The 115,343-nt window shown below is 40.1% G+C and carries 103 protein-coding genes and 2 pseudogenes; 75 read left to right on the forward strand and 30 right to left on the reverse strand.

Features of this window, described 5'->3' with window-relative positions; all coding sequences use genetic code 11:
- Positions 1-877: 877 nt before the first annotated feature.
- The 15 genes from AC0YNS_RS26050 to AC0YNS_RS26120 all read left to right on the forward strand — a co-directional run bounded on the left by AC0YNS_RS26050 (position 878) and on the right by AC0YNS_RS26120 (position 14,159).
- The gene (locus AC0YNS_RS26050; RefSeq protein ID WP_475783853.1) at positions 878-1,513 is read left to right on the forward strand and encodes a hypothetical protein; all 636 of its coding nucleotides are present in this window, start codon (positions 878-880) and stop codon (positions 1,511-1,513) included.
- 72 nt (positions 1,514-1,585) lie between these two features.
- Positions 1,586-2,509, forward strand: coding sequence for a hypothetical protein (locus AC0YNS_RS26055; RefSeq protein WP_475783854.1), 924 nt, complete (start codon positions 1,586-1,588; stop codon positions 2,507-2,509).
- Positions 2,510-2,531: 22 nt separating this feature from the next.
- The gene (locus tag AC0YNS_RS26060; RefSeq protein ID WP_475783855.1) at positions 2,532-3,971 is read left to right on the forward strand and encodes a DNA cytosine methyltransferase; all 1,440 of its coding nucleotides are present in this window, start codon (positions 2,532-2,534) and stop codon (positions 3,969-3,971) included.
- A gap of 45 nt (positions 3,972-4,016) precedes the next feature.
- Positions 4,017-5,039 carry a hypothetical protein gene (locus AC0YNS_RS26065; protein WP_475783856.1) on the forward strand — a complete coding sequence of 341 codons (1,023 nt, stop codon included), beginning with the start codon at positions 4,017-4,019 and terminating at the stop codon, positions 5,037-5,039.
- Complete coding sequence (locus AC0YNS_RS26070; RefSeq protein WP_475783857.1) at positions 5,023-5,211, forward strand: hypothetical protein; 189 nt, start codon at positions 5,023-5,025, stop codon at positions 5,209-5,211. The genes AC0YNS_RS26065 and AC0YNS_RS26070 overlap by 17 nt, the downstream gene beginning before the upstream one ends.
- Before the next feature lie 115 nt (positions 5,212-5,326).
- Positions 5,327-5,485 (forward strand): hypothetical protein, encoded by a 159-nt coding sequence (locus AC0YNS_RS26075; RefSeq protein ID WP_475783858.1) that lies wholly within the window; start codon positions 5,327-5,329, stop codon positions 5,483-5,485.
- Positions 5,486-5,713: 228 nt separating this feature from the next.
- Positions 5,714-6,031, forward strand: a complete 318-nt coding sequence (locus AC0YNS_RS26080; RefSeq protein ID WP_475783859.1) for a hypothetical protein — start codon at positions 5,714-5,716, stop codon at positions 6,029-6,031.
- Positions 6,032-6,104: 73 nt separating this feature from the next.
- Complete coding sequence (locus tag AC0YNS_RS26085; protein WP_475783860.1) at positions 6,105-6,536, forward strand: hypothetical protein; 432 nt, start codon at positions 6,105-6,107, stop codon at positions 6,534-6,536.
- Positions 6,520-7,668 carry a hypothetical protein gene (locus AC0YNS_RS26090; RefSeq protein ID WP_475783861.1) on the forward strand — a complete coding sequence of 383 codons (1,149 nt, stop codon included), beginning with the start codon at positions 6,520-6,522 and terminating at the stop codon, positions 7,666-7,668. The genes AC0YNS_RS26085 and AC0YNS_RS26090 overlap by 17 nt, the downstream gene beginning before the upstream one ends.
- Positions 7,669-7,698: 30 nt before the next feature.
- The gene (locus AC0YNS_RS26095; RefSeq protein WP_475783862.1) at positions 7,699-8,253 is read left to right on the forward strand and encodes a hypothetical protein; all 555 of its coding nucleotides are present in this window, start codon (positions 7,699-7,701) and stop codon (positions 8,251-8,253) included.
- Positions 8,253-9,116 (forward strand): hypothetical protein, encoded by an 864-nt coding sequence (locus AC0YNS_RS26100; RefSeq protein WP_475783863.1) that lies wholly within the window; start codon positions 8,253-8,255, stop codon positions 9,114-9,116. Before AC0YNS_RS26095 ends, AC0YNS_RS26100 begins: the two co-directional genes overlap by 1 nt.
- 55 nt (positions 9,117-9,171) lie before the next feature.
- On the forward strand, positions 9,172-9,744 hold the full coding sequence (locus AC0YNS_RS26105; protein WP_475783864.1) for a M50 family metallopeptidase: 573 nt from the start codon (positions 9,172-9,174) through the stop codon (positions 9,742-9,744).
- 94 nt (positions 9,745-9,838) lie between these two features.
- Positions 9,839-10,285 (forward strand): hypothetical protein, encoded by a 447-nt coding sequence (locus AC0YNS_RS26110; RefSeq protein ID WP_475783865.1) that lies wholly within the window; start codon positions 9,839-9,841, stop codon positions 10,283-10,285.
- A 660-nt stretch (positions 10,286-10,945) separates the two neighbouring features.
- Entirely contained in the window at positions 10,946-11,821 is an 876-nt protein-coding gene (locus AC0YNS_RS26115; RefSeq protein WP_475783866.1) for a ubiquitin-activating E1 family protein, read from the forward strand.
- Between the two features lie 313 nt (positions 11,822-12,134).
- On the forward strand, positions 12,135-14,159 hold the full coding sequence (locus tag AC0YNS_RS26120) for a phosphoadenosine phosphosulfate reductase domain-containing protein (protein WP_475784037.1): 2,025 nt from the start codon (positions 12,135-12,137) through the stop codon (positions 14,157-14,159).
- Between the two features lie 301 nt (positions 14,160-14,460).
- Here the strand turns inward: AC0YNS_RS26120 and AC0YNS_RS26125 are convergent, their stop codons facing one another.
- Complete coding sequence (locus AC0YNS_RS26125; protein ID WP_475783867.1) at positions 14,461-15,108, reverse strand: hypothetical protein; 648 nt, start codon at positions 15,106-15,108, stop codon at positions 14,461-14,463.
- A gap of 473 nt (positions 15,109-15,581) precedes the next feature.
- Here AC0YNS_RS26125 and AC0YNS_RS26130 point away from each other — a divergent pair, with 473 nt between their 5' ends.
- A complete protein-coding gene (locus tag AC0YNS_RS26130; RefSeq protein WP_475783868.1) occupies positions 15,582-16,769 on the forward strand; it encodes a S1 family peptidase in 1,188 nt (395 codons plus the stop codon).
- Between the two features lie 39 nt (positions 16,770-16,808).
- A complete protein-coding gene (locus AC0YNS_RS26135) occupies positions 16,809-17,330 on the forward strand; it encodes a DUF3221 domain-containing protein (protein ID WP_475783869.1) in 522 nt (173 codons plus the stop codon).
- A gap of 107 nt (positions 17,331-17,437) precedes the next feature.
- Here the strand turns inward: AC0YNS_RS26135 and AC0YNS_RS26140 are convergent, their stop codons facing one another.
- From AC0YNS_RS26140 to AC0YNS_RS26155, 4 genes are all read right to left on the reverse strand, one after another.
- A complete protein-coding gene (locus AC0YNS_RS26140) occupies positions 17,438-17,590 on the reverse strand; it encodes a hypothetical protein (RefSeq protein ID WP_475783870.1) in 153 nt (50 codons plus the stop codon).
- A gap of 15 nt (positions 17,591-17,605) precedes the next feature.
- Complete coding sequence (locus AC0YNS_RS26145) at positions 17,606-18,973, reverse strand: hypothetical protein (RefSeq protein ID WP_475783871.1); 1,368 nt, start codon at positions 18,971-18,973, stop codon at positions 17,606-17,608.
- 14 nt (positions 18,974-18,987) lie between these two features.
- Positions 18,988-19,743: a hypothetical protein gene (locus AC0YNS_RS26150; protein ID WP_475783872.1), complete on the reverse strand. Its 756-nt coding sequence runs from the start codon at positions 19,741-19,743 to the stop codon at positions 18,988-18,990.
- Positions 19,744-20,326: 583 nt separating this feature from the next.
- Positions 20,327-20,749, reverse strand: a complete 423-nt coding sequence (locus AC0YNS_RS26155; RefSeq protein ID WP_475783873.1) for a hypothetical protein — start codon at positions 20,747-20,749, stop codon at positions 20,327-20,329.
- A gap of 356 nt (positions 20,750-21,105) precedes the next feature.
- Here AC0YNS_RS26155 and AC0YNS_RS26160 point away from each other — a divergent pair, with 356 nt between their 5' ends.
- From AC0YNS_RS26160 to AC0YNS_RS26260, 21 genes are all read left to right on the forward strand, one after another.
- Positions 21,106-22,308, forward strand: coding sequence for a hypothetical protein (locus AC0YNS_RS26160; RefSeq protein WP_475783874.1), 1,203 nt, complete (start codon positions 21,106-21,108; stop codon positions 22,306-22,308).
- A 58-nt stretch (positions 22,309-22,366) separates the two neighbouring features.
- Positions 22,367-24,595, forward strand: a complete 2,229-nt coding sequence (locus tag AC0YNS_RS26165; RefSeq protein ID WP_475783875.1) for an SNF2-related protein — start codon at positions 22,367-22,369, stop codon at positions 24,593-24,595.
- Between the two features lie 143 nt (positions 24,596-24,738).
- Entirely contained in the window at positions 24,739-24,897 is a 159-nt protein-coding gene (locus AC0YNS_RS26170) for a hypothetical protein (RefSeq protein WP_475783876.1), read from the forward strand.
- A gap of 3 nt (positions 24,898-24,900) precedes the next feature.
- Positions 24,901-26,070, forward strand: a complete 1,170-nt coding sequence (locus AC0YNS_RS26175) for a hypothetical protein (protein WP_475783877.1) — start codon at positions 24,901-24,903, stop codon at positions 26,068-26,070.
- Positions 26,071-26,459: 389 nt separating this feature from the next.
- Positions 26,460-26,672, forward strand: a complete 213-nt coding sequence (locus AC0YNS_RS26180) for a hypothetical protein (RefSeq protein ID WP_475783878.1) — start codon at positions 26,460-26,462, stop codon at positions 26,670-26,672.
- A 112-nt stretch (positions 26,673-26,784) separates the two neighbouring features.
- Positions 26,785-27,711 carry a hypothetical protein gene (locus tag AC0YNS_RS26185; RefSeq protein ID WP_475783879.1) on the forward strand — a complete coding sequence of 309 codons (927 nt, stop codon included), beginning with the start codon at positions 26,785-26,787 and terminating at the stop codon, positions 27,709-27,711.
- A 207-nt stretch (positions 27,712-27,918) separates the two neighbouring features.
- Complete coding sequence (locus AC0YNS_RS26190; RefSeq protein WP_475783880.1) at positions 27,919-28,305, forward strand: hypothetical protein; 387 nt, start codon at positions 27,919-27,921, stop codon at positions 28,303-28,305.
- A 168-nt stretch (positions 28,306-28,473) separates the two neighbouring features.
- On the forward strand, positions 28,474-28,827 hold the full coding sequence (locus tag AC0YNS_RS26195) for a hypothetical protein (protein ID WP_475783881.1): 354 nt from the start codon (positions 28,474-28,476) through the stop codon (positions 28,825-28,827).
- A gap of 214 nt (positions 28,828-29,041) precedes the next feature.
- Positions 29,042-29,398, forward strand: a complete 357-nt coding sequence (locus AC0YNS_RS26200; protein WP_475783882.1) for a TrbC/VirB2 family protein — start codon at positions 29,042-29,044, stop codon at positions 29,396-29,398.
- A gap of 75 nt (positions 29,399-29,473) precedes the next feature.
- Positions 29,474-29,779 carry a PrgI family mobile element protein gene (locus AC0YNS_RS26205; RefSeq protein ID WP_475783883.1) on the forward strand — a complete coding sequence of 102 codons (306 nt, stop codon included), beginning with the start codon at positions 29,474-29,476 and terminating at the stop codon, positions 29,777-29,779.
- A 19-nt stretch (positions 29,780-29,798) separates the two neighbouring features.
- Complete coding sequence (locus tag AC0YNS_RS26210) at positions 29,799-30,728, forward strand: hypothetical protein (RefSeq protein ID WP_475783884.1); 930 nt, start codon at positions 29,799-29,801, stop codon at positions 30,726-30,728.
- Positions 30,658-32,664 carry a VirB4 family type IV secretion system protein gene (locus tag AC0YNS_RS26215; protein ID WP_475783885.1) on the forward strand — a complete coding sequence of 669 codons (2,007 nt, stop codon included), beginning with the start codon at positions 30,658-30,660 and terminating at the stop codon, positions 32,662-32,664. Before AC0YNS_RS26210 ends, AC0YNS_RS26215 begins: the two co-directional genes overlap by 71 nt.
- A 2-nt stretch (positions 32,665-32,666) precedes the next feature.
- A complete protein-coding gene (locus tag AC0YNS_RS26220) occupies positions 32,667-34,871 on the forward strand; it encodes a hypothetical protein (protein WP_475783886.1) in 2,205 nt (734 codons plus the stop codon).
- Positions 34,872-35,034: 163 nt separating this feature from the next.
- Complete coding sequence (locus AC0YNS_RS26225) at positions 35,035-36,432, forward strand: M23 family metallopeptidase (protein WP_475783887.1); 1,398 nt, start codon at positions 35,035-35,037, stop codon at positions 36,430-36,432.
- Between the two features lie 3 nt (positions 36,433-36,435).
- Positions 36,436-36,930, forward strand: a complete 495-nt coding sequence (locus tag AC0YNS_RS26230; RefSeq protein WP_475783888.1) for a hypothetical protein — start codon at positions 36,436-36,438, stop codon at positions 36,928-36,930.
- A 464-nt stretch (positions 36,931-37,394) separates the two neighbouring features.
- Entirely contained in the window at positions 37,395-38,165 is a 771-nt protein-coding gene (locus AC0YNS_RS26235; protein ID WP_475783889.1) for a hypothetical protein, read from the forward strand.
- A gap of 518 nt (positions 38,166-38,683) precedes the next feature.
- Positions 38,684-39,139 (forward strand): AbrB/MazE/SpoVT family DNA-binding domain-containing protein, encoded by a 456-nt coding sequence (locus AC0YNS_RS26240; RefSeq protein WP_475783890.1) that lies wholly within the window; start codon positions 38,684-38,686, stop codon positions 39,137-39,139.
- Positions 39,136-39,783 (forward strand): hypothetical protein, encoded by a 648-nt coding sequence (locus AC0YNS_RS26245; protein WP_475783891.1) that lies wholly within the window; start codon positions 39,136-39,138, stop codon positions 39,781-39,783. The genes AC0YNS_RS26240 and AC0YNS_RS26245 overlap by 4 nt, the downstream gene beginning before the upstream one ends.
- The gene (locus tag AC0YNS_RS26250; protein WP_475783892.1) at positions 39,770-40,348 is read left to right on the forward strand and encodes a hypothetical protein; all 579 of its coding nucleotides are present in this window, start codon (positions 39,770-39,772) and stop codon (positions 40,346-40,348) included. Before AC0YNS_RS26245 ends, AC0YNS_RS26250 begins: the two co-directional genes overlap by 14 nt.
- Positions 40,336-40,632, forward strand: a complete 297-nt coding sequence (locus tag AC0YNS_RS26255) for a hypothetical protein (RefSeq protein WP_475783893.1) — start codon at positions 40,336-40,338, stop codon at positions 40,630-40,632. The genes AC0YNS_RS26250 and AC0YNS_RS26255 overlap by 13 nt, the downstream gene beginning before the upstream one ends.
- Positions 40,633-40,727: 95 nt before the next feature.
- Positions 40,728-41,684, forward strand: coding sequence for a DNA/RNA non-specific endonuclease (locus AC0YNS_RS26260; RefSeq protein WP_475783894.1), 957 nt, complete (start codon positions 40,728-40,730; stop codon positions 41,682-41,684).
- Positions 41,685-42,109: 425 nt separating this feature from the next.
- Here AC0YNS_RS26260 and AC0YNS_RS26265 read toward each other — a convergent pair whose 3' ends face one another.
- The gene (locus tag AC0YNS_RS26265) at positions 42,110-42,766 is read right to left on the reverse strand and encodes a hypothetical protein (protein ID WP_475783895.1); all 657 of its coding nucleotides are present in this window, start codon (positions 42,764-42,766) and stop codon (positions 42,110-42,112) included.
- A 253-nt stretch (positions 42,767-43,019) separates the two neighbouring features.
- Between AC0YNS_RS26265 and AC0YNS_RS26270 the strand changes: the two genes are divergently transcribed.
- The 6 genes from AC0YNS_RS26270 to AC0YNS_RS26295 all read left to right on the forward strand — a co-directional run bounded on the left by AC0YNS_RS26270 (position 43,020) and on the right by AC0YNS_RS26295 (position 46,444).
- A complete protein-coding gene (locus tag AC0YNS_RS26270) occupies positions 43,020-43,838 on the forward strand; it encodes a hypothetical protein (protein WP_475783896.1) in 819 nt (272 codons plus the stop codon).
- A 1-nt stretch (position 43,839) separates the two neighbouring features.
- Positions 43,840-44,034 (forward strand): Spo0E family sporulation regulatory protein-aspartic acid phosphatase, encoded by a 195-nt coding sequence (locus tag AC0YNS_RS26275; RefSeq protein WP_475783897.1) that lies wholly within the window; start codon positions 43,840-43,842, stop codon positions 44,032-44,034.
- A 91-nt stretch (positions 44,035-44,125) separates the two neighbouring features.
- Positions 44,126-44,458, forward strand: a complete 333-nt coding sequence (locus tag AC0YNS_RS26280) for a response regulator transcription factor (RefSeq protein ID WP_475783898.1) — start codon at positions 44,126-44,128, stop codon at positions 44,456-44,458.
- 129 nt (positions 44,459-44,587) lie between these two features.
- A complete protein-coding gene (locus tag AC0YNS_RS26285; protein ID WP_475783899.1) occupies positions 44,588-44,968 on the forward strand; it encodes a hypothetical protein in 381 nt (126 codons plus the stop codon).
- Positions 44,969-45,438: 470 nt separating this feature from the next.
- Positions 45,439-45,651: a small, acid-soluble spore protein, alpha/beta type gene (locus AC0YNS_RS26290; protein ID WP_475783900.1), complete on the forward strand. Its 213-nt coding sequence runs from the start codon at positions 45,439-45,441 to the stop codon at positions 45,649-45,651.
- 361 nt (positions 45,652-46,012) lie between these two features.
- Positions 46,013-46,444 carry a hypothetical protein gene (locus AC0YNS_RS26295; RefSeq protein WP_475783901.1) on the forward strand — a complete coding sequence of 144 codons (432 nt, stop codon included), beginning with the start codon at positions 46,013-46,015 and terminating at the stop codon, positions 46,442-46,444.
- Between the two features lie 304 nt (positions 46,445-46,748).
- Here AC0YNS_RS26295 and AC0YNS_RS26300 read toward each other — a convergent pair whose 3' ends face one another.
- Positions 46,749-47,270 carry a hypothetical protein gene (locus tag AC0YNS_RS26300; RefSeq protein ID WP_475783902.1) on the reverse strand — a complete coding sequence of 174 codons (522 nt, stop codon included), beginning with the start codon at positions 47,268-47,270 and terminating at the stop codon, positions 46,749-46,751.
- A gap of 495 nt (positions 47,271-47,765) precedes the next feature.
- On the opposite strand from AC0YNS_RS26300, the gene AC0YNS_RS26305 reads away from it, so the two are divergent.
- The 10 genes from AC0YNS_RS26305 (at position 47,766) to AC0YNS_RS26350 (ending at position 57,822) form a co-directional block, all read left to right on the forward strand.
- Positions 47,766-48,812 carry a hypothetical protein gene (locus AC0YNS_RS26305; protein WP_475783903.1) on the forward strand — a complete coding sequence of 349 codons (1,047 nt, stop codon included), beginning with the start codon at positions 47,766-47,768 and terminating at the stop codon, positions 48,810-48,812.
- 461 nt (positions 48,813-49,273) lie between these two features.
- Complete coding sequence (locus tag AC0YNS_RS26310) at positions 49,274-49,513, forward strand: hypothetical protein (protein WP_475783904.1); 240 nt, start codon at positions 49,274-49,276, stop codon at positions 49,511-49,513.
- Between the two features lie 258 nt (positions 49,514-49,771).
- Positions 49,772-50,224: a Panacea domain-containing protein gene (locus tag AC0YNS_RS26315; RefSeq protein ID WP_475783905.1), complete on the forward strand. Its 453-nt coding sequence runs from the start codon at positions 49,772-49,774 to the stop codon at positions 50,222-50,224.
- 17 nt (positions 50,225-50,241) lie between these two features.
- Positions 50,242-50,703, forward strand: a complete 462-nt coding sequence (locus tag AC0YNS_RS26320) for an MAG6450 family protein (protein WP_475783906.1) — start codon at positions 50,242-50,244, stop codon at positions 50,701-50,703.
- Between the two features lie 499 nt (positions 50,704-51,202).
- Positions 51,203-51,826 (forward strand): hypothetical protein, encoded by a 624-nt coding sequence (locus tag AC0YNS_RS26325; RefSeq protein ID WP_475783907.1) that lies wholly within the window; start codon positions 51,203-51,205, stop codon positions 51,824-51,826.
- A 206-nt stretch (positions 51,827-52,032) separates the two neighbouring features.
- The gene (locus AC0YNS_RS26330) at positions 52,033-52,632 is read left to right on the forward strand and encodes an ATP-dependent DNA ligase (RefSeq protein WP_475783908.1); all 600 of its coding nucleotides are present in this window, start codon (positions 52,033-52,035) and stop codon (positions 52,630-52,632) included.
- Entirely contained in the window at positions 52,602-52,958 is a 357-nt protein-coding gene (locus AC0YNS_RS26335; RefSeq protein ID WP_475783909.1) for a hypothetical protein, read from the forward strand. Before AC0YNS_RS26330 ends, AC0YNS_RS26335 begins: the two co-directional genes overlap by 31 nt.
- Positions 52,959-52,961: 3 nt before the next feature.
- Entirely contained in the window at positions 52,962-53,342 is a 381-nt protein-coding gene (locus AC0YNS_RS26340) for a hypothetical protein (protein WP_475783910.1), read from the forward strand.
- A gap of 1,335 nt (positions 53,343-54,677) precedes the next feature.
- Positions 54,678-57,302, forward strand: coding sequence for a DEAD/DEAH box helicase (locus tag AC0YNS_RS26345; protein WP_475783911.1), 2,625 nt, complete (start codon positions 54,678-54,680; stop codon positions 57,300-57,302).
- A 334-nt stretch (positions 57,303-57,636) separates the two neighbouring features.
- Positions 57,637-57,822 carry a hypothetical protein gene (locus AC0YNS_RS26350; RefSeq protein ID WP_475784041.1) on the forward strand — a complete coding sequence of 62 codons (186 nt, stop codon included), beginning with the start codon at positions 57,637-57,639 and terminating at the stop codon, positions 57,820-57,822.
- Between the two features lie 535 nt (positions 57,823-58,357).
- On the opposite strand, the gene AC0YNS_RS26355 is transcribed toward AC0YNS_RS26350, so the two are convergent.
- On the reverse strand, positions 58,358-58,531 hold the full coding sequence (locus AC0YNS_RS26355; RefSeq protein ID WP_475783912.1) for a hypothetical protein: 174 nt from the start codon (positions 58,529-58,531) through the stop codon (positions 58,358-58,360).
- Positions 58,532-58,835: 304 nt separating this feature from the next.
- Between AC0YNS_RS26355 and AC0YNS_RS26360 the strand changes: the two genes are divergently transcribed.
- The 11 genes from AC0YNS_RS26360 to AC0YNS_RS26410 all read left to right on the forward strand — a co-directional run bounded on the left by AC0YNS_RS26360 (position 58,836) and on the right by AC0YNS_RS26410 (position 70,840).
- The gene (locus AC0YNS_RS26360) at positions 58,836-59,150 is read left to right on the forward strand and encodes a hypothetical protein (protein ID WP_475783913.1); all 315 of its coding nucleotides are present in this window, start codon (positions 58,836-58,838) and stop codon (positions 59,148-59,150) included.
- A 1,291-nt stretch (positions 59,151-60,441) separates the two neighbouring features.
- Positions 60,442-61,092, forward strand: a complete 651-nt coding sequence (locus AC0YNS_RS26365; RefSeq protein ID WP_475783914.1) for a Cap15 family cyclic dinucleotide receptor domain-containing protein — start codon at positions 60,442-60,444, stop codon at positions 61,090-61,092.
- The gene (locus tag AC0YNS_RS26370) at positions 61,061-62,113 is read left to right on the forward strand and encodes a nucleotidyltransferase-like protein (RefSeq protein WP_475783915.1); all 1,053 of its coding nucleotides are present in this window, start codon (positions 61,061-61,063) and stop codon (positions 62,111-62,113) included. The genes AC0YNS_RS26365 and AC0YNS_RS26370 overlap by 32 nt, the downstream gene beginning before the upstream one ends.
- A gap of 650 nt (positions 62,114-62,763) precedes the next feature.
- Positions 62,764-63,132, forward strand: coding sequence for a hypothetical protein (locus AC0YNS_RS26375; protein WP_475783916.1), 369 nt, complete (start codon positions 62,764-62,766; stop codon positions 63,130-63,132).
- Positions 63,133-63,160: 28 nt separating this feature from the next.
- Complete coding sequence (locus AC0YNS_RS26380; RefSeq protein WP_475783917.1) at positions 63,161-63,325, forward strand: ATP-binding cassette domain-containing protein; 165 nt, start codon at positions 63,161-63,163, stop codon at positions 63,323-63,325.
- An 807-nt stretch (positions 63,326-64,132) separates the two neighbouring features.
- Positions 64,133-64,603 carry a hypothetical protein gene (locus tag AC0YNS_RS26385; RefSeq protein ID WP_475783918.1) on the forward strand — a complete coding sequence of 157 codons (471 nt, stop codon included), beginning with the start codon at positions 64,133-64,135 and terminating at the stop codon, positions 64,601-64,603.
- Between the two features lie 31 nt (positions 64,604-64,634).
- Complete coding sequence (locus tag AC0YNS_RS26390) at positions 64,635-66,419, forward strand: ABC transporter ATP-binding protein (RefSeq protein ID WP_475783919.1); 1,785 nt, start codon at positions 64,635-64,637, stop codon at positions 66,417-66,419.
- Positions 66,420-66,432: 13 nt separating this feature from the next.
- The gene (locus tag AC0YNS_RS26395; protein ID WP_475783920.1) at positions 66,433-67,002 is read left to right on the forward strand and encodes a MauE/DoxX family redox-associated membrane protein; all 570 of its coding nucleotides are present in this window, start codon (positions 66,433-66,435) and stop codon (positions 67,000-67,002) included.
- Complete coding sequence (locus AC0YNS_RS26400) at positions 66,999-67,535, forward strand: thioredoxin domain-containing protein (RefSeq protein ID WP_475783921.1); 537 nt, start codon at positions 66,999-67,001, stop codon at positions 67,533-67,535. Before AC0YNS_RS26395 ends, AC0YNS_RS26400 begins: the two co-directional genes overlap by 4 nt.
- A gap of 45 nt (positions 67,536-67,580) precedes the next feature.
- The gene (locus AC0YNS_RS26405) at positions 67,581-68,279 is read left to right on the forward strand and encodes an ABC transporter ATP-binding protein (RefSeq protein ID WP_475783922.1); all 699 of its coding nucleotides are present in this window, start codon (positions 67,581-67,583) and stop codon (positions 68,277-68,279) included.
- The gene (locus AC0YNS_RS26410) at positions 68,273-70,840 is read left to right on the forward strand and encodes an ABC transporter permease (RefSeq protein WP_475783923.1); all 2,568 of its coding nucleotides are present in this window, start codon (positions 68,273-68,275) and stop codon (positions 70,838-70,840) included. The genes AC0YNS_RS26405 and AC0YNS_RS26410 overlap by 7 nt, the downstream gene beginning before the upstream one ends.
- A gap of 207 nt (positions 70,841-71,047) precedes the next feature.
- Here the strand turns inward: AC0YNS_RS26410 and AC0YNS_RS26415 are convergent, their stop codons facing one another.
- Both AC0YNS_RS26415 and AC0YNS_RS26420 read right to left on the reverse strand, forming a co-directional pair.
- On the reverse strand, positions 71,048-71,365 hold the full coding sequence (locus AC0YNS_RS26415; RefSeq protein ID WP_475783924.1) for a hypothetical protein: 318 nt from the start codon (positions 71,363-71,365) through the stop codon (positions 71,048-71,050).
- A gap of 147 nt (positions 71,366-71,512) precedes the next feature.
- Positions 71,513-72,016, reverse strand: coding sequence for a YfbU family protein (locus AC0YNS_RS26420; protein ID WP_475783925.1), 504 nt, complete (start codon positions 72,014-72,016; stop codon positions 71,513-71,515).
- A 189-nt stretch (positions 72,017-72,205) separates the two neighbouring features.
- Between AC0YNS_RS26420 and AC0YNS_RS26425 the strand changes: the two genes are divergently transcribed.
- Positions 72,206-72,574, forward strand: a complete 369-nt coding sequence (locus AC0YNS_RS26425; RefSeq protein WP_475783926.1) for a hypothetical protein — start codon at positions 72,206-72,208, stop codon at positions 72,572-72,574.
- A 76-nt stretch (positions 72,575-72,650) separates the two neighbouring features.
- Positions 72,651-72,929 (forward strand): hypothetical protein, encoded by a 279-nt coding sequence (locus tag AC0YNS_RS26430; protein WP_475783927.1) that lies wholly within the window; start codon positions 72,651-72,653, stop codon positions 72,927-72,929.
- Between the two features lie 223 nt (positions 72,930-73,152).
- On the opposite strand, the gene xerS is transcribed toward AC0YNS_RS26430, so the two are convergent.
- The 7 genes from xerS to AC0YNS_RS26465 all read right to left on the reverse strand — a co-directional run bounded on the left by xerS (position 73,153) and on the right by AC0YNS_RS26465 (position 84,675).
- The gene (gene xerS / locus AC0YNS_RS26435) at positions 73,153-74,226 is read right to left on the reverse strand and encodes a tyrosine recombinase XerS (protein WP_475783928.1); all 1,074 of its coding nucleotides are present in this window, start codon (positions 74,224-74,226) and stop codon (positions 73,153-73,155) included.
- A gap of 771 nt (positions 74,227-74,997) precedes the next feature.
- The gene (locus tag AC0YNS_RS26440) at positions 74,998-75,702 is read right to left on the reverse strand and encodes a hypothetical protein (RefSeq protein WP_475783929.1); all 705 of its coding nucleotides are present in this window, start codon (positions 75,700-75,702) and stop codon (positions 74,998-75,000) included.
- 21 nt (positions 75,703-75,723) lie between these two features.
- On the reverse strand, positions 75,724-80,895 hold the full coding sequence (locus AC0YNS_RS26445; RefSeq protein ID WP_475783930.1) for a DNRLRE domain-containing protein: 5,172 nt from the start codon (positions 80,893-80,895) through the stop codon (positions 75,724-75,726).
- A 953-nt stretch (positions 80,896-81,848) separates the two neighbouring features.
- Complete coding sequence (locus AC0YNS_RS26450; RefSeq protein ID WP_475783931.1) at positions 81,849-82,142, reverse strand: hypothetical protein; 294 nt, start codon at positions 82,140-82,142, stop codon at positions 81,849-81,851.
- Between the two features lie 57 nt (positions 82,143-82,199).
- Positions 82,200-82,658: a hypothetical protein gene (locus AC0YNS_RS26455; RefSeq protein ID WP_475783932.1), complete on the reverse strand. Its 459-nt coding sequence runs from the start codon at positions 82,656-82,658 to the stop codon at positions 82,200-82,202.
- 746 nt (positions 82,659-83,404) lie between these two features.
- The gene (locus AC0YNS_RS26460; RefSeq protein ID WP_475783933.1) at positions 83,405-83,932 is read right to left on the reverse strand and encodes a hypothetical protein; all 528 of its coding nucleotides are present in this window, start codon (positions 83,930-83,932) and stop codon (positions 83,405-83,407) included.
- Positions 83,933-83,961: 29 nt separating this feature from the next.
- Positions 83,962-84,675 (reverse strand): hypothetical protein, encoded by a 714-nt coding sequence (locus AC0YNS_RS26465; RefSeq protein ID WP_475783934.1) that lies wholly within the window; start codon positions 84,673-84,675, stop codon positions 83,962-83,964.
- 1,402 nt (positions 84,676-86,077) lie between these two features.
- Between AC0YNS_RS26465 and AC0YNS_RS26470 the strand changes: the two genes are divergently transcribed.
- Both AC0YNS_RS26470 and AC0YNS_RS26475 read left to right on the forward strand, forming a co-directional pair.
- Positions 86,078-86,692 (forward strand): matrixin family metalloprotease, encoded by a 615-nt coding sequence (locus tag AC0YNS_RS26470; RefSeq protein WP_475783935.1) that lies wholly within the window; start codon positions 86,078-86,080, stop codon positions 86,690-86,692.
- Between the two features lie 33 nt (positions 86,693-86,725).
- Complete coding sequence (locus tag AC0YNS_RS26475) at positions 86,726-87,331, forward strand: hypothetical protein (RefSeq protein WP_475783936.1); 606 nt, start codon at positions 86,726-86,728, stop codon at positions 87,329-87,331.
- 617 nt (positions 87,332-87,948) lie between these two features.
- Here the strand turns inward: AC0YNS_RS26475 and AC0YNS_RS26480 are convergent.
- The 13 genes from AC0YNS_RS26480 to AC0YNS_RS26540 all read right to left on the reverse strand — a co-directional run bounded on the left by AC0YNS_RS26480 (position 87,949) and on the right by AC0YNS_RS26540 (position 107,995).
- Positions 87,949-88,140, reverse strand: a complete 192-nt coding sequence (locus AC0YNS_RS26480; protein WP_475783937.1) for a hypothetical protein — start codon at positions 88,138-88,140, stop codon at positions 87,949-87,951.
- A 40-nt stretch (positions 88,141-88,180) separates the two neighbouring features.
- Positions 88,181-88,552, reverse strand: a complete 372-nt coding sequence (locus tag AC0YNS_RS26485) for a hypothetical protein (protein ID WP_475783938.1) — start codon at positions 88,550-88,552, stop codon at positions 88,181-88,183.
- Positions 88,553-88,558: 6 nt separating this feature from the next.
- Positions 88,559-94,198 carry a S8 family serine peptidase gene (locus AC0YNS_RS26490; RefSeq protein ID WP_475783939.1) on the reverse strand — a complete coding sequence of 1,880 codons (5,640 nt, stop codon included), beginning with the start codon at positions 94,196-94,198 and terminating at the stop codon, positions 88,559-88,561.
- Positions 94,199-94,234: 36 nt separating this feature from the next.
- Positions 94,235-95,413, reverse strand: coding sequence for a fibronectin type III domain-containing protein (locus AC0YNS_RS26495; RefSeq protein ID WP_475783940.1), 1,179 nt, complete (start codon positions 95,411-95,413; stop codon positions 94,235-94,237).
- A gap of 917 nt (positions 95,414-96,330) precedes the next feature.
- Complete coding sequence (locus tag AC0YNS_RS26500) at positions 96,331-96,606, reverse strand: hypothetical protein (RefSeq protein WP_475783941.1); 276 nt, start codon at positions 96,604-96,606, stop codon at positions 96,331-96,333.
- 277 nt (positions 96,607-96,883) lie between these two features.
- Complete coding sequence (locus AC0YNS_RS26505; RefSeq protein ID WP_475783942.1) at positions 96,884-97,630, reverse strand: class I SAM-dependent methyltransferase; 747 nt, start codon at positions 97,628-97,630, stop codon at positions 96,884-96,886.
- 70 nt (positions 97,631-97,700) lie between these two features.
- Positions 97,701-98,756, reverse strand: coding sequence for a glycosyltransferase (locus tag AC0YNS_RS26510; protein WP_475783943.1), 1,056 nt, complete (start codon positions 98,754-98,756; stop codon positions 97,701-97,703).
- Between the two features lie 29 nt (positions 98,757-98,785).
- On the reverse strand, positions 98,786-100,555 hold the full coding sequence (locus AC0YNS_RS26515) for an ABC transporter ATP-binding protein (protein ID WP_475783944.1): 1,770 nt from the start codon (positions 100,553-100,555) through the stop codon (positions 98,786-98,788).
- On the reverse strand, positions 100,545-102,326 hold the full coding sequence (locus AC0YNS_RS26520) for an ABC transporter ATP-binding protein (RefSeq protein WP_475783945.1): 1,782 nt from the start codon (positions 102,324-102,326) through the stop codon (positions 100,545-100,547). The genes AC0YNS_RS26515 and AC0YNS_RS26520 overlap by 11 nt, the downstream gene beginning before the upstream one ends.
- A 21-nt stretch (positions 102,327-102,347) precedes the next feature.
- Positions 102,348-103,640, reverse strand: coding sequence for a glycosyltransferase (locus AC0YNS_RS26525; RefSeq protein WP_475783946.1), 1,293 nt, complete (start codon positions 103,638-103,640; stop codon positions 102,348-102,350).
- 27 nt (positions 103,641-103,667) lie between these two features.
- The gene (locus tag AC0YNS_RS26530; RefSeq protein WP_475783947.1) at positions 103,668-104,996 is read right to left on the reverse strand and encodes a glycosyltransferase; all 1,329 of its coding nucleotides are present in this window, start codon (positions 104,994-104,996) and stop codon (positions 103,668-103,670) included.
- 93 nt (positions 104,997-105,089) lie between these two features.
- Positions 105,090-107,771, reverse strand: coding sequence for a class III lanthionine synthetase LanKC (gene lanKC, locus AC0YNS_RS26535; protein ID WP_475783948.1), 2,682 nt, complete (start codon positions 107,769-107,771; stop codon positions 105,090-105,092).
- A gap of 116 nt (positions 107,772-107,887) precedes the next feature.
- Positions 107,888-107,995, reverse strand: a complete 108-nt coding sequence (locus AC0YNS_RS26540) for a class III lanthipeptide (protein ID WP_475783949.1) — start codon at positions 107,993-107,995, stop codon at positions 107,888-107,890.
- 232 nt (positions 107,996-108,227) lie between these two features.
- Between AC0YNS_RS26540 and AC0YNS_RS26545 the strand changes: the two genes are divergently transcribed.
- From AC0YNS_RS26545 to AC0YNS_RS26570, 6 genes and pseudogenes are all read left to right on the forward strand, one after another.
- Complete coding sequence (locus AC0YNS_RS26545) at positions 108,228-110,873, forward strand: M16 family metallopeptidase (protein ID WP_475783950.1); 2,646 nt, start codon at positions 108,228-108,230, stop codon at positions 110,871-110,873.
- A 45-nt stretch (positions 110,874-110,918) separates the two neighbouring features.
- Positions 110,919-112,469, forward strand: coding sequence for a glycosyltransferase family 4 protein (locus AC0YNS_RS26550; protein ID WP_475783951.1), 1,551 nt, complete (start codon positions 110,919-110,921; stop codon positions 112,467-112,469).
- Positions 112,466-113,245, forward strand: coding sequence for a hypothetical protein (locus AC0YNS_RS26555; protein WP_475783952.1), 780 nt, complete (start codon positions 112,466-112,468; stop codon positions 113,243-113,245). The genes AC0YNS_RS26550 and AC0YNS_RS26555 overlap by 4 nt, the downstream gene beginning before the upstream one ends.
- Before the next feature lie 920 nt (positions 113,246-114,165).
- Positions 114,166-114,279 (forward strand): annotated as a pseudogene (locus tag AC0YNS_RS26560) (hypothetical protein); the annotation flags it as partial.
- Between the two features lie 359 nt (positions 114,280-114,638).
- Positions 114,639-114,773, forward strand: a pseudogene (locus AC0YNS_RS26565) (HNH endonuclease); the annotation flags it as partial.
- A 68-nt stretch (positions 114,774-114,841) separates the two neighbouring features.
- Positions 114,842-115,120: a hypothetical protein gene (locus AC0YNS_RS26570; RefSeq protein ID WP_475783953.1), complete on the forward strand. Its 279-nt coding sequence runs from the start codon at positions 114,842-114,844 to the stop codon at positions 115,118-115,120.
- Positions 115,121-115,343 lie beyond the last annotated feature (223 nt).

Consider the following 115,343-nt stretch of genomic DNA (forward strand, 5'->3'; position numbering starts at 1 on the left):
TTCTTACTTCAGGATTCATAATAACTCGAGTCGATGAATTGGAAAGGGACACTAATGCAGTAGACAATTTACCTTCAATGTTTGCTGTGATGGGCAAAAAGGATCGTAATCACGATAACGGCAGCCCAAAATGAACTGCTGCCTTACATTCAACTACCATGAAAGAACGAATTTACTTTCATGCTCTGTGGTGCAAAGAAGAGATGCATTAAATGGATAACGGGGAACGTTAGTTCAATAAAACAGCAGCAGTCTAGGACTTTATTTTCTGGTCCATGGCTGCTGCTGTTCCGTTTTAGGGGCCAGTCTAATACTTGTTTTCAGAGCATGACAGTTTTGCAATTTGAAACAAGTTCTGCTCAGCTGCTTTTTTCCCAATTAGGTGTATGGTATAATATGATTATATTATTTTTTCATTTTTGCTCCTGCCAAGCGGCCTAAGGAGTCCCGTGGCTTTACAGCGAAAAGGCGTCGCTCAGACGACCGATTGATGAAATGTAGGATACGTATGCCTACTTTTCGGAATCGACCGTGTGAGGGACGCTTTTTTTTTGCGCCCACATAACGATTCGGAGGAGGATCACTCTTTTTGAGGTCCATGAGGTTTCTCGTGGCGGAACGGCATCTATTTTTGCAGTGAGTATTTGTCATTTTTCTGACGAACAAAAAATCAAATGATGGTGAAGGAGGGAAGCCCCTTTCAGGGTGAATGAAAGGGGATTTTTCCTTTTTCATTTTATCGGGGCGAATAACATGAGCAAAGTTCAATTAATGGCGATGCAACGCAAAATTGAGTCTCTGAGAAAGTTGAAAGAATGCACAGTTATCGGTGCTTTGAATCTAAAGTAAATTAAACATCATTTCTGAGGAGTTGTTTATGATGCATCAGGTATTAACTGATCGCCTTGCAGCAATACGGGAGAAAGCTGAACCGGGGTATAAGCATGTCGTTAGTGAGGATACTGTTACGGATCTTTTTTCGGATATTCGATTTTTGTTGGCCGAAGTTAGTCGCGTCCATACCGAATATACCGATTACCGTGCCTCGCATAACCTTCATGCGACTGAGATGATTGAGTTGGAGCTCAAAGATTGTGTGTATGGCCCCGGGTGCTTTATTTCGGCTTTGAAGTTAGAGATTGAGGGGTATTGCAAAAAGCACAACCTCTCACTTTCTTCCGAAGAGTATGAAGATATTGCCCAAAAGCTCACGAACAACAAAGATTTGAACGATACACTTCTGGACGTGATTACTGGTGCCATCGATGATTATCTGTTGGACCAACCGAAAACCATGCAGGCTGCATATGTTTTCGATATCAATGACAAGCGCGCTTACGAAGAAGCGATTAGTAAAGATTTTGATCGATATTATTCATATGGAAAGGGGCAGCTTTTTACGCTCCATATGGATGATCTGAGTGAAGATGAAGTAAAGGAACTTGCTACTTTGTGCGAGGATCGTTATGTTGCTGGTTTCAACGGCAACCGCGTCGTATTGTGGCGGTACTGAAGCATCATCTAAATCAAATACAAGAGAGGTGGGCGTATTTCGAGCCTGCCTTTTTTGTTGGGAGGAAAAGTCATGGTGCAGCAGCTGCAGTTTGATCTATTATATGGCGGCATTATGGAGCACCAGGCTCCAGACGTACTCGATAAGCAGGATGATGCACCAGAAGTGAACCTTGACGTTAAGCACGTTGTTTGCTACAGCGGAGGGGAGACATCGGGCATTGTTGCTTATGAAGTAGTTCGTCGTTATGGCGCCGAGAAAGTCATTTTGATCAATCACGATATTAATCCATGGGTAGAGCATTGGGACATCAAGAGGTACAAGTTGGAGTTGGCTGCACTCCTTGGTGTGGAGATCACATATGCAAATATGCCGGGATGGAATGAAAAGGATCAATTCGATGTATGCGTGGAGGCTAGGGCATTTAAGGCCGGTGTTCATCCGCTCTGCACGAATCGGTTGAAGACTGCTCCATTCCATAAATGGCTAAATGATAACTTCCCCATGGATCCCAAAACGGGACGAAGCGACGAAATCATCATTTATTATGGTTTTGAAGCAGGGGAGACGGAGCGGATCGAGCGTCGTCGCAGCATACTCCAAGACAAGGGCTACCGGAGTGCGTACCCTTTGGCGGAATGGAAGGATACCATTCGAAGCACAGGGGAAATTGGTGTTGCTCCTCCAGAGACATATCAGATCTGGAAGCACGCCAATTGCACTGGATGCTTACGAGCGGGTAAACAGCATTGGTATGTCGTTTACTGCAGGCGCCGGGATGTATGGGAGAAAGCGAAGAGAGCTGAAAGATTGATCGGATATAGCATTCTCAAAGACAGCTATCTTGAGGAACTGGAATCGAAATTTGAGGCGATGCGATTAGCCGGCGTTCAAGCCGACGAAAAGACGAGGGCAGCTACCTTTTGGGCAGCTGTAAGGAGAATATTGGGGTCGCAACCCAAAGAAGAAGAAATGGTATGCGAATTGTTCGCATGACATATCAGGGAGGACGTATTAGATGAACATGACATTGAAAAAGGTGTACCGAGTGAGTCGAAAAGAGTCTGCACCAAGAGTTTTTTTGCAGTCACTAATTTGCGAGGCAGCGAATTTTTCGAAGGGTCAGGAGTTGTTTGTTCGGGTACTCGAACATGAACAAGAGATTCATATATCAAGCAAACCTGTAGAGGATGCTATTGCATCAGTGCATGTTTCTGGGCGAATGAACAAGCTGTCCGGCAAATATCGGCCACTTGTCGATACGGCCGGCGCGAAATATGCGTCTATTATTAGTATAGAAGACAAAGTTGAAATCACGGTATACCGGGATGGGAGCCTTTCCAATGTTGTTGTTCGTCCGCTTAAATTCAATGTTCACGCAGCGACAACGATAACCACGCAAAGTGATGAACGCTTGAAGTTACTGTCTCTATGCGCAGGCGCAGGTTTTGGAACAGCCTCTTTTTTAGCGTCGGAATATTTCCGCCCAGTCATGGAGGTAGAATTTGAGGATGATTCCGCCGAAGTGCTGAAGCATAATTACCCCAATTCTCTACTCTATATCGGTGATTTACGAGATTTGCAAACCGTAGTAAAAGCCGATGTTTCGCTTGTTACACTCCCGTGTAACGAGTTCTCGAACTTAGGCAATGGGGGAGAAGGGGTATTTAATAACCTGATTATCGGTGCAGCACGCATTCTGAGAGCAGCTGATAGTCGAACTATTTTTATTGAGAACGTTCCATCCTTTTACAAGTCATCTGCATACTCGAAGCTTCAATTGGCTCTACGGGATATGTATCCGTATTGGTTGGCCCCAATTGAGATCGACAGCTACGACTGGGGCTCTATCGCTCACCGGCCGCGTGCATATTCTCTCGCATTTAAAAGTGAGGAGGATATGTTTGCATTCCAAGTTCCGCGTAAACCCCGCTTCCTACGCAAGAAACTTCGTGATTTCTTAGATGGTAAGAACAAGGGGAATGAATCTGCGTTTGAATGGAAACCGGTCGAGCGTTGGCTTGAAAGCTTCAGGTCTAAGGCAGAAAAGGGGAATTCGTGGGCAAATCGGAGCATTACTAAGACTTTTGTGAAGCCTGATGCCACGGAATTACAAACTATTCCTAAACGCTATCGTTCCCAGTCTAGTTCCAATTCATACGTTTTGTCGGATGATGAGAAGCAATTCCGTTTCCTCACAATTTCGGAGTTGAGGCGGATATTCTCGGTGCCGGAATGGTTTGAGTTCCCTAGTATTACACCACTATCAAGACAGTATGAAATGCTAGGACAAGGAATTGACGGAAACGTAATAAAAATGTTCTCGAACGCCATAGCTGAGCTCTTTTTGTTGAGTCCAAAAATAAAGAAGAACTCTACAGCAAAAGGTACAGGTCAAGAGGAATCTAAGATTCCGATGTCGATGGGAAATGACGGCCAATTATGTTTAATGCTATAATATGCCAAAACACTTCTCTTAATAGAAGGGCGCTGAAGAGATCAAGTGAGAAAGTTTCTAAAATATATTATTGCCGCTCTATTTGTTGGCGCTCTGCAGCTTTGGGGTGAAAACTCCGAAGTTGCATCGAGCTTCTTCGATAAATACATAGAGCCGATATTCGATAAGCTATCCATCCCACTTGTATGGTTCGTGATCCCTATTCTTGCTTTACGAGAGTATTATAGTAGCAGGATAAGCTCACTAGAATCAGACATGAAAAATGAAATGGAGTTGCAGATTAAGGCCAACAAACAGCTCTCTGCATACAGAAGGAAGGATTTATTCCAGAGCTTCATTACTTCGTATGTTGAGCGCGAAGATGCTGTTCAGGCAGTTCAGTTGTATAAATACTCTTTAAAGCGTAAGCTCGGTGAAATTGAAGTCAAGGTAGAGTTTGTTGACGGATACGTTCATGAAGGTATTGGGCTGAACGCACTTGTGAAAATCTATTACCATTTGGATAAAGGGATGTACAAGGAGTTTATTTCAGCGAAATCGAAATTGGACAAGCATGGAGAGATTCAACCTTTACTCAATTTTGTACGGACACACAGATCACGATTTCGCGGAATGACACCTGAGAGTGTAACTGAGAAAGAAGCAACGCAATTTGCGTTAGTCCAGCTTGTAGTAGATTTAATCGAAGGTTGGTTTAATGAGGAGTTCTATGATTCCGTAGAAATTGACCTTAATCTACAGGAAGAAACCCTGGTAAGATTAAACGAGGCAAAACGGACTGGAATTCTTCGAGCTATCCTTTTGAAGAATAGCTACTATCGTTTCTCGCATACTGGACTTGGAGAAAAGAATGGGCGTCTGTATATGGCACGTCAGGTTTTTCTTTGGGATGTAAACCATGTGTTCTTGGTGACACTGGATCCGGATATTCTTGAGGAACATGCAGCCGAAGAGCAGCTGGATCAGATTCAAAGTCGGTTTTTGAGTGGTCTACAAAACTGGTTTGAAGTGGTGTATACTAGAAATGAAGAGAATACAGGAGGTGATCAACATGAGCAGGCGGAATAATCTCAAACAAACGCAGATCAAAGCAAACGCACTCGCGCAGGCGAAAGCGCAGATACTGCAGGAATTGAAAGAGGCTGGCTTACAAGTTGCTGCAACTGGAATGAGGCCCTCTGAGATCCCTTATTATTCAAGCGTTTCTAATAAGCATAAACGTGAATTAGTTGTTAATTAGATTAAACAGAGATGAGAATGGTCCTTCGGACTGTTCTCTTTTTTTGTTTTTATGAATAACCATCTGTATACCGACAATAATGGATTCTATCAAATCTATTGGGAGGGGCAGTACAGTGGTTAATAGAAAATCAAAACAAGAATTAAAGAATGTCATAGGTTCATTAAAGAGAATGGGACTAGGAATTCAAGTAGGGAAGTCGAGCATCAAGAAACCCTATTCATCAGGTGTAGGCAAGTCCGGCAAGGGAGAGCTTCACATTCGCGATAAATAATAGGGAGTTTTTTTCGCGATGATTTTGTGATATTATTAAGCCATCTAATTTTACTTTTATTTGTCCCTGCCAGGCGGCTCAAGGGATTCCGTTGTTTTAAGAAACACTCATTGAGTGACTAAATCTGCCCAATTTTGGTAGAGAAACGTCTATTGACGTTCATTTAGTCATTGAATGAGTGTTTTTTTATTTGCACTCATATTCGAATGACAGAAGGAGGTACTGGTGTTGGGTGTTTCATTAGAACGTTTCGATCAGATGGTTTCAGAAGCGACTCTAAGCCCGGACGATGCAGTGTTGGATGAAGGGGCGATGCTTGTAATTGAGTACATGCTCACCTGCAGCAGGTTAAGTGAGATCGACTTCGACTCATTTACCTTAAAGCAGGCAGTACACGCTCTTGAACATGTCGGATGGTTTGCTTGTTATGAATCGGAAAACGAGGCAGAGGTCAATAGCAACAACATGCTGACGCAGATCAATCAGATTGCGCATATTCGGCAAATTGTTGATGGTTTGCGACCTCCGAAAAAATCTTTTATTTGAGAGGGGAATTCGTGCAAAGATGGGTAAATCTTGCGCCTATGGATCTGACACTCTATGGGAATATTATCCTACAATGGATAACATCGTGATGGCAAAAATGATGCATGACCTCGATAAGCATCTTTCGGGGTCGTGCATTTTTTCTGTCGACAACTTTCATTCCCAGACAGATTCTTTATTCTATCGTTGTATTAATCTACTATTCGATGAAGAGTTTGAGTTGGATGAAGAAGTGGATCAGGATGAACGACGTCTCGTTATCCCTGTTCCCACGATAATGGAGCTTACACCAGAAGAACAACAGGAACTCGTTGCCCCGTTGAGGTCGATCTTTTGCGATCAGTTTGAACTGGAGTTCGAAACCACGCTTGGCGATGGGGAACTACAGGTGGTTATCAAAGGCTCGTTTGGATATTCCTACGGGGCGCTGAAAGAGTTTATTCAATTCAAAATGAGATTGGATGAGAAGACGAAAGGAGTGGCTGTGGATGGACCGCATGCCTGATAATGGCCGTATTATCTTGCTTCCTGAATCGGATACGAACCTAGCCCGCGTAATCAGCAGGGAGGAAGGGTTCACCGTTAAGGATCAGAAAATTCGGATTGGGGACCTATTAAATGCGATGCTTTCAATGGTTGAACCGTTCGAGCTTACCGAACTCATCATGAAGAGTGATGATGTCGTGAGTGAAATCGTTGAGCCGGCAATTTCCAACTTGTCGGGGAAGAGCCTTTCCAAAGCCCTCGAGATGGTTTTAGAAAAAGCCGAGAAGACAGAAGATCTAGCTCTAATCGCTGATCTATTTAAGGCTGTTGCAGTAAAATTTGATCTTAGTGTACTGGACGAGAGAAGTTTTAAGGGCTTCCTCGACTATCTCTTTATGAGGGTGCAAGGAATCAAGAACGACGAGGTCTTTGCCCAAATGTTCTTGTTTTTGCTGTCTAAAGTGAAATTGGCAAGCAACCGTAATGAAGAACTTATCCGTGGCGTTCTCGGTGCATTAAAGAAATTTGAGAACGACGAGGCAAAGGAGTTCTTCAGAGGGGTCGCTGCTGAGTTTATTCCGAAGGTAAAGACGGTTTCTACACCGATCTTGCCGAAAGGAACTGTGTTATATCAGAAAGAATTCGATGGGACAAAAATCGTTGTCCTGGAGCGGGACCGGGCTAGGAGAGATGTGATCTTTCACACAACCTCATATAGCCAAGTGGGTCATCCGAAGTTGATGTTTGCTTTTAAGGTAAAACAGGGTAGGATCGTGGATTGCCAAATTGTCGCGGTTAAAGATGTCACCATTAGACCAAAGACAAAACTGTTTCGGTATCCATTTTCTAACGTCCGTTCGAGCAACAGTGCTTGTTGGCCGGATCTAGCGAATATCGAGATTCAAAATCTGTTCCAGCTTCAAAATTTGCCAGAGTTGTTCTTTAACTCACCGGCCAATAACGACCTCTTTGAAGGTGAGAACCTTCGGGAATGGTTCTATAAGCTACAGAACAAAGATTTTGATGATTCGGAACTCAAGTCACTCAATGTGAACGTTCAGGATTTCTTTGAGATGTTCAAGTCGGCTGCTGAACCCGCCGACAGTGAGATGCTGCAGGATGATGCCAATCAAACGGCAGTCGCTGTATAAATACCTTAAATTTGAGAGGAGAAACCCAAGATGGAATATATGGAGCACAATACGTTGGAGGAAGAGCAAGGATTGTTATCGGATAATGCAGTTATAGCCGAAGAGGATCAAAGTGATCAAGTATCCGATTTGGACGTTGGCTCATCAAGCACCGGATTCGATATGGTTCTGAACCCTGATGGTCAACTTTCTTTGTTCGGTCCGGATCCTGTAACGGGTGCTGTAGAAGAGAAGAAAGGCAAAGGCGCTGCAACGACAAAATCGGTATCGAAAGCAGCAGGGAAGGGATCAGTTCCAAAAACACCTCCCGCTCCGCTAAAGCCGAAATTGGAGAAGGTTCCGTTGAATGAGCCGGATTCCTGGTCTGTGCGTTTTGGCGGACAGACATACCTCATCAATACTTTGTTTGAAGAGGAAATCGCGACTGGAAAGACGGAAGCTACGCTTAATGAAATCCGCGAGAAGCTTGCAATCGATGAGGGGAATGTAGAACTCACCGAGGCTCGCGCGAAATGGGACTTTGAAAAGGAAGCGGAGAAGCTCCTTCTTCTGGATGCGTTTGGTACATCAAAGGGGTGCTACTAATGCCGGGTCTCTTCTGGAAATTGCGCGACTTTCTCAAGGCAGAAAACCGTCAGCCTAACAATATCATCGCCGGACGTGATGGACGGTTATATGAGGTTAGGGACAGTTTGTTTGGGCGGCTTGTGTTACACAGGCCGCTTTTCCCTTCCCTTGATGAAATCAAAGAGGGATTCGATTTTCAATTGCCGAAGATTCCTAGTCACTTACTATCTACCGCCATTTCTTTCTTTAAGGCATATTGCAACCGAGATGAGCAGTATGAAGTAATGGTACAAGTGTATTATGATCTTCAGACCGGCAATTATGAGCTAGACTGCCCGAAGCAAACGGTCCGGTGGGATGCCATTGAAGCTGATTGTACACAGCGGTTAAACGATCCACGTTACGTCCAGGTACTTCATATCCACTCGCATAATGCGATGCCGGCATACTTCTCTCCTAAGGACGACTCCGATGAGACGGGGTACATGCTGTATGCAGTGGTCGGTAATTTGATGGGGGAGACACCAGAGATGAAGTTGAGGGTTGGAGTAAGAGGTCAGTTTATCTCACTCTCCGTCGATTACATCTTCGACAAGCCGGATTTATGTCAAATTGCTACTTATCCAAATGAGTGGCATCAGCGCGTACATAAGTGTACCTCTATCTATAAGTACGATATTGAAACGATGATTCCACTCATGTACAAGTATTGGATCGCGGAAGCTAGTGAGCAGGAGATTTATGAAGACGCTATGATCAATCACAATTTTCCGAGAGTGCACGCTGCTGACATGGTTGAAGGAATAAAAATAACAAACCTTGATTCCTTCATTCGTGATTGCGGTCCAGCATGGGACGCCTACTTGCAAGAGGTGGAGTGATTCATAATGGCAAGAGTCTATAAATAGATTAATAAGAAATCATGGAGGGGTTAGAATGTTAGATCGATTAATTGAGATGTACTCACACGAATGGGAGGTAGTGGCGCTTTTCGGTGGCTTAGTTATTGGGTTTGCTGTATCAATATTTTTCCACGAATTTGGCCATTATCTCGCTATTTTGTCTTATCGAGGCAAACCACGGTTCGGTTATTGTGGAAGAGGATTAAAAACTAAATTCTTTGTCACTTCTGCTTTTGGTGACGATTTCTATTGGGAACTCTATAATAGAGATCGCTCGAACGCATGGATGAAACAGTTCGTAATAAGCGGATCTGGGCCACTTGCATCGTTCCTTTGCGCAGCTATCTTTTTTTGGCTTTTATTCTTTACCGCCAATATGGATATACCTTTCGTCCTATGCATTCTGTCTGGTGCATTGAGTTTCTATAATTTCGCACTATTTTCAGCAAACGCAAACATGTTTCTTGGATCTAGTTCATCTGATGGATACAAGATTAGACTGGCTCTAAAATACCGCCAGGACTTCGTTGGACATCTTGAAGAGATTGGATATCAATTTACGCCGGACCATTTGAAGGCAGAAGTTGCAAGGTTTCAAAGGATATAACAATCCATTATGTAATAGCTGCATCGTAACTAACCCACCGCGGGGTCTAATTCTTGACGACCTCGTGGAGCGGGTCGTCACGGGAGGAAACAGTATGGATAAGGATATGATGATTGCAAGTGCTACTCAATGGGCATGGGGGGTTGTGCTTGATTTTGCGAGATCCGCTTCTGTTGTTGGAGCACACGAGGATCAGGCTTTGCTCAAGCGTGTAGAAGATGCCGTTCGGCTGCTTGATTCTGCCCAAGAGAGCTTTAAGCCTGTGAAGGAGATCTTCGTATTTGTCATTATGGATAAGGGTCAGTGCAAGAAAGTGATCGTTGAACCGGACCGTATACGTTTAACGGGGCTGGCTCGATCAGCGATTGAGGGGTATTTGGCGGACAACGGATTCGGAGAAGAGGAGCTGGCTACAGAAGATGGTTATGCAAAAATTGTCCGTGTCACTCCTGGCGATGCTGACTCCGAAGAACAGATCTGGTCGTACTCCTTTGACGGTGAAGTTAGCATCAATTACGCTTTTCGTGAACTGATCTCTTGATTTACAAATAATGCCACAAAAATACGATATGTGAGAAGAAGGGCAGCTAAGCAGCTGCCCTTGTTTTTTTTCGGTATGAGTGCATTATCGGCGTTTCTTTACAGGGCGATCAGGAGCTTCGAGCTTAACATGGACCGAGAATAGTCCAACAATTTTTAGCAGCACATCTACTTTTTTAAATTTACGCATGGTATCACCTCCTTAGTGGCGCAAAAAAGAGCCGTAGCCGGTGGCAGCCGACTGGCTCTTTTTGATTCCGATTTTTAGTGGTTCTATTGTATTGCCCGCTTAAACCAAACCTTTAGCAACCTCACCTCCCAAAATAATAACCGGCATTTGAAAAAAAGTGCCCTTAAGCCCAAATAGACTACTAGCCTCAGAAAAAGCCGTCGGTATAGAAGCTAGGAGGGGACGGTTTGCTCTATAGCACCTCTCCTTGCATTTTGGTATAATGAATCCATCTCTCTTTTCTATTCTATTGCTCCTGCCACGCGGCTCAGGGAGTACTGTTGTTTTAAAATCGCTTTTCCAAAAAGCGCCATTTTACGCCCGAAGTGGGTCGAAATGGGGTTTTTGGAAAGGCGATTTTTTTTGCCTTTATAAAAAACCATTGGAAGGAGATGTGCGTATGTCACATTCGAAATTGTGGGGGGAGAATAGATGAAGACGATCTGTCTCCAGGAAAACCAGTATGTTCACTTTATGATTCGGCAGATTGGAGCTGGTGGTAACGGGGGCTACTTCTTCCGGAACTTACTACAACTCATTTCGTCTTACAAGGCTGTGAATTTATCTGAGCATAATAAGGCCTCGTTTGATATATTGATCGCCGATGGTGACGAAGTAGAAAAGAAGAATCTGAGGAACCAACTTTTTTCCATGGATGATATTTCTGAGAAGAAGGTTATTGCACTGGCAGATCGTTACGGAGGGCATTATGACGTAGATGCGAAGCGTGTGACGGAGTACGTTACCTCACTGGATTTGCTTAAGCGTCTGTTCCCAAAACCCGATAATGGCCGCCAAATTATCCCGATTCTGGTTGGAATGGTTGATAACGATCGTTCCCGCCAGCTTTTTGATGAGTTCTTTCACTCCGAGGCAGTGTCAGATTTGGTTTGGATCGATCTTGGCATTGAAGGAATGAAGGAATATAAGCGTCCGAATTCGGAGGAGAAGAAGATCATGATCGAAAGTGGGTTTGGCGGACAATGTGTAATCGGGCTGAAATGGGGCGGGCAAGTAATTTGTCCTCCTGTGACCAGGGTGTACCCGAACATTTTAGAAAACGATCACACTGCTTTCCCAGGTCAATCCTGCGGTGAGTTGTTGCCTGAAAATCCGCAGCGGATTATGACCAATCAATTTGCTGCACAGGTTGCTTCCATGGTGATGAATAATCTCTTTCATACCAAGAGCATTTACGCTTCCGTAATCAATTTCAATGCTCAATTCGGGCAAATGAAGCCAACGTTTTTGACTTCTGATCAAGTCAATGACTTCGAGAGAGCAAAGAAGGAAAGGGTGACAGCATGACGTCAACCATAGCACAATTACCTGCATTTTGTCTTGGTGAGTTGGTAGAGATTAAGTGCACTGATAGGACAAGTGAATGGGCGGTTTTATTTCGCAGTTGGGCGCAGCTACCTAGTGGAGAATACCATTTGGAAGGCTTTCGTTTCGACGTGGAGGACAATCCAATTGTATATATCAGCGTCGATTCGATTGAATCTATCAATGGTTTATCGCTACTGACGAACGAATGGTGATCTCACGAGGATATGTAAATAGAACAGAATAGAGAGGAGGCATCGCCCTCTGGCTTTGTAAGTAGGAGCTGGAGTTGGCGATGCCAACTCTCGCTTCTGCTTTAAGGCCACGGCGAGTGGGAATGGACGTAAAATTTGAATTTGTTCCGACTAACCACCGAATTGCCATTGAAGAAAACCTGAGGAAACCCAATAATGTCTCCCGAAGGATATGGTCATATCTTAAGGAGGAATCCTGGGATTTCAGAGGTGTGGTGCGGGAGCACAGTGCCATTTTTTCAAAAGGATCGGATTATATGGCTCTGCATCACTTTTTGAATGAAATGCCAGTCGGGGACCTAATGGGTTACGCGACTGATATTCTCTGGAATGAGGCCCTCTCATGTGCTGAACCGGCAGGAGAGTTTCTCGCCCACATGGAGAGCAACGGGTATGTTATTCGCTTGCCGTATCAAGCTTGGATTGACGATTGGAGCAACGCTATCTTATCCCGCATGATCCCAGGCATCGAGCGTAATTGGCATGGTTTTTCGCCAAAACACAAGCTCCTCTGCTGGATCACGGACGGAAAAGATTATTTTCTGGCAGAATTCTTCTTCGATTTCCCGCTCCCGCCGTATGGCGTAGGTGAACCGCTTCCTTGGCCTTCGCTGGATGAGTGTTCGGAAGTGGTAAAAATGGATCTCTTCGATTATTTTGGTTTGGATCTCCCGAAACCGTCTAAGAATGTAACAGAAGGCGAAGCGTTTGAGATCGCAGATGAAGTGGATGAAGAGATGCTGGAAGAGTCGTTTGAGGTCATCGAACATTGCATGAATTCGTTTGAACATGTATTGATTGCATACTCCGGCGGCAAGGACAGCCACACGTGCCTGCAAATGGCGATCAGATATAAGATGAGACATCCAGATTGCAGCACGAAGATTTCCGTCATAAGTGCCGATACGCTAATTGAGAACCCTCTGCTTATTGAACATGTTTACAAAGTGAAGGAGCGGGTTGAATCATTAGAACTCGACATCGATTTCCGAGTTGTCACTCCAGACTTGGAGGATACCTTCCACGTTTGCGTGTTTGGTAAGGGTTATACGCCGCCGAGTTCCTTGAATCGCTGGTGCGTGGATCGACTAAAAAAGTCGCCTGCAGATGAAGTTCTCGAAGAATTTGCAGCATACTATGCCGAAAGTACCGGTGATCAAATTGTTTTGCTTATCGGTACGCGGAGCAAAGAGAGCAGCAACCGGTCCCGAAGTGTTTCCAAGTACTTCGGCGATGAGTTCTTCGGGGAGCATTCAATCTCAGGGATAAAGACTTGCGCGCCAATAAAGCGTTGGTCGGCACGTGATGTGATTACCTATTTGGTGAGGTATGAGGCCCCTTGGGGAGATTACGGAAATTTCAATCTTATCAACCTGTATGGCTCGGCCGCGGGGGGATGGGAAGAGTGTCCGATCGGAGCTGCAATGTCCGATATAAACGATGGAGTGTCAGCCTGTACGAGCTCAAATTCAGCAAGAATGGGCTGCGTCTTGTGCTCGGTGGTACGGCAGGACACCTCACTTGAAAATATGGCTAAGGATTACCCCGAACAGTTGGTGCCTTTCGTCATCATGCGGAAGGTGCTCAAGGCAGCCCAAGAAATCCGCTACGGATCTTTGACCGGTTATAAACGGGAAAGAAAAGGCTCGAAAGCGATAGCTGACGGTTATTATATGCAGGGTCTGCTTTCAAGCGGGCTCGGCGATTTGACGCTGGATGTCCGGGTACTGTTACTCGAAAAAATGCATGATTTGGGTTTAAAGATTCCTCAGAAGGAAGTGTTTCAGATTTACAGGGAGGTTCGACAGCGGGAATTTTCCGAAGGCATCGCGCTAAGTGGCAGATTCCAAGATGCTTTGTTCGCATTCCTCCTGGTTCATCCCGGTTATTTTGAAACATCGTTTTCGCCAATCTGGGACCCGTGGGGCTGCGGTGTGGACACCTTTTCTGAAGAGGACTTAAAAGCCATAGAGCGAATCACAATGGCACATAGGGAGCGGGCAAATATGGAAGAAGAGAAGCAAGTAGAACAACTTGTGTTATTTATCCTGCCCGAAGCGATCTGATTGAGGGGAGAGAGGCATCATGTTGCTTGAATATCAGTGGTATCATGAATTGGTTAAGGCTAAAAAGAGCGATCCGAATAAGTCGTCGTCGGGTAAAGGCAAGCCACTTGAATCAAATGAAATGACTACCGCACCGTAAAGTGAAAATAAGAAAGCGACGGGGATATGTATTCCCGTCGCTTTCTTTTATCTTAATAAGTCAACTGCACTGGTGAGTGCAATTGTTTTCACAAACGAAGCAACCTTTTATGGATGCTCGTGTAATGATGATAGTTCATGATAGTTGGACGAAAAGCAGCAATTAGAAACCTTCAAAGAAATCCTCTGTCATCGTTATTGAATGATTGTCATCGATATCAAGACTTTTAATTGTATCACGATACCCATGAACAATTTCTTTAATTAACATATTTTCAATTCTAACTTTTTCAATAGCTGCTTTCTTCCAACCTTCATCATGAACAGTAGACTCCTCTAGATAAATAAGCATTTCATATTGAAAGAGAAGATTTAATAGTTGCGGTCGTGCCAATCCTCTATTTGTATCATTAAGCACTTTTAAGAAATTCTTACGATCTAATTCCCCAATCTCTTCTCTTACTTCACTGGACATGGTCGCTCCAGAAAAGTTCAAAGTCTCCTTTGATGTCTCTTTTACTAATGTTATTATTGGTGCATCTTCGCGCTTTATGTGGGCGAGACGAATCTTTCTTAAGGTTTCTTGCTTTACTAATAAACCGTATAAGGGGGCGTAAACCTCATTCAAACGTCTTATAAAGATATCTCTATTTTTCTCATATATATATTTTCTCCAAGTCACTCCAGCAGTGATGAACCCACCTATCAACCCAACCAGATTTAATGCGCTTAATATCAGACTAATAGACCACACCCAATTTGTATTTGTTGATGCCTGGATAACATTAACATTTGCAGCGAGTAAAAACATGTGACACTCTCCTTTATATTGAGTAAAATCCACGATTGGCATCACGAAAAAGGCCGGGGATGCTTACCTCTGTCCTTACTTGTGCACTGCTTCCGCAACCCTCAAATAATAACGTTAATTGTAAAATGTTGTCAACTTTTTTTTATAAGGAATCAGTTTTTGATATTTAACAGGAGATCGGGGTTTTTCTCGTTTAATACATTTAGATGAGCTAACTTGCGAGTCGGTGATCCGCACTGGTATATCGCTAAATGTGTCAATTAGGCTAAGCAGCAAGTCAGAGCTACGTTGATAGAATCTTACGCGATGTTCGATAATAATCGACATAAAATGACGTTTTACCACCATTTACTAATAACTCCACGGATGGTAGCATGTGGATATGTAAGAATCTTGTAATATAAATATAGCGAGGTGAGTCAGTCTTTCATTGCGAGGCAAAGGGCTTATCATTCATTTTAGGAGGAGTATACTTGAATTTTAAAAAGTCAGTTACATTGCTTCTGATTACAACTTTAATTTTTGTTTTAACATTGACAACATTTGATGTAAACAAAGGGTCTGCAGAACAATCTGATCGAGAATTAGAAGGTACATATTTATCAGCTGCAAAGAAAATAATAGGAGATATTAATGATAGTGGATCATTTTATATTGACCGTAAAAACGGGTTTAAACTTGTATTAGCCTTGTCCAAAGATGATGAAAAGTTAAAATTAATACAAGAAAAACTCAAGAATGTAATTCCATCAGATATCCTGGAAATTAAGGGTAAGGACAAACATAAATATTCAACCAATGAATTATTGAATATCAATAAGTATATATTTGATCATTTAGATGAAATAAAGAAAGATGGTACAAATATTGTCGCAAGTTATATTGATGAGGTGCTAGATAAAGTAATTGTAGAGGCAAAATTAATGCCTGATTCCACCAAAAAATCTCTTGAACTGTTATTCGGAAATGCAATTGATATTCGAATTGATGAATCATTTTCAGACATGATTGATACCGTTGCTTCAAGAACTGGAAATAATACGGTTCTTGGTGGAGGAATCGGTATTGTTAGGAGCGGAGGTTGTTCGACAGCAGCTACTGGGTACGATGGGAATAATAAAAAGTATATTATTACAGCAGGTCATTGCATGTTAGGAACCGGTTCAACAGTGAAACAGTACACTACTACTGTCGGTGTTGATTATGCTACGGCGTATGTAAATGGCGGCCAAGATATTGGTCTCGTTCAAATTACAGATACTACGAGAAAAATTAGTAGTTTGGTATTAAAGAATGGTGCAACAGATTATGACGCGAAGTTTACGAGTACTGGTTCTGTAACTCAAGGGCAAACTGTATGCAAAGCTGGTTTAGCAACCAACTATACTTGCAGTACTGTACTGAGTACATCATACACTAGTATGAATCCAACTACTGGTGTTGATCTACCTGACCAGATTAAAATAGCTAATCCCAACTGGACATTCCAAAATGAAGGAGATAGTGGAGCCACTTTATGGAGTGGAGAAGTGTTACATGGTGTTATGTCACGGAAATCAAGTACTCAGGATGCTAACGCTTTTGCCACCGCTAGCAAAATATCGTACTTTTCATATTATTGGCCATCGATTAATATTTACTTATCTGCTACTCCATATTAGGATAAATTAATAGATTTTTGGAGAAAAGGGGGGGATAAGATGCGAATTTCAGTCGTCGTGTTAATGTTTATCAGTTTGCTTGGTATCACGGCTTGTAACAAACAGAATGAAGCTGTCGAACCGCAGCCTGTAAAAGCTACTTACACGGGTTACATCACAAAAAAAACCCCTGATCGAATTCTTGTAGCTTCAGAAACGAAAATGACCGGTAGCGAGATGTACGGGGCCATATGGCTTGGATCCTCCGACGACAGCCTTGTTATCGGACAACACGTAGAGGCTACTTTGGAAGGAGATATCGATTCCTCCTACCCTGGCGTCGGATCCGCAAGCAGCGTTGTCGTCTTACCTATTTCGATATCGGGCGAAGCAAAATTAAAACCTGAGCAAGCGCTAGCATTGGCCATCTCTAGTAAATCCGATATGTTAGTTCCAATTATCACGAAAATTACTTACGAGGGGACTACAAAAAAATGGATGATTGGTATAATGGACGGCCTGGCTCCTAAACCGAGCGAAGAGATTGTTACTATTAACGATGAAGAAGTGGAAGGCAAGTAAGGGAATTAACACTGCGGCTTCTTTTAATACTGGAATAAGAAGCTTAAAGTCAATCTAATATGAACTTTGAAAAAAGAAGGCGCCTAAGGTGCGCGCCTTCTTTTTTGCTATTTTTGGTTCTTGCGCTGTACTTCCATTTTCTCGAACGCCGCAGTGTGGGGCTTCATTGACATAATCCTATTGATTTCCTGCTTGCTAAGTTTTACAAACCCGTACTGCCGGCGTTCTTCCGGTTTCAGGTCTTCGTATAGCCGTGTCATGGGTTGTGACCCTCCTTAGAAAAATGCCAACTGTCCCGTCTTTTCTTCGATTAAACTTAATGCCTGGTCTATTATTTCCTCCGTATGTGGATGTGGTGACTTGTCGAGTTCATCTAACCATGTTTTACGTCGGGCAAGGAATTCTTCGTTGGACTTCTGATATTTTCGGATTTGTTCCATTGTGTATTTGTTCATGTTACCGAACGGTGGGTTGGACGCTACTACCTCAAACTTCAGGTTCCGAGCCTGGGCTTTCACGATCTCTAGCTTCATTCCGGCAGGCATCTCCGACCATGGGATAGTCATGAATTCCCACTCACACTTGAGGGCGCTGTTCTTCTGCAGATCAAGTGGCTGAACATAGATTTCAACACGCTCCTTGTTTTCTGAGAAGATATCTGCGGGAGCGACATATTCTCCAAGCAAACTGTCCCCAAGGTAGATACGGCTGTTGGTGTTAAATTCATAGTAGCGGTGAATCCGCATTTCTTCCTCGGAAAAATGAAGTCCTATAATCGGATGAGGTACATATAGGAGCCAGGGCTGGTATAAAAATGCCTGGATGCTCGCGGCTTTCACCATCGCAGGGTTATAGTCCGCTCCAACGAGGTTCAAGTTGTCGGAAGTAAGCAGCATCGCTCCCGCTCCAAGGCATGGTTCAAAAACACATTCGCTTCGCCGAGAAGGATCGCCACTATCTCTGCCACCTAACATTTTCATGATAGCCATTGTAACGTTTAATGGCGTTGGATATCCGCCAACTCCGGACTGCCCCGAGTAATCAATTAAAAAATTGGAGAGATAGTCGCTTGGATAGAGTAGCATAAGGGAGATATCGAAGGTTTCGTACCAATGTCGCCATGTCCTCTCGTTGATGTTCGGTTTTTCGAACCAACCGATCCCTAGTCCGTATCCAAGCCATTCCATGAAATCATGACCGCTGTATCCGTTACTATAAGCTTGATCCATGCACTTGCTTAGCATTTTCTTAACTTGCTCAGCCCCATCAAACATACTGAACGGGCAATCTGGAATAATATCCGAGGTGAATTCGAAACGTTGGTTGTTCAGTATGTTAAGCCATGCGCTCCATCGGCCACGGATTATTGTCTCAAGTTTCATCGCCATGCCGCGATTCCATCCGAAATGTTGGCTTAATGCTACATCATGCGCCGGCTCTATGTATAGAGGCGAACGTTCGATCTGAGAGACAAGGGCGTTCTTCAATAACCGTTCTTCTGGTTTATAGCTTTGGAGGAATTTATCGATCGCGCCTTCCTTGATGCGATCTTTCTTCCGGCTGCCGCGAACCACTTCTAAACCTTTTTCCACGTCTTTCTCATCATGCTCCAATATATCAAATATCTTCCGCGCTACCTGCATTGCTCGCTCCCCCTTTAGGAATACATGTATTCTGCTCTCTTGATATGCCGTTCCCCTTCGAACCATTCGAAAGGGGAAATGATGTCTTGTAGTTCCCATTCATGAATCGTCGGATCGTGGAGCTGCCCGATGCCGAGCCTTCGCATGGCTTCATCAGCATGGCTGACGTAATTCTGTAGACTAACGGCCTGCTGATGGAACCAGTGGGCATCCGTCCATTCACCAGAGGCCAATGCGATTTGGATCGATTCTTGAGCATCTTTTAAATCTCTAACGGTATTAAGCTTCTGCATGGCCAAATAGTTCTTTTCCATCGAGATTTGAAATAGTGCCAGCCCGCGCCGCTTACTTTTACCGATCTTCTTCCATCCTGCTCGTTTGAAGCAATATCCCGGTATTTCACTGATTACCTTCTGCTCGTTCACGTATGTAATAAAGCCGTCTCGGGGAATTTGGCCGCCCCATTCACAGACGGTGGCAAAAATCGCCCATTTGATTAGCTCAGAGCTGAGGTGATCGGATTCGTTCCTGAAGATCGTACACTCGAAGGCTACATGACCATCGTCCCGAATCCCGCTCCAAGTAACCCATACCGCTTTGGCATCAACAGTCCGCAGCACGAGGTTCCGGCCGGGACGGGTAAACTGTTTCGAGCCTACTTTCTGACGACTATAATGGCGGTCGGCGAGTTCCCTGCAATCCTGATCGCCTTTGTTTGTGATGAGCCAGGGTCCGTATTTCTGATATAGGTTGAAACATAATTGGGTCATGAGATTCCCTCCAACGTCCTCTATATATTTATTGTAGAGGAGGGGAGACGTGGGGACGAATTTTGAAAGGGCCTATTTTCACAGTGAGTGAAAACAGACCCTTGTAGATGAATTTATGAATACTTGTTAGAGGTTAATATGTAGCGGTTGAACTGCTTTTCCCTCATCGTCATAAAAATCATCATGAATCTCATAGAAGACTCCGTGCATTGCTAGAATCTCTTTATACGCAGTTGGCTCCAAGCTCCTAGCAAGTAGTCGGTGAAGATGTGTTCGGCACACATTTATTCTTAGCGTCACCTCGTTGTAATCTTCGGTTAGATATAAAAGCGTATCATGGACTTGGCCGCACGCATCACAGGGACCGATTGGTAATGTTGATTCGGTTGGAAGCGGGAGGACTTCAGGTTTCTCACTATTGGAGATGTGGATCACATATTCAAGAGCATGATTTGGGCACAGAATAATTTTGTCCTTCCCGTCATCAAAAGAAGATAATATGGGTTTGAAATTGATGAGACATTCTGTTCTGCAACACTTTTCGGACATAAGATTCACCTCTGGATATTTTTATGGCTTGCTTTCATTTCGCAAAGAAAACTCTGCGATTCTGGCAATGAGCGACTTCCGATTGATGAACATTAAGCTTGCTTCCCTCCACAATAAATTGTTCTGTGATGAAGGGGTTATAGTATGCAATTTGGTTGGCGCCAGCGGGCGGATTAGGGGAGTTGGCAATTATAAAGGTTCCTTCTACATATGCATGAACACTACGAACACCCGTCGACAAAACCCGGCTTCTTCCCTTATCAGATACCTTAAAGAGGGCATCTCCAATAGTCACAGTATCCGCATACGCAACAACCAATCCTGTTTTTTTACTCCTAATGGAGAAACAAGATCGATTTAGATTCTGATAAACTTGTACTCGGTCTCCTGCCTCGAGAGACCGATTCTTTACCAACTCCAATTGGATCACGCCTTTCAAATCTGCTATCTCTAGCATAAGGGAAGGCGGGAAGTGAGGCGATTTTGGAAGGGGATATCTTGTATTCTTTCGCGCTATTTAATACAATATAAATATACCTATCATTTTACTTATGCACCTGCCATGCGGCTCAAGGTGTACCGTTGATTTACTATTGGTTCATGATAGGGATAAATATGCCCAAAAACGCCCTCAAAGGCGACTGTTAGCTTTAGATTCTTTCTAAAGCAGAAGTCTCCTTTTGAGGGCTTTTTTTGTTGTCCGAAATACAAGGAGGTGAAGAAATCAAGGAGAGGGCAACAAGGCTTTTTGATTAAAAACAAAATTATATTTTTGAGGAGGTGAAGGGACCTGTTTTTTTGGGTCCCATTTTTATGTTCAAAATTCCTGCTGAGATGCTTAAAGGCATTATTGGTCCGTTAGCTAAGTCTGCACGCAAATCCGGAGCTGGCAACAAAACACTTTATATTTCCACGACTGAGGAGAGCAGTGTTTCGTTTTATTTCGCAGATGCTGCCCTGAGTGTGGAACGAAAGGCAAATGTAGCTATTGAGGCTGAAATGGCTGTCGCAACTATGCTATTCGAAATCGATCAGAAGGTATCTGCTCTTCCATCAAATGAAGAAATCCTGATACAAGTCCAGGGTTCCCGCTTGATGATGAAATGGGGCGGGAGAGACTCTCACATCGCAGTTGATTTGATGCCGGAGACAATGCCAATGCTAGAACCGCCTACACCGGAATCCACTGTCTCCTGGAAGCCAGGCGCGCTGCACGGGATCGTTCGTATGATGATTCCATTTTGCGCATTGCCGGGTCACGAAAAAGCAAGTTCGCTTCCGGCAATTCTCGGTATTCATTTCAGTAAAGAGGAAACGGGAGAGGTCTTTCTGCGTGCAACGGACAGTTTCAAGTATGTTCGTTGTTTGGCACAGAAGCTGGATTGGTTCGACAAAAACCTTTCACTTGATGCTCGAATGCTTCAAGCCGTTTCGGAAGTTTTGCCACCGGACGCAGAAGTACAAGTCGGGATCACGAAATCGGGTTTGGTCGTGTTCAATACTGGTCTTGCAACGTGCATTGCAGCGCCGCTCAACGGGGAACTTCCAGTCGCCTATATGGACCAAGCCTTCGACTACAAGGCAAAAACCAAGATTAGGCTGGATCGGCTTGAGCTTATTGAGCTCATGCGCCGAGTCCGAAAGGTAGCCGCAAACAACAAGCCGTATACGATTTTGCTCATGAAAAATGGACGCGTAACGGCTCAGACGATTGATGGATCCCTGGTGCAGGACTTAGGTGGTGCTGTCGATGGTGATGGTGTTGCTGCAATCGCAATTCATGCAGAACACATGGAAATCGCTGCAACGTACTTCCAATCGCCTCATTATCGCGGTTCGGATGAAATTGTACTTTACGTAAGTGGTTATCGGTCGCCGATTACAATCGGACTTGATGGTCAAGATCGCGTAAACATGACTGTCCTACCGGTTGTCGTGACGGAAGTAGAGAAGTTGAATTCGGCACCATCTACTGCTGCGACTTCGAAGTCAGCAGCAGTAGCAGCCGGCATTTAAAAAAATCACAAAAAGTGAGGTGAGTGCCTCCGCGATATTAATTCGCGGAGGCTTTTTGATGAGTTTAATTCGAGTGAATTATAACGATAAAGCTTTGGTTTTTCGGGGGGAACATATCCGTGATTCGCTTGTGATTTCTGAATGCTTCGCTTCCGAGGGAGTACAGGAGAAAGAATTATCATGGCATTACCTCGTGACAAGAAGTAACGATTCGATGACCAATCATCGAGTTGTATGCCAGCTTGAACATTGGGGTATAGAGACCGATTCGGAGGAGCTGGTAAAGCTTCAATCGGTTCTCCGTCGTAAACGCAAGAACTACGAACTGGATATGATTCCTTTATCGGAGATGAAGATGACGAAACGGTTTGTGGATGCTCAGCAGAAGGTCAAAGACAAGTTCGGAGGCGTCGTTTTTGCGGATGGTACACAGCTTTATGATTACCAGATAGAGTGTGCCTCGTACATTGTGGCTAAGAAGCGGCTGCTAAATGCGATGGATATGGGCTTGGGCAAGACAAGGACCTCCATCGTAGGCGTAGCTGCTGATGAATCCAATAAACGCATCCTCATTATTACGATGTCACGTAACTTGAACGACTGGATACGGGAGTTGAAGAATTTGGGTTTCGAAGATGATTACATCATTCTCTCGAATCCTAGTGACCTGCATAGTACAAAACGTTTCCATCTTGTTTCATACGAGAAGTGGGCTAATGATGCAGGACGGGTCGTGTATCGCCAAAAGGAGCATACCGAATGCCCGCATTGCCAAATCTCATTTGGCGGGGTGTTCAAGCGGAACCTTCGTTATTGTACCGTTTGCAAGAAGCAAGCTAATCCGCTCGAAGAGCGATGGAGCGACAAGGATAGGCCGGAAGAGTGTCCGAAGTGCAAATGTGAGTGGAAACCTGGTCAGCATATTTGCAGCAATGTCATCGAACAGCATATTGGTCGGAGGGAGAAGCGCGTTTGTGGCTATTCAATCATTGAGTCGAAGAAGCCAGCGCTCTATCAGTTCTATCACAACGGTTATGATGCTTGCGTGGTAGACGAGGCTCACTATATCAAAAGCGGTGACACACGTAGGGCTCTTGCAGTTCGACGAGTTAAGACGAGAGTTAAAGTGGCACTATCTGGTACACCGGCTGAAAACGGAACAGAGGATTTGTTCTGGATCCTCGGCTGGTTAACTGGTTTCTCTTCCCGATATGACGACCCACTAGCAAATGTAACCGGTAATCCTCGTCCGTTTCAAGGATATGGGAAGGTTGGATATGAAAATTTCAGAGAATTTTACGGGGGCGGGAAGAAACGAGCGGTATTGGACATCGACTCTGTGCAAGCAAGAGTATCCAACCACGAGAAACTGTGGAAAGTCCTAGACAGCATTATGTACAGAAAAAGAAAGCAAGATGCAGATGTACAAGCTCATATTGCTGTGCCGAAACCGGAACATCATCGCTATCACGTAGATATGTTCCCGGCCGAGAAGGAGTTATACGACAAGAAGGTTCAGGAGTTCTCCGATTGGTACGAGATGGAGCTCATGAAGAAACAAGCAGCGGTGGGGCGAGGGGACGTTTACCGCATCAATACGATTGAAATCTGTACGTGGATGCGCAAACTCCAACAAGCTGCCTCATGCCCGTGGGTTTTCCCAGAATACGACGCCTCCAAAGGCGTTAAGACGGCTAAAATTCAGTTCCTTGAAACCAAGGCGATTGACCTCCTTCGTAGGAATAAGAAAATGCTCATTTTTTCCGGTCACAAGGAAACGATTGAGTATCTGTCTTTGTCCCTCGATAATATCGTATTTGGGAAGAGGGCGGAATTCATTCATGGTGGAGTAAAGAAAGAGGACCGTTGGAAGTTGATCGAACGGTTCCAGGATCCGAATGATCCGCTTTCGATTCTCATTCTGTCCCATCGTACAGGAGCTGAATCGTATACCTTAACCGAAGGGAAGAGTGTCTTTTTGTTCGATTTAGACTTCAACGGCAAGCGTATTGAACAGTGTTATTCGCGAGCCGTACGTTTGGGTCAGAGAGACGTCGTTGATATCTGGTGGCTAATGAATGTTGGCACAATAGATGTTAATATGCATGGTCTTTGCTTATCGAAGATCAGTGGTGTGAACTTGGCTATTGATCGGGAGTCGCTTGATTTTGAGGAAATCGCGAACGAGTTCGAAGGTGATGCACTTGCTTCTACAAAGTCGATGGACATGGAGGAGTTTGCTCATCAGATGCTCAAGAGTGGAACGTCTCGTTCGCAAATTGCCTAATAAAGATAAGAGGAGAGGGTACTATGTTTCGTTCCGTTCTGGAATTAAACGGGTTTACGAATATTGCTCAGCAAGAGAGAGTGAGGCTGCCGCGAAAAGGCAGCTCTCACAGAATTCGTTAATTTGAGGAGGAGGACAAGACAATGACAACATATTATGTAACGGTTACATTCAAATGCAAACAAGGTGGACAAGAGCATAGTCAGTCATTCGAGAATATGGATCAAGCAAGAGAATACACGAACGGCACGACATGGATGATAGTTGGATATGAGTTTGTAGATCAAAAGGAGGTTGTTTAGCCAATGGCAGCACCTTTCTTTGAAAAATCTACGGGCATTGTTGTAATTGAGTGGTACGAGTCGAAGGGAACTTCCTCGGCTCCGACCCGTCATCACTTTGAAGCAAAGCCAATCAAGCTCCAGCTCCACCCGAAAGATCCTTCCAAGGTCATCCGTATCTACTTTGAAGGTAAGATGCCATCCTGGTTGAAACGATACGTGAAGGAGAAAGAGCATCCCTTTGAATGTACTGAGATTTATCAAAATGGCATGGTGGGCTGGTGGATCGCAAACTGGCGTAAGTTTCATATTGAGAAACCGTTGAATGCTCCAACAATCAAAGGATGCATTAATGCATTTATTGATCTAATTCCTTTGGTAGTGGTAGATTATCGTGACCGCGTAAGGGAAGGGATGGATACAATTGCAAGAAACCTAACAATCGACCAAAAGTTTTATGAGCCATTTGGCTTGTATTATCGCCCCGAAGAAATCACAGGCGATGGCGGGGCTATGGTCATTGATGAAGACCTATTCCCAAAACGAATGTCCGATGAATCAGATCTTGACTTTGAATGCCGCATTCGGTCCCACGGTCATTTGGACCGTCTCATTTTTGAGTTAACGACACCTCTTCCTGTCTCGACAATTGAGGATGAAGAAGAGATGGTTGAACCATCTGAAATCGAGGGAGAGATTGAACTTGACCCTGTTGATGAAGAAGGTTTCGATCTAGAGTTTGTCGAAGAAGGTGAATTCGATCTAGAGTTTGTTGAAGAAAGCGAATTCGATCTAGAATTTGATGAAGAAGGCGAATTCGTTCTGACTCAAGATGACAATTCGTTGGATGGTCAATCGTTGATTTTTGAAGAAGATTCAGATGATGAGGCAAACAATGCTGAGTTTCAACCAGATGGAGTTTCTGCTGGGTCAATAGAACAACCAGCTCCACCAAACCTTCCCTATGAGGTGGCAGCTGTTATTGTCGGTGAAAATCCTACTGATCCTCTAGCAGAAAGCGAGATTGAGAGCGAGGGATCGGAATTACTCGCTGAAGGTCTTGACTGCAATCCAGAGTCCGAAGTGGACGAGTCGGTTGATCAAGAAGAATCTCAAGATTCTCTGCAGCTGCATATTGTTGATCACAGTAATAGAAAACATTACGCAGTGGCAGGACAACTTTCGTTCTTTTAATTAGTCGAATCCCCCTAATTATCTAGGGGGATTCTTTACTTTTTCGACATTGAATGGTAAAATATACCCATACTATTTCATTTTTTGATGCTCCTGCCAAGCGGCTCATGGAGTTATGTGGTTTTGAAGGATCCGTTTATCTGCATTTACGGGAATAGTATGCACATTTCGTGTAAAACACCGCCATTAGGTGCATGTAGGATTAATCCTCAGCATAATAGTGGTTTTTTTATGCCCATTTTTCCAAAACGCCCAGTAGGGAAGAGAGTAAGTCTTCGGACAGAATCCTCTTTTCTACTGGGCGTTTTTTATATAGATTATTACGTTCACGAATGGAGAGAGAGGATATTATGAGCAAAATTCGGTTTTTTCTAGGGGAGTATGTTTCTTTGAGGAATGGCTTGTCGGAATTGGAATCCGACTTTTTGAGTATGGAGCTGAATAAAAATCCGTTTCGTTCGAGCTCCGAATTAAGGATGGCAGCAAAGCGTCATGCTTCTACACAGAAGGTGAAGTGGGCGCTGCAGGATACGATGCTCGCTGCAGGTATTGCGTCCGTCATGTTCGGCGTGGTAGGCATTATCGTCATTCTGATGGTGTAATCGTATGGCGAGCATAGCTTATTGGATCTTAGGCGTCTTAGTCGTAGGGATGGTTATAGGGCTGGTAAACTATGCTTTCACTCCAAGGAGTGAATCGAGTTTTCCGAAGCACATGACTTACCAAGAGTTATTACAGGTAGAGGCAGAAATGGTCATTACCGTTCCTGCTGCACAGTTCAATGTATCTCTTCCAGTGTCTGATAGATTCGATGAAGTGGAAGTATTGGATTCATATGAATCTGTCGCCGTAGAAGTGCAGACCGGCTATTCAGTTTCCGATATTCCTTCGGATATGGAAGGTTCGATCTCTGAGTTATTTGCCGCTTTAGGTTCGACTGTAGTTGAAGATGTACCACAAGTAGATTCTTCGGATAATCCCGCGGAATCTTCTGAAGCACTTGATGTCGATATGGTTATTCCGTATTGGGTATTAGCCGCAGAATTAGAGGCTTCGGAGGAAACATATCCGGACAAAGTAATTAATACGACCGGTACAACTTATGCAACAGGCGATATCATGCCTGTGCATGACTATGAGCTTGCTGGATTTGAAGCTCCCGCTTCCGAAATGGCGGAACATGATGGGTATGATGAGATTGCGCTCATGATGGAGGATCTGGAGGAAGCCATAAGACTCCCCAATGCTTTATCCAGCACGATTAATAAACCCAAAGGGAATGTCATACTATTTCCTGGCGCTATGGATTCCATTAATGTTCCGGATCAGGCGCCATACCATATTCCAAGTGCTGACTACAGGCACATCCGCCGGCTGTATGGGGATCTAGCAGATAGAGTGACAACCACTCCAGCGTTAGGACCAAGATTTGCTGAAGATGTGATGCTAGGTACTGTAGTGGAGGAGTGTGGCATTGTATATCTGGAATTTAGGGGAAGTAAAATTCCTGTTTCCAAAAACGCCAGGTCTTTTAAAGGGGAGACGGTATTTGTGTCCGGGCAATTTGTCTCGGAACAAAATTTCTTAACATCCAGAATTCAACTAGCTCAAGAGGCTGCAAAAGTTCAGCAAGTTATATAAGGATTACGGGGAACCCCGTTTTCCTTACAAGAAATATAGGTCTTTAGAACCTATGTTTCTTGTAAGGAGTGCGGGATTATAGTCCTGATTATCATTATAAGGGGGTGGAAATTGTTATTATATGAAAATTTCATGTTTCATAAAGTTGAAATTTTTGGTAGAATTCAATTTGTCGAAAGTTGAATGAACGTAGCGAAGGAGTGTCATATGTACCAAGGTTATAAGCCAAATGTACCTGTGCCGGCTTCAAATACACAACTTATCTCTCAAATGAAACTTAATATACTTGAAGTTGGGTCTAATTACTTAGGACGAAACAAGCAAGGCCAATTAACCTTCTTTGCGAAAGACGGGTCAATTAGGACTTTCTTCAGACCTGAATACGTTGAGCTGGTAAATGAGTATGATGATTTGCCAGGGGGACTATCACGCAGCGGAATGGTAGAAATGCTGAAAAACCTCGAAGATGCGTTGAAGAAGAGGCCGACTGTTCTCTATGCGGATATCATAGTCGATTATGAAGCAGATGATGATGGTTCACTAGCATATTTGAAATTAAATATTCGCAACCAAGAACATTTCGCTTTTCGCTGAGTTCCGCTATCTACATACTGACTACTTAAATTATGAAGAAAAAATAGAAGAGATGGTGGGATCGTTTGGTTCAATCTAGCCATGTAATCGAAAACTTACAATTAAATTCGCTGCTTCCGGTCTTCATCAAGGGAGTTAACGTAATATCGACTAAGGAGAGTGGCACGAATGTCACAAAATGAGGTATTGTTTCAAGAGATAGAAACGTTGGTCAGAAGTACATATTTCGAGAAAATCTTGTCGAAGCAGTCTGAATGCGTTCTGGAGTTCAAAACTCGTAATGGCCATCTCTCCATGAGATATAACGATGATGTTGAAGTCCTTGTTGGCGGAATGGAAAAGAAGCTTGTTGAAGGAATGGATCCCTCGCAGCTAGATTATTTCTTAGACCTGCTCCATACCGGGTTATCTCGTCATCCTGCAATTAATATTAGTGATGTTGCCATCCATTCAATAACGAAAAAAGGTAAAATTATATATTTCACGCTCAGCGTGAAAGAGCATGTAAAAATGGGCTTTTAATCTCATTAAATTAATAGAAATTCAGCGGCAAGAATTGATAATTCTTGACATTATCGGAGTTATTTCTGATAATAAAGCTATCATCTATATTGAACGAGGTCCACGGAAGCACCGTTGGATTAGGCCCTCTTTTGGCCTAATACCAGCGGTGCTTTTTTTTCGTTCAGTAAGAGATCGATCGAACTACATACATTTCTAGGAGGATGTCGAAAAAATGAAACAAAGTAAAAAGAAACTATTCGCATCGTTAGGGGCCGCCATGCCTCTCATGGTGCTTAGCGCTCAATCTGCATTTGCTGCACCAGACAAATCGATGTATGGGGGCTCTACAGGAAACACGCAACTTGATAACGCTGGGAACACCATTTTGAAGATAGTTGGTGGTGGAGGGGCTACGGTTTTCGCATTGGCTTTCATGTCTATCGGTCTCTTTCTTGCTTTTGGCTCTTTGAACCCCCAAAAGTCCGCTGTACTTTGGAAGGCTTTCTTCGTTTGCGGAGGTGCGGCTTTCATCTTTTTCATGGCATATGCTTTCCCTGGTATCTTCAAGAGCTTGGCGGGAGCGGCCTAATTGCAAGTAAGGTAATTACCAATGAGAAGGGTGGGCTGCCACCCTTCTTTTTAGTAAGGGAGGTTATATACAGCGATGAACGAAATTCTTGTTCCGATTGATATTACACAAGAGGAAAAGTCGATTCTTGCGATCTTCTCGATGCGACAGTTCTTCTTTGTTGCGCCGGCTGCGGTGTTTACGTTCGTTTATTTGATGTGGGGATTTATTCCTTTTGTTAATGGCTTCTCCGGGTTTATTTTTCGCGCGGTGATTTGCCTGTTACTGGACTTATTTGCAGTAGCTTGTGCCTTCCTTAAGATCGAGAAGTATGAACAGTACTTTAATGAGTTCCTGCTTACGCAGATCCGGTTTAAAAAGTCCCAAAAGTTGTACTTTTAAGAAAGGCGGCGTATAAACATTGGACATATTTATGTTCGTTTTGTTTGGCTTCATGGTGCTATTCAGTATATTTATCTTTTTTGCAAAGCAACGACGGGATCGGAATGAGCCGATTTTTGGGTGGCAACGGAAGCAACATCTTCAGGAAACCGGGCAACTCAATAGCGACGGGAAACAGACAAATAAGAATTCCAAGGAGAAGGGAATGGAGTCCCTCAAGGATCTCGTTGGAATTGAAAAAATTGAGTATGGAATCTTCCGAAAGAAACACAACGAATTCTGCGTGGTTGTAGAAGCGGATTCCGTCAATTATGACCTGTTAAGTGATGGCGCTCGACAAGGTATTATCATGGGATATAATTCGTTGTTTAAGGTGATTAAGTTCCCAATACAAATCCTAGGTCAGGCAGTTACCCAGGATTTGCGAAAAGAGGAGTTACGTTTTAAGGCGAATTTAGCGAAAACCAATGAACATGTACGAGACTATAACCAACGTGTAATCAAGCACATTAAGAATAGGTCCGAAGTGGAGTTCCGGGTTACACGCAAAGTGTACTACGTTATTCCTTTTATCCCTCAACCGAGTAAGATGGGAGCCTTATCACCAGAAAAACGTGACGAGATGATCCGATCAAACTTGCAGCAGCGTGCTTGGACGATTATTAGCATGCTGCGTCAGTGTGAAATCGAAGCAAGACTACTGGATAGTTTGAAAGCAATGGAAGTCGTGAAGCGTGCTCTGAACCGTGATCGTATGTTGGCACATCCAATTGATCGTGTTGTCGAGGATGAAAAATTATCTTCCTACGTCACATGGGACTTCACTACAGTACCGGGCTATGAAGATCTGGTGAATGATGTTGAGGAGGTGCGTTCGGTTGTTGAAGACATTCTTGAAAAAGAGGAAGAAAGAGAACGAGAAGACCGATCTGTTGCAGCAGGGAAATAAAGAGGAACGAGAGTTCGAGTATCCAACCCTTGTCGATAACATGCTGAACGATGGCCTGACATTTCACAGGGATCATTTCGTTATACAGACCGGACTTGGCAATCTCAAGTACGCCCGATCCTTTTTTGTAAAACCATCCGGGTATCCGCGGACCGTGCGTATTGGATGGCTGGAGAATCTATTCTCAGGGGATGATGTTGACGTTTCAGTTCATATTGACCCGCTCGATCGAAACGCGGCGATCAAGAAGTTGCAGGATAAAATCGATGAATTTGCGGTAGTCATGTACTCTTCTCAAAAACGACTCGATCAAGCTAAATACGATGATGCCTTCCAAAAGTCTGAAGATACCAAGATCATTCAGCGCGAAATCAAAAATAACATGAATGGATTGTTTTACGTTTCGATTCAGGCGACGGTATATGCCGACGGCTTGGATGAGTTGAATGCGAAATGCGTTGAGATTGAGAATATCGTGGGCGGCGAATCCATCGAGATTCTTAACGCCTTTGGTCGGCAAAGAGATGGTTTTATGTCATGTTTACCTCTCGGTAAAAACTATTTAGCGAAGTCCGACCGCAATCTGGACCAACGCAGCTTGACGGCAATATTCCCACACTCTTCGTCCAAACTGAACCATCAAGGGGGGTTCCCGATAGGGCGTTCGGGCAGAGATTTCGTCTACTATAACAACTTTGACCCGAGCTTGAACAATTATTCTGTGGGCATTTTCGGCGCATCCGGTTCAGGTAAGTCGGTGCTTGTTAAGCAGTTTATTGCTCGCGGATTTGCCGACGGTATTTCTAAAAACGTAATTATCGATGTTGAGCCGGAGTATGTAGAATTAACTAAAGCTCTCGGCGGAGTTGTCGTCCCAATTTATCCTTCGAATGCGGAGTTTGCAAGCCGGATTAACCCGCTAGATATTTATTCTGAGAAAGAAGTCTTTAATAAAGGCACTCCTGAAGAGTACGTTGTCGATAAGGTGAATATCAACGAGAAGGTCAAGGAAGCCATTGAGTTCTTTAAAATCATGAAGCAATCGGTCAACGGCCCTGGAGCGATGCTAGGTGCTGTGGAGTTGGGTGTCCTCAACGATATCCTCTTAGATGCTTATAAAAGCCGCGGAATAACCGAGGATCCGGATTCGATCTACCAGCAGGTTCAGTCGATTGATGATTTTGGAAGGATTACATACGAGAAGAAGTACCTTGAAATGCCAACGATTACTGAAATCCATCATGCACTCAAGGGGTATTTGGACAAAGGATACGCAGAGCTGAAAGAACTCACGATGATTGTTGAGCTCTTTACTGCCGGCCGGGCTTTCGGGATGTTTGATGGACTGACCCATATTGTCTCTGAAGGAAATAATGTATCTTTGGACGAGGCTCCTGTCATCACTTTCGATATAAGCCGTCTATCTCAAAACGGTATTGAGCGTCCACTTGCTATGCACGTGATAACAACTTGGGTTTGGGGACGCTTTATCACGTCAAATCCGAAAGCGAAGAAGCGGGTACTCATCGACGAGGCATGGCAGCAGATCCCATATAAGGCAATGATGGAATGGCTCAAAGTGCTTTCGTTACGCGGCCGGAAGTGGAATACATCTCTCACCCTTGTTTCACAGCGTTATGAGATGTTCGACCGGGACGAAACCGCACGAGATGTCGTTTCTCAATTCGACACGATTTGTTTCCTTCGTCAGGCGGACCAAGACATTGATCCGATCCTTCGTACTTTCCGTCTTTCAGGGGGCGTAGGTGAAATGATTCGGACTTTCTCAACCGGTGAGGTGTTGATGAAAGCCAATAAGCAGATCGTTCACTTCCAAAGTGAACCGACACCGGAAGAATGGGTTTATCTCAATACCAACCAGAATATTCAAGTTGGACGTGTTCGAGCCGAGCGTAAAGATGGTGTTGCGTCTTGAGCATGACCACGAAACAAATCGGTTCGAAGTGGAGAAGACGCTTCGCGCTCTCCTTCCTATTATGTCTCTTGATGATGTTCATATTTAGCGCAGTGGCGTTCGCCGCAGATACGATTGGTAGCGGTGCAACTACAACAACGTTTCAGGATTCTTCTTTTCAGGCTCAGATGGAGAAATCCATGGATGAGGCGAACTTTTTCGAACGAGCAGTAATGAAGATCATCAACGGATTATTCAAACTTTCGGGAATATCCCCGATTCCTGATCTCATATTCGGGAACCCGTACAAGTATTGGGGTGTTACCGATGGCGGGGAGTTGCAGTATGGGCTCTTCTATCAAAAGGAATTGGACCAGATTATATATCCGCTGATAGGTGCATTTGCCTCCGCATACGTAACTTTTGTGGCTCTTTCAATGATGCTCTCCAGCCTTAAACTTGGGGTAAAAGCCCACAGCCCTCAGGCAAGGGCGGATTTTTGGCAAGACCTCCAGATGTGGATTTTTTCCGCACTATTCATGGCTTCGTTTTGGTTTCTATTCAAATCAGTGATTGCTATGAGTGATGCGATAACGGGCACGATTGCAGACACGATGGTATTAAATGGGTTAAAGAGCAATAGTGTTTCCGTAATCGCGGCAGCCAGTACAAATAGTGGTTTTTTCGGACTTGGAGATATCATTATTTTCTTGGGTGAATGGGTATTGACGGTAATGCTCAATTTCATCTATATCTCACGAAAGATCATCATCATCTTCTTAGTGCTGTTGGCACCATTTGCAGCTTACTCGCTCATGTTTGCACGCACTCGGCACTTCTTCGGTACGTGGATAAAAGAATTGCTGGGTAATGTCTTCCTTCCATGTATTCATGGCATGATCATTTATACGTTTGCATCGTTGTCGGCACTGGGAGCGGGAACGTTTTTCAAGCTCGGTATGTTGATTATGTTTATTCCTGCTTCTGGCATTGTTAGCCGCTGGCTGCAGCTAGGGGATAGTACTTCAAAACTTGGTGGTGCCCTCACTATGGCCGGTATGTCCGGAATCGGAGGGGCGATGGTACTCGGCCGAGGGGCTATGCAAATGGCGGGCGGTTTACGTCGCGGCAGCGGAGCAGGAGCAACTGCTGGTAGTGCAGAGAGTTTCGCAGGGTCCGGAGATGACAATAAAATCACGGGGACCACAGGAACCGTTATGGAGTCCGCCGGAAGAAGATCTACAATTGCAGCCAAAGCGATGAATTTCTCTAAAAATACCGCGGCTGTCGTTGGAGGTACTGTCGGTGCGCTTGCCGGCATGGTGGCCGGCCCGGGCGGTGCTGTAGTCGGTGGTATGGTTGGTTCGAAGGTCGGCGGTGGATTGGTTACTGCAGGTAACAACTTCGTATCAGGTGGTTTAGACGCAGGAAAAGCGGTTTTTGGCAGTGATGGTGTGATTAGTTTGGCTAAAAGCGGTGATTGGTCCACCAACCTTGCACAACGTCGTCATGCATTTGGCAATCTTGGTCAGTCACTTGGTTCAATGGTTGGTGGGCAAAGAGGCGGATCTGTCGGTCGCGCAGCAGGGAATGCACTATCTATGGCCACACGTCGTAGAATTCAGACAGAGCAATTTGGTGGTATGACTGCTCAAGATTATGCCGAGAAGTTTCCCGATGCGGATATCTTCTGGAAGGCTGATTCGAAGAACTCTGGTTTCTACATGAATCGTGGCGGAAAAGAATCGCTCATATCTACGCTTGGTGGAGGTGTCACCGGATTAAACGATCCAGTTTACGTTCCATTCAAGACCCCATCGAGAGGTGCGACTGTTACACGGATGGCTAATGGCTCTTACTCGATGTCAACGCCTAATCCATATGCAAGCGAAGCTGGCCAAGGGATGACCACTATGACGGCTGGGTTCAAGGGTTCGACGGAATCGTTTATTCGTATTGGTGATGCATATTCGATTGATAGCAAGGGACAGCGGTATAGCTTTGGTGGGTTAGATGCTTCTTCGGTTAATGTTGATTCGTATTTCAAGCACAGTGCGCCTGGATTAACAACCGGCAGCGCAGCCGGCAGGGTATTGGACAAGGCTATTGGTACTCCGTCGGTTGAGGAATTCCGCAAGAGGGAAGCATACACTGCCAAATTGGGGCAAATCGCAAAGGATCATCGCATGAAGCCAGCAGAAAACTCCCGCGTTAAAGTACCAATTTAATCCTTATCATAACGCCGAGGAGGCGAAAACAATTTCTGCTCATGAATTAGGGCAGGAGGCGGCCGGGCAAGCGGGTCACTTTGGGAAAAAAGCAGGTGGGAAACTTGCCCGAAAAGCCTCTGGAAAAGTAGCTAAAGCCATTAAGAAGTTAGTTGTTAATCTAGTGAAGAAGTTTATCGCAGCTGCTGTTAAAGCTGTTTTGGGTACGGTAGGAATCCAAGGCATAGTCATCCTCCTGGCTCTTCTGATCTTTTCAGCAATTATAATGTCTATTCCATTTTCGGATTGGGCTCTAAAGGGAGGAGAAAGAACCTCTGAAGAGGCAGCAGCCGATCTACAGTATGAACAGCGATTTAGAGATCTAGCAGAAAAAAGTGTAGAACCCATTGATTTAGAAGAGGCTAGCGATACATGGAAAAGCACGCTCAAGAACATCGTTATGCCAAGTTGGGCAATTCCAGCCTCGTTAGTGCGATACCAGATTTCTCACTCTGATTCTCGGGTTGAACTTCCAGATCAGGATGTCATTTTTGAAAGTCTTAATCCTACTTTCACCTATCAGACAATAACCGATGACATGCAGTATACGAAGCGTGTGACTAGTTGTTACCGAGATGTCCCGGTGAAGGATCAGAATGGAAAAGAATTAAAGGATGCAAACGGGAATCCCATCACAAATAAAGTATACGATCCTACCACGGAGTCCACATCATCTAGTAAAATGCCAGCAAAGCAAATAATATCACGAGTGGATCTACAATTTGGAACTACCGAGATACCGTCCGCAAAGAGGTACTATCCTGACGGAACATTTGAACCCAATGATAAATGGGAGCGCTCTGGTAGCTCAACGAGTGGAAAGTGCACTACAACGACCTATCATCGCTGGGAGAAAACGATGGTTGACGACCGTGGTATACCGGAGACTGGATTCGATGCTAGCAAGTTCAAGGAGTTCCTTCTGTTAAATGGAGTTAAGGATGGAGATTTTGATGAGTTCTTTGAATATTTAAAAGCAGCGGATCCGGACTTCCCTATCGAGTTATATTCTGGTGAGTTCGATGATGGTTCAGGGACAGATGCATACACAAACGCGGATTATACGTTTGATGGAGTGGATGTAGACGGTTGGGTATGGCCAATAGCCATTGAATACCGTGGGATCAACAGCACATTTGGTCCACGTTGGGGTAGGATGCATTACGGGGTAGATCTCGGAGGTCGTGCATGGCCCAATGTACCGATTCTAGCTGCTCGAGATGGACTCGTGATTTGGGCAAGCTCAAAAGGTACTTATGGAAATCTAGTCGTTCTTGCTCATGATGATGGTTTGCAGACTCGATATGCTCACTTAAGTGCTTTTACAGTCAAAGCAGGTGATCGAGTAGAGGCAGGCCAACAGATTGGCAAACAAGGTACTACGGGGCGAGTGACCGGCCCACATCTCCACTTTGAGATTACTATTCCGAATCAAAAGGATCCTATGGCATATTTGACCAAAGCTGTGAAGGTCTTTGATCCCATGATATTTTTGGGAGCAATAAAAGCGGGAGGTGGGTAGATCATGGAGGAATTAGATAAAGTTAGCGCAAATGTCGATAACCTCTTACAAAGTATTGTAGGTTTCATGCAGGAGTCCGGGATCAGCCTCATGGCGCTAATGGCGTTAATCGGTCTCTTGCTCTTTCTTGTTGCAGGTAAAAATCCAATAATCAAGCGCGTTGGCTTTATGATGAGCATTGTTTTTGGACTCTTTATTTTTATTTTTGCATACATGCCATTACTCTATTATTTCTATACGGGGGGAGAGCACGCTCCTGCGGATACTCAGTTGGATGATGTGTATGATAAAACAAATTCTTGGTTGTCTGGCTTTTTTGAAGTGCTAATGATAGTCGGCGTGCCAATTACAGTAACAATCATGATACTTGGCCTTATTGTCCGTGGTCTTGGGGCTAATAACCCTATGTCTAGGAGAAGAGGAGTCGGAATGGTGCTCTTATCTCCGATGATTCTGTTTATGCTGTATATCATTCCGAATATCCTCCAATTCCTGTAATCGCCATCTCATGGGATGCCTGAAAGAAAGAGTATTAGTACGATAGTCGGGCAGGGGTTGAACATGAAAAATTCGCATTATTGCTCTTGGATTGCATTGTTCTCTTTGGCAGCGCTAGCTATATCCGTTTTGATCTATTTATTCTTAGCCGACGTTACAGATTACGATGAACTGTTTACTTATATTATTCTTTTATTGTCTGTATCGAGCATCATAACTTCGATTTGTGGCTACGTAAAGAGTAGAACAATCCTTTCAAGGATAATGTTTTGGATGGTTTTATTAGCATTATTTGTATTTGTGGGAGTTATTGTTTTTCTAGCTTTAGCATTGACTAATACCAAGTTTGAATAATAGAACAGTTGTTGATGCTGCTGTTCAGCGACTCAAATCATCCTGCGTAAAACCAGTTAATATTGGACGATGTTTTTTAATAAATTGTAAGGCAGAAGGAGAGTACCCACTTGAAGAAAGTATTTATATGCACAGCAGCTGAGTGGGAATTTACTCGCTATCATACCATGATCAGCGGTGCGGACCGCGGCTATCAGAGTAAAGCTTTGTATGGTTGTCTCATTGTCATTGCATTACCAATTCTCATGTTCGCCGTATATGGCCTGCTAGCTTTATTGTTATCCGGACAAGCAGAGAAAGGCGCTGGTATTCACTGGATCAAAGACACAGCCATTGTTAGTGGTCTTGCGGGCGGTATGATTATCTTTATCCGAACCTGGCTCCGGTATCGGAAGCTTGCTTCGAATGCGAAATCTGGGGAGCAGATCCATTGGATATGGACAGATGAGCAGGGGATTGCGATTAATCAATTAAATAATTTAGATGAGAAAGCAGTACCTTTCTTCCGCTGGACATCCATTACGCGTTTGTCCTTTGATTTGACGAAAGATCTTACTAGGTATAATTCATCCCATCGGTCGATGAGTGATAAACAAGATATTTTTGACAAAATCACATCGAGACTTCCGGAATTTAATGAAACTGCTACCGATGTTTATGAAGATCGGTTTACGATGATGTTAAATTACGCGCATGCTAGTTTTACTCGTAAAGCGGCGGTCGTGTCGATTCCAAAGTCATGGTTGTATAACGGGAAATTAGCTTCACTAATCACTGAAATCGAACAACGTAGTGGTGTATCGGCCATTGCCTATAACCAAGAAGCTGGTCCGTATTTTTCGAATTGGTCAGCACGGTATAGGGGTCAAGTATCTGAGTGATTAGGTGGTGTACGTAGCGAAGCCGGTCTTCGATTGTGAAACAATTTTCGATTGTGAAACAATTGAATCATGGAAAGATATACCGATTTAAACAAAGTATTTAACGGAAGTTAAAAAATGAATACGACTGAACATTGGGAGTGGTTGTTATGAAGAAAAGTAAATTCGAGATGTGCGATCGAAAGGCTCGTCGCTTGAAGAGACGGAAGGCGCAAGGTAGAGGACCTAAAAAACTGATTGTAATCGATGAGTTTCATTTGATTTATAAAAAGTGAGATACATGTGGGGGGAATGGTATGGGGCGTAAAGTCACACCGTCCTATTGCGATAACAGGGCAGGACATTGGATCTCATTCCAAACCTATCAGGTTGGTCTCTAGAGTGTTTGTCCCGAGAACAGAAAGAGTGGCTTCAAAAATGGCTATTCGATCAGCCACGGAAATGGAATCTATTGACACCTCTCCTTACTTTGCCTTACACTTTGAAGAAAGGTAAGGCAAAGTAAGGAGAGGGTTTTTGTGTTCTATTCAAAGATAACGAGTAAAGGACAGACGACAGTTCCTATGGAGATCCGAAAGCGGTTGGGTCTTCAAGAAGGATCAATCATTAAATATTTGATCAATGATAGTGGCCAAGTGATCATAGAGAAAGATGCAGTAACAACTCTTATGGAAAAGGGGCTGCGTGTTTTTTACTCCATGGCTAATGGGCAGTACTTCGAGGTTTTCCGTGACAAGTCTCGCAGCGAGGTTGATCGTGATTGGTTATTTGATCAGCAGCAGCAGGGGAGAGAACGAAATTTCAAATCAATGGTCATCAGTGAGAATCAGCTCCAATATTTGCGGGATTCCTTAGATCAGGAAGTTCCGATTATGAATCCAGAAGCGGTATTGTTATTTCATTCCTTGGGGCTGCTTACCGATGAAGAATTTGATCTCTTTCATGAGAGGAAAAGGATACGTGATCAACGATGAGTAATCTGGAAGATCGCCGCCAGTTATTTCAGGATATATACGAAAAGCTCATTTTACCTTTTCCTCCGGGAACAGTGGAGTTTAAGAATCAAAGCCAAGCAAGTGCTCACATTCCGGTCCAAGCCTATCGGCATCGGGTTAATATGGCAGCTGGTAATCATGCATCATGGAGACTAACAACGGAACACCCAATAATTCACGAAAATGAAAAGCTGCTTGAGATGCGTGGCGTTTTGCATATTGTCGATGCGAGCTATGAAGGACAGGGGTTTGTTGAATTCGAGCGCGATGAAAAGACAAAGCGCATTAAATACTTCAACGAACGATGTAAGGCTGCCGCCAGCTTGGCGTTTGTTGATGCTTGTGACTGCTTCGAAATGGGTTGGATAGACCTGGGGAGGAAGTGGGCCAACAACCCCGGGACTGGGGTGCCTGAGCGCTCAGGATCTCCAGTAGCTGACCAGAGTAACGCCGACATTGATACGAGGCGTAAGTGCATGTATCCAGGTTGTGATAAATACGTTGATGAAAAACTCTTGAAGATGTACCAATGGAATAACGTTCAATGTGAGACCCATATACCGGGTCACGTAAAGCGGAAGTATCTAAATCGAAAGGAGGATCAAGCGAATGGGCGATCCTAGTAAACGACCGTTGATACCCTCTTGCTCATTGTGTGCCCGCTTCGATTCGTTGAGAGGCGAATGTGGGATAACCGGCGAGAATAAAGAGGTTTTCGATACAGAAAGCGCAATTTCGTGCCAGATAGAAGGTTTATTTCTTCGCTACATCCACGCGCTGCCAAGCAGTTACAATTTTTATGGCCTGGATGAGGAGATACCAGCGGTATTCAAACCGTCGCTTTCCCGAATTCCTCACGATGCGAAGGGGCTTCCATTGGTCGTCAAAACGAATCGTGGCCTTGAACGGGCGATACCCGCCTACGATGGCCTCTCGCTGCGCGTAGACCCGGTTTTTGGTGAGGTGCCAGCTATATACACCTATCAGGGGCAAAGGGAGCTCATTCATCGTCTTGGAGTCCATTTGGCGAAGCGGGTCGCAGATCGTGAAGACGTCCGCCTAGTGGTTCTTCCTGAAGAAGAGGGCGCCGAAGGATATCCTGAGTATATTAATGATTTCATGGAGGAAGAGCGGATTCGTGAATCGGTCAGAAGCCGAGGCAGGGAGAGAGAAAGGTGGGACTGGTGATGGAGAGAGAGTTTGCGATTAACGCAGCTCGATCGGCTATGATCAACGGCTTGCTGGAGGCGTATAAACATCTTCATGAAGCGGCGGTTGAGCGGGAAGAATGGTTTGAAAACCTGAAACTTACCTACAACCTTGTCGATGGTCTTAAGATAGCTGGTGCGATCGATGTCATTTGTGTACGTGGATATGCTTATGATTCTGTGGATCTCGGAAGCGGATTTGAGAGAAGTTCCCATTTTCCGAGAGAGTTGTTAGTTAGGCTTGGATTGAATAAATTCAACTAATGGCGTGTGCTTGAGTGGACTGTAATGAGAAATTAGACTACTGGTTAGTGCAGTTTTAAATGAACAGGTATGAAACTATTATAGGAGAGTCCTAAATGAAAAAGAAAATGAACTATTTAGTCTTACTGTTAATGATCATCTTAATGGTTGGTTGTACCAATGCAGAAAATTTAACTATTACAAATACAGAAGATGCTCAACAAGAAGTAACCACAGTTGATAAAGAACCTGAAGAAACTATTACCGAGGTCATTGAAGAGACAGAAGGAGAAGAAACTACCCAGACGGTTGTTGACGAAACGGTAGCCGAGGAAACACCAGCCCAATCAAATAACGAACTATTCTCAGGATACAAACGTATTGAAGTGGATGGTTGTGATTTGTCTGGGCATCGTGAACCTAATGTCGTTGTGGATGTTGGTTACGGGGACCGTGAATACTGGGCATTTACAAACGAACACGGGCAACTAGTGCGTGTCATTGCTGACGAAATCATTCTACAAGATGACAGTAACGAGTCTGTCTCATCGTCTGGTAGATATTGCTTTGATGAGGCGAAAGTCCCTGGTGTCGAAAGCGATGTATTAGATGAGGGACATGTCATTGCCGATTCTCTCGGAGGGGTATCGAATGCTTATAATATCACCCCTCAAGATAGTACACTCAACCGACATGGTGATCAAGCATATATGGAAGATGCGATACGCAAAGCAGGCGGAGCTAATGATTTCGAAGCAATTATCACATACCCGAATACAGAAACTCAGATTCCTTCAAATTATCAGTATACCTATTCGTTAAAGGGTAACGTAATTGTTGATACATTTGATAATGTGAACCCGGATGAAGTAAACGCATCACTCGGATTAACAGGCAGTGATTCTTCTGATTCAACTAGTTCAGAGGATCTTTCTAGTGTCGATACAAACGGAAACGGAAAGGTAACGATTAAAGAAGCAAAGGCAGCCGGTTATAGTATGCCAATAACGAGTGACCACTGGCTGTACAAATATATGGATGATCGTGATGGTGACGGCATGGTAGGTGAATAAGACTAAAATAAATGAACAAAAGAACAGAACACTTTACTCGTTGGACGATTTATTACAATTTGCAAATGGGTGTCTATTTATGGTGTTCGCTGCAAGTTTCAAAGCTGGTCCCTGCGGGGCGTTCAGAACATCTTATATTCGTTATTGATGAACTTGAAGATAAGTAATTGAGAGATAAGGGTTAATAGGAGTTGGACTCTTATAAAATTGTTTAGTTCAAACAAGAATATACCCTTATAATTTGAGTTAATAGCTCGCATAGAAAGGGTTGTATTAATTGATGTATATCGATAAAGCTTGTGATAGATGTAGAGAATTTGTTGTTGTGAGCTTATTAATTGAAAACCCTCCTACAGTAAATGAGGAGGGCTTAAAGGAATTTAAAATGGAAATGTGTGTTGGTGGGGCGGATGATCCGGTAAACTTCATTCCATTTTTTCTACTCGCTGAGCAAGCTCAAGTAAATTAAGATTCATGTACCACATCTCATTAGAATGAACGGAGTCCCCGTCACCATGATCATCGAGCATCATGATCATTGGGATACTTTTAATCATTATTTCGTCACCGCTACTGAACTTCAAGATCACATCATGATTAACCATGTTATCTTTTTGATTATTAGGTGAGGAGATTATTACTTTGCTGAGAGACTTCTTCTTTGTAATTCTGCTCGCAAAGGCCTCTGACTCTTTAATGATGTTCGCTACCTTTTTACTGTCATAGTCAGAATATGACAGATCCGGGTTAACGAAGCTTGAAGCAATTGTAGGATCACCAAGCTGCAGCTGCGCAAATAGGGACATCAATTGGTAGGCGGATGTAAACTCAGGCTCTCCTAATTCTTCGTCAGTGTTGTACTCGGCCTCTTCCACATATTCTTTAAATTCGGAGTTTCTCAACCATATCGGCGTTCGATAGTTCCCGTTCATCTCGTTGGTCACATCCCACTCCAGTTCGACCTCTATCTTGCCAGTATCCACCGTTGGGACGTTTTTGGGTTTGTCCTTGAAACTAAACGAATACAGTCCAATTAAACCATAAACCAGTACGAAGATAATTAAGGCTTTTTTCAATGTCATTTCAAACACCTCTCTAAAAAAATAAAAACACCAAGTCATAACGACCGGTGCTTCCGACGCCTAAGGCGGGTAATATATACTTTTCCTGTCATTTATTATACCAGAATTGAAGGTAATGTTTAAGCATTTTGCTTCAATGAAGCGGGATTTTATGTTATAGTCAGATTATAGAATTTTTCTACGGAAGTGTGAAGCACGCACGGGCCTTTGGCGCCTTTGCGTGCTCTTTTGCGTTTAAGGAGTTGATTTTCAAATGTTACCCGGAATCACTGAGATTGAAGGGAAGTCCACTACAGAAAAGCATGAAATTCTATCAAAGATGCGATCTCAACATAGTATTGGCGATCTTTGCGAAGCTTGGGGGGTCAGTTTAGGAACATATTACAACTTGATGCGTCGATGGAAAATCGATTTGTATGATGTTCGCCGGCGAAAGAGGAAATTTCAAAATGAAGTTCAGAGCACAGGTGACATCTCTGAACAAAAAGACATTTCCCTTACCAGTTTGTCGATTTTCCTACAGGAGAAAATGGATGGAGAATCCCTTCTTCATTTCCTGCAGGCTATGTGTGAACGCATCGCATCGATAAGTGGGCCGATAAGTGTAAGTATTGCCATTGAATTGTTACCACCACAAAGTAGGGATCCAGAAGATGAAGGGCTGCTGCCTCTAGATATTTTCAGATGTCTTGAGTTGGAAGAAAAGGTTCGTCTCTTAGCTAAGTGGTTAATGCATGGCCATCATAGGGATGCCTTATTACGATCCTGGCAGATTGATATCGTTCGATTTTTCGAATTGTTAGGTGAAATGAAAGTGCCGATGCACAGGGTCTTGGAGGAGAAGCAGTTACTGCATCGAGAGTTGAAGATGCACTCACAGAGATCGAAAGTGGAAGATGATGGGGATGAAGCGAAACCGGGGCGAAGAAGGCTTTATGAGCTTTCTGGGGACTGCTATACTCGCGCATCATTGGAGCGGGACTTGGTGTTCTTATTACGAGTTATCAAGCAAAGCACAGTTGTAGAGTATGGGGTCTATATCCGGATCGAAGAAATAGTAGGGGGACACTAGCATGAGGTGTCAAGACGGGAGAGATGGCAGCTCTGCAGAACAAATTCTCACAGCAGTCGAAAGGTTACGAGCTGAGCTTCATGATTTCTTCAACAAATATGGTGGGTCTTCGCCTTTGGTATTAATGAAATCCCAGGAGCTCGATGAATTGTTGAATCTATATATGGGCGTAGTTCTTGAGGCGAATCAATATTAATATAAGTCACCAACTGTACCAGGAAAAATGATCGCTCCCAGAAGCACTCAAGCCAAAATAAATTAAAATCACCACCTGAAGGAGTTAGTTTATGGAAACGATATTAATACAAAACATTTCTGTTATTGATAATTTCTTCGATGTAGTTAGTCAACGGTATCATCTTACTCCCTGCGAAAGTCAGGTTCTGCGCCAGTTGTCTCTTATAGGATCGAGTAACAAGGAACTGAGTACTACATTGAACGTATCAGAAAAAACCTTGAAGAATCATGTGGCGAACATCCAGCGTAAATTACAAGTTAGGTCTAGTCGTGAATTACAGGCCCTCATTTTTAGAGACACACTTGTTCCAATTTTCCAGATGTTCCAATACGAAAAAAAGAGTGTATTGAATAAATCCAAGTCGGATATGTCAATTAGGTGATATTCATTCATATAGGCGACCGGCCTTTCCAGAAACTATGCTGGATGCCGGTCATTTTTATCTCTTTGACAAGAACGTTTGTTCGTATATAATTAGATCACTAACAATGTCGAAATGAGGTTAGATGCGATGAAAAAAAGTGAAGGTCTCCTAAGGGATAATAATACGTTGATCGGTCAGATAGTTGAGTGTATGACGTTCGGTGATTACCGGCAGTATCTTGAGGCTCATACAGTTGGTGCTCTTATGTTTTTTGTTCGAGGTGGTCATCTGCAGAAAGCGATCATTAAGGAGAATATTGCAGTCGTGGTACGTGAAAGTCTGAAGACGGGACTTTCGGTGTCCGGCAGAAGAAGGCTGGCGATTGAGATTAGGAATACCCTTCGTGGTTATCGGCCGATTGATTATGGACATCTAAACATTATTTACAAAGCGGATTCCAACCGTGAGCTGCTGAGTACGGATATAGAGTACATGAGGGAAGTGCATTACGAGTATGCGGCCCGATAAACCGACTTTCTGCCGCCTCTAATCTTAGTCGCTGAAGGATTATGTTGGAAATTGTCGAATCAATATAATTAACTTACGAATATTTATTAGAAGGGAATGCGTTTAGTGAGTAGGAAAATGATATCTCTTCCGCTTAATCGGCTTAAAAATAATGCTATCTTCATTTCAGTCGTTATCTCAAGCTCACTCACTATTGTTGCCTCTAGACTAGCTGGTCTTGTACTAGGAGAAGTTCTTGCGCTATTTGGGGTAATGTGGAGTGGGATGTTCCTTATTAGCTTTTTCTATATGCTTAGAAATGAAATAGGGAAGAGAAGGCGGCCGGCAACTCGAGGTACAATTAGAAATGAGAACTTTCATGTGGATCGAAGGCGTAAAATAGTGTAGTAAACGGCCTAAAAATCCTCCTGCATATTTTTGGATTGCTTTGGCCAACATAATTTTATCCCATATAGAAGGAGGATTTTAAGTTGGCAAAAAACACCTTGATAGTACCGCAAGCGTCTCAAGCGCTCGACATGCTTAAGTTTGAAGTTGCACAGGAACTTGGAATTCAGCTATCTCCAGATGGGTATAACGGGAACTTAACAACGTACCATGCCGGAAAGATTGGTGGCTCAATTACGCGTCGTTTGATTCAAATCGCAGAACAGAGCTTGGGTGTCAAAGCTGGCGGTAAATAGGTAAGAGGAATAGGCAAGGCGCTCTCATTACAGAGCGCCTTTTTTGATGTTCCGCTAACAACCCAAAAATTACTATGAATTGCTGCTGTTGCTGTCGAAACAACATGGCATTGTTTGATCTGCTATACTTGAGAAAACCGAACAAATTGTTGAACAGCAAATGAAATTCGATTTTTAGTGAGTTAGAAAGGTGCTTCTCATTTCTTCCTTTTGCAGACTATGCAAGTATAAGAATGGCATGTTAATATAACTTGGACAAGGTATCATGTTCCAGCCGTACTCCAATGTGAGTACGGCCTTTTTTATAACGTTGATAGTAACCAATAACAGATATCACACCTTTACTTGGAGGCTATAAATCGTGACGACCATTTCGGTGATACCTGAATTTACATGGACACAAACTGAGAAATTAAAATATGTCATCAATCAGAGTGTTGATCTAGTAGTCACCCAATTAGCCTGCGGCCGTCTTGAACTAACCAGCGAGGCTTCCCTACAGCTCCATCTAGGAATTATTCTTCAACAATTTGGAGACATGTACTGCTTATCAAACAGTGAATCATTCCATGTGGCTCTTGAGGTTCCATTTACATCGTCTTCACCTTTGATGAAAAGTAAGACGAAGAGAGCATTAATTGATCTTGTTGTCACTTATAGAGATATAATGCATCCGGAGCAAACAGTATCTGCAGCAATCGAATTAAAACATTTTCAAGCTAAAAATCAGAGAGAACCAAACAATCGTTATGATGCTTATAGACCTCAAAAACCTCGAAACATATGTAGATGAACAACATGTCGGTTTCGGTTGTTTTGTTCTATTAACTGACCACGATCATTACATCTCTCCCAAGGTGCAATTTATAATAAAGGAGAAATCCTTTCATATCTTACAAGTACACCATATGGCGATCCCATTATGCTGACTCGGAATTATCACTTTCAGTGGACTGAAGCGGGTGACTATTACTTGCTGCTCCAATGGGTTGAATAGTAGAACGGATGTGTTTTGCCGCTGCAAGACCAGCTCCAATACCGGAGCCGGTCTTTTTCTTTTGAGTACGAATGAGCCCTGAACAATAACCAATTTTGAATCAAACAAAATTCTGTGCACGTTGGAATATCTGAAGCATCGTCTCGAAGTCTTCTTTTAACGTTTCTTCATTTATCTGCTTTGGAACGAAGCTAAGTTGCTGTAACTCATGATTCTTTACTTTCAGTTCCTCTTTTAGTTCCCTAATCTGTTTGGCCATGTTTTCAATAAGCATTTGCTGTTTATTAGCCAATTCAACGATTTGATCCGTGAGACTATACTCAAATTCATGATCAATAGAACCCACTTGCTCCTTCACAGTGGCAACAGTAACTTGCTTATTATCCTTTTCTCTTTGGAGTTGATGACGCTCCCGTTTGGCTTGAGTAATTTCGTTCTGGAAGTTTTTTCTAACTTCGGAGTTCCACCTGAATCCACAAGCACTCTCTGTTCTTCCTAATTGGCTGGCTGCTTCAGCAAACCCTGCCAATTGCGTACTCTTGTTTAGTATGTGTTTTATTACAATATTAGCTAGAAGTAAATCTTCATCTGATCTCCAACCATCTTTTCTTACCTCTTGCATAGTATTTCACCGCCTTAAACACGAATTAGTAGCCATTGTTACCTGTTCTATTATATTTATGCAAATTAAGACTATATTCATGTCTAGAATGGAAGGGGGCTTGCCACAAATCAGCCGCAGGAGGCGGAATAAAAACCGTATACTATGTTTACTCATATGGACAAGTTAGTTCAATTTGTCGTAAATTATTATTAAGGCCGAAGATCATGGCATGCAAGGCAATACTACAATGAAACAAATCCAATTAAGAATTCATCTCAGGAAGCACCTGCGATTTGGGAAGACCCATGTCCAGGTGCTTTTTTATATTCCTGGCCAATCCAGCTGTGACTTACACAAAATCGCTAAGAGGAGGCTGCAGGACAACGAATAAGCGTAGAATCTATTGTCCATGCCGGTTTTTTTCATTTCAATATTCGGAGCGCTCTGTTTCTCCTAGGGCATAGGACTGGTCGACATCATGGTAGACATCACTTTGTGTAGAGGAAGATGGAAATGATAGAAACGCTAGTAGACTTAATCAAAATCAGCGCAGTAAGTATTCTATTCTCAAATGGGCTCGGAATTTACTTTTACTTCACCTTACGATTTTCTATACGATCTCGCATACTATACAATCTGTTGTATAGACCAGTTACCATAGCCTGGATTAGCAGCTCATTTTTAATATTCGGATATATGTTACTTAGCTTCCTAGTCTTACGATTCATTGATAAAAGTTTTATTGAAGAAAGCTTTCGGATTGGTACCTATTTTTTATATTTCCTTTTACCTGCATCTCCTCTACTTGCCGTTATGGGAGGGACTGCTACTAGGCTGCGGATCAATGTCGAGTTATCCTATGAGCGCTTTGGCATACTTTCATTTTGGGGAAAGGCTACTCGTAAAATGAAAGGTCGCTGGGATTGGCGTGAGCATGTATCATGCGAACTTATTTCAGTTCTCCGTCCGGTTACAATCGGTCAGGAAATCAAAATAATCAGTCCTTCAGCTAATTCAGGGGCTGACGAGCTATACTTTGCACATGAAATTTCAAAGCGACTTGGTATAAGAGTGAATATCCTGGCCAGTGATATAGCCGTCATGGATCATGAGCCATCATATACAGATGAGTTTGTTAGTTTTCGCTATATACAGCGTGTAGATGGTTTTAAGATACGACAGTATGTGAATACACCGGTTCATGTTATTTGGGATATGAAGGGGTGTTTATGGTACTCATGGAAACGCTCGAAAGTTTTACTGACCCGCTACTACGATCTATTAATCGATGGCGGTGTGTTAGTCATTGATGCTGCAGATTGTTCGTGGTGGAGGCGTATTCTAAATTCATATTTGATTCAATGTATACCATTTATGTTTGATTTTGCTGAAGTATCAACATATAAGAAGATGAAGTATTTATTTGAAGGTAAACATTCCTGGAGTCATCTATTCGCTGTCAAGTTTGCCGGCCATGGACGGTATCGTATAGCTGTGATCCGTAAATGTTCTTACTCTAGTAAGAGTGGCCAGGAAATCCCCATGGCTCACAGTTTTTAGCGGGTTGTAATATCCCTCCGGAGAGTCGATTAATTTCAAAATAACAAGAAGGTTTTACCATTTTTTTTGTCGAATAAGCACGATTACAATCTAACATTAATCCTCCACTACAGTGATGGGCAAAGGAGAAGCCAAGCCTTAACAGAGGGCTTATCCGTTTTTGCAAAGATGGTGTGGTAGAAGAACACGCCGGCGCACTCCAGAAGTTAACGGATGCTTCTTTAGAAATTAGTAGACTATGGAGTGAGAAGAGGGCTTTTAATTCTCTTAATACGAGAAAATTAACTAGGGTAATAGTTGGCAATGGCTCGTATAAATTGTTGCAGTCTAAGACTTTAATATTGTATGAAAAAGTGCTATAATAAGAATTGCAAACGCGCGAACGTATGTTCTTGATTGAGGAGTGATAAATTATTTATATCCTTGATGCTGAGCAGCTTAGACAAAAGACGGTTAGAAAAATGGAAGCAGATTTAGATAATGAAATTGAAGATGCTGTACGAATGTATAAGAAGGGCTATACACTTGTTGAGATTGCACAGAATATGCATTACAATATCGATGAGCTTTTAGATTATCTGAGGATTCATCATTACATTGATGTTGATCCAAAAGATATTGCTGATGCACGTAAATTTGCTGAGTATGAAGATGAAGTAAAAGTCCTGTTGGGGCCTGAAGATGATGAAGATGAAGATTAATTAGAATGTAACAGACTCCGCTTTTAGTGGAGTCTTTTTAGTTAACTATCAATATCAATATTTGATAATAACAGTTAATTCTTTCCTTTATGTCGAAATGTGTAGGACAAAAGGTGGGGAATTCCTCAATCAACTTGCTTTAAATTTATGTACTAAACGTATACATTTATCATTAAATGTGGCATAATATATAGAATTAAAGAGATCGTTTGTTCGTTTTTTTTGATTTGTATGGAAAAGTTATCAGGAGGTGAAAAGATGTACACAGCACAAGATGTTGCGAAGTGGTTCTTGTTCAATGTTGATCGTGAAGCTGGTGAATCCATTACGCATCTGAAGTTGCAAAAGCTTCTTTATTATGCCCAATCCTGGAACTTAGTACTACAAGGAAGTCCGATGTTTGGTAACCGAATTGAAGCTTGGGCACACGGGCCTGTTGTTCCAGATGTTTATCAAATTTACTCAGAATATAAATATGATGCCATCGGAGAGCCTGATGATTACCCAGAGTTTGACGATAACACCGAGCATGTGCTGAGCGAGATACACAAGATTTATGGTAAATTTGATGCCAAGTACTTAGAGAAATTAACTCACCAAGAAGATCCTTGGATTCATGCTAGAGGTGATCTTCCTCCAGAAGCAAGATGTAATGAGGAGATCACTTGGGAAGCAATGAAGGAATTCTATACGCAGATGCAAAATTCATAGTGTGTAGGTGATCGTCATTGAAAGTAAATGCAAAAACGGATTTAAAAACTCATCAAGCAGTAACTCTTACGAATGTTGAAGTGAAAATTTTAGGCTTAACAACTAAGAATGGCAGCGATAATGACGATCAGGAAGCTTACGTTGCACTTAAATACTTTGATGATAGTTACCAATGTTTTTCAGATTGGGATAAAAGTGAGTTAAAAGAGTTTAGTTCTTTCGTAAAGAAAGTAAGCAGTATGACTTGGAATCAGATTTATAAAACAGGTGGTAGTCGGGGAGCAAAAACCGGATTAGGTTACACTAAGCATAAGAATGCTAATAAACTGCCCAATAAAGCCCTGAGGGAAAAAATTAGCGAAGAATTAACTTTCTTCGAGCTTAGGGTTACAGGAGAAGCAAGAGTTCACGGATTTAGGTCTAAGAATACCTTTTTCTTAATGTGGCTTGATCGAGGACATGATATTTATCCTGAATAATATTTAACAATTAACAAAGTCACCTCTCCTACAAAGGAAAGGAGGCTTTTTTTTGTCTAGAAAATAAAAATGTCGGGTGACAAGAACATATATCGTTAGCAGACTTAGGACAAGAACATGCATTGTTACCCGCGGTAAAAATCAATTCTTAATGAGATGGACTTTTGAAAGGTGCGGAAGATGGTGAAGAACATCGACTTTTCTTCGCTCCGCTTCGAAAGTAGGGACGTCGGGGACGCCGACTTGGCGGAGGGAGGTAACGGCTCCAGTACCTATAGGCAGAAAAGCGTCAATTCTCTGCATTTGTGCTGCAGATACACTGCCCTGGATGCGATTCAGTGCTTACTCAGCTGCGCGAGTTGAGGTAGATCGTCGCTTCTATTCTCTTGAAAGAAACAAATACTACGAAATTGAGGTATCGCTATTGTTAAAAATGAAGTGCTTTACGATATTAATTATATATAGATAATTTTTTCCAAAAAGAGGGAGAGTCATTCTCATGGGAACTTTGGTTGTAAGTGTTGAGAATCAGATTTTGGCAACAATCGGTCTATTTTCTGCTATCCTGACTGCTTCGTTAGCCGCGAACGGCATCGTCATTGCTGTATTTACGTTTAAAAAGGGTGAACAAAAAGGTACCACCAAAACCAGAAAATTAAAAAAAATGCTTGGCTTGCTTGATTTTAGTTTCGCAATGCTCTTTAGTCCTGCACTCATTTGTACGTTAGTCATTGTGGCAGCAATGACTGGTGTTATGATGGATGATCATAAAATGTTTGTAATGGAAGGTACATACTTGGGGTACATTTTGTTTGGCTATATTATACTTTTTAATCTAGCGATGTTATTTCTAATACGTATTGAGGCGAAAGAGAAGGAACTAAAATTCATTATCGAAAAAATACTGTCTTGGCTTATGGTTTTAATTTCAATTTTCTTTATGTACCTTGTCTTTAGGTCTGATGAGCTTTACTTGCTCACTGTCCTTTTTGTTTGTGTGATTCAATTAATCTTTGGTATGCTTCAACTATGGCATATTATGGTGAAAGAAACGAAGTCAAAAAAAGACGATCCAGCTGTTTCCGTAGACGGATCGCGACCGAAGAGAAGTGCATATACTTAATTTGTCTGATCATGTATTCTATTCAGAAGAGTGTGGCATATAGCGGCTCTTCGTATTATTAGGTCAATCAGAATATACTGGTTAGCCTATTTTTTAGGTAAATTATGATGGCGGTAGCTTCTGCACTATATTCTCAGCCGAGCTAGCCATTACATATATCATGTTCCACCACCGCATGATATGGTCATGGGTGGAGGTTATTGCTTATGCTTAATCAACCGATAAAACCAATGCTGCTACAACCTTTGACGCCGGAGAAGATTAAATCAAACTGGCTGTCGAGTCTGAAATGGGATGGATTTCGCGTCCTGATTCACTATTCCGCCGGTAATGTGCGACGAGTGTTCACTCGTCACGGCACAGAAGTAACCGATCGCTTTCCGGAGCTCCAGCAAATCAAATTAAATGCTAAGTCAGCGATACTTGATGGAGAATGCATTGCATTCGATCTTACCCAGACTGCCGATCAGACAAAATATTGGTGGGACGACGCAATGACGCGATTTAATACAAAGAAACCTGCAGCAGTTCAGCAAATCTGCCGGTCTTTAACGGCCCATTTCCCAGTCTGGGACATTCTATGGGTGAATGGCGAGTCTGTCATACAGAAGCCATTTCTGCAGCGCAGAGAACGTCTTCAGGCGATCGTACCTCCATCAGATGTTGTCTCTGTCACACCCTTATATGAAAACGGCGAGCTGCTGTTCTTAAACGCGCAACAGCAGGGGCTAGAGGGCAGGGCATTGTTCAATACAATGGGGAGTCGCCATATTACATGGGTTCACGGCCGCAAGACGTCATCGTAAAAGTGAAGGCTTATCAATACGCGACATGCCAGATTTCCTCGATTCGAAAGAGCGAATTTGGCTGGGGCTTGCAGATGGATGGGAAATATGTTGGCGTTATTGAGTTTCCTCCACACCGAGACATGATTCGGGCGTTCCATGCTATATCGAAGCAACTCATAAAAGGGGAGAACAAGGACTGGATCTTTATTGATCCACTCTTAAGCTGCCGCGTTAAGTTTCAGTGTTTTTCAAAAGAAGGAAAGCTTCGTTCTCCAAAGTTTGAAGAGGAGGAGGAGTTCTCCTTTGCGACAAATATCAATCAAAGGGAAGTTGTCGGGTCTTAACTTGTGATCCAGCGTTTTTTTATCTTCATTTGCCGGGAGCTGAAGCTTCCGGCTTCTTTATTATCTGCGCTGCACGCCATAAAATCCAATAAACTGGACAACAAGATGGTAGTAGGGGGCGGTGTTTTTATGGAAAATCTCGAATATTTATCAGAAATTCAGAACCGGCTGCGCAAAACGAGAGGAGCGATCCGGGAGCGGATTGATAATGCAGAAGAGCTCTTAAAACTTCTAGACGATCTTCCTTACGAGCATAAGAACTTTTTCGAAGATAGCATCATGGTCTTATTATTCCGGCTTCAACGTCATTACGACGTTTGGCAAAAAATATTAACCGAGCGTCGGAGAAGAATGGTGCAACCGCCAATAAGACGTATCAAGTAAGAATGGGCAGCGGAGTGTACCCCCTGCCTCCTATATTAGGTCGTGAAGGCCTACTGCTCTTGTTGAGTCAGTTTCACTTGGAGATGCTAGTAATACCATTTTTAATACTGACTTAATTGAGGAAACCATAAATGTAACAGAGAATGATATTATTAATAATACAAGTGTGTAAGCCAGTTTTTCACTCAATGAATTCCCACTGTCTATCATAACCCCGACGAGTTCGCTCCAAACAGGGAAACAAATCACTGCAGTTAATGTGACTGGTCCCCATTTTTTCACCGAAATATCCTCACTTAAACTCTTGTAGTACTCGATTAGTTCTTCTAGATGTAACTCATCTAATTGCAGATCAATAATTTCTCTCTTATTTTGTCGGTACGATAAGCTCTTAAAAATCTTAATTTGTTTGTCCGATTAGATTTAGAAAGTAAAAGAGTATACTCAGGATAATGTAACCGAGCATATTGAAATGCGTAATAATCATCTGATAGAAGAATAGTGTCGGATGACAAGAACATATATGCTTAAGAAGCCGCTAACTGCGGCTTTTTTCAATTTAACGATAGAAGTTCTTGTCAAAACCCAGTGACAAGAACTTCTATCGTTAGCCGACTTAGGACAAGAACATGCATTGTTACCTGTAGTTGAATAGGCTTCTCAATAAATCGATATATCTATCCGGCAATAATGGACTATACCTATGATGAAAAGGGGAATATTGAAGTAATTACGGTTACATTTCCGGACCTACGCCGGAACTTCCTTTGAGGCCGAGATAGACAGCTTTATGGTCACCGGATTATTTTCCTCCCTTTAGAAAATGTGCCAACCGCTCCAGTTTGTCCGCGAGATCCGGTCCTGTCAGCGTTACATTTAACTTATTATATCCGAATTGATCGGCTGGAACTGTGCGAAAAAGACATTAATTTTTAGTGCAATCGCATTTGCAGGTTCATCAATAATTCTAACTGCGCAAGCATCCGATAAAGATAATACATCCAGTGGAAAAACGCTTTCCCAGTTATACCTGCATCTTGTTTCCTTGTTTCTTGCTGGTCCATCAATGTTCCATGAACGATCAATTGAACTCCCCCATAACTCTTCTTCTAAAGAATTGGATACGAGTAAAAAGTTCAATCGAATTCGAGATCATGTGGTATATTTGATGTAAAGATTACCCATTTCCTAATGACCCAATATCGAACAATTGAAGCTACATTGTCGGTGGTTGGGAATAATGGGATCGAAGCCAGGCCATAAATAACAATTCTACAACGTGATCAGCGTAGAGATTTGAAGGATCTGTGATGGCTATATACAGGGGGTTAATGGATGGGTTTTAAGTCGAAGTATCGTGGTGATTCAAACATTGAAAGCCCAGAAGCGCTTTTTCATGACCTACGGAGTCGGAGCGTAGAAGGATTGTTGTCACATCAAGCCGATGTTTTAAGGGAATACAAAAAAAGTTCTGTCGGAGATCCCGAGGTTGCAATGGAACTTCCGACAGGCAGCGGTAAAACATTAATTGGCCTTTTAGTCGGAGAATGGCGTCGGCGTCAATTGCAGGAACGAGTTGTATACCTATGCCCTACTAAACAACTTGTTCACCAGGTTGTTGATGAAGCGAGATCAAAATTCGGGATACATACACTTGCATTCACCGGATCACAACGTGATTATGATCCAAAAGCGAAAGCTGAATATAATCAAGGTGAAGCGATCGCTGTAACGACTTACAGTAGTCTGTTCAATACAAACCCATTCTTTTATAATCCAAACTTTATTGTACTTGATGATGCGCATGCAGCAGAGAACTACATTGTTAAACATTGGTCCCTCAATATTTCTCGATATGAATTCCCTGTAATCTACACCCAACTGCTTGAGATATTAAAAAACGGTTTAGAACCTGAGCAGTATCAGCGGATGCTAGCCGACTCTGCCTCTCCAAATGATAAAGCATGGGTCGAAAAAATACCGACCCCAAAATTCATTTCACAATTACATCAAGTGATTCCATATTTGGACGAAGCCGTACAAGGGAATGAATCACTCAAGCACAATTGGTCTGTTTTAAGGGAACACCTCAGAGCATGCCATGTATATGTGAATTATGGGTCAATACTGATCAGACCAATCATTCCACCAACTCTTACACACCCGGCATTCTCACACGCCAAACAGCGACTCTATTTGTCCGCTACACTCGGACTTGGTGGTGAGTTGGAGCGAATCACTGGCCGTGACAAGATTAAACGTATAAAAGCTCCTGAGGGGTGGGAAAAACATGGTGTCGGCAGAAGACTATTTTTCTTCCCAGGTGTTGCTCTTAATGATGCGCAAACGAACAGCCTTGTTCATTCTTTAATAAAGGAATCGTCTCGCTCACTTACATTGGTACCGGATCAACAATCAGCCGATGATCTTATTGCTGAAATTTCAAAATTTAGTAACAAGGACATCTATCAAGCAGGAGATATTGAGCATTCCAAGCATGTATTTACAAAGAGCGAAAACGCAGCAGCGGTCCTTGCTAACCGGTATGATGGCATTAATCTTATCGGCGATGAGTGCCGTCTAGAAATTATTCAAGGGCTACCGTCAGCTGCAAATTTACATGAACGATTCTTAGAATCCAGAATGGCAGCTTCGCTTCTACTTAGAGATCGTATTCGCACACGAATTGTACAAGCCGTTGGCCGTTGTACAAGAAGCGCAACAGACTACTCAGCAGTCTGCATAGTTGGTGACGAGCTACAAGATCGGTTGCTCCAAAGAGAGAACATTCGACTTTATCATCCTGAAATGCAAGCTGAGTTACTATTTGGTTATGAAGAATCAAAAGCTGCAACTGGAGTCGTTGACTTCATGGAGATGTACCGTATTTTTTTAGCACAAGATGATGATTGGAACGATGCTGACGCTCAAATACTTGCTCGACGTCAAGATTATGAACAAAAGCCAGATCCGCTGATGGATAAACTCCAACAAGCTGCATCGTATGAACTGTACTACCAAAGGGACATGTGGGCCGGCGACTACCAAGGCGCGTTAAATCATGCCAACAATATTGCTTCACTGCTCGATGGTAACGATTTAAAAGGTTATCGCGGATTATGGTATTATCTTGCGGGTAGCGCGGCATGGCTTGCTGCACAAAGTAATGAAAGCTTCACAGCAATAGCTCGCAGTCGGTTCGATCAAGCCGCTCATTGCACTAATTCTGTAACTTGGCTGCGAAAGTTAATGCCCGAATCCTCAAGATCGGAAAAATTTGAAGTAGACGACAATCACCTTTCATTCCTAATTGAACGTTTAGAGGTACAACTCACTAAATTAGGCACTAGTAGTGATCGTAAATACAATAAATTAGCCCAGGAAATCCTGAGTGGACTCGCTTCAAATGCTGATGGGAATGCATTTGAACTATCCCACGTGAAACTCGGAAACCTACTAGGATACGATGCGGGGAATACTGAGGAAACAGGCGGTCCAGATCCATGGTGGATTTGTGGAAATGACTTTTGTCTTGTTTCAGAAGATTACACAGAAACGGACGGAACTAAAGCTATACCGTTATATAAGGTCCGCCAACTGACAACACATCCGACTTATATTCGGACCCATGTTGGAGGTCTTACTGCAAATGCTGAATATGTGAGAGTATTTATTTCTCCTTCAGCAACAATTGAAGATTCAGCAGTGACATATGCAAATGAACTCGCTTTCTGGCATCAACCAGCGCTCCTTGATTGGGCAAACCAGGCTATTAATGTTATTCGAAATTTACGTTTAGATTTTACTGAGGCAGGTAATGAGCAATGGAGAGCTAAAGCAATGGATGCATATCGCGAAGCTAGACTAAATCCTATAGGTATGAAATCGCTATTTTCGCAATTATCTACTCTCCCTTCTAGAGTAGGCAATACCGAATCTGCTGATGATACAACAGGATAATGAAGAAGTTCAATTATGATACATTGTTATGTAACCCCGTTATCCGGAAATGCGCCCATACCAAGCACGACGAACTAGTTAGTGCCTAAAGCCAAATAGAGAAAGCGTGGGAACGTTTGCCGGTGAAGGGTCCAAGGGGATTTAGCGATCTTATAGCACAGTCCTATTTATTCGCTATACTGTCGGACCCCGAATTATCCCTATATCAGACGATGACGCTCATTGAGCGTCTTTTTTGCTTCATGCCTTATCACGAGGAGGCGGTTAATTGGCCGTCTCTCGCTAACGGCGGTGTGCAGGGGGTAAATAAAAAAGCTCTGAGGAGGAAGCAAATATGCAAGAAACGAGCAGCACGATTACGATCAAAGATCTCGTGAAGCTCGATAAAAGGGTCAGCACCATCATCGCGGCGGAGCCGTTCCCAGAAGCGCGGAGGCCGGCGATCAAACTGAGCATTGACTTCGGCGATCTCGGGATCAAAGCGCCTCCCGGATTTGGCACAGTGGAAGGCACTACTTGATCAGGGAAGGCCCTCCGATTTCCTAAAGGACGACTCAGTGTTTATTTGACCATTCGTACCAGCCCGATTTCACCACATCCGAGCTCAGTCTGTTCCGGCTCGATATCATTCAGTTTGTACACGCCTAACTTAAGTCGAAGGGCATTCAAGCGCATCATCCTATTCGGGGAAACCACTCGAACAGTTGTTAGCCCATTCAATATACTCCCTTGAGGATATGGAGGGATATCTGCGCAGCATGGTCAACACCGCTATGGAATACTGTGTCCTTCAGGAGCAACCTAAGTATGCTGGATTAGAAAATAAGCAGTATATACATTCCCAATATGGAGAGGATCCGGCACGCAACAACTTAGCCGACGTCATCTATCTCCATCCAGGCTACCTAGCCCGATTGTTCAAGAAGGATACCGGCGTATCGCCGTCCTCGAAAGCGCTATGTGGCTGATTCGATCCTCCTGGCAGCGGAAGATCCGAGAGATCGTGACACCGGTATGCTGCCTGCTACTCTATTATGTACTGACTGTCTGGACGACTATCCAGACAGGTACGCGATGCTGGCGCACCGCTGCTGAAGCTCCATTCTCTCTTGGCCGACACATAGATCCTGACGTACGTGCGGTGCTGCTCCATTCTCTTCTGGCTCGCAGACCGCTACGTCATCACCGTCGCATTGCTGCTGCAGCTCAAACCGAAACCTATTTTTCATTAAACATTTCTTTTCTTTAACCCATACCAAACATAACCGAGCTACTTTCGCGCTCCCGGCGGCCGGGTAGAGCAGACTAACCGGACGAAATCCGGGCTTCGCGATCGGCATTCCAGCGGTGAGATAGAGCAGTTGCAGTTCGTGCTCCTGGTTGTTCGGGCGAACGGCGGTGGGATCGAGCAGCTGTAGCTCGCGCTTTTTTATTGTGTAAATACAATCTTATTGTATTTTACGAGGCATTCATTCTTCTCATTTTTCTGACTGATCCAAAATCAGGTTAACAGGATCACTGAGAGCCCCGTGATTGAGTGCGTTGGTGTCGGTTGATAAGAAAATTGTCAGAATGAAGTCCGCGCAAATCGCGGGCTTCTTTAGTTATCGGATCAAGTTCTTGTCATTTTGTATTGACAAGAACTTGATCCGATTCCCGATTGCTGACAAGAACATTGTCCGATTCCCGACAATCAGCCGGCTTGCCTTGCATGCGAAAGATACATCATCAAACAGTTATACCACCTTTTCCGTTTCTTTAACCGGTATAGGTCTGCGAAAAAGGTTGCTAAAGCTGAATTACCCGCATCTTGTCTCAACCGGGGGAGTAATCGACGTAGAGACGTAAGATGCCTGCGTGTACGAAAAAAAATGAATTTAGGAAAATTCAGGCGCAATACCCAAAAAGACACCAGTAGACGATTTGAATATTTTTCTTTAGGCTTAATTTATCTGAAATTGACAGGAGGTGGCGTATCAGAGTGGAACAATGGTTCGTTTACGGAACCGCTGTTGCTGGTATCATAGGTGGACTGTATCCCATATTGAAAGACGTGGTGATATGGTTGAACCAAAAGACGAAAGCGAAGCGGACAACAAAACGAAAACGAACTACAAAACGCAGGCATACCTTCCAGGGCAACCGCTAGCGCAATGTAGTCCGTTTTGGTGGGTCAAGGGAACCTTCGGGTTCCCAACAACCTATAATCCATTATAACCATTCCATCTGATATTTGTCACATTGGTATATATAAAATATACACGAAGGAGGTCAAAACAAAGTTGAAATTAAACTACTTGATTGTAAGTTTAATCAATGCATTATTGTTGTTAGTTAGTAATAGTATATGGCTTACATCACTCTTAATTATTGCAGTAGTCTTAAACTTATATACTGGAGTTAAAAAATATCGAGAGAGACAAGTTATTTAGTGATTATTGATTAGTATATGTAAGAGGATAAAAAATAAGAAAAGTGTATTGAAGTAATTTATTGTTGTAGGTGGTAGTGAGATGATTGTTTAGAGTTCTATCAAGAGATGTATTTAAACCGTTATAAAATAAGACACTAAGCTTTGATAGTCAGTAATAGCTCTCCTAAAAGGATCAGTAAGGATAGGTTCTTCAATTAATGGAAAGTGATGAATGACAACACTCTTATCCTATATGTCATACTGAAGTGCAAGAAAAAATCAAAATAGTAGGGGACGCTCTCAGCTAATTGGAAGCGTCCCTTTTGTTACTTTATCGGCAGTTTATCAAATCGCGTATTGCAAGAGAGGGGTGGTTGGTGGTGGTTTGGTGTAGGGAATACACTCGAGAATTCATCTCACTGACACAGATGCTGAATCGAAAACGATAACGTTCAATGACATGCTATATCATGAGAATCGCATTTCAGTAAACTCGACTAAACAACGTGAACAACTTTTAGCTCAGAACAAAATGTTGGTAAGAATCGCAAAAATTCAGTAGATCAGTTTATTAACGCAGGCAATAACAGCCACTTTAAATGGCTTGACCTGGTGTCGAATGATGTCGAACGTATGTTCTAAAAAAGTCTTTTATTGTATCAATAGATATGATATATTGGATTTGTTAGCACTCGTCCGTGTAGAGTGCCAATAATATGAGGGCGAGTGATTAGTGGAATGCATGAATACTCTGTGATAGGGCATCCAAGAAAGACAATAATATTGGTACTTGCTCTTGTATCGGGAGCTATTAGTAAGGCGATTACATACTTGTTTGAAACAAGGATTGTAGAGAAGTTCGATTTAGTAGTCGGCTTTTCTATCAGTACATTTACTGTATTTGGTCTTCTGTATTTACTATTTAATCATGTGCTGTGGAAATTGAAAGTTTTCTCTAAGTTGCTTCATTTCCCTGATTTAAATGGAGAATGGGAGTGCATTGGTTTAAGCAACAATATTAAACAACAAAAACAGTATCCCTGGAATGGCACCTTAGTAATTAAACAGACATGGGATAAAATGCTAGTTTCAATAAAGACAAGCACATCAACCTCGCATTCTATTAGTCTAACTGGGGGAATAAAGCATTTCCCAGGATTAGGATACAAAATGTCATATCACTTTGAGAACATTCCCAATGTGTCTGAAACTGAACTCAAGAAGCATGAAGGGTTTTGTATTCTAACATTCGATGAAGAAATATTAGGTGCAACCGGTTGTTACTTCAACAATATTAAGGATCGAGCGACTTATGGAGAAATGAATCTAAGAAGGAGAGAAGAAAATGGCGAAGTTGGATTACTCAAAGAGGCTTGAAAATCTGCAAAAGAGAAGACATGATGACGAGCTGATAAAGAAGTCCTTTGCTGGGAAGTACGAAGTTCTAACGGAATCGTATGAGCAGCTTAAGGAAGGTTCGACAGTCAAATATGTCATTGGTGCAATGTTACCAGTCGGTGAAAAGTACACAAAGAATACTCTTGCTGAAGCGGATAGGGTTCAAAATCATCTTCAGGGATTAAAAGATAAAGGATATCACATTGAATTTAAACATCAGGGTTCAGTTACAAACGATACTCATATTAGGGCTCATAGTGACATCGACATTTTGACATTACATTTAGGATTTATTAGTCTCGAACCTCCTCAGATAGCTTCCTCTCCATATAAGGGGAACCCTGTAGAAGCACTAATTAAATTGAGAGATGACTGCTATAACATTCTTCGTGATGCTTTCCCAACCGCTGATGTCGATAACACCGGCGCAAAATCGATAAGCATACAAGGTGGGTCATTAAGAAGGAAAGTTGATGTGGTACCTTCAAATTGGTACAACACGGTACTCTATACGCAGACAAAGTTAAATTATTATCGTGGAGTCATGGTTTTGGATTATAAAGAAAAAAAGCAATTACCAAATACTCCGTTCTATCATAATAAATTGTTGAATGATAAAGATACAGCAACTTCGAGTAATTATAAAAAAGTGATCAGGCTCTTAAAGACCATAAAGGCGGATTCAGATTCTGCCATTGATCTCAGCAGTTATGACATTGCTGCACTAATATACCATATGGAGAATTATGATCTATTGATCGGCAAATCTCCACTTAAACTAATTAGCAACTCACTTAAATATTTGAAGTACGCATTAGAAAATGATAATTTTAGAAGCGGCTTACTCGTCCCTGATAAATCAAGAAAGATTTTTGAGCCGAATAGGGCATCTAGTAGTGGTTTGAAGCAGCTGATTATCGAGTTGGAAACGATTCACCAAGACTTGTTAGATGATTTGAAATTATTTAATGGAACCATTAGTAAAGAGATAATTGCATAGTAAGTGTGTGCGGGCTATAACAACTTTATTATTGCTCGCATTTTTTAATTAGTTTCTCTTATTAATAGTAAATTAAGTTCATTTGTGGTCGGCTGGTGAAGACGTGTCGGTTGACAAGAATATTGTCCGAATGAAGTCCGCGTAAATCGCGGGTTTCTTTTATGTATCAAGTATATTAGGAATAGACATTGATTATCTAATGGAAAAAATCGATTCCAAGAAGCAAGAGCTTTATGTTGATGAACCGGATTATGATGATGACCGCTGGCGAGATTATGATAGAGATCAAGACAATAACGATTATGATATTGATACTTTATTCGACAGTTTAAGGGAATAGTTAATTTATCTTTACCAAAGTGAATGTTTATGCTGACGCTGCTCCGAGTTGAAAGTATGTCACTGAATCTTTAATCCGATTTGTGACAATTGTAAATCAAAGCAGTGACAATAAACTTTAAAGCTGCCGTCAATTGCCGGCAGCTTTATTTGTGCAAAGAATAACTGAACTCTTTAACCGGCAGCAGCGTTCGGCTGACGTTTCGCTCTGACATCTGTCCGATATATTCAACTATTGGCAGGCTATAGTTATTAACGATGTTCAGAAGTCTTTTCTCGATCGACTGCACCAGTTAAACGAGGAAAGGGCGGTGGAAAGCAAGCGAAATGCTGTATGTAATACGATGCTCGGGACGATTAATGAAAATATCGTTTCGATTGGAACGGCGCTTATGCTGCTGCTTGCGAGCTATAAAATTCGAGATGGTAGCTTCACTGTTGGCAGTTTATCATTGTTTGTTTATTTTCTAGGATACGTGTCAGGTTTTACCCGTCTGCTCGGTAGCACGCTTTCCGGATTCAGAAGTGCAGTCGTCTCGCTCGCGCGCATGCGAGAGGTTATCGGAGACAGTGATGTCGAGAAGCTGACGAGCAACGACCCGCTCTATTTGAAAGAGTGGTTGCCGGAAGAGGCGGTGGCGGTAAATCGAGTAAGATTGGAACAGATCGACGTTGGCTGATTAAGCTGTATTTTTCCGGAGTCGGGACGTGGTAAGGGACATCACATTCTTCATGCCGCTTGGTTCGATCACCGTCATTACAGGCAAAATCGGCTCCGGTAAATCGACTCTGCTACCCATAGCTTCCGGTCAAATCCGGTGGAATGGGGAGCTGCACTTCTTATTTCGTTTATTGATATTACCGTTAGGATAATTTAATGATTTGGAGCCACTGAAATACATGTTTGACAGATTTGATTTAAGCCGCCATTAGAGATGCACAGTCTCAATAATCCGCAATAACTTTCAAAAGAATCTAATACCTATGATAAGCTGCCGGCAACTGTCTGGTGACAAGACCATTGTTCAAAAGAAGTCCAGTAAACGTGGGCTTTTTTATTTACGTATAGAAAAGGCGCTAATTTCTGGAGAAAATAAATGATAAAAATAAATGGAAGGTTGTTTTTTTTGATTCATCATCCACCTTTTATATATAAGCATTCAATTACAGATCGGTTCAGGATGTAATAGTGAGGCTGCGAGTCTACTGTTTCTATTACAAAATCAGCTAAAATATACGTCTCTCACTTTTCTTTGATAAAACTTAGACTGTTTCGACAAGATTCTTATATATTTGCTATTGAGTGATCTTCAGGTAGAAAATACAATAATAGTGTAATTGTATTATAACATCTGGTTCAACTTCAAAAAAAACCCATTTTTAACTTTGGAAGGAGGGGGATGGACATGTTCTCAAAGCTATTTGGAATTGAGCCTCAGGGTCCAGCATGTAGCTGTAAAACTGTAGGCGGCACTTGGTGTGGTCCAGCTGCTCCGGGCACTTCTTGTGAGCCAGATGGAACGGTATATGCAGATTTAATTGACTGCTACACTCGTGATTTTTGTACTACTCAAGCGACAGGTCAATGCTGCGCCGGCTAAAAAAGGAAAACTAGAGGAGCTACACTTAATGTGTAGTTCCTCTTCCTAATTATAGTGATCCTAAGGAGAATAATCATCCATGCCTGAAATTATCATTATCATTTGTTTATTATTAATTTGGATAATCTCAATTTCTCTATCTTACCAGGTTTTAAAGTTCTTTAATAAAGAAGTAGGCAGTTTGCTAAGAAAAAATAATATGCCTATAAACAAAGAATTGAAGATAAGCAAAATAAATGATCTACTAATGACACCCAATTATTTTGGCGAAAATGGAGGTATGGTGGCCTTTTCTTCTCCAACATGTGCCCCTTGTTATGATGGTATAGAAAGGTTTATAAATAAACTTAAAATTGAAAGTATGGCTGGGGTTTGTTTTGCAGTAATGGAAAATACAGAACAATACAACAACTTCTTTGAAAAGTTTTCAAGTGAAATTAAAATTCTACCAATTTCAAGTCAACAACTAACTACATTTGGAGTGAATAGATTTCCAAGCTATTATCACATTAGTAAAGATGGCGTAGTTAGTGAAAATAATATCCTGTAAAGGAGCCTGTGTAGGAAGGAGTTAATCATGATTGAATAGTACAAAGCTTTTAAAAGTAGGAACACTCTTCATATTAAAAAACGCAAAATATTTTATACTTCTTTCACTTATATATTCGATAGTTTTAGGATTTACTCCATACATATCTTTATTAGTTTCCGAAAAATTAATCGATGAAGTTTCGAAAGTAATTAATAATGGAACGAACAATTATAAAAAATTCGTTTCTATATTTTTATTGCAGGTAGGTATTATAATTTTATCATCGGGGATATCTAGATTTAATGAATTAAAAAATAAGCATTTCGGAAACAAGTTTGATTATATATTGCAAAAATTGGTTCTGAAAAAGAGTACAACTATCCCACTGTTAGCTTTTGAAAACCAAAAGTTTAATGAACAACTGATTATATCAAAGCAAAATATAGGAAGTGTCTTCTCATTATACCAAGGGGTTTTTAATATTCTGGTCTCATTAATTAGAACTAGTACACTTAGTTACTATCTTTTTCAAATTAGTTGGTACTTATGTGGAATTGCTCTACTAATTCCAATTCCATCATTAGTGTTCAACTTTGTTTCAGGAAAGCAGAGATATAAACTAGTTACCAAAATGGTTAGTATAGTTAAGGAAAGTAATTATTTAAATCGAATATTATCAGATCGGAATAACGCAAAAGAAATTCGTATTTTTAATATCGGTGACTTTTACATATCAAAATGGTCTACTAAATTTTTATTTAATCAGAAAGAACAATTTAACCATTATAAAAAACAAAAGATCATAGACTTTACAATTGAAATAGCAATTACATTATTATATGGCCTTTCATTATTAGTAATGATTTTCTTGTTTAAAAGTAAGAGTCTTACTGTTGGTGCGTTTGTTGCAACCAGTCAGGCAATTCAAAACTTCAAAAGTTCAATTGATCAATTAATAATAGAATCAGCTAAATTATATGAAGATTCACTTCATTTTAAAAACTTGTTTAATTTTATTGATGATCAAACAGCGCCACTAGGAAATAGAACAGAGGATGAACTCGATTTTATTGATGAATGTGAAATTTGTTTGAAGGATATTTCTTTTACATACCCGGGTAGTAATAAAAAAGCATTAGATCGCATCAACTTAAAGATACATAAAAACGAGAGAGTGGTAATCATCGGAGAAAACGGTTCAGGAAAAAGCACATTAATTAAATGTATCACTGGGCTATTTCCTGTTGACGAAGGTGAAGTGATAATCGGTGGACAAAATATTAATTTGATTGAAAAACAAAAATTATGGAACAAATTTTCGGTTATGTTTCAGGATTTTATTAGATATCCCTACTCTGTTGAAGAAAATATCTCACTATTGGATTCATCCAATAAAGATAAAAAGCGACTAGTATCAATATCTAGAAGAATCGGTGTTCACAAGTTCGTTGAACAATTTAATGAGGGATATAGCACTAAATTAGGAAAGATACTATTTGACGGTGAAGATATATCAGGAGGGCAATGGCAGAAAGTGGGGATTACTCGTTCGTTATATAAGGATTCAAAAATAATAATTTTAGATGAACCGACATCCGCAATTGATAGTCAATCAGAAATGGAAATATTCGAAACTATTGACTTTTTTGCCAAAGAAAGAACGGTCATATACGTTACACACAGACTGGCATCTCTAAAATTCGCGGATAGAATAGTTATTATGGAAAATGGGAACATCAAGGAAATGGGCACGCATGATGAACTGATGTTATTAAAGAGCAACTATTATAAGTTGATTAATTCTAACTTAAAATCTGAAGTAGGAGTTGGTTAGAATAGACAGTTTATTGTATATTCTGAAACTGATATTAGGAACAGTATTTTTATTTTCAGGTATCGATAAAATAAGAAATTTAGAGTATCATTTTGCAATTGTTAAAGAATACGACATTCTCCCAAGAAAATGGGTTAATTATTTTGTTCGTTTAGAAGTTTGTTTAGAAATAGCATGTGGGATATTCATGCTATTGGGTTTATTCATTAATGTAGTTTCATCGATTTTGATTCTTCTACTCATAATTTATACTGTCGCAATCACAGTCAATTTATTCCGAGGTCAAGTAGAGATTTCATGTGGTTGCGGAGGACTACTCGGATCTCATAGAATTTCGTGGTTGTTAGTTACTAGAAACATCTTATTAATACTAGTGTTATTTTCACTCCATTTTATGCATACTTCACTAGGATCTCTTGAGGATTTATATCACGGTAATGATATTTCTTCAATATACAACATTAAGATGGCTATATTAACTCTCATCTCAATTACATCCATTTTGTTAGTATTGGTATTTAACCAAGTATCTGAAATAAGAGGTCGGAGTAAAAAGATAATTTCTGAAGGGAGCACGTTATGAAAATATTAGTTATTTCTAATATAGCTCTTTGGATTGCAATAATTATTCAAACATTCTTTCTTTATTCGCTAGGAAAAACTGTCGCTCATTTTCTAAACAGAATACGCATCGAAAATAGAAAAATAGAATATAACGGACCAAGTGTCGGTGATTATGCACCTCTTTTTAGAGCACATGATCAACACGGCAATTTGTTAAAATCTCAGCCCAATAACAGCATGACGCTGCTTATTTTTACTAGCCCTTCTTGTGGAATATGTGGTGAAATAGTACCTAAGATTAATACTATACCATCTCTCGACAGCCAACTACGGATTATTGTAGTAGCAAAAAAAGGTGGTTTTAAAGAGAATCTTACATATTTAATAGATGGTGTTTCTTTTATTGAATCGGATGATCTATTCGATAACTACATCATCAAAACGGTTCCAACTGCGGTACTAATTGATTCTGAGAACAAAATTTTGTCTATTAAATCAATAGTTAGTGTAAATGATTTAAAAGGAATGATCTATAATCTCAAAAGTGCTTAGAAAAAAAGAATATGGAAGGCGCACAGCGCTGGCGGAGGGCAACGAATGAACGAAGATATTCGGTTGATCGGCATCGGCAAGACTTTCGCGAGCGGAAATGTTGAGACGGCGGTGCTGGAGGAAATCGATTTGACCATACGTCGCAAATCATTCACTTCTATTATTGGCCCTTCAGGTTCGGGCAAATCCACATTGCTCAGCTTAATCGGAATTTTGGATCAGCCGACGTCTGGCCATGTGTTTTACGGGGAATCGGATACGACCAGTTTGAAAGCAGATCAATTAGCAGATTTTCGTTTTGAACAGATCGGGCTTGTCTTTCAACATTTTCATTTACTGCCAGCCTTAACGTCCTTAGAGAATGTAATGTCGCCTTTCTTTGGACGCCGACGTAGCGATGTCAAAGCGAGGGCTGTGAAGTTGCTTGAACGATTAGGTCTCTCAAACAAGCTACATTCGCTTCCGTCACAACTCTCCGGCGGGGAGCAACAACGTGTAGCTATTGCTCGGGCCTTAATTAATAACCCCAGCTGGCTTCTGGCTGACGAACCGACAGGAAATCTGGACTCTAGGAACGCCGACCTCATTTTCGAATTATTGCAGGAACTGAAGACTGAAACTGGTTGTGGTATCATTTTAGTTACTCATGACTTACAGTTAGCGGGTAAGTCTGATCGAATTGTCGAGATTAAGGACGGACATATCGTTGGAGATAGAGATTTACCCGGAGTGAGCGTATGCTGAGCTTAATTTGGACGAACTGGTGGCGTCATAAAGAGCGACTACTTATTATGTTGCTTGGCATTGTAATCGTATGCAGCGGATTGGCACTTTTGTTCACACTCACTTCATCAAATAAGTTGACCGTTATGGAGACTCTGCAAAACAAATGGAAGGTTTCCTATGACATCGCTGTCCGTCCTCCTGGAACAAGCTTCGGCGACAAAGCTGCTGGGTTAATGGAACCTAACTTTCAAGATGGAATTGACGGTGGTATCAGTTTGAAGCAATTGGAGCAAATCAAGCAGATGCCTGGAGTAATTGTTGCTGCGCCACTTGCAGTTCTTGGCTACACGGACTTTGGTACTTTACTGGACCGTAAAATAGAGTTCGAAGACTATGGTGTTTACCGGCTGAAGAATCAAGTAAGTGCGAGCAACGGAGTACAAAACATGATTTCTACTCCTAAAACAACCTATTTTAGGTATGGGCCCTCAAACAGCGGTGGTATGGTAATACAACTGACAAGTTATGACCCTGCATTGTTGGTTGGCATTGATCCTATTCAGGAAGCGAAGTTGGTTGGACTAGACCGCGCTGTTTTACCTTCTTCACATTACTTTAGTTCAACAGAGACGCAAGTAATAGAAAAACCATTAAACGGCAGGACCACGATTTCGAATATCCCGATATTAGTCAGTAATCAAGACCAGGTGGATCGGACCTATACCTTTCAATATGAGAGACTGGATATTCCATATGAGACGCCCGAGCAGGAGACTGAGTTGTCGGTTAAGCTGAAGGCCGCAGGCGGGTATGATGTTTTAGACGATGTTCGGGCTGTTATGAGCAAAACTGTAAAGGTTAATGGAAAGTCGGCTGTGGCTGATTTGCAAGAAAAAATGCTAAGGTTACAGTCAGCTAACGGTTATTTGGTTTTGAAAGAAAGACCTCAGCCACTTGCCTACGAGACTGCTCATAGCCCATACCCCGATCGTTGGCAGGTCGCTTACCGGTTAAAGGTATATGACGCACAAGCTAGCTCCTATTTTGGGAAATTTCCAGAATTTTATCGTCCATTGGAGAGTATTAAGGATCCAAAGCACCCAGACTCCGACTATGGAATCGGCTTGTTTGCAAACTATATTGGTCTGTACGATCCAACAAAGCTTCAGGTATCTAAGGACGTCGAATCACTATTCCCAATGGATACGTACAGGAAGCCCTCCGCCAAGCTAATCGTCGATTCAGCAGGACGTCTTGTCAATCCGCAGGTGACTATAAAGTCGATGAACAATCCACTAGACCTTTTGACGAGCCCACCGACGATGCTGACGACGATGGAGGCTGCAGCAAAGATCGCCGGCGATAAGCCGATTTCAATGGTACGGATTAAAGTTGCCGGCCTCGACGAAGTATCAGATACCAGGCAAGCCGAACTGGAGCAGATAGCGCAAGAAATTAGACAACGGACTGGATTAGAGGCAGATATATTGCTAGGCTCCTCGCCTCAGCCTGTGCTTGTCCAAGTGCCGAAGAGTGGTGCTCAAACGGAAATCGGTTGGATGGAGCAGGAGTGGATTAAACTAGGGGCTGCACTAACACTTGTGAACGAGGTTAAGCTGGGCTTTTCCGGGATGTTGCTGCTGGTCATCTTAATAGCTGTTATGTATGTGATCGCGACGAACATGGTTTCGTTCTTCGTGCGTAAGAAGGAATATGCTGTTCTCATGGCGCTCGGGTGGCGAACATCACGAATTCGCGGATTGATTCTCCTCGAATCCGCGTTCATTGGAGTATTTGCAGCACTGGCTACGTGGGGGGTAGAAGCTTGCTTTATCCTGATGAACATGACGACTATGACTGCTATGCAGCTTGTTGCGACTGGCGCCAGTGCTTTCGGAATTTTCGTACTCGGTAGCGCTTTGCCGGTTATTCAGGCAAGTAGAATTGTACCACTTGCTGCCATACGCACTGGCGAGTACGGATCTATCATATGGCGCGTGGTGCCAACACGCGGTTTGTTCGGTTTAACGACGGCAAACTTTGTCGGTAAATGGAGACGTAATATACTAGCAGTTTTGTCAATGGCTGTACCTACCTCGTTGTTGATTTTTTTCGTGTTTGTTACATTTCGGTTGAATGGTGTGTTTTATACGTCCTGGTTGGGCCAGTACGTCGCTGGGGAAATCGGGTTTCGGCACTATCTCGCGATTGGAGTCAGCCTGCTGATATCCGTTCTGACCACGGCTGAGCTTATGTGGCAAAATGTCTCCGAGCGCAAAATGGAGTTAGCGCTGTTGAAATCCATCGGATGGCGAAATCGCTCAATTCGGCGGCTGATCTTATTGGAAGGTGCTGTGGTCGGGATCTTGGCGAGCACTGTGGCATTAGTATTGGGAGTGGTAATAATCTCAATACTGTACCATCAGTTCCCTTTTCGAGAAATGGGTTACCTCTTTATGGTTTGTGCGGTGCCCATATTTGCAGGCATTATTGGATCTTTGCTGCCTGCGCAGACGGCTGTCTCTTTATCGCCTGCGGCAGGCATGGGTGGCGGGTATGTTTTGGCTAAAAAGGCATAAGCCCATAAAAATAAGCATCAGCTTCAAGTTTCTACCGGCGCTTAATGAGGAAGGACGATTTCGTAACCGTTCCTTTTTCGCGTTCTCTTGCGCAAGGCGGAGGTTAAGTATGGCCGGAAATATCCGTTTCAGGTTCGGCATTTACGGACGACAACTACTTCACAAAATCGGGATTTTATAACAAAAAACCTCTAGTCTGAAAATAGGCTAGAGATTTTTTTGCTTATTTTTTTTCCTTTTTTCTACTAATTTACTAACTCCCCATGTAATTAAGCCGCCGATTCCTACAACTCCCACTCCAACCCCAACTCCAACCCCAATCTTCTTTCTTAGCCTATTCATTTCAAGAGGAGTAAGGGTATATTGAGGTGGGTTTGCCAAGTGTTCAGTATTCCAACCTGACCTTAAGATAGCATTTACATCATCAGGCGACCTAAGAAGTCCCTCAACATATTGATAACCTCTAGCGAATAGTTTTTTTACTTCTTCATTTGAAATGACTTCACCGTATTCGTTTCGTGACACAATCTCACCCTTTTTAAATAGATAATTTATAAAAATAAAAAACTTGTCTATACCTTGAAATTCTGTCAGCCTTGGAGGCTGCGCGCAACTGCTATATGTCCGCTAATCAAGCTAAGATAAAAAGGACCCCCGAGTAGGGGGCATTTTTTATCTGGCATTTATAATATCGATAATTTCCGCTTTTGATAGGTTATATCTTTGTTCCATCGCTTTCCAAACTTCAAGCATTGTGCGGTATTGAGGGATCATGCGGCGGTGGCTATTATAGCTGCCATGTCCTTCTTGATGGAGCTCGTCGAATCTTCCCAGATCGTGCAGAAAGAACCTTGTGTACCCCAATTCGGTTGTTTCATTATTACCATCAAAGCCTGGGAATGATATGCGATGTTCTTCGATGCCTGACTTATCATCCAAACGATTATATGAGTTAAGAAGACAACTATACATGTCCAAGACATCAACAACCAGTTCTGAAGCACCCTCACTCATTTCGTCAGAGAACCATTCAACCATATCGTCATAACGAGACTTGTACCCATTACTCAAGATTGTTTTGAAATTGCGATACGTCTCAGCTTCATCTGGATTTAAACGCTCGAGAATATCGTACTGATTGAACAATATTAATCTTTCCTGTTTAGATAGATTCATCGGATCATCTCCTATTCGCGAGTAGAATGCCTTATTATACCATTTTGGAAAATAAATGCACAGTGGTAGAGTCAGCGACTATCGGAGCATGGCTGCACGAAGAAGGGAAAGCCGAGCAGTGGGCAGCAGCACAGTGCCCAATCATGCCATGCGGCGTTATTAGCGTGAAGAAGTAGGATCACTGCGGCTATGAAGCGTAGAGGTAGTATCGAGCATAGCGAAGAAACGGCGGTAACGATACGCTATGACGACCGATACGACCTGCTGCAAGCGCAAGTCGCGCAGCTGCTAGCCATGCAACAGAGCGCAGCGGCTGCGCTGCCTAGCCCGGCAGATCGTCGGCGGGAACGGATCGAGGATATGCAGCTGCAACATAAGATCAAGCAGCAGCTAAAGCGTGAAGCCTTGCAAAAGTGGTCTGAGCTGCCGGAGAAGGAACGGACAAAGAAGAAAGGTCTGTTCGGTCGAGAGGAAGACGAAGCGAAACGCGATCGCTTCATCCAGGACTATTACGACGATCATTACCTGGATCGGCTGCGGGGCGAGTTCGAAAGCTAATTCGTAAAAAAAACACAGCCTATGATAGAGGGAAGCAATTCTGGCTCTCTAAATAAATCATAGGAGTGGAAGAACAATGGAAATGGAAAACTCATTAAAGGAAAATTTGGTCGAAACAGCTACGGAATTAAAGGAAGAATTAAAGGAAAATAATTTTAAATTGGGCGAAAGATTGATGACGTGGGCCGAGAAAAACCCAACAGAAGCAACATTCATCGTTCTTGGTGCGACATTGCTTGGTGGATTTCTTGCTCATCAAGCGATGAACAGTTCTAAAAAAGTCAGTATTGGAGTGGGAAAATTTAAATTTCAAGTTGGAAGTAAGGATGATTACATAGAAGATGATCAGGCATAGCTTCATCGTTTCCAACACAAACTATTGTTACAACTGAATATAGGATCAGCCCCAGGTGATGCTGCCCGGCTGATCCTTTTTATGTGCCTTCTGACGGCGATCGCAATAAAAAAAACGCCGATCCGTAGATTAGCGCCTTTTCCTCAGCTCCTTTACTAGCTTTTGGATCCAGTGTCGGGGTTCAATACGACGGTAAAGAGTGGGGAGCGGGTAATCTCCATTCCTAGCTATCGGCTTTATTAACAGATGCCCGTCGGTCTTCTTGACCAATATGGGTATATATCATAGTTGTATTCATATCCTCGTGCCCGAGCTGCTCTTTAAGTTTTGCGAGATCGTTATTTTCTTGATGAAACCTGGTTGCAAATGTATGCCGCAGCTTGTGGATCGTTAATGCGGGCTTACCAAATGAATCAACGTAGCGGTCAAGCATTTTCTGGGCCGATCTCACAGTTAATCGACCAACAGCACCGCGTGGTCCTGTAGGCAGAGATAGAAAGAGAGCCGGCTGATTGTCGCCTACATGGTAACGGGATTTTCGAACGCTCAAATATGCCTGGAGATCTGCCATCGCAATATCACTAATGGTTACGGAGTCTTTTTTGTTGCCTTTTCTCGTTACTGAAACTTTATTCTTTAGTGAATCAACATCATCAAGATCAAGAGAGAGGGCTTCTGATATCCGTAGTCCCGAGCCTAGTATCAAGCTAACCAGCGCAAGGTCACGTTCTTTGTTCTTAATATGGGAGTTATAAATGCGCTTGTTTTCAACACAAGTTTGTTGGTACCCTTCAGCAACGAATACTCGAAACTCAAAGATTTCATCATCGCGCAAGATTTTATCCTCAATCCGGCTAGCTTTCTCCTCAACGGTCAGCTTTTCTTTTTCGACTGGCAGTACTTTTACCATCACATTGCGCTTTAAATATGGGTAGTTATTTTCATCTTCAGCGACTTGGGATAAATAATGGAACAGCGACTTGAGTGAAGCGAACTTACGAGCGATTGTATCAGGCGAATTACCATGATCAATGGCAAGGAAGTCTCCAAAACGCTCAACATCCGCTGCGCGAAGGTTTTCAAGAACCTGAAGCGGAATCTGCCCGCGTTCGCCGCTGCATAATCCCTCAGACAGCAGCCAGTCAAAAAATGAGATATAATCAAGGCAATAGTTTAATAATGTATTAGGCGACTTTCTGCGCTTGTTACGTTCTATGTATTCTTGCGCGTACCACGGCAGCTCGATCATCTTTATATCGGTTTTCTTATATAGTCGTTTCCGTTCATCGATATGCATAAAGGCTGGCCCCCAGATACTTTAAATTGCGTATAATGAGATTACTATGAAATTAATTAATGGCATGAAATAGTAGTGATTGATAGAACTATTATACCAAACATTTGTTCTCTGGTCCATGATTTCGTCTAACTAGAGTTATGCGTAATTTAGTAGCTTTCTATTTCTCACTCTTCTTTTCACGGAAATTCTATACAAAAACGACAAGAACTTCTATACATAAATGTAAATGCTTTTCTTCTCGATCCGAAAACAAAAATCAGCGTTGCCGAATTAAAACGGTAACGCTGATTTTTGTTTTATATTCTTAATCGTGCTACATACTGGTCTACGTATTTTTTATATTGTTTGTATTGAGATTGGTTTTAATCTGTCGTTGTTGTCGGAGGACAAGAACATCCGAAGGATCCCTGCGAACGGAAACTTGAAGTCAGCAAGCATATCACTATAAAACTTGATTTCTGTTGGACTCTTATAGAATTTTGTGTTTACAATCAATAGTGGTAATGAAACACCTAATTGATTGGGGTGGTAATCAATTGCAAATTTAACAGCAGATGATTTCCCTAGCCATGGACGACCGAAAACGTTTTATGCGGACTTCATTCGGACAATGTTCTTGTCAACCGACAGTATTTCTTTAATTTCGTGCAATTAGATTTCTCCTCCTCCCCTCCCCCCGCTGCTCAAATCGTCCGCAATTAATACAAACGCATGTCGTGCAAAATAAAAAACGGATATCACAGTATATATATGCGATATCCGTTTCCTTTATCTATATATCAGCCCGGATTTAATTTCATAAAACCCAACAAGATCCTCATTAATTGGATCATCTAAAAATCCTAATACAGTATCATAAGGTTCAATAATAAAATTCTCCAAACCACCTATATTCTTCACAATTGGAAAATCACCAGAGCGCTCTTCCCACACTCCATCAAACTTATCTACAAATACTTGCCCCAGAATATAAGAAGCGAACCAAATCATATTATCCGATCGATCCATTTTGAGCAGGCTTTCCAAAGATCCGATTATTTCTGGATTATGTGTGTTCAATCCTTTCATAGTAATAAAATCGTTTGCTTTGGTCACAAATTCTTCATTAAAAACAAAACCTAATGGCCGCGCCTTAATAGTACTGTTCGCATCTAACCAATCAATTGCTTTATTCTTGGTAATTTCTAGAATTTGAAGAAGAACTCTTTGAAGCTCTTCTTCATTTTCGTAAAAGTACCATTCCTTATCCCATTCATTAAATAAACCAAAACCGCTAATCACCTTTTCAGGTGTGTAGTACATAACACGAAGTGCGTTTGGTTGCCAATTACTCTTCTCTAGAGAGATACTTTGCACATCATTTTGAAATACACGTTCAAATTGATATATTCCATTCTGTGCGATTTTAAGATCGAATCCTAATTTACTTAATGGTGGACCAAGTATTTCTTTTATTAGTTTACTTAGACTCATTGATGTATACTCTCCCTTTAATTAAGGTAGTATCGGAAGTGGAAAACCTGGAATTGGTATTCCTGGAACGGGAATTGGAAACAATCCACCTGACCCTCCCTGTTTTCCACCATTTGTCGGAGGCCCTGGCATCGGGCTACCTTTTGGATAAAAACGAGCCCCAAATATCTCAGATACCCAATCCCAAACATCACTTGTTTTAGGTTCCGGTTCATCTACTTTTTTCTTATTACCTTTTTCTCTATCCCAATAATATATCATTCCAGGATCATCGGGATATGTTATATAGACAATTTCACGTTTTGGATTAAAAGGACTTGGCACTGTTATTTCAATTGGAAAAATGTTTGGTCCTGCACTCGCTCGTGCTTTTCGATTTCCAAGGAACCCATGAACGTTTATGCCATCAATGTAACCTTGCATCTGTTTCCTTCCTGACTTATGCAATTCAGCATTCTTCCTCCAAGAGACAGGTTTTAGTTCAAATACATCATACGAATTTGCATTCTTCGCAATTTTATTTACTACATAATCTGCTCTTCCTCGAGATCCATTTTTCAAAATAATCGGAGGCTCCACAAAAGCAACTTTTTGTTTCGCAGCTACATTTAACGCTTGGAAAATCCCTCCAAGAATAATGTGTGCTTGCGTACCAAATCTACAACTTCCGAAAACAGGCGTTCCAGGCTCTACTGCACAGTTACCTGATGGATCAACTTTTATTAGTGGATTATTCTCTACATAAGTATAAGAATTCAATGAAAGCGGATTATCGAGTACACCACCCACTGTGTCTCGTGTAATGAATCTTCCAGTTTCAGAACTATAATATCTCGCCTTTAGATAATACATTCCAGTACTATCATCATAGCGATAACCTGCGTAACGATACGGATTAACCGTAGCCATGGTACCTGTATGAGAAATGATATTTCCCCATGCATCGTATTGATATTTAGCAACTATAATTCCTTGATCATCTGTTAGTGAGATTACATCCCCGTGGCCATTTAAATTATAATAATACGTCCTACCATCTTTCGTAATGGTAACAGGATTACCTAGTTCATCCCATGTATACTGGGAGGTAATTTCATTATCTGAGTTCGTCTCATATAAAACATGATCGCCTTCATAATAATAATTTGTAATTACTCCAGAAGTTGCTGTCTGAATTCGTTTTCCGCTTTCATCATACTTAGCAATGAAGATAGTTTGATTATTGTTATCTTTGACCTCCACAAGTTGATCTAACTCGTTATAAACATATGATCTTAAACCATCATTAACTAAATTTCCATCTGCATCATAAGTGTATTGATTACCGTTTACCTGTGAAATTTCATTGGCACCATTATACACATAATTAGTCGTGACAGTATCTTCATCTGTAGTGACTGTCTTTTTCTCGCGATTACCTACGCTATCATAGCTATAAGAAATTAGTGTTCCATCTTCTAGAGTTTCTTTTTGGAGTTGATTTAACTTGTCATACTCAAATTTAGTTATGCCGGTAATCGTTTGAATAGTATCAATGTTATCATTGACATCATAATTATAAATCTCTGAATTAATTATAGATCCATTTGAATTATAATTTATGAATGATAAAATTTTATCGACATTCTCTGGATCGTAAATAATATTTGTGTATGTTCCATTATTCTTGGTCACACTTTCTAACTTATTGTTGTCATTAAATTTGAAATTAGCCAGCTGCACTCCATTTCTTTTAATGACATTCATCTGATCAGAAGGAGTATACTCATAATTTAGAGTATTACCATTTTCACCAATTGAATAAGTTAATTGATCGACAAAGTTGTTTTCTGAATCTTTATAATGATACTCTTTTTCATTACTACGATCGGTTTCTTTTTTTAGCAAACCACTATCCGGATAATACTCAAAGCTCTTTGTAATTTGTCCATTGTTGGTAACAGATTTTACGAACTCATTTCGTTCTGGATCGAACTCAAATTCCCAACTTGGTTTTCCATTAATACTTGTAGTAACTTTGTTTAAATTCTCTTGTTCTATATATTCATTTAATATTGTATTACCATTTGCAGTTTTAACATTAAGCAATTTCTCATTCACAGGATCATAAGTATTCTCCCACTCATTTAATGATTGATCCCTTGTTATTTGCTTATCTCCTATTGAGGAATAGGTAACCGAATTATTCTTTGCATTTGTAACCTTGGTTATATTACCAGAAGTATCATAGTCATATGAAGTGACATTGTTGTTTGAATCAATAACTTTAACTAATTGACCCGCACTATTGTATTCATATTTTGTTTCATTATTTTTCTTATCAGTCTTACTAATAATTCTTCCAATTGGGTCAGTAATCGATTTTGTTGTATTACCATTTTTATCTGTAGTTTCAGTAACCAAATTCCGATTCGCATCATAACTAAACTTTTCAGTAGTTAAATCCGGATGCTTAATTGACTCGAGATTCCCGTAAATATCATAAGTTAATAAAGTTTGATCTGTGGTGTTATCAGTAATCGTTACCAAGTCACCTTTTGAGTTATATTCATAGGAAGTCTGAGTACCATCGTAATCATTAAATGAATTGACGTTACTGAATTGATCGTATGTGTATGTTTGCGTTTTATTCTCTGTATTCGTATTAAATAACAAATTTCCGTATAAATCATATGTGCTAGATGTCTTTGAACCGTCAGGGTAAGTTATGGACTTTTTATTGTAGTTCTCATCCAATTCGATCTTTGTTTCTTTTAAATTATTATCTAATGATCGAGTTTCTACATTGTTAGCATTCAAATATCTTGTTGTTTTAGAGCCCTGGGAGTTTGTTACTGTTGCTATATGATTTGTAAGATCAAATGTGTAACTTGTTCCCGGTCTCGTTGAAGAATCATTACCAGATGGATCGTCTACTGGTATCTGCACCTTCGCAATCAGTTCTTGATCGTACGTAAAATCAGTTTTACGCCCATTTGGATCAATTATAGTAACAATACGCTTATCAGAATTGTAAACAAACTGTGTTCTGTTATAGGAAGTTGCATCACTATATTGATCTAGTGTTATTAATTTCCCGGTAGAATCGTATCCATAATCAGTTTTTAGAATACCGTTTAATGAATAGTCTACTCTTCCGTTGGAATCATAAACAAATGTGACTTGTTCGCCAGCTGCATCAGCAATTCCGGTCAACTTACCGGCAGAATCATAAATATATTGATTTTTATTGCCATGTCGATCTACTACATAACTAATTCTTGCCTTAGTTATATTTGCTGTAATATCTACTGCAATTTTATCGAAATGAGTAGTAATTCCATACTTATCAGTTATATCGTATCCAGTAATATTTGAACCACTCTTTATAACTTTTAATGATAAATATTTTCCCAATGGCGATTTGTATTTGCCTGTTATTGAATCATATTGAAATTCGTGAGAAGTTCCATCATCCTCTGTATAAAGAATAATACCATCACGATTAGCATCGATTACCGTTTCTGATCCTGAGTACGACCATCCATAACCAAAGGGCGAGTTCTCAGTAGATTTGGAATTATACGTACGAGTAAAATCAATTCCAAATTTCCCTCGACCCTTTAAGGAGTAATCAGTATATTGAATAATATTATTTCCTGTCCCTAGGTTTATATAACTATCCCCACCTACAAGATCATAATGATCATATGCCCAATAATTTTCAAAACCCAACCTACTAGCTGGATAATATGTGACACTTAAAGCCGGAGTATAATTCAGATTCACTGTATCATCACCAGAAATGAATTTCTTGTAAGTATTTACACCCTCAGTAGTACTTTTTAGTAACAGTCCTTTATTCTTCTGAGGGTCATTAATCCATTTGTCAACAATATTAGATCCAAGAGCCCAATGATAGTTAACTGATAAATCTGTTAGACTAGAAATACCTGCTACACTAGAAATCGGTGAAGATAAGTAATCACCACCTTTATTCGTCCATAGCAATCCTGCATCTGATGAGTTCCATGTTGCCGAGTATTCAGTCCAAGGAGTGGTCACCTCATGTAATGTAGCAGCTATAGATGTAGTATTAGAAACAGCAGCTAACCACAAATTCAAATCAGCTGCTAAGACTTTTGAACCTACAGGAATGTTTGAGGTATCAAACTTTAACAATGTACGAATAACATTTGTTTGTGTAGCATCTTGATATAAACCTACACCTAAAGTAGTATCAGTCGGAGCATTTGTATTTGGAAATGCACTTCTTATGTTAGTATCGGCAAGAGCATAAGTTGGTTGATATTTAATTATGGTAGGATCAACTGTGACTGGATAAACCCGACTTTTATCTTCAAGCCAACCTCTATCAGGAACAACGTCCACCAAAAGTTTATTTTCTTTTTGTTTAAGATTGTATGAAACATTGTACGATAGTGCTTCATCTGGAAATGCACTAACAGTTGGAAGCTTTTCAAATCCTTTAGGGATAAATGAGTCATACATGAAAGGTCTAGCAACGATATAAACCACTTGATTAGTTTGATTATCTAAAAGCTGAATCGATCCATCTTCAAGCTTTTTATAGTTTAAGCCATGTAAATCTAATTCAAATGTATAGATCGACGAATCCTGAGCATCTGGTTTTTTCTTAATAATAATATCTTCTTTTACTCTGTCATTTCCGACTGTGTACTTTAGATTTGTGTTTGGAAACAACTCAGAATAGGTAATGATATTATCTTTTACTGATTGTTGGCTATTCACACTCGAGTTGATTGCAATTGGGTTTAAGCCAATTTCATATCTATCCTCAGTGATACTAAGTAATGAGCTTTTTTGAGTATGTTTTTTATTAAATTTTATTTTAAAGGAATGTTTATCATTATAAATTTGAGAAGAATTTTCTAATAGTTTATTATCAATATCTAGCCATTCATTCTTGTTTTTATCTTTGTAGTGTAATGAATCTTGACTTATGTTTGTTGTAAAAGAACCATTTGCATTGCGGAATGTTTTTGATTTTTCAGTTCTTAGACTAACTATTTCCTCTTTGTCTTTAATTGTACCTAAAGTAATCTTGTTTTCCTCGTTGTTTTGTTGTGCATATACTTGGCCATGATACTCCCCAGGAACCATCGTAGATAACACCGAAACTATGATAAACCAATAGACTACCTTTTCGAACCTCTTTTTAGTAAACTTCACTTCATTTCCCCTATTCTAGTATTCTCTCATTGCAACTTAACAATTCTAAATGAGAACTTTTGTGACAACAAGACACAAAAATATGGAATATAAAAACGACATTTAGCCATCGGAGTAATGAATTCAGCTTCCCACTGTTTGCTTTGAATTACGTCTAGGACAATGGGTTAGCTTCAGCTGGCAGCTAAAACATCGGGTAAGTTTGTTATCGAATAACTTAAGACCGGTTTAACCCCCGTATTACCTCCATTTCTTGGCGAAGTGCTTGAGTAACATCACGTTCAACTCTACTCATACTCCCAAAGTTCACCTAACTTACTCGGGGCTTGAGTCCAAGGGAAATCGCCCCAAAGTATCCCTACACGTGGTTTTCTTTTGTTCTACATTTCGGACACTTCCCCCAATCAATACAATACATATTAACAAGTCGGCAAGTTATCGGAACGAATGAGGCGTTTAGCACCACTTTCAGGTCTAATGTAAACATCTGTTACAATGTTGTATGAGAAATTTTAGGGGCAATACATTAATGCGGTGATTTAATGAAGAAAATGGAGAAAAGAAAGCCTGTTGAGATTTTCGGCTTGTAGCCCTGGTTCTTTAAAAATCATGAGGATTGCAAAAAATAAAATCTTGCTCTGAGACATCATTTTCTAATTAATTACATCCAAGAACAAAAGTCCATCTTATTGAGAAGCATTTTTAACCACGGGTAACAATGAAAAAAGCCGCAGTTAGCGGCTTTTTAAGCATATATGTTCTTGTCATCCGACAATACAGTGAAAGGCTTTCCTTTGCTGCTGCTCGCTCCAGGCAAACTGCAAGCATACCCTCCGAGTAGTCGCAGCCATCCACATCCAGACCATCCAGGAAGCTGATCGATCCTCCAGGCCTCGGTAATGCCTGCTGCTTTTTTATCGAGGTTAGTTTTATCCGATCGGATGCAATTAATGTTATTGATTGGAACGATTGGAGCTGACCCATACTTTATAGATAATTGACCCATCTGGAAATTCACAATCGCAATGAATATTATAACGATGTACGTGAATTGTATTACTTCTAACTAATTCAAAAACTAATGCCGATGCGATTTTTTCGTCCCTTGTAATATAGCCATCATAAAGATTGCCGATTTCATTATAAGGTCCACTATACGCCCATTCATGTGCTTCCCTCATTGTTTCAAAGTACTTATCTTCTAAATACCATTTCATATTATCGCTTTCATTGTTTGTAATACTCATTCATTTCCCCCCGTAATAGTGGATACTTGCCTCTCCTTATGTTCATTCTCCGTATAATCAGACTTTACATTCAATCTTTACAGTTCCACTTGCATATTCCCCGGAGAAACTAAAGTATAAATTAAGAATATCACCAGATGCTAAGGTGCCAGGAGTTGATGATCCAATATAATTATAAGTTCCAATACTTCCATGAAAGGAATAGTTCCACGCTTCTATATGTGGTGCATAAACAGCTGAAGGAGAAATGCTTCTTACAGTTAAATCTGGCTTCGTCACCGATCCACCAGTAGAAGCAAGAGTAATTATTGGACCAACAGTAGTACTATTAATGAAATTAATACCCCAAGCCACAGTTGGTGTAGCCGATGTTTGAGCACTAACAATAGCGAAACCCCAATCATTCGTTCCTTGGCATCGTGGAAATGTGGGATCCTTTGCTTCCGCAAAAGTAGGAAAAAAAACCGTCGATAACAACATAACTAAGGCAGTCATGGAATACAATACTTTTTTCATTACTTAACACTCCTCGGAATTAGTATTTACTATTTCAGACTACTATATTTGGAATTAATTACCATGGGTCGATTTTCCCAAAGATCATTTAGGCATATTATGCTTTTGTCGTATAATTTGTCGTATATAAAGGAAATATCTGGGGTCGGTTGCTCGCTATTGAAATTTTTTAACGCTTTGTGGATCGTAAATAACGCTGTCTTACTCGCTCTAAATCACTAAGTTTAATCTATTTGAACTTTTCTATATCCTCCATAAGCTGCTTAATAGCCTTTTTGTGTCCTAACTTCCTTTGTTGCACAAACAAAAAAATCCCCGCTGCAGTCAGAAAGTATTTCAGTTGCGGGTAACAATGCAGGTTCTTGACCTAGGTCGGCTAACGATATAAGTTCTTGTCACTGGTTTTTGACAAGAACTTATATCGTTAAAATGAAAAAAGCCGCAGTTAGCGGCTTCTTAAGCATATATGTTCTTGTCACCCGACAAATTAGTACGTATAACTCCTTTTCGCGGCAATGAATGAAACAGTTCTCTATTTTTATTTTTGTCCTCCAACCATTCAACGAATAGCAATCGGTGTGTTTATTCGCTAAATTCTCAACTTCCGTTTGGCTTATGGCCATACTGACGAGTAACACAAAAAAGCCGCGACATTCGCGGCCTTTAATGAAATAATTGTCACCCGACATTCGCTGCGGCTTTTTTGTTGTTGAAGGGCTTGTCCCAGTAAATCAGAGTAAATAAAACTATTTAATTTTTACCTGTCTATCGAATATTGGTTTAACACGTTCACCTTTAACATGCATTTCTATGAGGTTTTCTGTTTCTGCATCAATTATATATGTTTTAACAGCATTTTTGAAAAATCCTCCTCTAGTCTGTACCCCATCTGGGCAATCGATAGATATTTCCCATACCATGCGATCGTCGGAAACTTCAGGATTAGCTGTGTTTTCACCTTCGATATTATTATATTCTTTCCAGGATGTAAGTTTTTCAGAGAGTATTTTTTCTTTGTTGTGTAATTTTATTTTATTATCGATATTGCTTTTCGAGGCAAAGAGTTGGTTCTTTTTATCACTGTTACTTTTTAAAACGGGCACCATTGGTTGATTATATTTTCCAGGTACTGCTTCACTTACTGGTGGGATTTCAACTGAATTATTTACAGATATAAATGATGCTTGAGCGGTATTATCAGCCCTTCCAAACCATATTCCACCGATACTAATTGACAATACTAAAGCAAATGCAACTATTCTATCTTTTTTCATTTGTCTTATACCTCCTTTTATAATAATAGCTAGTTATTATAAGTTATTTTATTAAGTGTAGAATTATACGTATTACTCCAACCTAAATTTAAAGCTGTTGTGGTAGTTAGGTCAAACACGGAAACCCCTGTAGCACTCCAGTTTTTCCACAATGTTCCTGTTGTTGGGTAGAACTGCAGACTAGAAGCATATGTTCCATCAGTAAAAGTATTAAGTGTATCAGTACTTTCAATACCAACTGTTAGATGAATTGCTTTAGTTACACTATTAAAATGAGGTACATTAGCAATTTCAGTTGCATCTATATATACTCTCCAGACTGTACTTCCGTTGATTCGAGATATTTCAAAAGTGTGTTTTCCAGTTGGGAACTGACTTTGGAAATTACGCTCATGATAATCACCAGTGGCATCATCATTCCACGCCATAAAGTGACCGTGCCAATCAGCTATGTAGCCGTCTGAACTATCAATAGCTCCTTTTGTTGTACCTAATTCTATCCACTTAGAATCAGCATCAAATCCTAACCACATTTCTTTATTTATAAATGAAGTCGAAGTATGGTATGTCAGATCTTCTTGATCATTTGTGAAGGAAACAAAACCACCTTTCGTTTCTTCATATATTCGTTCTTGATTATACAAATCTGTTGTAGCCGCTGCATTGACGTAATGTGAAGAAGAAACCGAAATTAGTAGAACTATTGCGGCTGTACGTATTTTGAATAGTTTGCTTAGATACATATTATTCAATCCCTTCTTCGTTTTGTATGATTTAGATTTCAAATTTTAAAACTTTAATATCGGATTTACCTCCTCTAATTTGTTATTAAAACCAAATATATCTATTCAAATTTATCTTCTTTGGTAATTTATAAAAAGGTTCCAAATGACTGTATTTAAGAGCTACTAACTAGTTTTATTGTACTTAAAATTGTCTAAAATTGTAGTTTCCTGAACTTAGAAAGCTGCCGATTAATAATCGGCAGCTTTCTAAACTCTCTTTTCAAGCCCCATAATCTGTGGTTCCGCGTTACATGGGAAACGACTTGGCTTCCCGAAGTCGCCTCCGCGATTGTCTTGTGCACGAGCCACGTGTTTGAATTTTCCGATGTCTACATCGACAATTAAGCTAGAAGATGTGATTTGATTAATTCGTTCATTTGATTAAAATTCATGTTGTGTTCTCCTTGGTTTGTTTTTGAGATCCGTTCAACCGGCCAGCGTCATGGACCCCATTAACATCATACCAAGGAGTCTTTTTATTTCTCAAACCTCGTATTTATTCATAATAGGAATGCTGCCCGCTAGCCATTCATGCAAATCTTCAGCTGCACCACAAAGCCTGAAAGTTAATCCGTTCTTTCATGGTAGTTGAAGAGGCTGTTAAATATGCCAGCAGCCTCTCCGATGACTAATTCTTTTAACACATCTTCAAAACCCAACTCATTGAGAATTATTTTCAACTACGGGTATTATTGCAAGTTCTTGTCCTAATTCGGATGATGTTAACATAATTAAGCTGTCCGAATGAAGTCCGCATAAAACGCGAACTTTTTTAGTTATCGGATCAAATTCATGTCATTTTGCGATGACAAGAACTTGATCCGATTCCCAACAAGCAGCCATCTGTGGAATCACTACGTATTTGAAACATGTCAATCCACTCATAATAATCCTGAGGTGAAGTCCCATTTTTCGACCAATCCTCGTTGAAGCATCGAATACCTTCCTCCCATGCGATTCTGCAAAGGTTCTCGGCGTCTTTTCTGCAAAAATACCTAATTAAAATATGGTTGGCTCGTAATTGCATAGTAACCTCCTGCTTTTGTAATAACTTTCCCAATCTTCAACCTGTACTGAACGCAGTCTAACTTCATCATCTTGCCAATAATTTTGGTACCTCCTTACCAGTTACTCGAAAATCCATCGTCATAGCGTGTTACAGATATGTTTGGAGGTTATAGTGGAGCTACCGATAATATTTTAACAAAAATTTAGATATGGTAGTTATAATTATCTATATTTACACATAAACACTAGTTCATATTAATCATTTAAATTCCATCTATTTACTTTTGAAGCTTTATAGGGTTATATTCTACTGGAAAATTTATTAAATTATGATATTACATGGAGGTTAAGTATGGCTATTAAAAAGAAATGGCATAAGCTATCAATGGGTATAACTTGTCTTACAGTTGGAGCAATTTCATTTGCTGCCACTGTTAATGCTACAACAGAAAGTTTTCATTGGTACAATGCTCCTGGTGGGCAAGCTTTCGTTGAAACAAATGATGATAATCTTAGTACAAGCTATAAAGGTGCAGTTTATGATGCAGGACGGACGAAATGGAATGCTAGTACTGCCCATGTCCAATTTTATGATACGGCCTATACCACATCTGAAGTAGATCTATGGACCGTTCCTCAGTCAACTTGGGATGCTAACGGTTGGGGTTCTGGAGAAGCGTGGACACAAAGCTATTACAACGGAAGTCCATGTACTGATACTATGATTGATGATCCTGATGATAGATGTTCGATTGTTGATGGTGGTGCGATCTGGACAAACAGCAGTGATACGTCCTCTAATTCTGATAGAAGAAAAGCTGTTATTGCACATGAGCTGGGACATATGATTGGTCTTGCACATACTGCTTTTATTACTGAAAAGGATAACTCAATTATGACAAGTAACCTTGAAGGTGGTTACAATGTTACAACTTATGACGCAGGAGAAGTAAATACGAAGTACTAAATAAGAAATACTATCTATATATGGAGGTAACACATGAAAATCAATTATAAAAAAACTGTACTGTCTGCTTTATTGGTATGCACATGTATTTTTGCTGGTTCAGCGGTGGGCCATCTTTATACAAGCCAAACTGAATCAAGTTCTTCTCATAATGAAAGTACTGCCGTATCTGCCCGATATAGCAGTTTAGAAGAGGAACTTTGGAATGTAGGCTATGTTGTTAAGGGTAAGGTTCTAAGTGTTGGTGAATCATCCAAACGGAATTCGGGAATCACAGGCAAAAATGCTTTTTCATACGATGTAACTCCTGCAGAAATTCAAATAGATAAAGTATTGTACGGTGATATTACCGACAAAACGATCACTTTATTGCAACATGGGACTTTGGCAAACAAAAAAAAGTCGGATGGTTTTGTTAAAGAAAATGATGAAGTTGTCCTTCTTTTGGTAAAAACCAGTGATGGCAAGTACTGGTCTTATAATTTTGATGACGGTATTTGGAAGATTAAAGGGAACAAGATACAGTCCAGGACCGAATCGGTTCGACTAAATAAATTTAAAGATATAGATTCAGATAACTTTATGACTCAAATTAAAGATGCAGTAAAGCACAAGACAAAGAACCCCGATTACAAATGATAGACACGTTATAATTTTACCTGCTGCTCACTGATTTCCCAATAGTCACACTGACTTGGGAGTCGGTTGCTTAGACGCATTCCATTCATTGTCAGTATCCAAATCGCCATCTTCTATCATTGAGGTATACGCAGCGCAGCAATAATTCATAACGATCTCCGAAATGCAAAAAGAGACCCTAGCCCATTAAATGGTAAGGTCTCTTTTTTTGTTTTCGTTCACTGTTTTGTAGAAATCAGGTTTAAGATGAGCCACTGCGATTGATTGTTCGTCGGAAGTGCCCAAATTACGATTTCAGTTTAACCTTTTGTCGCTGTCTCCATTAAATCCCAGCCAGCGTTCTCGTCGTCCGTACCTTCGATGCGGAGCGAAGAAAAGTCGCTGCTCTTCACCGTTTTACACACCTTTCAAAAGTCCATCTCATTGAGAAGCCTTTTCAAGTACGTGTAACATTGCAAGTTCTTGTCCTAATTCGGCTAACGATATATGTTCTAGTCACTCGATTTTGACAAGAACATATATCGTTAGAATGAAAAAAGCCGCAGTTAGCGGCTTCTTAAGCATATATGTTCTTGTCACCCGACAAAAATAATAAAAATTTAATTTAATTCCAGTTTTCAATGCTTAATTTTATTCATTGCATCGTGTAAAAGGAGCAGCAACACGATGATTTGCCCGGTAAGCAAGACGATACCACCGAGTAAAGCAATTTGAGCAGCAGCAGCAGAGCAGAGAATAATTACAGGACCTAAATGGTCCCCAAATCCTCCCCTAGGATTTTTAACCCCATACAAAGCAAAAACATACACAATAACCCCCGCTCATTTGAGCGGGGGTTATTAATGTGTATCAGTCAGGCGGATTCGTTAAATAATTATAGATGTCATGAAGACTCTCTTCATTTTCATCATTAATAAGCAACGCTTTACCATTTTTGACTCCATATAACTGGAAGGACGTTTTCTCTTCCTCATCTTCAATAACTTTCACGCCATCCAATACACAAAATAATCCAAAAAGAGCAGAATCAACAGCTTCTTCCATCATTTTAGTCACCATACTTTTATCATCATCTTGCAGTCCATTATACCAGGCCGACAATTCCACATGTCTCTTTCTCGGTTTCCTTCCAGGTGGTTTTGTTATGAATTCAGTGGTACTAACAATAGATGAATCACGAACATACAGTTTAATAGCTTCAATAAAATTGTCTCTATTCATTCTCTATCACCTCAAGAAATTTTTCATATATGCTGATGGGTAAGCTTCTTTGGTTGACTGAACTATCTGTTTTAAAGAATTATTTGGTGTGTTAGTGTAGTTCCTTAAATCCCGAATATCTTTTGCAAGTAAATCTCTCGGTTCACCATTGTACGCACCTTTTTGAGTAGGTATAGCTTTATGCTCCTTTTCCGGTAAAACAATTGAGGGGGCCTTTTTACTATTATAATCCTTAATTACTTGAGATGCTGGTTTTTGTTGAGGAATATGATGAATGTCAAGCCCATCATATGGTCGAGAGGCTGCTTTAAGCTCATTAGCCCTACCCACTTGATATGGTATAACAGGTACCGTAGATCTACCTGCACTTGAATAACTAGCAGCACTACCAGCACCACCAACACTAGGAACAACATTACCACCTGCATACCCACCGCATCGCGGAGCACTATTGACACTAGGACAATGGCCACTTGGATCGGTAGAAATTAATGGGTTATTCTCTACATACGTATACAAGTTCAAAGTGAGCGGATTCTTGAAATCCCCTTGATACGTATCCTCATTTATAAACCGTCCAGTACTAGGATCATACCATCTAGCTCTCAGATATTGCAATGATGTAACTTCATCCCAGATCTCTCCAGAATAGCGGAAAGGATTTTCAACTGTTTCGCTTACTGTTAACGGATTTCCCCAAATGTCATACGTGTAACTATTCAGCTTTACCGCATTATTATCTCGTATCTCCACAATATCAGAGTGGCCATTTTTCAGATAATATGATCTATTACCTGAAGTGTCTTGACGTGCAATTAAGTCTGAGTTTCCACGAAGATATCTAGCCTTAAGTTGTGGTACACCATTGATAATAGTCGCTACCGCGATAACATTGGCGTCATCATAATAAAAGCGTGTAGTCAGTCCATTCTCGATCCGTTCGTACAACAGTCCATCTCCGTTATACTTATACTGCACATTATTCCCTACAGATGTGGAGGCAATCGTTAATCTATTCTGCTTATCATAAGTATAAAATGAATCTGACAGATCGAAACTTGTATCATTTTGATACGTAATTCGATTCCCTCGACTGTCATAGTCATACGTCTCACCAAACTGATCGTTAGTTAAAATCCGATTCAAAGGATCATAATTATACGAGTTTGTTTTGTCTTTATCTGACCGAGATTTCAAATTAGCATTCTCATCATAAATATATGAATAATCATTAACTACAGCTTCATTTGATAACTTATGAGTCAGATTCGTTAACCTACCATGGTCATACATAAATGAAGTCTTTATGCCATTTCTTTGTTGAATCTGCTTCATTAGTCCATTTTTGTAATATTGATATTGAGCTTCATAATCTGAAGATGTAGGAGTTTGAACTGTACTTACATCTTTAAGTTGGTGCATATTGTTGTAGCTGTAATAAAGTATCTGTCCAAACGGATCAATTAACTGTTTTCTTTTGCCCTGATTATCATATTGAAATTCAAGGTATAGAGTATCAGGCAACGTAATTTTCTTTAAATGTTTTGTGTTATCAAAATAATCATACGATGTTATACCGGTCTGATCATTCATTGACTTACGTCTGCCTGCAGTATCATATGTGAAAGTGATCGTTTCATCACTACTTACCTTGTGCCACAGCCAATCTCGACTATAATAATCAAACGTTACCATCTGATTATTACGATCAATTTGTTTGATGATATTATCATTCGCATCATAAAAGAACTTTTCAATAAGTCCTTTTTGATCCATGGTTTGAATAAGTCGCCCTAGTTCGTCATATTTTTTTTGCATTGTACTGCCATCTGCGTAGGTGATTTGTGTTAAATCCCCATTCAAACTGTAGACATATGATGTCGTTTCCTTTTTTGGATTTAAGACGCTCGTTAATTCCTCTAACGCATTATATCCATAGGTAGTAACAAAAGCTCGTCCATCTGTTTCTGTAGTAAGTTTATTAACATTATCATAGGTATATGCACCAATTGTTTTGGTTTTACTTGGATCTGAATAAACCTCCTCTTTTTTTATCAATCGGCCGAGTTTATCGTATGTTTCGAGTAACATCGTATTCTCTGCGTCGATTATAGTCTTTTTGTTATTGATATCATCGTACTCCGTTTTCAAAATACCGCCATCTGCACTCGTTATTGAAAGTTGACGATCCCAGGCATCGTAACTAAATGTAGTTGTTCCGACTGAATCCGCTACATTCGAAACTCGTCCATATAGGTCATATGACGTTTTAATATATTTATGTTTAATAGATCCGTCAATAATGTATGATTCAGAAAGCCAGCCAAGAGGAGTGAACGCGGTAACTTCCTGCACACCTGATTCGTCAGTCACCTTGAATTGATTATTAGGGTCATCATAATCAACCTTGATGAAGTTTAAATCTGGAAATGTTGTTTGTTTAATCCTGTCTAATTTATCATACTGATAGGAATAAACATTACTTTTTCCATCAGTAAACTTTGTTAGCAAACCTGATTTTGTGTCGTATTCATAATTCCTAATAATGCTGCTCAGATTGTTATCTGCATCTTTCACCTTAATTGTTTGTTTCGTTGGGAAAGCATTTAAGTAGGTAGAATTGTATTCGAGTTGAACAAGTATATCTCGTCCGGTATCGCTCAGTCTGATTGTTTGCGGATTACCATATGCATCAATATTTTCAGACGCCACTCGCTTCAATATTGCACCACTTAAGTTGCTTTCCCTAATCGTTGTCTGAGTCACCATAGAATTCCCTGCTATGCTTCGATCGTAAGTAATGTATTGAGTTTGGTTCGCACTAACAGGCTTGCTGGTTGAGGTTAACCAGTGTGTTGTAGGATCGTAAGTATTGGATACAGTCACGTTTAAGGCATTTGTGCTAGTCAGTACGTTTCCATATATATCCAGAGTTTGACTTGTAGTTACAGTCGGTGAAGTCGCTTGTGTCACGGTATTTTTACTTTGTATCGATGTCGACAATGGTATCGGGTACCGATGAATTTCATCATAGGTCATTGTCGTTGTACGTACTATATTATAACCAGGTAAGCTAGTGGCAATTGTAGTATTATAGAATGCTGGAGCTGTATTACTGTCGATATATTGTTGTTTATTAGTATATGTTGTAGCCTTACGTCCATCGGTTATTACACTAGAAAAATTAAAAGTAGCACCATATTGGCTCCCCATATCACTGATATAAGTATAATTAATGACGTTAAATGTATCAGTTGCTTGACTTGCATATGTGATATTGTTTTTGCGGGAACTAATCCGGTATGCCTGATTTACTGACGAGGTCCCCAAATATCTTTTTACTGGGTTGGTCTCATAGGTATAAATGGATCTTGCACCTGTAGGATGAACAATACTTGTCAGTAGTGCAAAGGGATCGCTTACGTTAGGAGTAGTGCCTACCAGGTTATAGCTAGCAGCAGCAATATTATAACTAAAAGTAGTGGTCCGACCTACTGGATCAACAGTAGATGTGAGGAGTTCTTTCCCATTTTGCAATGTTTTATTGAGCGTAAAGCTCTTTGTACCATTTGAAAGTACAACACTTGAAGAGGTGTATGTAATCGATAGAGTGTTACCTAGCGCATCTTTTATGCTGCTTAATAACTGACGGCCATAAATTGCATTTTGTGAGTAATAGAACTGAATCGCGTTGTTACTATAAAAATTAGATATCTGCAAAAGTTGACCATTGGAATTAAAATATTTTTTTACTCCATCTAGTGTTTTTAATACATATGAGGAGGTACTACCATTCACTGTGACACTGGTATCTGGTAAAAAGGTAAGATCGCTCCACGGATGACCGCTTAACGTACTCCCATTAATTAGATAAGTACCCTCGTTTCCAAGATGGAGATATTTCGAGCCATTCTTAATTTCAATAGATGGTATATTCCAGCTCCAGCCTTTACCAATTGGAAACATTTTCTCATTGTAAGGCATCAGGTTAGGATTACTTGTGTCTGGTTCGTTGAACTGTGATTCACCACTGCTATAACTGCGAATCAAAGAGAATGACATTCCTCCACGCCCCGGCAATGTAAAGTCCGTGTAGGACAAAGATAGATCGCCAGACAGTGTAGAAATACTCTCATTATCTGTCTCGACTGAAAATAATGAATGATTTGGTCTGATCGTAATATTGTTTAACGCTTCTGTATCGACAACCTGGGCTGTCACGTAAGCTTTATTCGGTGTAGTATCAATTGCCTCATTGCCATAATCACTTGTAATCTCGCTTTTTGCTGATGCTGAATTATTAATAATTGCAGGAGAAACATATGCTATTGCTTCCTTAAAACTAACACCGTGATCTTTCTGGTATTGAAGTGCATCTGCCACACTTTTCAAGGTATAACCTACGTTTAACTGATCTTCAATAAATTGCTCAGTCACACCATATGTGTTTATTAGCTCATCTATTTGTTTTAATGACTGTTCAGAATGAACTATTTGATTTGTTATTCTCCCAGATATAGGTTTTGAATTCACAGCTGCTGACGCATCCAGCAATCCGTATCCGAACTGATCAGCACTACCAAATGTTTGAGCTGACTGAATCAGTACTTGACGAATTTCATCGTTCGTATAATCCGGATGAAGTTGTTTAACCAGTGCAGCTACACCTGCTACATGGGGTGCAGATAATGATGTACCGCTTGCGAACTTTACACCTTCAGTAAGTGTCAGACAAGGTATATTTACCCCAGGTGCTACTAAATCCACCTCACTACCTGTATTGGAGAAACTAGCTAACTGATTTTGTTCATCTACTGCGCCAACTGCAATTACAGATGGGAATTTAGCTGGATATTTCACCACGTTACTGCCATCGTTTCCAGTTGCAGCGATTAATAATATTCCGTTGTCATGTGCCGACTGAATAGCCTCCTGCAAAGCAAGAGAAAGTTCATTTCCGCCAAATGACATTGAGATAATATCGATTTGGTGATCAATTGCCCATTCCAAAGCTTCTATGACTTGACTATAAGAACCACTACCGTCTTCATCTAACACTTTCAATGAATAGAGATCAACACTTGGAGCCACACCAAGAATACCAACATTGTTTCTTATCGCAGCTAAAATACCTGCGACCATTGTGCCATGTCCATTCGTATCCACATAAGATGTTTCCGTGGGAACAAAAGAAGCTCCTCCGAGCACCCATAAATCTGGATTTTGAGCACTAATTCCGGTGTCCATAATGGCTACCTTCACACCAGCACCTGACAAACCCTTTTTTTGGGCTTCCTCAACACGGATCTGTGTTAAGTCAGAATTAATGGAATCTGCTGACATAGTTATTGGATAATCCTGTTCAATAAAGACTACGTTTTTATCTTTTCGAAAACTGTCTACCTCAGCTAGTGATAGCGTTGTTTCTAGCATTTGCAGATGTTTAAGATTTTTGTTTATGGATTTCTTTTTGCTTTTTAAAAACTGCTCCCCTTTTTTCTTATCCTTAAATTTAATAATATATGGATCTGAATCAGATATTGCTTTTGTAGCACTTGCAAATTGCTCCGAGTAAATTGGAAACAGTGTAAGTAACAAACATATCGCAAGAAGGATGTTGAAGTATTTTTTAAGTGACTGATGCACTGAATTACCTCCCGATTTCTAGTATCAATTATCTTTCTAGCTGATAACTGTTGTAATTTTATTCTTCAAGTTACCATTGGAATCATATTGATAGTTCGTTTGGTATTTAAGAACAGTTTGGGATAATGTTAATAAATAAGGCGTAGAAGAGTTATCACCACTAGCACCTGAAACCTTAATATAATAGGTATTGCCTGCACTTAACTGGACCAACACACTTTCATTTAACCCCGATTTATGTAGGCCGGCAGCTATAATATCCATTGAAGCGTCATAAATATATACATCGTAATTTCTATCTACAGGCACTCCTAACGAAAGCTTATCGACTCCACTAGTTGGTGCCGTAAATTTATAAAAATCCACGTCAGATGCTGAATTGATTAAAGATGAGTATGATTGTTCCAAACTTGTGCTATATGCTGAATCAACTGTATCGCCTGTTTCTAATACTGGAATGATATCCTGTCTTGTTGTAACATTAATAGCGTTACTGCTAGAGGACATATTCCCTGCTTTGTCTTTAGATTTTATTGAAAAGATGTATGGTGAATTTGACGTTAAGTTAACTACAGTATAGTTTGTGTTATTTTGATTCGTAGAACCAATTAATGTTGAACCACGATAGATATCGTATCCTGCTAACCCTGAAGTGGCATCAGATGCCGATGACCAGCTTAAGTCAACGGTATTATTGGTTGTATTGGGGCTTAAAAGATTGGTTGGTGTGGTAGGAGGTATTACATCAATGTTGGTGACCGTAAAGACATATACGGAAGATTTAACATCAGATGCAAAGGCTGTGTAAGTACCATTTTGATTAATTGTGAATGTTGCATAGCCATCGTTGCCACCATTATTAGTAGCTGTAATCATGGCACTTGAAGGAAATGTGGATGTAGTGTAAACACCTAGCGCTAGGCCAATAGTGTCTACTATATCGCCATCTTGTGCATTGGAAGATGCAGATATATTAATTGTAAGCGGTGTTTGATTTGTAGGAGTTGTGTTGTAATCCACTGATATGTCCGGTGGTGATGTAATCGCTAATGTTTCCATACCATCTGCCATGGCTCCGCTGCTTGATAAAAATGTAATACAAATGACTGTCATCAAAATTAATGTGATAATTGATTTTAATCCCTTTTTTTGGACAATATGCATCAAAACATTCCCCCCCATTATATAACTACGGATCTTCTCTAGAGTTGTCATTTTGTAAAGTCTCCTTTGTATTTTTCTAAACAGTTACATACACTCTCTCACTTAAAAAACAATAATAAATGTACTTCGAAATATGAAGTTATACCTCCTTATAAGAATTTATTACTTACCAAATTGGATTTTGTCCAATTAAATTCTAATTATAGTTATTGGGATTATTTATGTATAATGTAAAAATTGTTATGATAAATAGCTTCTAATATATGAATCATATTTTTGGTTGAATTTGTGAGGAGAGAAGAGAATAAAGCCTCTTTTATCTCAATCATGGTCAAGCAATCATTAATAATCTGAAAAACTGGCTAAACGGACCCGTTCCGTTAGAAAGACCGACTCTACTCCGAAATTAGATGTGTGACGAAGGGATGAACTTTGTTCCACGCGACTATGAGGTTCATATCATTACACACTTCAAAGGACCATCTCATTGAGAAGCATTTTTCGCGGTTAACAATACATGTTCTTGTCCATGTCGGCTAACGATATATGTTCTTGTCACTGGCTTTTGACAAGAACATATATCGTTAAAAAGAAAAAAGCCGTAGTTAGCGGCTTCTTAAGCGTATATGTTCTTGTCACTCGACAATAAAGCTGCCGGTTAATCCGGCAGCTTTATTCCAGTGACTTTTCAAAATACAGCTGCCGAATGCCGGCAGCTGTATTTTGATCGATTGTTTTATCTTAGATTATGTGCTATTAAAAGCAAATCTCCTTCGTTTACTCAATATTCTGCCCTTTAGTTGAATAGTGGCGGCGGACCTCTTGGGGAGAATCCGCGCTGCAAACTCATACTAAAAAAATCGGCTTTAAAGTTATTCCTACGTTTTCCGCGGTTTCGTTGAGGTTTTTTTGGTACCTCGTTAACCAACGTTCGACAATCTACTTGCTCACAATGGCAGTTTCGGGAACTATCTAACTGTTGTTTCGGGAACAATGGAAGAATTGATCACGTCCTTGCAGCAGTGCTGGCAAAACCATAGTGTGTAGTTTCCACGTTCAATAGACGTATGGAATTCGACCGCAGCATTGATATCAGGAAAATCAAACCATCCTCCATCCCGGCGATCCTCCCGGATGCCTTTATAGGTTGTCGCTTCCTTGGATTTCTCCCAAGTACAACCAGATCGATGAACTTTTACATATCGAGTTGGCTTATCGAAATTCACCCAAATCGCTGAGTTCATTTTCCACATCTCCTTTAAGATCAGCCTAAACTTATCATATTACAGATTGGAATTTCCTTGAACCTGCGATTTAAGTGCACCAGCCCGGCGTTATGCTTTTTTCAAACTTAATTGGCTTCCCGTAGAGAAAGATTAATGCTATTCGCTTTTCGATTATAGGGTGGTACGCTCAAGAATACATAGAGCGTAACAAATGTAGAAAGTGAAAATACAATGAATCGGCGATATACTGCAAAAATTTAATAATCCCAACGCCTGGTCTTGCAATACAACTACATTATTTTTTTTGAACAACCCAGAATCTTAGAAGATCCATACTACAAATTATTGGTTCATTGCATATTTCAAGTCTTTGAATAGATTCACAGAATGTAAACTTCGCTTCAGTTATACATTTAGCTATTTCTTCATTACTTGGGAAATGACCGAATGTAAGTGTATTACCTTCATAAAATATTCTATCACCGAAATCAATTAACCTATTATCCCGTTGACCTTCATCCCACAACCTCCCTTGTTCATCCCACCAATCCTTTCCAACAATATCACGATCTTCTGGAGTGACAAAAATTAAATAGCTATTAGGTTTTAAAACACGGTAAATTTCCTTCAACGCAGAAATTCGATTAAATTTACCTGGAATAAGCATAATGCCACAGTTAGAGATAAACGCACCATCAAATGAATCATTAGGGTATTTCAAATCAAGCATATCCCCTTGATTAAATTTAATATCTACATTTAATTCTTGAGCGTATTTCTGTCCATTTTCAATTAATCTATCTGAAAGATCTATCCCTTCTATTGATGTATACCCTTTATGATATAAGCCAAAAGTACTTCTACCTGCACCACATGCAAGATCAATAATTTTATCATTAAAATTGAAATATTTTAATGCCATAATTTCTTCAGAATTCCATAATCCCACCGTTTCTACAACCTCTGTGTAAGTATCAACAACACTTTTTTTATTATATACATTTCTCATAAATTCGATATCAATTTGATTTTTCTCAGACATACTTACAACCTTCCCTTTCATTGTTAATTTTTAATTATTCTCTCTTTCTATATAATTAATTATGACAACGTCATAATCTGTTCTGGTACTGTTTTGCTATGTCATATAAAGCACTTTCGAAAATTGTTGAAATATTTTCAATTGAATATTTCGCAACAGATTGCATACACATTTCAGGCGATGGCAGAGCAATTTCATCATGAATAATTCGTTTCAATAAATAGCTGAGTTCATTTAGGTTATCTCGATTGTATAACCAGCCATTTAACTCATTTACTATTTCACGCGGACCATGAAGGCAATCACTTGATATTACTGGTATTCCCCGTGATAATGCTTCAATAAGGACTAATCCGAAAGACTCAGATTCAGACGATAGTATCAATGCTGTACACTCTTGAACAAAATCCCAAGGATTTATCTTCCAACCATGCCAAGTGATATTATTTTCAATACCTAATTGTAAGGAAAGCTCTTTTAATATTCTAAATTCATTACCATCACCAAATATATGCAATTCAAAATTATAGTTATTTAGTTTTGAAAAAGCCAAGAGAATATTATCGATTCTTTTTATTTTTTCCAACCTACCTAAAAAAAGAAATTTCGGAGTTTTAGATCGTAATACCTTTTGTGAGTGTGTAAGGTCAACTGGATTATGTATATTTATTACAATTTTCCCCTCAGAGTATAATTCTACATCTTTTTTTCCCCCTTCACTTAAAGACAAATGGCCATCAGCAAAAGTTAGATACTTCAAAGATCCTTGGTAGGTTTGTAGATTTAAATGAAGCCAACTTACAACAAATGCTTTTGATGATAATTGTATGGTAGCTAATTTTGCAATTTTTGTTGCTGCTGTTCCTAGCGTGATAATAAAATCTACAGGTTCCAACTTGAGTAATTCTTTCGAAAAAGTATTAACATAATTCGGAATCAAATGAAAAAAGAATTTTTGATTCATATTTATTGTGTTTAAACTTCTTTCCCAATACGAATCATCAGATTCCTCAATTAGAATAATATTTACTTTATTTTTTTTCGATAGTTCCTTGTAAATTAATGTAATCGATGTTTCCATTCCTCCTCTTCCAGAGACTTTCTCTATAAAAAAAACAATATTCATAAATCTCACCTCAATATATATTCAGTTTTTTATGCACCGGGCAAATACCCCCACAGTTGATGATATAGTGATTTATTTTCTTCTAGTAATTCAAAATGGTTACCCTGCTGAATGATACATCCATTTTCCATCACAATAATAGTATCTGCATTTTTAATTGATTTGATTCGATGTGCAATTACAATCACCGTTCTTTCAAGTTCTTTAGCTTCATCAAGAATGGCTTTCATTACAGCATGTTCAGTATCAGTGTCTAGAGCAGATGTAGCCTCGTCAAAGATCCAAATTGGACGGTTAATTAATAGCGCACGAGCTATTGCTAGCCTTTGTCTCTGCCCTCCAGATAGAGAATTACCTTGTTCTTGAATAGACGTATCATATCCATCTTCTAATTGTTCAATGAAATCATGTATCTGAGCCAAACGGGCTGCTTTGATCATTGAATTATCATTAATATTATTATCTCCAAGCTTTAAGTTTTCTCTAATAGTACCCGTAAACAATGTAGGGCTTTGTGGGACATATGTCACCAAATTTCTTGCGCTTTTAGCATCGTCAAGTGGGTTAAATCCTCTTATCAAAACGCTTCCCTCTTTTGGAAACAACAACCCCGATAATATCTTTCCAAGTGTAGACTTTCCTGAGCCACTTGGCCCTGTAACTGCAATAAAAGCACCCTTTCGTATTTGTAGACTTACATCATTTAGACTTGCACTATTATCAATATCTAATTTGTTTTCATAAGTAAAGTTAACTTTACTTAGTGCGATCTCAAAATCATCTGTATTTGATGAAGTTACATCAGATGATTTTGGTTCTTTATTAGCATGTAATATTGAAAAAATCCTAGAGGATGAGCCTAATGATTCATGAATTTGACCCCAGATTCCTCCAATATTTTGGAGTGGACTGTTTACTCTCCATATAAGTGTGAAGTAAATAACCATGGACCCAAGAGCAAGTGACTTATTAATATACATGTATCCAATTACCAATATAGTCCCAATTATCATTAAGTTTGAAAGCGTTGTCGTAAATAATGAGATTAATTGGTACAACCACATTCGTGTTGTATAAAGAGCGTTTAGCTTTTTCCTCTCAATTTCGAAACGACTTAGTATCCAATGATAAACTCCAAAAGCACGAATCATATCCATACTTTGCAATGAATCTTGCTGTATCTTTCGTAGTATTGATTCCTGATTTGATATTCTCCATCCAATTGTATTTAATTTTTTGCGAAGTAAGTAACTCGATAATAACATTAATGGCGAAACGGCTAAAATACACAATGCAATTTTCCAATTTACCCATAGGAGATATACTGCTGCAAGTACTAACATCACTACTTGGTCAACCAAATTCCCTAATAATAATGAGATACTCGATGTTGTCTTAGGGGTATCTACTGTAATTCGTTGAACAATGTCCGAAGAATGTATTGTCTGAACATTCTCTAAAGGTAAATTATGTGTAACATCTACAAGCTCTGTCATGATGTTAGTATTTAATTCAAATATTGTTGTAAGCTTAATGTACTCGCTTATAAGGGTTAGGATTGCTAGAATAAAAAATATTATAATAAATACAACTAGTAATGTAGGAATAGCCTTGTATTCACCAGTCTCGAGTTTATTTATTATTGTACTTACGAATAGTGGATCTAGCATCATTGATACAGCTTGAGATAAATTAATTATCATTCCAATAGTAAAAATTGTTCTTCTTGAACCCATCCGATCCCAAAGAAAGCGAATAACTTGAATTAATTCTGGTTGAGTATAACTACTATTGTTCATCCTTTTTCTCCATTCTGATTTTCTCCTCTGTATCAATACTGACTAATTGAGAGTACCTTCCGTTAAGCTTTACTAACTGTTCATGCGTCCCAGACTCTACAATCCCATCTTCTTCAATTACAATAATTATATCTGCGTCCCGAATCGTTGATAAACGGTGCGCAACTATTAATACTGTTCTATCTTTCATTAATTTTTTAAGTGTATCCTGCATTGCTCGTTCATTTAAGTTGTCGAGTGAAGCTGTTGGTTCATCTAGAAACAACACCTTTGGATTGCGTAGAAATGCACGTGCAAGTGACAGTCTTTGTCGTTCACCTCCAGATAGTCGATATCCCCCTTCGCCAATTTGAGTATCGTATTTATCCGGAAGCAATTCAATAAAATCATGAGCGGATGCTAATTTAGCAGCTACAACTACTTCATCAAGAGTTGCTTCTAATCGACCTACTCGAATATTATCGAAAACAGAGGAATCTAAAAGTGCAGTATTTTGTGGAACGTAAGCCACATTCTTCCTCCAACTACCTAAATTATTCGTTTCAAGAATTGTTTCCCCAAATCGGATCTTCCCTTCTTGTGGTGTGTATAATCCTAGAGCTAGTTTAAGTATGGTACTTTTTCCACCACCACTGGCTCCCACAAGTGCTGTAGTGCACCCAGCTTTAACTACAACTGATAAATTATTCAACACTTTTTGTTCCTGACTATATTTAAATGAAACATTATCAAATACTAGATCGCCATTTGACGGGAGATATCCCATTTCTTCAAAATCCACTTTTTTCACAGTGGGATCTACCATGTCAAATACACGTCCTGCGTGTGCAAGTGAGTCCTGAACAGAAGTCCATGTATTTATCAAATAAAAAATAGGATATAGTAACTGTTCGAAGGTTATTAGAAATGCAGCTACTACTCCAATTTCTATTTTCCCTTGACTAATTAGCCAAGCCCCCGCTCCAAATATATAAACGACTCCAATGTAGTATCCAATATAAACTATCAGATCTGACGAATTTTGTAACAATTGAATTATCGTTCTACCTTTATGAGTTAATTTAACTTGAGACCTCCACTTTTTAATAAATCTCTCGCCAAGATTAAATACGCGTATAACTTCAGGTGCCTGCATTTGATCTTGCAGCTGTATATCTTGAAGTGCTTGAGATATATTTGTCTTGGATTGCCAATTTCGAATTGGTTTCGCTAATAAATTACTTAAAAGTGGGATAATGATTGCTATTACTAAAGAACCAACTAACAATTCCCATGAAATTATTGTTAGATAAGCAAGCAAAAATACAATGGAACATATTCGCTCAATTAGTTTTGGTATCTGTTTATTAACACCTTCTTGAGAAGAAACAGCTGATTGATTAATTCTCTGAATTTTATCGCCTGTGTGCCATTTATTAAAATCTAGTAGATTTAATGTAAATAAGCGTCTCAAAACCTGCAACTGGAGATCTAAAGTTGATTTATTTGACAAACTCTGCGAAAACCAACCTCTCCCGATTTCAAGTAAAAGACTTACTAAAAATACAAAAATATAAAAGTACGTAGACGACCAAAGTTGAGTTAAAGATTTTTCATAAACTGCATTAAATAATCGACGTAATGCTTCTGCATTACCAACAGGAATCAATGCAGATAAAACTGTTATCATAGCTAAAATACAGTATCGTATCCAATAGCTACGTACCCATTTAGCTAATTTAATGAATATATAGAAACTACCTGACTGTGAGTGATCTTGATAATTGCTCACAATTCTCACCACCTCACTACATTAATTTTTATGTAATTCGTAGAACGTACTTATTTGATTTGATTTCTTTACAAATAGTTGAAACCTGTCCAAGTAATAATTTTCTGGTATAGTGGGTAATAAAGTATCCCGAATTTTAACTGACCTGGTATCAGTTAAATATACTTTCTTTGAAATTCTTAACATTTCTTCAAAGAAAATTGGAAGTAAGCTTATCGGTACTAATTTCCATAAATCCGTAACAATCAAAAAATCGTATTCAAAATTTTTAGCGTTAGAATAAAATCCAACTCTATGACTTACAGAGGGGGTCTCCTCGCCACTAACTAAAGACATGATATCTATTGATTGGTATCTTCTAAAAAGGTCACGTGACGTACATCCTACTATCATATTTTTCCCACTTAATAACTCAGGAAAAACATTTATAAAACAATCATAGTCGATAGATATTTTTGGAAACTCATTATAGAAATGTTTGTACAAGGAAATTACATAATGTTGTGTTGGAAGGCAGAACAATTCCACTAACATTGTCCTATGTTTCTCAACAAACCAAGTACGATCCTTATAGGGAATTCTTTTCTCCTTTTGAGAGTTCATCAGGACTAATCCACGAATATCCTGCCGTGTTTCTATCTCAATTTCAACTCCATAATTTAATATCCTATATCCGAGCTCAGAATCTTCTAATCCATTACCTTGAAAGTTCTCATCAAAAAATCCAATTTCATTAAAAAGTTTAACTTCAATTGATAATAATGATGAATTTACCAACATCCATTTCAATGATTCTCTATCCGGTAAATCTTTACTTACAATTCTAAATTGTGAAAGTCTATTATCACCATATGCCATCAGCAAAGGGTGATTAAACACTATTTCAGGATTTTCATTATAAAAGCTATTATTAATAATGTTTGTAAATGGATGGTTTTCTGGTTGGTACAAACCATATAAGAATCCTACAAAGACCTTATTGTTACTTGACTTGTGACGCTTAATTACATCCTCAATTAAAGTGACTGGTACAATAATTCCCTCTTCAATAAATAGGCATATTTCGTGGCGACATAACTCTATCCCTTTGTTTTTCATACTTGCAGTTTGAGAGTTACTAATAATTGAGTATCGAATTATTAATTCCTGATTAAAAGTAGATAGAGTGTCATCCAAATTGGAATGTTGCCTGCCAGCGATTATTATTACCTCAAATAAATGATCATTTAACTTTGTTTGTCTCGATAAACAAAGTAGAGTCCGTTTTAATAGGTGGGCTTGACCGTTCGAAATTATTACTACACTGACTTTCACGAGGGGCCTCCTTATAAATAGGAATCTCTATTCTTTAAGCTGCAAACTATAGATTTTCAAATTGTTAACATTAGTGATTTCTTGCAAGTTGTAAAACTTCTCGATTGTTAACTTATTATTGTTGCTAGAATCAAATTCTATATCTTGGCTATCAATTACCAATACTATTTTTGCAATACGCAGCATCTCTTTAAGTAGAGATTCCAGGATTTCAGTAAGAAGAACCTTCCATATGTCCGTTATAAGGACTGTACCGTAATATTTATCATCACAAAAATTCAATAAACCTAATCTCAACGCTACTCGTTGCTGTTCATTGGGAAAGACGCTCAGTTCTTCAACAAGTTCTTGCTTAACAGTTAATAGTGTTTCTGCTTCAATTTTATTTGCAAACGAACTAGACATACAACCAGTAACCATAAATGGCCTAGGGAAGTTTGTTAGAAAGTTGGAATATAAACCTCCAAAATTGTAATCTTCAGGGATAGCTCTAGCACCATCAGTTATCTCTTTTATAATATCTTCAAAATCATATGGCAAGTGGTTACACATAAGCATTACTTCAATTGAAAATGCCTGATGCTTTTTATAGAACTTTACTAGATTTGACTTATTTGTTAATTTTATTGGTTCGAATTGCTCATGCGGCAAATGAAGTGCTCGAATTCTTCTATCCGATCGAAACTTAACACGAGATTTCCACAATCGATATCCGAGTTCAACATCTTCATGCCCCCACCCTACAAATGACTCATCAAATAAGCCAACTTCTAATAATATTTTTCTCTCAACAGAGACCAAACATGTCCAAAAGTATGCCCAAGGTGCTGGAGAAAGACATAGATTATTGTTATAGAATTCGAATCGAGATAATCTTGAGTCCGGATACGCAGCTAATAACTTAGTTCCCATGCATTTTTCAGGTGTTTCTGAACCCGCGATCTGCTCTAAATAACGAGCCACAGGATGATTTGGATTTTTTTGATTCATCCCATGAACATTGCCTATACAAACTGTTGTATTATTCTCATTGTGAAAATTTATTATATTTGATATTAATTCGGTACCAACTATGATACCTGTATCTAAAAAAACACAAATATCATTTTTAGCTAATAGTATTCCCATATTCCGAGCACTTCCGGCCTTAAAACCTTTATCAGATTGGTAACAATATCTTATATCTAATTGACTCTCAAACGAACAGGTGATTGCCTTTGAATCATCACTTGATCCGTCATCACAGATGATAACCTCAAACTCAGACGATGATATGTTCTGATTTTTTAAGCAAAGTAAAGTTCGCTTTAACAAGTCAGATCTATTATAAGTCGGTATTATTACGGACACCTTCATAATAAATTCACTCCGGTTTTATTAATAATAAAATAGGTACAATACTATGACCCGGTATTAACCGAGTTAAATTACTGTACCTTTCCTTGAAGCTTATACACTAATTGATTTTTCAAAAATAAGACTATCTAATGTGAAATTAAAGTTTTCAGATCCTTGTTCTTGTTCTGCCTTAATTAATCGATGCAGAAATAATGCTATCCCTGCAGAGCCAGTTCCGAAATCCGTCGACAAACGAAGAGCTTGCTCTCCTGGGAATACTAATCCATTATCGCGCTTAATACCAAAACGCGCTACACTGTTTCCAACTCGATTTGCTTGGTCTAGGTAAGTTTTATCTTGTGTATGTTTATACATATCTAGTAGAAAGTTCCCAAGTCCTGATAGGCCTCTGAATAGCCCCGGCGTCGAGGTGTATTTCCTAAAACTATCAAGGGATAACTCTTTAAGAATATCTAAGTATCGCTTGTCATTAGTTACTTTCCAAAAGCGTACAAGTGAAGTGCCTACACCTGCACTCCCTTCTATCCAATAGTGTGATAATACTTTCATCCCCTGTGTACCAATAGGACCACGCGGCATACTCATTGCAACATTTGGCAATTTGATTAAATGCGACAAATCATGTTCTAAAGCTTCTTTTGCAACAACCAATACTTTTTCAATACCCGTAACTAAATTGAGGTATAACAAAAATAAACCAACACCAGAGGAACCTAATGCATAGCCGAGCTGTGTTCGACCTTCAGCGTCTCTCCAATAGCTAACTTCTCTATCAGTAATTTTTGTGTTTACTAATCTATCACCAATTTGAACAGCTTTATCCAACCACTCCTGTTCACCGGTTTGCAAATAAAAAAAGAGACATGTTAATCCATATCCTGCAGCCCCATAATAAATATCAGCAGTTTTGAATAGTAAGGTATGACTATGACTTTCCCGCATAATTTTCAGAGACTCTTCTTTGTATCCTGCTTCCCATAGGCTCCAAGCGACACCAGATGATCCAATATAAAGGCCTGGCGGGTATGTGCTATTATCAATTGGCTTGGACAGAATCCAATTGATAATCTCTTTAGGTACTTCTGACACTAATTTAGATAACGCATAAGCCACACCTGCTGCACCGTGTGCAATGCTATTTGGGTTAGTTACAAAAACAAGAGGATCCGCCGGAAATAATCTAAATTTTTGATTATAATCTGCCACATCATAAATATAGGTGATACAAGCATCTATAGCATCAGACAATTCTATTGTCTCATGTGAATTTGCAAAACTTGTTGTCATTTCCAAATTATAACTTTTGCTTAATTCCTCAATTATATATGAAATATCTGGTCTTTCCTCAGGCTTCTCCCTATTGCAGCTTAAAATTAGCTTTCGCAATTCCTCTGGAATGCCCAAGTCTTGTCCACCAATTTCAACCAAATCTTGAGTTACTGATTTGTCTAGTTGCGATAAGTTAACATTTGATGGTCCAATCATACCAATGAAGACTGCACCTAGCGAATATATATCATCTTTAAAATCAAATTCACGAGTTGTCGGTGTAAAGCCTGGAGTACCGAAATTACTCAATGGTTTATCAACATCTATCTCCCAAGCTGCTTCAAAATCTATAAGCTTTACCGTTCCAAATTCTATGTTAGTTAAAATTATATTAAGTAAAGAAATATCGCCAAGGATTATATTTCTTTTGTGAATCTCTTTGATTGCAGCAGCTAGGTTAGCCCATATTTTTACTACGGATTTTAGAAATCCTTCTCTTTCATCTAACGAACTACTATTTTTAATAAATGGACTTTCTTTTATTGCAAACTGCCCGAGAGTAGTACCAGGACAGAATTCTTCTACTAAAAATAAGTGTTCCCATTCCCAAAAGAGATCAATTGGTTTAGGTGTTACTCCTGTATTTGCTAGTTTGGTAAGTATTCGATACTCTTTCTTAAGCCTATCAGTCGCATCTTGACCATACTCATCGATACCTGTATGAGGACGAGCCTCTTTTATTACCACCGAAGCCCCTGTATCAAGATCTGTAGCAAAATAAACACCACCGTTAAGTGAGTAATTTAATGATGTATGTACTTCATACCTTCCCTGGTTCAATAACAATGAAAGATCGTTTTCTTCTGGTTCGTCTGGAAAAGGATCTGTCACCCAATACGGAGGATTCCAAAAGGGTAACCGTTCATCAAGAATCTGCCTATTATCTGGAGTATTCAAAACATATTGCCTGGTACCTTTAACAGTTAGCACCGATTCTCCAGAAATGCCACCATAGCGATAATGAACTACACTCGAACCAGGGAACCTTTTGTCGGAAAGAATGTGCGGTCCAACAAAGTCTTTGAGTTCCTCCCCTAATTGGGTTACTAATTCTTGAAAATGTTGATCATTTTTAGGATAGATAGTAATTATTTTACCTCCGGATTCCCTCCCCCATCCTTTTGATGTCATTCTCGTCACCATTTGTCGATCCAGGGTAAATTTATAAGGGACAGACTCTCGGAAACATATTTTTGATACACGCGAGAGAATGCTTACACAGTTGTCTGGCCTTGCTGAAATATGAATCTTCCACCCCTGTACAACTAAGTCAAACTCAGGCGGTAGCACTTGGAACCACATCCCCCTCCTCAGTATTTTCCATCCTTCTGGGAGGGTAGATTGTACAATTTCAAACATTTCATTCGTAGGTCTGTACGAATCAAATGATTCATACCATTCCTTGTTTACAAAGGTATATTGTAAGTGATACTTCCTGTCCATGAAAAATATCCCTCCTTATGTATAAAGAAAGCTACTAGTGAAAATATTAGTATTTCATAAAATAATCGGAAGGGGGGAGGGTACGTAAAGCGCTTTCAAAAAAAGAAATTATTCATCTAGACAGTATTGCAGCTATTGGTATTGCATGATGAACAACTTTGAACAAAATCCGTTCCAAGGTCTTCTCTCTCTTCCAACATTTGCAGAGCCAGAATTTTCGTCATTTAAGCCTCACCTCCTTTTTCGCACCCCTTCCCGCAAAACCATTGTAAGCAATTGGAAATATAGTGTCAACAATTAAGTATACTTCCTTTTTTTATTAAATTTTACTAAAGATGAGATATTCCTACTTGACTATCATACTACAATGATTGTAAATTCTTATTATTTCATACAATATGATCCTTCATCCCATCATTTGATGATAAGGAAATGCAAAAAAGGGAGCGAGAATTATTGGATTCTTTTCGTTCGTTTTCTCTTAGTAATGGTTTAAAAGTGTATATTTCGGAAACTCATAGAACACCAATTGCATGTTTCCTAATATGTTACGGAGTCGGAAGTGGGTTAGAAACACTAGGTTCTTCCGGAATTTCACATTTTTTAGAACATATGATGTATAAAGGTACCAAAACACTCCCTGCAGGAGCTATCCAAGAATGTATATGGAATCTTGGTGGACAACAAGATGCTTTAACTTCTCTTGACTATACGTACTATTACACTCTACTCCCCTCGAGAGAAATTGAACTTGCAATGAAAATTGAAGCAGATCGTATGCAGAATTTACATTTTAGTGATAACCAAGTTTTACTTGAGCGCCAAGTAATTTTAGCTGAACGTGCAGCAGCTATGAATAGCCCAAAATCTAGATTGTATGAAGAATTATGGTCAACAGCTTTTCGTGAATCACAGTACAGAAATTTAACAATCGGTTCAGTTGCAGATATTAATTCTATTAACACTTTTACACTGCAACACCATTATAAAAAATATTACCGCCCTGATAATGCTTCAATAGTTGTTATTGGTGATTTTAATTTAGAGAGGGTAATACGACAGATAGTGAAAAACTTTGAAGTCATTCCAGCTCCTCCACTACCTCTCCAAGTCGAACGAATCAATGAACCAATTCAAGTTAGTGAAAGACGCTCTTTAATTAAAGTTCCTTCTAGAATTGCATATCACGCTATTGCTTGGAAAATTCCAGGCGATGGCCATCCTGATATATTTGCGTTTGATTTATTAAAAACACTTCTCAGTGGGGCACCTTCATTTATAAGAGGACGTAGTACAATAGGAGCAACGTCCAGCCTCTTTTTTGAATTAGTTGAGAAACATAATAGAGAGTTAAGATTTGTACAAAGCTCAGTTCTCCATACAAAGAGTAATAGTTTATTTGTAGTTACTGGTGCATTTGATCCGAAAATCAATTCTTATTCAGCAGAAAATATTATTTTAAAGCACATAGAGCAAATAAAGATTAAACTCATTGATTATACGAAGCTAGTTTATTCTAAAGAACTAGTAAAAAAGCAAATTGAGTTTGCAGAAGATTCTGTCCTTACTCAATCTATCAACATTGCTAAAAATATTATTAGTTCAGGCTATCCAAGAACTTTCAAAGAATACCTGGATATAATTAGTGGAATTTCTACTGAAGATATTATGAGAATTGCTCAAGAATATCTTATTCCCGAGAACCGATCAATTGTCACTCTCTTACCAGACGAATCTATATCAAGCCAGAACGGAAATTCATATGCAACTGACCAATATACTCCAGCAATAGATGAAAACAAAATAGGTAAAGCTCAACCCATATCAAAATACCTTGAAATACATAGATCACCTAATAAACCAGTTCATATACCTGACTTAATTAATCCAAAAAATCTACAATTGGTTATTTTGGACAATGGAATGCAATTGATTATTTATAGGAACTATTTAAGTAAAACAATTTCGGTTAGATTTTCACTTGTAGCCGGTGCCATACTTGACCCTCCTGGGAAAGAAGGTCTATCGTTTCTTTCGAGTAGGATAGCTACTGCCAAAGTACAACTTTCTAATTGTGATGGTATTGAAATTGACATAACATGCGATATGGAGTTGGTAACGGTAAACTTAACTTGCACAAAAGAAGATATTTCTAAAAGTATTCAACTTCTAGCAGAAATCATTAACAATCCAAATGTTGATGATAATACGTTTCATTGGATAAAAGCTGAAAAAAAGTATAGTACTAAGCCCCACATATCAAAACTTTATCCCCAGGATCATATTCTCAATAGAAACATTGAAGGTTCCACTAGATCACTCAATAACATTACTTCTAATGATGTAAACACCTTTTTTAAAGATTTACTTCCGAATAGATGTATATTTACTGTTGTTGGTGATATAGAACCTATCAGTACTATTAAACTTATTAACTCAAACTTTATGAACTGGAATGGAATAAAAACCCCACCGAATATTCCATTGGCTAGTCCCGTGAAAAGCAGTTATGAACATCAGTTTCAAGCTTCTAATTTGACCGATATTAAATATATATGGGCAGGAGTAAAAAGAAACGATTCTGATTTCATGAATCTTGATCTGCTCTCTTACATTCTAGGCAAAAAAAATTATAATTTAGGCGGACGATTATGGAGAGTGATGCGTGAAAAGTTCGGTCTGTCATATTATCAGCATGTTTACTATGATGCCACGGGCTATCAATCACCTTGGATATTAAATGTAGGTGTCGGACATCATAATACCGAAAAAGCAATTGCAATCATAAATATAGAAATTGAGAAATTAAAAGAGCAGCTAATTCCGTATGAAGAACTTGAGACTTTAAAAACTTTTGTTATTGGAAATATGCATATTCAATTCGAGAACAATAGTACTATAGCTTATTATTTAGATTTATGTGTGCGATACGATTTAGGTCTTAATTATTTAGTGCAACTTCCTCTTGATTTAAATAAAATTTCCTCAAAGCAATTACTGGACACTGCCAATATTTATTTAAATAGTTCTTCACTCGCCCTTTTAACAAATGGACCTAAAGGTATTAATGGGAACGAACCAATTCTAGGAACTAATATTTGATTTCAAGTTGCTCATATTCCTACTGAAAGAAGGGTTCTTTTTATCATGTATACAATTTTACTAGATAAACACTATTCTTCTGAAAAGAGTACCAGTGTACAAAACATTTCTAGAAATTTGGAAATTGTACTTAGAAAGAAATATACAATCGAATATTTACCTACTGATTCGGTACACTGGTCAGATTCTCATTTAAAAGACTGGCTCCTCAATAATGCATTGCATTGTAAAGTGTATTTAGGGAGCGGTTTCAGAGTAATTAAATTATTAAAGCAAGTCAGCTGGGGTGGAATCGTAATTTACAATGTTTTAGGTGATCTGCCTAGAGGAGCATCAGGTCTAAGAGCTTCGATTCCATTTTTGTCAAGATTTGATATTATTTGGTGTACTTGCGAGTCAGATAAGAATATATACGAAAGATTAATTGAATCTAACGGATTTCAGCCTCAGATTCGCATCATTCCTTTTGGAATCGATACGAATATATTTCAAAAATATGATAGTATGACCAAGCAAGAAATGCGACATAAATGGGGATTTGAAAATGATGAAATAGTTATTGGCTACATAGGTAGAATCAGCCTTGAGAAGAATGTTCATTCATTAATTGAATTATTTAAATTCCTTAATAATTTTAATCTAAAAACTAAACTCCTTTTAGTCGGAAAAATTGACAATGTGCCCTTTAAAGAATTTAATATTTGGCCTGCAAATCTAGAAAAAAATATTATGGGTTTGATTAATTCACTCGGCAGTAAGGTGTCCTTTATTCAATGGGTAGAGCATTCTCAGTTGGTTGAAATCTACAATTCAGTCGATATACTACTCAACTTAACTTTACATCACGATGAGAACTTTGGTATTTCGCAGGTTGAGGCTATGAGTTGTGGAGTTCCTATTGTGTGTACTGCCTGGGGAGGTCTTAAAGATGTTGTAATTGATACTGTAGGTTTTGCCGCTGATACATGGCCAACAGATTATGGAATTCGTTTTAATTCTCCAAAGATAATATCTTCTCTACTTAAATTAATAAGAGCCCCTAGAATTAGAAAAGAACTTGGTGAAATGGCTGCAGTTCGCTCTCATAGAGAATATTCTTTATTAACATTTCAAACTAAGCTATTGGAATTAATAGATTATGCAATTAGTCAAGAAAGAACAACATGCCACACTCCCTCTTATACACCATTCGGTTTAAGTTATAATTTAAAATTTAGCTATCACTCTGAAAATAATAATGAGCTTATCCCCCATTTCCCTCAATACAATAGCGCTGCCGATCCATTCTATAGAACTTTAATTCAACCATATGCTTCACATGATGAACCTGAACAAACATTTAGTGTTCATAGTTACTACTATCAATCACTATCTGGTGTAATAATAAAGGATTACTTCATGCCATCGGACTTGTTATGGTCAAGAAGAGTCTTTTTAGAAAATGAAGAGATTGATTGTTTGAAACTACTTTCTAGGTACTCTCTCGAATCAGGCAATGATCTTCATCACTTCAGAAGAATAATCCCATCATTAATAAAAAAAGGGCTAGTTGGTGTAACTCAAGATAGCAATCTCAATTGGGAGGTTCAGTTATGATTAGCTCAATTTACTTACCTCAGTTTGAATATACAGTAATAAACACAGCAAAAATCGATAAAACAAGCTTTGCATATGATCTGCTGGATTACTCGCATATATTAGAAAACATACTATTAGAGTATAATATGCCAAAAGTATCTCAACCTTTACAAGAAGTTTTAGCAACATCAATTCCACTAGATCACAGCAAATTAATTCCCATATTCATTGAAGAAGCAAGATATAAATTGAATCTATACCTTAGTAAACTATCTAACACTCATACTTGGGAAATGCCTTCAAGGCTTATACCCTCACTAACTGATAGAATCAATATAACTTGGGTCGTTTCTGTAAGTCTTCCTAGTATGTCTTTAACTAAAGGCCGTGTCGGAGTATACAAAAAAAATGGTAACGAATATGAAATTAAAATCGCACTTGGGGTACCTAAAAATAATATTTATATGCACCACGGGATAATTATTCGAGGTATTTGGTGGTATATTACTAAGATTATTATTTATGATGTAATTGGATCCAAATATTCTAATAATGAGAACAATAATTTTTATAGAGCTGCACATATTTGTTTGCAAGCACTAATGTCTTATGAGGGTAAGGTCAGTGAAGATAATGTTAGAGAACACCTCATAAAACAAGGAATGTACCTTTCAGTCAAATTATATGATATTATCAATCAATTAAAGCCAGAAGAATGGGTCATTCATATTATTAACTGGATTGATGACTTAGTTAACTATAAAGAAATCAGAAAAAAGAATTCGACATTTTAATTACTATTATATTATCATCCCTTACGTTAAACTATCCATAAACTTACTATCCATTTCGCGCTGGTCGTGCTCCGACATAAATAACTCCAGGATTATTCTCGAATGAGTTAACTTTCCCCATCGCCGGAGGACACATCATTTTTATGTCTATCAATGAAAAAATACTACTTCGAAAGACGATGCAGGAAATCACCAAACACCCTTTTGAACTATTGCTTGGATTACATCTCATTTTTCGATTGGCTGCTATCTGAGGGCTTCCACCACGGATGACCTCTTTCCAGCCCGGGTAGACACGGCTCACTTTCCCATTTTCGCCAAAACTATAGGACAAACCAGCATCCCACACTTCCTTTATTGCATTTCCGCCGATCTGAGCTCAAATTGACGATGCAGCAACTCCGTTTATTTACACAAAACCTTTTTACATAAAAACCGTTATATGTATATGTACCGCCTCTCTTCTATTGTACGAAAGATTAAAAACAAAAGACAACCAACTTTTTAAGCTGATTGTCTCTATGATCAATCTCCAAAAATCCACCCCCAAAATCCCTTTTTCTTAGGTTTTGAAGGCTGTTGGGTCATCTTTTGTTTTATTGCACCCCATTTTTCTGGATTATTAGAGTTTTCTATTCCATTGATTTCCTTAATTCAGCAATCCTGCTCTTTAGTTCAACAAGTTACCGGCCTACCGGCTGCTTATCGGGAATCGGATCAAGTTCTTGCAGCTTCTTCTGAATATTTAGGAGAAGACTCTGCACATTTTAGGAAAGACTCGTAAGTATTAACGCTATAGCTCGCGGAGCGCCTCCGACATACCACTCTGGTATTCTAATTCGTCAAATTAGAATTTTACGTAATAAAATTCCAGCTCTAGTACAGTTAGCCACCTTTGCTCCGATAAGGTTAATGCGGCTTACTACTTTGATACATTGGAACAAATTTGCAAAACGCTCGACATTCAGCTTCATGAACTGCCACTGGTACTTTGTTCACTACGCCGCCAAGTATGGCACAGGGTATCGTTATGACATCCTCCCACTTCTCTTCCGCAAGTCTATCGAAGTCCATGGTCGGACGTTGCCGCATCTGTTTCTCGATTTCCCTGCGGTAATATGCCGTTATCTGCTTCTGTTCCAGTTCACCGCTCATCAATGACTTCACTCTGTGTTGGAGTTTCGGTTTCATCTGCTCAAGTCCAACGACTTGGGAACACAGATAAAGCCTATTGAATTGGGGCGGAAACTGGACTAGAACGCTTATCGGGATTTTCTCATCAGGCTTATACACGATTTCAAACCTCGTTAATTCGCCTTCGACTTTCACCCCACGCCTTTGCAGTAGTTCCAACTTCTTGTCATACACTCGGCAATATCCTGCCACTTGCCGAGCCACTGTTGACGATCACATCAGGCCGCACAAGGGCGACAAGGTTCTATTCGGGGATCGTGACAATTGGCAGCCACTTTGCAAACCATGTCATGACACTAAGACTGCCAAGGAAAATGGCGGTTTTGGTAAATAATTGGCCTATTATTCCATTTGTATTATACTCTTCTTTGTTGGCATCTAATTTCAAAGGAGAGGGTTCTAATGGCTGATGAGTTTAAAGAATTCCTAGAGGGCCGTAAAAACAAGCGCGAGATAGCTGAGGATGTATCGGTCCAAGAACGATATGAACATCAAGTTTTTATGTTGTATAACAATGTAAAAAAGTGGGTCAAGCCTTATGATTTAGAGATCACTGAATATGCCAATGGCCATAATTCCAATCTCACTAGATTGCAGATTAACGTAGATAAGGATGCTAATATGTCTTTTAATCCAAGGTATATAAGCATACCTGAAATGTTATTTTCATCGTCGATCTAAAGCTTTCTGTGAATCAAAGAGAGTTCGAATTGTTTTATGATACCGATATTGGTTGGTATATTCCCGATAATTTACATCCAACAAATGCCACTGAAATGTTTAATGAAGAATCATTCAAGAGGCTGGTCACTGAAAACTTTAAATAACTCACAGGCTATGATTTTGTTTTATTAGTCGCTCATAAGAGCGGCTTTTTTTATTATCTAAGGGAGGAAACGACAAA

This window comes from Paenibacillus sp. J22FR21, from assembly GCF_056269135.1.

Excerpts from the sequence above, each read along its gene's own strand:
- AC0YNS_RS26050 (WP_475783853.1), top strand. The coding sequence starts at position 878 with ATGATGCATCAGGTATTAACTGATCGCCTTGCAGCAATACGGGAGAAA.
- AC0YNS_RS26405 (WP_475783922.1), top strand. The coding sequence starts at position 67,581 with ATGAACGAAGATATTCGGTTGATCGGCATCGGCAAGACTTTCGCGAGC.
- lanKC (WP_475783948.1), bottom strand. The coding sequence starts at position 107,771 with ATGGACAGGAAGTATCACTTACAATATACCTTTGTAAACAAGGAATGG.
- AC0YNS_RS26330 (WP_475783908.1), top strand. The coding sequence starts at position 52,033 with ATGCTTAATCAACCGATAAAACCAATGCTGCTACAACCTTTGACGCCG.
- AC0YNS_RS26455 (WP_475783932.1), bottom strand. The coding sequence starts at position 82,658 with ATGAAAAAAGTATTGTATTCCATGACTGCCTTAGTTATGTTGTTATCG.
- AC0YNS_RS26145 (WP_475783871.1), bottom strand. The coding sequence starts at position 18,973 with ATGCAGGTAGCGCGGAAGATATTTGATATATTGGAGCATGATGAGAAA.
- AC0YNS_RS26370 (WP_475783915.1), top strand. The coding sequence starts at position 61,061 with ATGGCGAAGTTGGATTACTCAAAGAGGCTTGAAAATCTGCAAAAGAGA.
- AC0YNS_RS26090 (WP_475783861.1), top strand. The coding sequence starts at position 6,520 with ATGGACCGCATGCCTGATAATGGCCGTATTATCTTGCTTCCTGAATCG.
- AC0YNS_RS26335 (WP_475783909.1), top strand. The coding sequence starts at position 52,602 with ATGGGTTCACGGCCGCAAGACGTCATCGTAAAAGTGAAGGCTTATCAA.
- AC0YNS_RS26200 (WP_475783882.1), top strand. The coding sequence starts at position 29,042 with ATGAAACAAAGTAAAAAGAAACTATTCGCATCGTTAGGGGCCGCCATG.
- AC0YNS_RS26325 (WP_475783907.1), top strand. The coding sequence starts at position 51,203 with ATGGGAACTTTGGTTGTAAGTGTTGAGAATCAGATTTTGGCAACAATC.
- AC0YNS_RS26495 (WP_475783940.1), bottom strand. The coding sequence starts at position 95,413 with ATGACAACTCTAGAGAAGATCCGTAGTTATATAATGGGGGGGAATGTT.
- AC0YNS_RS26185 (WP_475783879.1), top strand. The coding sequence starts at position 26,785 with ATGACTTACCAAGAGTTATTACAGGTAGAGGCAGAAATGGTCATTACC.
- AC0YNS_RS26500 (WP_475783941.1), bottom strand. The coding sequence starts at position 96,606 with ATGAACTCAGCGATTTGGGTGAATTTCGATAAGCCAACTCGATATGTA.
- AC0YNS_RS26250 (WP_475783892.1), top strand. The coding sequence starts at position 39,770 with ATGGGCGATCCTAGTAAACGACCGTTGATACCCTCTTGCTCATTGTGT.
- AC0YNS_RS26515 (WP_475783944.1), bottom strand. The coding sequence starts at position 100,555 with ATGAACAATAGTAGTTATACTCAACCAGAATTAATTCAAGTTATTCGC.
- AC0YNS_RS26140 (WP_475783870.1), bottom strand. The coding sequence starts at position 17,590 with ATGACACGGCTATACGAAGACCTGAAACCGGAAGAACGCCGGCAGTAC.
- AC0YNS_RS26265 (WP_475783895.1), bottom strand. The coding sequence starts at position 42,766 with ATGACATTGAAAAAAGCCTTAATTATCTTCGTACTGGTTTATGGTTTA.
- AC0YNS_RS26135 (WP_475783869.1), top strand. The coding sequence starts at position 16,809 with ATGCGAATTTCAGTCGTCGTGTTAATGTTTATCAGTTTGCTTGGTATC.
- AC0YNS_RS26310 (WP_475783904.1), top strand. The coding sequence starts at position 49,274 with ATGGAAGCAGATTTAGATAATGAAATTGAAGATGCTGTACGAATGTAT.
- AC0YNS_RS26170 (WP_475783876.1), top strand. The coding sequence starts at position 24,739 with ATGACAACATATTATGTAACGGTTACATTCAAATGCAAACAAGGTGGA.
- AC0YNS_RS26530 (WP_475783947.1), bottom strand. The coding sequence starts at position 104,996 with ATGAAGGTGTCCGTAATAATACCGACTTATAATAGATCTGACTTGTTA.
- AC0YNS_RS26410 (WP_475783923.1), top strand. The coding sequence starts at position 68,273 with ATGCTGAGCTTAATTTGGACGAACTGGTGGCGTCATAAAGAGCGACTA.
- AC0YNS_RS26275 (WP_475783897.1), top strand. The coding sequence starts at position 43,840 with ATGAGGTGTCAAGACGGGAGAGATGGCAGCTCTGCAGAACAAATTCTC.
- AC0YNS_RS26355 (WP_475783912.1), bottom strand. The coding sequence starts at position 58,531 with ATGAAAAATAGGTTTCGGTTTGAGCTGCAGCAGCAATGCGACGGTGAT.
- AC0YNS_RS26570 (WP_475783953.1), top strand. The coding sequence starts at position 114,842 with ATGGCTGATGAGTTTAAAGAATTCCTAGAGGGCCGTAAAAACAAGCGC.
- AC0YNS_RS26190 (WP_475783880.1), top strand. The coding sequence starts at position 27,919 with ATGTACCAAGGTTATAAGCCAAATGTACCTGTGCCGGCTTCAAATACA.
- AC0YNS_RS26485 (WP_475783938.1), bottom strand. The coding sequence starts at position 88,552 with ATGAATAGAGACAATTTTATTGAAGCTATTAAACTGTATGTTCGTGAT.
- AC0YNS_RS26260 (WP_475783894.1), top strand. The coding sequence starts at position 40,728 with ATGAAAAAGAAAATGAACTATTTAGTCTTACTGTTAATGATCATCTTA.
- AC0YNS_RS26070 (WP_475783857.1), top strand. The coding sequence starts at position 5,023 with ATGAGCAGGCGGAATAATCTCAAACAAACGCAGATCAAAGCAAACGCA.
- AC0YNS_RS26300 (WP_475783902.1), bottom strand. The coding sequence starts at position 47,270 with ATGCAAGAGGTAAGAAAAGATGGTTGGAGATCAGATGAAGATTTACTT.
- AC0YNS_RS26160 (WP_475783874.1), top strand. The coding sequence starts at position 21,106 with ATGTTCAAAATTCCTGCTGAGATGCTTAAAGGCATTATTGGTCCGTTA.
- AC0YNS_RS26475 (WP_475783936.1), top strand. The coding sequence starts at position 86,726 with ATGAAAATCAATTATAAAAAAACTGTACTGTCTGCTTTATTGGTATGC.
- AC0YNS_RS26120 (WP_475784037.1), top strand. The coding sequence starts at position 12,135 with ATGCCAACTCTCGCTTCTGCTTTAAGGCCACGGCGAGTGGGAATGGAC.
- AC0YNS_RS26280 (WP_475783898.1), top strand. The coding sequence starts at position 44,126 with ATGGAAACGATATTAATACAAAACATTTCTGTTATTGATAATTTCTTC.
- AC0YNS_RS26450 (WP_475783931.1), bottom strand. The coding sequence starts at position 82,142 with ATGAGTATTACAAACAATGAAAGCGATAATATGAAATGGTATTTAGAA.
- AC0YNS_RS26230 (WP_475783888.1), top strand. The coding sequence starts at position 36,436 with ATGGAGGAATTAGATAAAGTTAGCGCAAATGTCGATAACCTCTTACAA.
- AC0YNS_RS26060 (WP_475783855.1), top strand. The coding sequence starts at position 2,532 with ATGAACATGACATTGAAAAAGGTGTACCGAGTGAGTCGAAAAGAGTCT.
- AC0YNS_RS26505 (WP_475783942.1), bottom strand. The coding sequence starts at position 97,630 with ATGTCTGAGAAAAATCAAATTGATATCGAATTTATGAGAAATGTATAT.
- AC0YNS_RS26510 (WP_475783943.1), bottom strand. The coding sequence starts at position 98,756 with ATGAATATTGTTTTTTTTATAGAGAAAGTCTCTGGAAGAGGAGGAATG.
- AC0YNS_RS26555 (WP_475783952.1), top strand. The coding sequence starts at position 112,466 with ATGATTAGCTCAATTTACTTACCTCAGTTTGAATATACAGTAATAAAC.
- AC0YNS_RS26150 (WP_475783872.1), bottom strand. The coding sequence starts at position 19,743 with ATGACCCAATTATGTTTCAACCTATATCAGAAATACGGACCCTGGCTC.
- AC0YNS_RS26110 (WP_475783865.1), top strand. The coding sequence starts at position 9,839 with ATGGATAAGGATATGATGATTGCAAGTGCTACTCAATGGGCATGGGGG.
- AC0YNS_RS26220 (WP_475783886.1), top strand. The coding sequence starts at position 32,667 with ATGACCACGAAACAAATCGGTTCGAAGTGGAGAAGACGCTTCGCGCTC.
- AC0YNS_RS26385 (WP_475783918.1), top strand. The coding sequence starts at position 64,133 with ATGCCTGAAATTATCATTATCATTTGTTTATTATTAATTTGGATAATC.
- AC0YNS_RS26550 (WP_475783951.1), top strand. The coding sequence starts at position 110,919 with ATGTATACAATTTTACTAGATAAACACTATTCTTCTGAAAAGAGTACC.
- AC0YNS_RS26425 (WP_475783926.1), top strand. The coding sequence starts at position 72,206 with ATGAAGCGTAGAGGTAGTATCGAGCATAGCGAAGAAACGGCGGTAACG.
- AC0YNS_RS26470 (WP_475783935.1), top strand. The coding sequence starts at position 86,078 with ATGGCTATTAAAAAGAAATGGCATAAGCTATCAATGGGTATAACTTGT.
- AC0YNS_RS26350 (WP_475784041.1), top strand. The coding sequence starts at position 57,637 with ATGCAAGAAACGAGCAGCACGATTACGATCAAAGATCTCGTGAAGCTC.
- AC0YNS_RS26540 (WP_475783949.1), bottom strand. The coding sequence starts at position 107,995 with ATGACGAAAATTCTGGCTCTGCAAATGTTGGAAGAGAGAGAAGACCTT.
- AC0YNS_RS26465 (WP_475783934.1), bottom strand. The coding sequence starts at position 84,675 with ATGTATCTAAGCAAACTATTCAAAATACGTACAGCCGCAATAGTTCTA.
- AC0YNS_RS26245 (WP_475783891.1), top strand. The coding sequence starts at position 39,136 with ATGAGTAATCTGGAAGATCGCCGCCAGTTATTTCAGGATATATACGAA.
- xerS (WP_475783928.1), bottom strand. The coding sequence starts at position 74,226 with ATGCATATCGATGAACGGAAACGACTATATAAGAAAACCGATATAAAG.
- AC0YNS_RS26285 (WP_475783899.1), top strand. The coding sequence starts at position 44,588 with ATGAAAAAAAGTGAAGGTCTCCTAAGGGATAATAATACGTTGATCGGT.
- AC0YNS_RS26105 (WP_475783864.1), top strand. The coding sequence starts at position 9,172 with ATGTTAGATCGATTAATTGAGATGTACTCACACGAATGGGAGGTAGTG.
- AC0YNS_RS26085 (WP_475783860.1), top strand. The coding sequence starts at position 6,105 with ATGGATAACATCGTGATGGCAAAAATGATGCATGACCTCGATAAGCAT.
- AC0YNS_RS26175 (WP_475783877.1), top strand. The coding sequence starts at position 24,901 with ATGGCAGCACCTTTCTTTGAAAAATCTACGGGCATTGTTGTAATTGAG.
- AC0YNS_RS26460 (WP_475783933.1), bottom strand. The coding sequence starts at position 83,932 with ATGAAAAAAGATAGAATAGTTGCATTTGCTTTAGTATTGTCAATTAGT.
- AC0YNS_RS26165 (WP_475783875.1), top strand. The coding sequence starts at position 22,367 with ATGAGTTTAATTCGAGTGAATTATAACGATAAAGCTTTGGTTTTTCGG.
- AC0YNS_RS26205 (WP_475783883.1), top strand. The coding sequence starts at position 29,474 with ATGAACGAAATTCTTGTTCCGATTGATATTACACAAGAGGAAAAGTCG.
- AC0YNS_RS26125 (WP_475783867.1), bottom strand. The coding sequence starts at position 15,108 with ATGTTTTTACTCGCTGCAAATGTTAATGTTATCCAGGCATCAACAAAT.
- AC0YNS_RS26095 (WP_475783862.1), top strand. The coding sequence starts at position 7,699 with ATGGAATATATGGAGCACAATACGTTGGAGGAAGAGCAAGGATTGTTA.
- AC0YNS_RS26270 (WP_475783896.1), top strand. The coding sequence starts at position 43,020 with ATGTTACCCGGAATCACTGAGATTGAAGGGAAGTCCACTACAGAAAAG.
- AC0YNS_RS26155 (WP_475783873.1), bottom strand. The coding sequence starts at position 20,749 with ATGCTAGAGATAGCAGATTTGAAAGGCGTGATCCAATTGGAGTTGGTA.
- AC0YNS_RS26100 (WP_475783863.1), top strand. The coding sequence starts at position 8,253 with ATGCCGGGTCTCTTCTGGAAATTGCGCGACTTTCTCAAGGCAGAAAAC.
- AC0YNS_RS26345 (WP_475783911.1), top strand. The coding sequence starts at position 54,678 with ATGGGTTTTAAGTCGAAGTATCGTGGTGATTCAAACATTGAAAGCCCA.
- AC0YNS_RS26305 (WP_475783903.1), top strand. The coding sequence starts at position 47,766 with ATGATAGAAACGCTAGTAGACTTAATCAAAATCAGCGCAGTAAGTATT.
- AC0YNS_RS26400 (WP_475783921.1), top strand. The coding sequence starts at position 66,999 with ATGAAAATATTAGTTATTTCTAATATAGCTCTTTGGATTGCAATAATT.
- AC0YNS_RS26195 (WP_475783881.1), top strand. The coding sequence starts at position 28,474 with ATGTCACAAAATGAGGTATTGTTTCAAGAGATAGAAACGTTGGTCAGA.
- AC0YNS_RS26430 (WP_475783927.1), top strand. The coding sequence starts at position 72,651 with ATGGAAATGGAAAACTCATTAAAGGAAAATTTGGTCGAAACAGCTACG.
- AC0YNS_RS26115 (WP_475783866.1), top strand. The coding sequence starts at position 10,946 with ATGAAGACGATCTGTCTCCAGGAAAACCAGTATGTTCACTTTATGATT.
- AC0YNS_RS26315 (WP_475783905.1), top strand. The coding sequence starts at position 49,772 with ATGTACACAGCACAAGATGTTGCGAAGTGGTTCTTGTTCAATGTTGAT.
- AC0YNS_RS26055 (WP_475783854.1), top strand. The coding sequence starts at position 1,586 with ATGGTGCAGCAGCTGCAGTTTGATCTATTATATGGCGGCATTATGGAG.
- AC0YNS_RS26440 (WP_475783929.1), bottom strand. The coding sequence starts at position 75,702 with ATGAGTCTAAGTAAACTAATAAAAGAAATACTTGGTCCACCATTAAGT.
- AC0YNS_RS26420 (WP_475783925.1), bottom strand. The coding sequence starts at position 72,016 with ATGAATCTATCTAAACAGGAAAGATTAATATTGTTCAATCAGTACGAT.